Below are 115,343 nucleotides of genomic sequence, written 5' to 3'. Positions count from 1 at the left end.
GGGTTTCACGTGATGCCATCAGCAGCTCTGCTCAGGCTCCACTCTCCTCGGCCCTTGCCTCGTCCTGACGTGTCAGGCGCGCAGGCAACATGCCTTGCTCGATGATGAAATCGACGATGGTATCCAGACCGACACCGTCGTAGAGATTGGTGAAGACAAAGGGGCGCTCGCCACGCATCTTGCGTGAATCCCGCTCCATCACTTCCAGGGATGCGTGCACCTGTTCGGCAATATCGATCTTGTTGATGATCAGAAGATCGGACTTGGTGATGCCGGGGCCGCCCTTGCGCGGAATCTTGTCCCCTGCGGAAACGTCGATCACATAAAGGGTCAGGTCGGACAATTCCGGGCTGAAGGTGGCAGAGAGGTTGTCTCCCCCGGATTCCACCAGCACCAGCTCCAGCCCTGGGTGACGCGCCTGAAGGTCATCGATGGCAGCCAGATTCATGGACGCGTCTTCACGTATGGCGGTATGCGGACAGCCACCGGTCTCGACGCCAAGGATACGATCGGGGGTCAGGGCCTGATGACGGGTGAGAATGTCTGCATCTTCCCGGGTGTAGATATCGTTGGTCACCACGGCAATGTCGTAATGATCACGCAATGCCAGGCACAGCTGCTTCAACAGCGCTGTCTTGCCGGAACCCACCGGGCCACCCACACCGACCCGAAGGCAGTGGCGCGCTGTTTGAGAGGTGGCAAATGACGTCATGGTGTTCTCCTGTTGTTCATGATGAGGTCCGTCATTGATTCACAGACCCTGCCAGCCCAGCGTGACCGCTGGTTCACCGCTGCAGCGATCAACTACGAAACAACCTCGAATACTGGGTCTCATGCTGGGCACTGGCCAATGCCAGGCCAGGTAGCGCAGGGCCAAGTTGGTCATCTTCAAGGGCTTCGGCACGCGTCACCGCAGCAACCAACGCAGGTCGCAAGCGCTCGATCAGGCGCTGGGCAGCGCTGTGGCCCAACGGTAATGCCTTGCAGGCCACTGCCAACTGGTTTTCAAGCCAAGCCCATGCAAAACCGAGCATGGCAGCATGAGTGCCAACTCCCCGGCTGGCCGCCATGGCACTGAACAGAGTGACGTAGCCGGCATTGTCGGGCAGCATTTCGGCAGCCGGTGCCATATCCAGACTGGTCATCAGACGCAGGAGGGAAGCCCCCAACTGGCGATCCTCCTCTGCCAGTTCGCGGGTCTCGCGACAAGCGGCCAACCAGCCATCCCATTCGGCGATGACTGCACCATCCCCCTGCCTCCAGGCCGGCACCATACGGGCAATCACCGCCAGTTCGGCATGGGTCAGCCCATCGTCCAGTACGCCTTCCAACCATGCGCCCAACTCATCTTCGTTGCTCACCCAGCCCAGTTCAAAGGCACTTTCCAACCCTTGAGACCAGGCAAAGGCGCCAATAGGCAGCGCAGGGCTGACCAACTGCATCAGCCCCAATAGCGCCAGATCGCTGGCCACCGAGACTGTGTCATCTTTCTCAGTGAGCATGGTCATGGGGATGTGGATGATCGTGTTCATGGGCGTGCCCATGCGAATGACCATTAGCGTGGTCGTGTGAGTGGTCGTGGGAATGTCCGTGGGAATGTCCGTGGGAATGCCCCGCCATGGTGTAGGCACCGGGTTCAGGATCGAAAGGCGCCTGATGATGCTGCAGCCTGGCGCCAAGGCGCTCGGCCAGATCTTCCAGCACATGATCAGGGGCGATACGCACCCAGCTGCCCTGCTCATCTTCCCCGATGCCCAGGGTCACATGGCGATTGCCCAGGTGATAACACAGGCGCGCCAAGGGCAATCCTGCCTCGACTCGCGCCGTCACCACCGGCTCTTCTGCCGCCAGTACTCGAATGCGACTACCGTCGGTACTCAGCAGTCCATCTCCGTGACGCAGCACCGGTCCACGGTCGAGAAACAGACCGGCCTCACGCCCACTGTCCAGAGTCACCCGCAGGCGCCCCTTGATGCGATCGTCATAACGCAGGGTCAAGCTATCGTCGGCCTCTGCTGCAGCGATGGGGCCCAGTCTTTCGGTCAATTGAAGCATGCTCATATCAGGTTCCTTGAGAATGGCCTTTCAGGAATAGATCGCAACGTGTCTTAGGGAAGCGCTGAATAAATCGGCGAGCATGCTCAAGCGCAAGGCGCCCGGAGCACAGGAACCGGAGCATATGAGGTATATGTGAGGATTCCGCGCACCGCGCAACACAGCGATTGAGTAGCACAGACATTTATGCAGCGTTTCCTTAGAACAGGTGGTAGCGCTGTGCCAACGGCAACTCGGCAAGCGGCTCACAGCTGAGCAGTTCACCGTCACATCTCACCTCATAGGTCTGGGGATCCACCTCAAGTTGCGGGCAGGCATCGTTGAGTTTCATATCGCTCTTGCGCACGGAACGTGTATTGCGACAGGCCACCAGGCGGCTATGCAGCCCTAGTTCACCGCCGATATCCGCCTCCAGTGCAGCCTGGGAAACGAAGCTCACCCGGGTGGCACTGGCGGCCCGCCCCAGGGAGCCGAACATCGGCCGATAATGGACCGGCTGAGGCGTTGGAATCGAGGCATTGGCATCGCCCATGGGCGCCATGGCGATCATGCCGCCCTTGAGCACCAACGCAGGCTTCACGCCAAAGAAAGCCGGATCCCACAACACCAGGTCCGCCAGCTTCCCGACCTCCACCGAGCCCACTTCATGGGCAATACCATGAGTGATGGCCGGATTGATCGTGTACTTGGCCACGTAGCGCCTGGCACGCAGATTGTCCGCGCCCAGGTCGGCATCTTCTGCAAGCAGGCCACGCTGGATCTTCATCTTGTGCGCGGTCTGCCAAGTGCGGCAGATCACTTCACCGATACGGCCCATGGCCTGGGAATCCGAGGAGATCATCGAGATCACCCCCAGGTCCTGGAGAATATCCTCGGCCGCAATGGTCTCGCGGCGAATGCGCGAGTCAGCGAACGCCACGTCCTCGGGGATATTCGGGTCGAGGTGATGACACACCATCAGCATGTCGAGATGCTCATCCACGGTATTGACCGTGTAGGGCCGTGTCGGATTGGTCGAAGACGGCAGCACGTAAGGTTTCGAGCAGGCAGTAATGATGTCCGGCGCATGGCCGCCACCCGCCCCCTCGGTATGGTAGGTATGGATGGCACGCTCCTTGAAAGCGGCAAGCGTATCCTCGACGAATCCCGCTTCATTGAGCGTATCGGTATGAATCGCCACCTGCACATCGTAGCGCTCGGCCACGGCCAGGCAGTTATCGATGGCTGCCGGGGTGGTTCCCCAATCCTCATGCAGCTTCATCCCCATGGTACCCGCCTTGAGCTGGACTTCCAGGCCCTCGGGCTGGCTGGCATTGCCCTTGCCCAGGAAACCGATGTTCATGGGTATCTCATCGACGGCCTTGAGCATCTGATGAATATGCCAGGCACCTGGCGTACAGGTAGTGGCGTTGGTGCCTGTCGCCGGTCCCGTTCCGCCACCCAGCATGGTGGTAATGCCACTGGCCAGGGCTTCATCGATCAGCTGAGGACAGATAAAGTGCACATGGGCATCCAGGGCACCCGCAGTGAGGATCTTGCCTTCCCCTGCGATGATTTCCGTACCAGGCCCGATGACGATGTCCACATCGCTCTGGGTGTCTGGGTTGCCAGCCTTGCCAATAGCGGCAATGCGGCCGGCCTGAAGCCCTACATCCGCCTTGACGATGCCCCACCAGTCGAGGATCAAGGCATTGGTGATGACAGTATCCATGACCGCATCATCGGCCCGCTGGCTCTGCCCCATGCCATCGCGGATGACCTTGCCACCCCCGAACTTGACCTCGTCACCATAATGGGTGGCGTCCTGCTCCACTTCGATCCATAACTCGGTATCGCCCAGGCGTACCCGATCGCCAACCGTAGGGCCATACATGTCCGCATAGGCCTGACGTGAAATCTTCATTGTCCAGCTCCCTGGCCAGGCGAATGGGAAAGCGGGTCCAGTGCAGCATCCCCGGTGCTGTCTGCGGCGATCGTGACCTTGCCCATGACCTCTCCCCGAAAACCATAGATGTGCTGACGTCCACTGAAAGGCACCAGCACCACTTCGCGAGTCTGCCCGGGTTCGAAGCGCACCGCGCTTCCTGCCGGCACATCCAGACGGTGACCAAGCGCTGCCGTACGATCGAAACTCAGCGCGGGGTTGGTTTCAGCAAAATGGTAGTGGGAACCGACCTGAATCGGGCGGTCGCCGGTATTGGCGACATCAAGGGTCCGGCGTGGACGGCCCTTGCACAGCTCAATGTCGTCGCTCTTCAATTGGTATTCACCCGGAATCATCACGACTTCCTTCTTGTTGGCACGGCAAGTTGTTGACGTGGAAGACGATTGAAATGACAAACGCTTGGAATATCCGACGGCTCAGGTGATCGGGTTATGGACAGTGACAAGCTTGGTGCCATCGGGAAAAGTGGCTTCGACCTGCACTTCGTCCACCATTTCCGCCACACCCTCCATCACGTCCTCTCTGCTCAGAATGCGCCGACCAGCACCCATCATCTCCGCCACCGAACGCCCCTCTCGAGCGCCCTCCATGATCTCGCAGCTGATCAGGGCTATCGCTTCCGGGTAGTTGAGCTTGAGTCCCTTGGCCCGGCGCCGTTCTGCCAACAGTCCTGCCGTGAACAGCAACAGCTTGTCTTTGTCCCTTGGCGTCAGCTCCATGGCTGTCGTCTCCTTCAAGATGCAGTTAAATGAACGATCATTCGTGGCAGGCTTCAGGTTCGCCAGATACGTGGCGGGCACACCCCACGACCGTTGAACAGCGGGCGCAGCACTGCCCAGGCCGCCTCGCACAGCCCCCAGGCCTGCGCACGCGAATCTCCCAGATAGCGCAATAGCAACACGCCATGACGTTGGGTCACGGCCCAGCCGGGAGAGGCCCGCTTGTCCAGTTGCCGACGTATTTCCTCTACCGCAGCCAAGGGATCGGCCAGCCCCGCAGCCCACAGAGTGGCCTGGACCTGATGCCCGCCCTGCCCCCAACGACCATGAAAGCGGCGATGCAACGGATCCAGAGGCTGACGTTCCAGCCATAATGGGCGTCCATCCAGCGTCAGGCGGAAGCGTTGCTCCAGATGACCGCTGGCAAATGGCATCTGGCTGGCAGGGCGTCCCAGGGCCAGGACCTCCCAGCCCAGGCAGCGGGCACTCTTCTCCAGCACCACTTCCGTTTCCTGAATGCCGCGGGAACCGTCAAAGGCAATGGTTTCCTGGGGTAGCCACTCAACAAAGGCAGCATCGGCGATACTGAGGCGCGTGTGCTGTTTCCAGGCCACGCCATGACTGTCAGCGCGGTAGAGCTTGTTCGCTGCGGGAGTGGTGAGCAACGCAGAGGCACCTGGCTTCACACGGACGTCGACATGCAGTCTGTCGCCGCTGACCAGTCCGCCCGGTGGATGCAGCAGATAGACATGACATGGGCCATGGTTACCTTCGGGATAAAAGGGCCGCTGCACCCGCAGGGGCCCGTGATGATCCACATCCTTCAGGCGAGTCACACCGCCGTCGTCCTGGAAGCCAAGGCGCAAGCGGGCCTCCCAGCAACGCTGGTCATCGAAACGATGCCCTGATGACCAGGCACTACGCGGAGGCAATTGCTGCACCGTCATATGACTCCCTTACTGCACGACCCAAGATATTTCATTTGTTCAATTACGGTGCAACTGCTGTACCAAATTGCATAGTCAGGCTATAAAATCTTTTCTTATCAAAACCTTAAAGAACCAAAAATCGATACAACCCTGTATACAACATGCTGTTTTCTCACAAAAAAGGTGCACATCGAAACGATATGCACCTTATTGAGGCAGGCCAGGATCAGACGGTCAGATAACGTTTGATGATGGCGTCATCGAGAGTATCGATATCACCGCTGGCCACACGACGCCCACGATCAAGAATGGTGAAATAGTCGGCATATTTTCGTGCAAAGGGCAATTTCTGCTCCACCAGGAGAACGGTCAGGCCATCATCGGCAATCAATTGGCGGATCACCTCGCCAATCTGGGCGACGATATTGGGCTGAATGCCCTCTCCTGGTTCATCGAGAATCAACAGGCGTGGCTCAAGCACCAGCGCCCGCCCAATGGCCAGTTGCTGTTGCTGCCCACCCGATAGATCACCACCGCGGCGTTGACGCATTTCCTCGAGCACGGGAAACAACTCATAGATACGTTCAGGAATTGTCTTGAGCCCACTGGCAGCGAGACCTGTTCGCAGGTTTTCTTCCACGCTGAGCAAGGGAAAGATTTGTCGCCCCTGAGGCACATAGCCGATGCCCAGGCGGGCACGGGCTTCCATTCGTTGTCTTCCGAGATCCACTTCTCCGGCATAGTTCATTTGCCCGCCACGTACCGGCACCTCTCCCATGATGGCCTTCATCAGGGTGGTCTTGCCCACACCATTGCGTCCCAATACACAGGTACAGGCACCTCGAGGCACGTCCAGATCAAGGTCCCACAGGGTATGACTCTCACCGTAATACTGATCCAGCCCCTGAATACTCAGCATCAGGTCACCTCCTCTTCACCACCCAGATAGACCTCGATGACTCTGGGATCATTGGCCACCTTGTCCATGCTGCCTTCAGCCAGCACACTGCCCTGATGAAGCACGGTCACCGTACGTGCGATGGAACGTACGAACCCCATGTCATGTTCGACGACCACCACCGAGTGGCGGCCAGCGAGCCCCGTCAGCAGCTCAGCCGTGCGTTCCATTTCCTGCTCGGTCATGCCGGCCACCGGTTCATCAACCAGCAACAGGCGCGGCCGCTGCATCAGCAGCATGCCGATCTCCAGCCACTGCTTCTGACCATGGGACAAAATGGCAGCCTCGCGCCGCGCCAAGGCAGTCAGCCCGGTGGTGTCGAGCACTTCATCGATACGATCACGCGTTTCCCCCGTCAGTCTCGCCGTCAATGTCGGCCACAGGCGCTTGTCCGTGGCCATGGCCAGCTCAAGGTTCTCGAATACGCTGAGGGCTTCGAATACCGTAGGCTTCTGGAACTTGCGCCCGATACCCAGACGGGCAATCTGCGGTTCATCCATCCTGAGCAGGTCATGGCGGCTGCCGAACCAGACACTTCCGGTGTCCGGCCGAGTCTTGCCGGTAATGATGTCCATCATGGTGGTCTTGCCAGCCCCATTGGGCCCGATGATGCAACGCAGCTCACCATCATCGATGGTCAGGTTGAGAGCGTTGATGGCCTTGAAACCATCGAAGCTGACTGATACATCCTCGAGATACAGGATCGGCCCATGGCGCACATCGACAGGCGACGCGTCAGGCATCAGAAAATCAAAGACATGCTCGCGATCGGCAAAGTGGGATAGAAAATTCATGTGCCGGCCTCCCCTATCAATGCTGTCTCGTCACGCATGTCTTCATCGTCTCGCCGACGTTGCTTGAGCAGCCCCGCAATGCCCCTGGGCAGCAATACCGTGACCAGGATGAAGAGCGCTCCCAGGGCAAACAGCCAGGCTTCCGGCATTACCCCGGTGAAGACACTCTTGGCATAGTTCACTACCAAGGCTCCGATCACCGCACCGTACAGCGTGGCGCGACCTCCCAAGGCTACCCAGATCACGATCTCAATAGAGAACAACGGGGAGAATTCGCTGGGATTGATGATGCCCACCTGAGGCACATACAGCGCCCCCGCCACCCCTGCCAGCATGGCCGATATCACGAACACAAACAGTTGATAGCGCTCGACCCGGTAGCCAAGGAAACGCGTACGGGCTTCAGCGTCTCTCACCGCCACGCATACCCGGCCCAACTTGCTGGCCACGATTGCCCGGCACAGGACATAGCCCAGCCCCAGAGCAAGGCCAGAAGCGACGAACAGTCCTATGCGAGTGGAGTCGGCCGCAATATTGAAGCCCAGCAACTCCTTGAAGTCCGTCAGGCCATTATTGCCGCCGAAACCCATTTCATTGCGGAAGAAGGCCAGCATCAGTGCGAAGGTCAACGCTTGGGTGATGATCGATAGATAGACACCCGTGACCCGTGAGCGGAAGGCCAGAAAACCGAATACAAGGGCCAGTACACCGGGCACCAGCATCGTCATCAAGAAAGCGAAGCCCGCCATGTCGAAACCCTGCCAGTACCATGGCAGCGCGTCCCAATCGAGGAACACCATGAAGTCCGGCAGGACAGGATCTCCATAGACGCCTCGATCACCGATCTGGCGCATCAGATACATGCCCATGGCATAGCCACCAAGGGCAAAGAAAGCGCCATGGCCAAGGCTCAGGATGCCGAGATACCCCCATACCAGATCCACCGCCACCGCCAGCAAGGCGTAGCAGAGATACTTACCCAGCAAGGTAACGGTATAAGTCGAGACATGCAGTGGGTGATCTGCCGGGATCAGCAGATTTGCCGCCACCACGAGCACCATGGCAGCGATCAGCACTGCCATGAAGACAAGCGTCGAGCGTTCACTGAAAGGTCTTGTCAGCCACATGCATCAGCCCTCTGCGGCACGGCCCTTCTGCGGAAACAGTCCGCGCGGGCGTTTCTGAATGAACAGGATGATCAGCACCAGTACCAGGATCTTGGCCAGCACAGCGCCTGCCCAGGGCTCCAGCACCTGATTGATGACCCCAAGCGACAGCCCCGCCACCAACGTGCCCCACAGATTGCCCACGCCTCCGAACACCACCACCATGAAGGAATCGATGATGTAGTTCTGGCCAAGGTTGGGTCCCACATTGGTCAATTGCGACAGCGCCACACCCGCCAGGCCAGCAACGCCGGAACCCAAGGCAAACGTCAGGATATCGACTCGAGTCGCACGAATTCCCATGGCTCGGGCCATGGCACGATTCTGTGTCACCGCCCTCACTTCCAGGCCCAGGCGAGTGCGGCGCATCACCAGCATCAAGGCCGCAAATACCACTAGCGCAAAGCCCAGCACGTAGAGACGGTTCAACGTCAACGACAGTGCGTCGTTGATCATCACGGAACCACTCATCCACTCTGGCGTCATCACGCTACGATTGAGCGGAGAGATCAACGTACGCACCAGTTGCTGGAGGATCAGGCTGACGCCGAAGGTCGCCAGTAGTGTCTCGAGAGGACGTCCCTTGAGGAACTGAATGACACCACGTTCGATAGCGACACCAACCAGAGCAGCCACCAGGAAGCCGGCAGGAATCGACAGCAGCAAGGCAACCCCAGGCTGATGCGGCAACAGCTGTTGCATGGCCCAGGTGGTGTAGGCGCCCAGCATGATCAACTCGCCATGGGCCATGTTGATCACCCCCATGACACCAAAGGTAATCGCCAGGCCAATGGCGGCCAGTACCAGCACCGACCCTAGAGACAGGCCAAAATACAGTGTTTCAGCAGCACGATTCAGTGTCAGCAGCTGTTCGATATCCGCCAAGGCCTGAGAAGCCCGCTCAGCAAGATAGCCATCGTCGCTGCGGGAGGCCTGCACCAGCGCCGCACGCACCTTGGGGTTCAAGCTGCCGGAAAGCGTCGAGATCGCTGATGCATCCCCTTGCTCCAGGGCATAGAGAGCCAAGGCCTGATTCAAGGTTGCTGCAACGTCTGCATCCTCTTCCTCTTGTGCCAGCCGGGCAATGTCCTCGCGGCTATCCTGACTGATCTCACCGAGCAGATCACGGGCTGCCTGCAGGCGTAGCTCAACATCCTCGGCATTCAGGTCGAGAAGCGTCTGCATGCCATCGAGATGGCTACGCAGAGCATTGTTGATCCTGATGCGGGAAAGATCACGGCGCGACATCTCGCCGATGGGTTTCAGTGTCAAGGCATCGGCAACTGGCCATTCTCGCCCTCTGCTTTCCAGAACGATGACAAACTGCCCACTGTCCTTGACCTGTTGCAGCCGTCCATCGGCAAAGGCGTCAAGCCATTGCTGGGCACGTTCATCGCCACTGGACGCAATGCTGTCGATCACCGCTTCCTTGTCGCGAAAACTGGCCTCTGCCAGGCTTTCGAGCAGCATCGCACCAGGATCCTCGCTGGCTGGAGCGGCACTGACACCCTGACCGAGTAGCAGCATGCAGATCATGACCAGCCCAAAGCATAACCTGCGCCCGCAAGACAATCGTCTCATCGAGAGTTTCCTTCAACGTGAGGCGGGGTATCTCAACACCAGTGACACCCACACCCTTGGCATGTGGTAGGTGAACTTCACTCGGCCGTTGCGACTTCAGCACCACCACAGGTGCCCTTGACCACGTTGTAGTTACCGCACTCCAGAGGCCTCCTCCAGTCACTGATCAGGTCCTTGGAACCTTCCAGATAATCTGACCAGGCATCCCCCGCCACGGAGGATGGTGTCTGCCAGACAACGGAAAACTGGCCATCATCCTGAATCTCGCCAATCAAAACCGGCTTGGTGATGTGGTGATTGGGCATCATGGTGGCGTAGCCACCACTCAGATTGGGCACGCTGACACCGATAATCGCTTCCTTGATGGCATCCGGCTCCGTGGTGCCAGCCTTGCGCACTGCCTCAGTCCACATGTTGAAGCCGATGTAGTGGGCTTCCATGGGATCGTTGGTCACCGCGTTGTCGTCTCCAGTGAAGTCATACCAGGCATCGATGAAGTCATAGTTGGCATCATCATCCACGCTCATGAAGTAGTTCCATGCCGCGAGATGCCCGACCAGTGGAGTGGTGTCGATACCCGACAGCTCCTGCTCGCCCACGGAAAAAGCCACAACGGGAATATCCGCCGCGTCGATGCCTTGGTTACCCAGTTCTCGGTAGAACGGCACATTGGCATCCCCATTGATGGTCGAGACCACCGCCGTCTTCTTTCCCGCGCTACCGAACTGCTTGATCTCGGCAACGATGTTCTGCCAGTCGGAGTGACCAAAGGGCGTGTAGTTGACCATGATGTCGTCTTCAGCGACGCCATGAGACGTGAGATAGGCCTGCAGAATCTTGTTGGTAGTACGCGGATAGACATAGTCAGTGCCAGCCAGCACCCAGCGCTCCACACCCAGCTCATTCATCAGATAGTCGACGGCAGGAATCGCCTGCTGGTTCGGTGCTGCTCCCGTGTAGAAGACATTCTCGGAAGATTCTTCGCCTTCATACTGAACGGGATAGAACAGCAGACCATTGAGCTCTTCCACGACCGGCAATACCGACTTGCGTGACACTGACGTCCAGTTGCCAAAAATGACGTCCACTTTTTCCTGGGCCAGCAATTCCCTGGCCTTCTCCGCAAACAGCGGCCAGTTGGAGGCCGGATCGACGACCACAGGTTCAAGCTCTCGTCCCAGCAATCCACCCGCTTCGTTCTGCTGTTCGATGAGCATCAGCATGGTGTCTTTCAGCGTCGACTCGCTGATCGCCATGGTGCCGGAAAGCGAATGCAGGATACCGACCTTGATCGGCTCATCATCCTGAGCCAGGGCAAATCCACCGCTACCCAGAGTCAGGGCAGTGACGCTGAGAGCATGAACGAGAGACAGAGGAATGCGTGACATGGTGTTCTCCAGCAATGTTGTTGTGCACGAGGCTTGTTGTTCTAAAAAGCTCTATAAATGCTCTATGCATGTTCTATGCCTTCAACACACTGCAAGAGTCCTGCCAACTTTTGCCCACTTCTTGCCAACTGTCTTGAGAACCGTCTTTACCGCTGTTTCCTCAGTGGTCTTCATCACTGTCTTTGCCACTGTGTCTTTACTACGGTGTCTTTACTACGGTGTCTTTATCACTGTGTCTTTACCACTGCGCTGCAACGCTCTGATGCACCAATCGTGCTCTCCCCTGAGAACTTGCGGGCATGCAACGCTTCATTACCGTGCATGAACAAAATGCCCGGCACCACACCGGTGCAGCCCATGCGACAGGCACAAAAAAGGGCACCGTCAAGGTGCCCAAAAGGTGTCGGACGGGGGCATTCAGCCTGCGTCAGTCACACGGGAATCAGTCGCCTGTCACTTCTGATTTCAGCGCCATACGCCGGCGCAGGATCGGCCCGACGATGTACGGCAGGATCAGGCCGGCAATGGCGAAAGCCCACAGACCGATGGACAGGCCGCTGCTCCACAGAACCATCCAGTCGCCATCGGAAATGTCCATGGCATGGCGCAGGTTCTTCTCCATTTCCGGGCCCAGCAGCAGGCCGAGGATGACCGGCACCAACGGAATCTCCAGCTTGCGCAGCAAATAGCCTGCGACACCGAAGGCGACCATGAAGTACAGATCGAAGGTGGTATTACTGATCGAGTAGATACCGACGAAAGCTACCATGGTGACAATCGGCAGCAGGTACATCGGTGGCACCGACAGCAGCTTGACGAAGATACCCACCAGCGGAATGTTCAGCAGCAACAGCAGGAAGTTACCGATCAACAGCGCCGCAATCACGCCCCACACGATATCCGCGTGCTGGGTGAACATCAGCGGACCCGGAGTGATGTTGAGCGAGATCAGCAATGCCAGCAGCACCGCCGTGGTGCCACTGCCCGGCACGCCGAGGGTCAGCATGGGGACCAGCGCACCACTGGAAGCCCCGTTGTTGCCAGCTTCCGGCGCCGCCACGCCACGCGGATCGCCTTCACCGAAGGACCCCTTCTTGCCGACCATCTTCTTTTCCAGGGTGTAGCTGATGAAGCTGCCCAGCGAGGCCCCGGCGCCCGGCAGAACCCCGGCGATAAAGCCCAGCACGCCGCCGCGCAGGCTGGACGGCAGGATGCCGCGAATATCGGCCCAGCTCAGCTTGAGCTTGCTCACCGCGATGGTTTTCCTGCCCTTGCCGACCCGATCCTCGATGAAGAACAGCAACTCGGAAATGGCGAACAGACCGACGATGGCGATGATGAAGTCGACCCCTTCATACAGTTCCAGCACGTTGAAGGTGTAACGCTGAACCCCGGTGCTGTCGATACCCATGGTCGAGATCATCAAGCCCAGACAGGCCGCGACCACGGTCTTCATAGGGTTCTTGCCGGTAATGCCACCAAGGGTGGCGAAGGCCAGCATGAACAGGGCAAAGTATTCCGCCGGACCAAAGGTCAGGGCGAAGTCCGCCAGGATCGGGGCCAGCAGGATCAGACCGATGGTGGCGATCAGGCTGCCGATGAAGGACGCAATGGCCGAGATGGCCAGGGCCTCGGCAGCCTTGCCCTTCTGGGCCATGGGATAGCCATCCAGACAGGTCATCATCGCCGGCTCGTCACCGGGGATGTTGAGCAGAATGGACGAGATACGCCCGCCATACATGGCCCCCGCATACACCGAGGTGAGCATGATCAAGGCCGTTTCCGGGCGCAGGCCCAAGGAAAACGCCAGCGGAATCAGGATTGCCACGCCATTGGCCGGCCCCAGGCCGGGCAAGGCACCAATCAGCGTACCGAGGAAGGCCCCCAGCAACGCGAACATCAGGTTATCGGGGGATAACGCGACCCCGAAACCGTCGATCAGATAGCCGAAGATTTCCATCAACCCACCTCCAGGAAGGACAGCAGGCCCAGCGGCAGGGACAGGTCCAGCGCAAAGTTGAACAGGAAGAACACCACCACGCCGGCCAGCGCTCCGGTGATGAAGGCATTGAGCGGACGTGCGCCCATGCGCCAGCACAGCGTGCCCACGGCCAGAGTGGTGCTGATGATGAAGCCCAGCGGCTGCAGCAGCGCGGCATACAGCACCAGCACCACCAGAGCGATGATCAACTCGACACCGGTACGGCTCCACGGCCAGGCATTATCTGGATCGGGGCGCACGACCATGTACAGGCTCGACAGGCCCAGCACTGCGGCCAGCAGATAAGGGAAAGTCTTGGGGCCAACCACTTCAGTGCCCCCGAACGGCTCCGGGAACTGGGAGGCGCCCCAGCCGTACGCGACGGCCAGGACGATCATCAGGACCCCGAAGATACGGTCGTTGATGGTATTCATTGCTGGATCAGTCCGATATCGGTAGACAGTTGCTTGATCTCGGCGATCTGTTCCTTGACGTAGGTGTCGAACTCATCACCGCTCATGTGGAAAGGCATCAGCCCATTGGCAGACATCAGATCCTGCCATTGCTGGCTGTCGTAGAGACTATCCAGGGACTCAGTCCAATAAGCCTTGGCCTCATCCGAAATATCCGCCGGCATGTAGAAACCACGCCAGTTCGGACCAACGGCATCGATGCCTTGCTCCTTGGCGGTGGGGATATCGGCAAACTCACCCGGCAGGCGCTCGTCAGACAGCACTGCCAGCACCTTGAGATCACCGGATTCCATGAAACCCTGTGCCTCAGTGATGTCACCGGTGAAGGCATCGACATGATGGCCGATCACCTGGGTCATGGCCTCGCCGCCGTTGTTGTAGGACAGATACGGGATACGCGGCAGGTTCTCGACACCAGCAGCCTGGGCAGCAATCAGCACTTTGAGATGATCCCAGCCGCCCTTGGCACTACCGCCGGCGAACTTGACCGCACGCGGATCTTCCTTGATGGCATCCATCAGGTCATTGAGGTTCTGGTAATCGCTGTCGGCTGCCACAGCGATGACACCATAATCTGCACCCAGAGCACCGATCCAGTTCACCATATCGGCATCCATACCCGGGAACTGCCCCTGAGCCAGGCGTGTCGTGGTCGCAGTAGATGCCGCCACCAACAACTGCTCATCACCAGCGCGCTTGCTGACAGTGTGCGCGTATGCCACGCCACCACCCGCACCCGCCATGTTCACGGTCTGCACGCTGCGCGGAACCAGGTCCAGCTCTTCCAGCACCGTGCCAACGCTACGGCAGGTGAAATCCCAGCCGCCACCCGGGTCGGACGGGGCAATACACTCAACCTTGCCTTTCGGCTCAAACGCCAGAACAGTAGTGCTTGCAAGGGCTGCCGAGCCGGCCAGTGCGGCAATCGCAACGACCTTGAGAGAGTCCTTGGAGAAAGAAGACTTGGAGCGTGCCATGGAGATATCCCCTTTTATAGTTGGCGTCGTATCACGGTCAGAACTCAGATGACGTGACATCTTCAGGTTTATACGGAGCAATAAGTTAAGGCTTGCTGGAACCTGACACTTTCCTTACAATTCTGTAAGGCAGAACATCGTTCCTTAGAGTGGAAAGCTAATGGCGACCTTGGGTCGGGTCAACGCGTTAATGCACAATTCCGACCAAAGTTGAATGCAAATAGCACCTGTCTGATAACACCTGTATAGAGACTACGATGCGTGCCGAAACAGCTCACACGGACACCGGACCAAGCGCCTCATGCCACCCGAATGGCGTCACTCGGTTTCATGAAAGCCACCTAGATTCATGAGAGCCGCCTAGCTTCATGAGAGCGCTCCGGTTTCAGCGAGCCCCTAGGCTTTACCTTAGCCTTTGGCTCTTGATTCAGCCTTTGGCTCTTGATTCAGCCCTTGACCAGGTGCAGCCCTGCCTGGATGACTTACCACAGAGATAAACGGCTATGGCACAGGATCGCGTAGAGGCCGTCGAACGCGCCCTCACCGTGCTTGATGTCTTCGACTCGGCACAGGAAAGTTTCAGTCTGGCAGAATTGGCCCAGGCCACGGGGTACTACAAAAGTACCCTGTTACGCCTGCTGGCCTCCCTGGAACGCTTCAATTACACCGAGCGTGGCGAGGATGGTCGCTGGATGCTGGGTAGCGCACCGGTACGTCTGGCACAGCGCCACCCTCCCAGTCGCGACCTGGCGGTCCGGGTACAGCCAGTACTGAGCGCACTGGCCCGGCAATGCGGCGAAACCGCCAGCCTGCTGGAGGTTGTCGGAGATACCGTCTCGTGCAAGCTGGTTGCCCTTCCCGACACCAGCCTGCGGCACGACCTTGTCACGGGCAGCCACTGGCCGCTCAATGGCGACGCTTCCCCCGCCCAGCAACTGAATGGAGGCTTGATGATCTGCCGCCCCTTGGCATTGACCCGTCATTCAGCGCAGCATTCACGACTGTGGCTGGCCTTGTCGGGCCCCTCGGGGCGCCTTGATGCCGAACAGCTCGCAGAGCATCTGGAGATAATGGCGGCAAAGCTGGAAGGAGAGGTGTCATGAACCTTCTGCTGGTAGAAGACGATGCACTGCTCGCATCCACTTTGCGCGATGCACTCACTGATAGTGGGCATCAGGTGCAGTACCTGGGAGATGGCGATGCGGCCTATGCCGCCCTGCAGAATGGCCACCACTTCCAACTGATACTGCTGGATCTCAACCTGCCTGGTCGCACAGGGCTGGAGGTGCTGGAAGCCCTGCGCCAGCATGACCGTGATACTCCCGTCGTGATACTGACCGCTCGGGGAGCCATCGAAGACCGGGTCAAGGGACTGGACCTGGGGGCTGACGATTATCTGGCCAAACCGTTCTCTCTGGAGGAACTGGAAGCACGTATTCGCGCCCTGCTGCGTCGCAGTGGCGCCACGACCCAACTCAGCATTGGTTGCTTGAGTTTCGATAGCCTGGCACAACGCTTCACATTGAATGCGGAAACCCTCGCCTTGCCGCCCCGGGAACAGCGCCTGCTCGCTTACTTGATGCGCCATGCTGGCCAGCCGGTAGACAAGGCCACACTCGTGGAACAAGCCTTTGGCGATGATGATGCCGTTGGGGACAATGCCATCGAGGTGTATATCCACCGCCTGCGCAAACGCCTCGCCGGGCATGACATCAGCCTGCGAACCGTAAGAGGACTGGGCTATGTGCTTGAAACCTCATGAACACTTGAAAGCTCACGTACACTTGAAAGCTCATGATCGGCTCCGACTCTCTTAACCGGCGCCTGCTCACCTGGCTGCTGCTCCCCATGGCGGTGGTGGGTGCCCTGGTGCTGTGGCAAGCCTGGCTGGATGCCCATCGCACCGCAGACCGAGCTTTCGATCGACTGTTGGAAGCCTCTACCCTGGCTATCGCCGAACAAACGCAATGGCAGGAAAATCGCCTATGGCTTGACCTGCCGCCTGCCGCCCTGGAAATGCTCGCCACCCAACATGATGAGCGAGTGTTTTATTCCCTGGTGGACGCTCAGGGAAAAGTCGTCACCGGCAATGCAGACCTTCCCGGCATTTCGCGCACGACAGGCACAATCGATGCTCCCCTGACCTTCCGCAATATCGAGTGGAACGGCATGCCTCTACGCCTGGGAGTACGCAAGGCGCGCCTGGAGAACTGGAGCGTACGCGAAGCTTATGAGGTCCGTGTCGCCCACACTCGCGAGGGTCGCGACGCCTTGACCTGGAAGCTTTTCCGCCAGAGCCTGGCTTACCTGCTGGCACTCGCCGCCCTGTCCATCGTTGCGTTGCTGGTCGCCATTCGCCTGGCACTTGCCCCTCTGACCCGACTGCGCCGTCACATTCGTGCCAGAGACCCGCGCACCCTCACTCCGCTGGAACTCAGCCTACCGCGAGAACTGGCTGAACTGCGTGACACGCTCAACGAACTACTGGCTCGCATGCGCCGAGTAAAGGCCAATCAGGAGCGCTTCATCGGTGATGCCTCTCATCAGCTAAGAACGCCCATGGCCGGACTGTCTGCCCGGGCCGAACTGGCCCTGCGTCAAAATAATCCCGAGGCCTGGCGGGAAGCATTGCTCGCCATGCAGGACACTAGCCAGAAGGCCTCGCGACTTGCGGTGCAACTCTTGTCCCTGACTCGCCTGGGCAACCCGGAGTACCAACCCGAACTGGTCCCGACCGATCTCACCAACGTGGCCAGGGAGGCCGTCAAGGAACACTGGCCAAGTTGCCAGCGCCAGGGGGTGGACCTGGGTCTCGAGGCACCGGATATCCCGGTGAAGGTGGATGCCCAGGATTGGCAATTGGCCGAGGTCCTGGCCAACCTGATCGATAACGCATGCCGGTATGGTGCACACCAGGTCACCGTAGGGGTCGATGCCAATCCACCGGCACTATGGGTGAAAGACGATGGCCCCGGCATACCGGCGGAACAACGTTTGCTGATGTTGAGGCCTTTCCATCGAGGGAGTGTGCTGGCTGAGGGCTTTAATCGGAAAACCGCTGAAGGCTCTTGTCCCAAAACCGCTGAGGGCTCTTGTCCCAAAACCGCTGAAGGCTCTTCCCTCCCAAGTGTTGAGGGCTCTGGGCTCGGGCTAGCCATTGTCGATGGCATTGCCAGAAGCCTTGGTGCGCAGCTTGTCCTGGAAGATGCCAGCGATGCTCAGCCTCCAGGGCTGTCGGTGGAATTGCACTTCTCTCCATCCACTGGATCAGGGAGGACGTCATGAGGTTGCGTTCGTTATCCGCCGTGGTCACTCTCATCGCTTCTCTGGCATGGCCATTCACGGCTAGCGCTTTCGACCAATTGCACCTGCCGGCAGAACGCGAACCCGTTGCCCCCCTGGTGATTCACGCTGCTCTGGACCTGCCCTATGTCAGACCGTTGCTGGAAGACTTCCATCGACGCAACCCCCAGTACGATATCACCTATCGCAACTTCGCCACGCTGGAGCTGGATGAGCGCTTCCTTGCCGCCCCCGATGAAGCGGACCTGATGATCTCCTCTGCCATGCCCTGGCAGTATCGTCTGGCCAACGATGGCTATGCCCAGGCGGTGGATACGCCTGTCACTCGGCGCTGGCCGGCAGAAGCCAAATGGCGCCAGGAACTGTTTGCCTTCAGCTTCGAGCCCGTGATCATGGTCATCAACCGCGCCGTCATCGAGCGCTATGGGCCCGTTGATAGCCATGCCGATCTGCTTGATCTTCTGCGCCGCCATGGTGATGAACTGCGTGGCAAGGTCGTCACCTACGACCCGGTTGCCAGCGGGGCGGGTTACACCTACGCCATTGAAGAGTCTCGCCTCTCCCCTCAATACTGGGATCTGATCGCCGCACTCGGGCATGCCGATGCAGCGCTGGTCAACACAACGGGAGCCATGATGGAAGGCCTCAAGGATGGCCGCTATCTGATCGGCTACAACTTGCTCGGCAGTTACGTTCGCCAGGACATTGATGCTCACCCCGACCTGGAATGGCGAATACCCGACGACTATGCCTTGGTGATTCAGCGCCTGGCATTCGTGCCCCGCCAGGCACCTCACCCCATCAACGCCAAGCACTTTCTCGACTACCTGCTGAGCGTCAATGGTCAGGGCATATTGGCCAAGGAAGGACATCTCGGCGCTCTGCATCCTGAACTGGATGGCCCTGGTACCGCCAATGCCCTGTACCGCCTGAGGCCAGAAGGGCTCAGGCCGACTCCGCTAGGCCCCGGGCTGTTGACTACCCTGGACGACCTCAAGCGACGCGCATTACTGAGTCGATGGCAACGCGAATTCAGTGGTCCACAGACACTATTTCCATAAGACCTTCACACCACAAGATATTCAGACCACAAGATATTCAGACCACAAGGCCTTCTCCACGAGACCTTCCATGCATCCAAAAACAATCCCCCAAGGCCGTAAAGCCCTGGGGGATTGATATCATCACGACAGACATTTCGAGAAGCGCATTTCCACCAGGCTACCCCAGGCTTCTGCCAAGTGGGTACGGGTGGTGCACTTCCTTCATCGTACCGGTGGGTCTGACTACTGTAGTCCCTGCTCTTCGACGAGCGATTTCAGGGCAGATATGTCAGGCGCACCGGCGCGGTACCACGGTAGAGCATTCCCAGTTCGTTTGCCGCACTCTTCGACAGATCGATCACTCGGCCCTTCACGAACGGACCACGGTCATTGATCGTCACCTCCACCGACTGTCCGGTATCTGCTCGAGTCACCAGCACTTTGGTTCCGAATGGCAGATAACGATGAGCGGCGGTGAGTTGCTGCTGATCGAAGGGTTGTCCACTGGCGGTTCGTCGCCCCTGGAACCTGTCTGCGTAGTAAGAAGCTGTTCCTTGCTGGATTACATCCTGGTCGTCGGCCCCATGCGCCATCGCGGCGGAAGGGAAAACGCTAGCGGCAAGTGCCGCGGTCATGATCATAGCGCTTAGCGTCGGGCGTCCCGATCGCATCAACCTGATGACATTTCTCATCCTTAGCCTCATGAAACCCCAATGGGGATACATCCGAGGAAGAACGACTGACTCCTCTCGCTTTCAACCTAGAAAGCTGTCCATCTTTAAAAGATTTCAACCTAGAAGCTGACAGCAGGAAGCTGCTGCCAATAGACCGCAGGCAACAGCCACCTAACTCTCATATGCCTATGTACGAGCCGGCAGAACCCGTCTCGAACACAGCCAGTATAGTCAGTTCTTCCAAAGGTGCCGGGATCAGGAGCGCTCGGACGGCGAAGGATGCTTGCCGTGCACCCACCCACGGCTTCCAGCTTGCTCATGATCGAACCAGGCCAACTGTTTATGCAGCGAAACAACACTGCCAACGATGATTAATGTGGGCGGTCGAATATTATCCTGTCCCTGGAGCTCGGGCAAATTAGATAAAGTGGAAAGATGCACACGCTGACGCCGAGTGGTGCCTTGCTCGATCAGTGCCACAGGAGTGCTGCCAGCCAGACCATGGCGACGCAATGCTTCGCTGATGATGACCAGGCTGCCCAGTCCCATATAAAAAACCAATGTCTGGCCAGGACTTGCCAACGTCGGCCAGTCCAGATCGCAATTGCCTTCCTTGAGATGACCGGTAATGAAACGCACCGACTGAGCATGGTCCCGGTGCGTCAGAGGAATACCGGCATAGGCACCGCAACCGACAGCCGCTGTGATGCCCGGCACCACTTCCACGGGAATCCCCGCTTCTACCAACGCTTCCAACTCTTCTCCGCCACGGCCAAAGACAAAGGGATCCCCGCCCTTGAGGCGCACCACTCGCTTGCCCTGCCTGGCCCACTCTACCAGGGCCTGATTGATACCATCCTGAGGCACACTGTGATTCGAGCGCTCCTTGCCCACATAGAGACAGTGCGCCGTGCCCGACACCAACGCCAGAATCTCTTCACTGACCAGGCGATCATGCAGCACCACCTCCGCTTGAGCGAGCCGCCTCCAGGCTTTCAGCGTCAGCAATTCGGGATCTCCAGGGCCAGCCCCGACCAGACAGACATGCCCCGGAGGAAAAGAACTGGCAGGCGGCATTGGCACTTGGAAGGAAGCCTGGGATGTGATCATGAAACAACTCCGGAAACGCGGGCATGAGGCATGGCATGAGATTGCCAATTATGCCACATAGGAATTAAACCTTAGAATCCTTATTCCTCATTTCATCTGATCATCGAGCAGTGATCTTTCCACACATAGAGCGCACCAACAAAAATGCCGCGCCTAAAGGCACGGCATTTAACAGTCGGCAGAAGCGTTATTCTTGCACGGCCTGGCAGCGCGAGATCAGGCCATTCGCTTCAAGCATGACGTCAGGCCTTGGAGCCAGCCAGACGCCACAAGCGCGGACTCGCCAGCTCACCGACAACGGTGATGACGACCAGGATCAGCGCCAGCCAATACCAGTGCAGGCTGAAGTCGAGGCTGATCCAGCCCAGGGCATCGACAAAGATCACCAGGATACCCAGCGGGCTGACATAGCGAACCATGAACAGCCACAGGCCATGGACAAAAGGTGATAGCGCAAGCTCATCACGCATGACCTGGCTCTTCAGTACAAACCCAGCCAGCAGCACCATGCCCAGACCACCCAATGGCATCATGAAACGGGAAGTCAGGAAGTCCAGCCAATCGAAGAAGTTCTTGCCTGCCACGGTCCAGTCCGCACCCAGGTTGAACGACAACATGGCCAATGTGCTGATGATCCACAGTACGATACCTGTACCCCAGGCAGCCGCCCTGCGGCTGATGCCCTTGTTGTCCGTCAGCCAGGACACCGTCGCCTCGACCATGGAAATGGACGATGTCAACGCCGCCATGGCCAGCATGATGAAGAACAGAATGCCGAACAGCGTACCGAAAGGCATGGCCTGGAAGGCCAGTGGCAGACTCATGAAGATCAGGCCGGGACCACTACCAGGTTCCATGCCATTGGCAAAGATCACCGGGAAGATGGCCAGGCCCGCCATCAACGCGACAGCGGTATCTGCTGCCGCCACGGCCAACGTGGTACGACCGATGGAGGCATCGCGTGGCAGATAGCTGCCATAGGTCAGAATCGCGCCGGAAGCCAATGACAGAGTAAAGAAGGCATGCCCCATGGCGGCCAGGGTGCCTTCACTGGACAGGTCCGAGGCATTGAACGCAAACAGGAAGTGCAGTGCATCGCCAAAACCGCCGGAAAACATCCCATAGACAATCATGACCAACAGCATGACCACCATGCCCGGCATCATCCAACTGACACTTCTTTCGATACCAGCCTGTACGCCCTTGCCGACGATGACCATGGTGGCCACCGTGACCAATGTGCTCCAGGCCCCAAGATTGAAGGGGTTGGCATTGTTGGCACCGAAGATGGCCGCCATGTCATCGACACTGGTACCTGCCAAGCCCCCGGAAAGCATCTTCCACAGATAGGAAAACGCCCAGCCTGCTACTACGACATAGAAACACAGGATCATGAAGCCACAGGCCATGGCCATCCAACCTAGAAGCGACCAGGCTGAACTACGGCCAGATTCCGTGGTGACACGACGAATGGCATCAATGGGACTTCCGCGACCGCGACGTCCCAGGGCAATTTCAGCCATCATCACCGGCATGCCGATGCACAGGATACAGGCGAGATAAACCAGTACGAAGGCCCCACCTCCGTACTCGCCAGTCATGTAGGGAAATTTCCAGATATTGCCAAGCCCTACCGCAGAACCGGTAGCAGCCAGCACGAATCCCCAACGGCCCAGCCATTGAGTACGAGGTTGTTCATTGGTCGTCATGAATCACCAGACATCGCTCTGCTTGTTATGACCCGCCTATCGGCATGGTGGGGAACAAAGGATACCGTCCCCGACCACTATTGTGACGGAATTTGTTGTCATTGTGCAGGCCAGTGACAAATTGTTCTGATTCGAGTGCCACTGGCCTGGGCGCTGGCGTCTCACGCTAGCGCAGAGACATGATCAGTCATCCGCCTTGATCACGCCCCGGCGAATCTGATCTTCCTCGATGGATTCGAACAGTGCCTGGAAATTGCCCTCTCCAAAACCATCATTGCCCTTGCGCTGAATGATCTCGAAGAAGATCGGGCCAATCACCGTGTCAGTGAAGATCTGCAGCAGTACCCCCTGGCCCTTGCCACCATCGATCAGCAAGCTGAGCTCACGCAGCGCCTCGACATCCTCTTCATGGTCAGGCACCCGCACATCAATCTTTTCGTAATAGGTATCCGGCGTGGACATGAAGGCGATGCCATTGGCGCGCAACTTGCGTACCGTGGTGTAGATGTCATCGGTCGCCATGGCCAGGTGCTGGATGCCTTCACCCTTGTATTCACGGATGAATTCAGCAATCTGGGAGTTCTCGTCCGCAGACTCGTTGATCGGGATATGCATCTTGCCACAGGGTGCCGTCATGGCCCGGGAATGCAGGCCAGTCTTCTTGCCTTCGATATCGAAATAGCGATTCTCACGGAAGTTGGCAATCTGGGTATAGAAATCCGCCCATGGATCCATCTGGCCACGCTCGACATTGTGCGTCAGGTGGTCCAGTACCTCGAGGCCGACGCTATTATCCTGTGCAGTGGTCCCGGGAATCGGGTCAAAGTCGATGTCATAGATGGTACGACCTTGGTCATCGACCTTGTTGTCGACGAAGTACAGCAGTGAACCACCAATGCCACGCACCGCAGGAATGCCGACTTCTCCTGGCCCCACCGGGTTGTCGACGCGAACGGCACCATTGGCCAGCGCATATTCCAGCGCCTGCTTGGCATCAGCGACCTTCCAGGCCATGGCACAAGCACTGGGGCCATGAACCTTGGCAAACTCGGCAGCATGGCTGCCAGGCTCGGCATTGAGCACATAGTTCACATTTTCCTGCTGAAACAGGCTGACATTCTTGCTCTTGTGTCGGCGAGTCTCGGTAAAACCCAGTTTCACGAACAGTTCGCGCAGGGCCTCGATACCAGCCGCATCAGGCGCCGTAAACTCAACAAACTCGAAACCGTCGGTACCGATAGGATTGGCCGTGTTGATGGGAGCGACTGCGGTCATGGGGATGCCTCCAGGGATTATCAGAATTGTCGTTGTCAGAAAGGAAAGTCTCTCCTCGGATGCCCCCAGACTAGAGCGACCCGGCCAGTACCGGAATCGCTCCAACGTCCTGCTCAGCCTTGTCCAGCCACTGTTTTAGGGCCCCAGGCGTATCGTTTTTCTGACACCTTCGATAACCCCAGTTGTTTCGCTCTCCAGGCGTAAAATAATCCTTACATCGCGTAAGAAATACGTTACAGCTTGACCACTACAGCGCGGCCTGTGGCGGAGTGAGGGAAAGCAGCTGCCATGCTACCACCAGCATGATCACAACGATGCTGCCATCAATGACCTGCCACACTCGCGGGCTTTTCAGTCGCGGCGCCAGATAGCCGGTCACACCGACCAAGGCAAAGAACCAGGCAAAGGAGGCAAAGGTTGCCCCTGCATAGAAGGCAACAGGATGTGACTGCACTGCCCCAATGGCACCCAACATGACGACCGTATCCAGATAGACCTGTGGATTAAGCAAGGTCACCGCCAAGGTCGCCAGCATGACCTGGCGCCGTCCCATCACACTCGGCAGTGCCTCCAGTCCCTTGGGGCGCAGCACCCTCTGCAGTGCTCCCCAAGCCAGCCACAGTAAAAAGGCAGCACCACCGAAACGCGCCACGGCCATGGCTGTTTCACTCTGGGCGATGAGCGTACCCAACCCCAGCACCCCCAGGCCAATCAACACGGCATCGCACGCAGCACAGATCCACGCCACCCGCCACGGGTGCTGGCGACGCAGCCCTTTGTCCAGCACAAACGCATTCTGTGCCCCGATGGCAACGATCAGTCCTGCGCCGGTTCCCAGTCCATGCAGTAGTGACCACCACATCCTTGCGCCTCCTCTATGATTCTCATGTGTCATGGCCAGATCCTCACAAGCGGGGTCTCAAAAGCTGAGCCTAAAAAACGAGGCCTCGAAAACTGAGCCTCGAAAGCTGGGCTGGCCGGTGTTTACGCACACTACCGAGAAGGCTTAAATAAGAGAAACGAATCTTGAAAATATCCCATTAGAGTTTCTTATGCTGGATTACAAACTGCTGGAAGCCCTTGCAGCGGTACTGCATCACCAAGGGTTTGAACGCGCGGCCAAGGCTCTGGGACTAACCCAATCCGCCGTATCGCAACGCATCAAACTGCTGGAGGCACGCCTTGGCCAGCCTGTGCTGATACGCACCCCGACACCAAAGGCAACCGACCTTGGCCGGCGTCTGCTCAACCATGTACAACAAGTCCAGCTACTGGAGAACGAGCTGGCCACTTCTCTGCCCCAACTGGCCGGAGAGCGTCAGCGCCTGCGCATTGCTATCAACGCAGACAGCCTGGGAACCTGGTGGCCCCAGGCCATGGGACCTTTCGTGCAGCAGCACTCCATGGAGCTCGACCTGGTCATCGAAGACCAGGACGTCGGCCTGGAACGCATGCGCCAGGGAGAAGTGGCAGCCTGCCTGTGTGCAAGTGATCAACCCGTGCAAGGTGCGCGCGTGGTCAGCCTGGGAGTAATGCGCTATCGCGCTCTGGCGACACCGGACTTCATCGCCAGGCATTTGCCGCATGGGCCGAGGCCTGAGGACCTGATGAAGACACCTGTCATCGTCTTCGGTCCCAACGATCAGCTTCAGCACCGCTATCTGGCACAGCTCGGCGTAGAAGGCCCATTCCCCCATCATCTATGCGGCTCTGTCGAAGGTTTCCTGCTACTGGCCCTGGCGGGAATAGGCTTTGGCCTGATGCCGGAAATCCAGGCGCACCAGGAATTGGCAAGGGGTCGGCTGGTGGACGTCGTTCCCGGCATCCATCTTGATGTACCCTTGTACTGGCATTACTGGCGGCATGGCGGTGACCTGCTGTCAGCCCTCGCCAACCACCTGGCCAAGGAAGCACAGCACTCGCTCACCCCGCTTTGAATTCAGCCTATTCCCAGCGGCTACATTTCCAGGGCTACATTTCCAGGGCGGCGTTCCTAGGGGCGACGGTTGCATGCTTCTGCGCATCATGTGTCCAGCTTGTCATGCACACTCTGGAGCTTCTCAGCCATCGACTGGTCACGATCAGTGCGTGTGCCCAGTTTCATGGTAGTGGTGATGCGTGGTGCTCCCATCTGGTGAACCACTTCGTGGCAACGCTTGACCACCGCCATGACCTCATCCCAGGGCCCCTCGATATTAGTGCCATAGGCATGCATGTGATGGCTCAACCCGGAAGCCCGAATCTCTTTCTGGCACGCTGCAACGTGCTCGGACACGGAGACTCCAACCCCCAGGGGCACGACGCATAGATCGACGATGACATACATTTGTTAGCCTCCTAAACTTTATGGCAGCATTGTGCCTATTGCTTGCACTATTTTGGCATGACACTCACTCATGCCTGTGCATGGCCATCACTCACTTTTCGGAATGACTGGTCTATGCTGTTTTGCAACATATGCAGAAATAAAACATTCACAGGAACAACCAGTACTGAAACTCAACATAGCGCCCTCCCGGGTGTCCCGCTCACTCGGCATGGCTCACCGGCGTGTCGCCGCCTACGGAAAGGGGAGGTTCCATGACCAGCGACTCACGTCCTCACCCCCTCGCATTGCCCGATACCCGGGCCCGGCGCGTGGTGGAAAATCTGCTGAAAGGCTCCGGAGTGAGCTTGAACGGTGATGCTCCCCAGGATCTCAAGGTCTACCATCCGGACCTGTTCAGTCGAGTGCTGCACCAAGGCACTCTGGGGCTTGGCGAGGCTTACATGGATGGTTGGTGGGAAGCCGACAGCATTGATGAATTCACGTACCTGGTGCTGCGCCATGGTCTTGGCGAGCGGGCCCATACACCATCAGAAAAACTGATGTACCGCCTTCAGTCAGGTTTTTTCAACCTGCAAAGCAAGGCGCGTGCCTACATCGTCGGCGAAGCCCACTACGACATGGGCAATGACCTGTTCGAACGCATGCTCGATCCGACCATGTCCTATTCCTGCGGCTACTGGAAGAAGGCAGCGAACCTGCACGAAGCCCAACAGGCCAAGCTGGAGCTGGCATGCAGGAAGCTCCAGCTCGAACCAGGCATGCACGTGCTGGACATCGGTTGTGGCTGGGGCAGTTTCGCCGAACATGCAGCCCGCCATCATGGCGTCAGGGTCACTGGCATCACCATTTCCAAGGAGCAGGCAGAACTGGCCAGGAAACGCTGTCATGAGCTGCCGGTAGAGATTCGCCTGACTGATTATCGTGAACTGCAAGGCACCTTCGATCGCATCGTGTCCATCGGCATGTTCGAACACGTCGGCCAGCGCAATTACGACACCTACTTCCGCACAGTAGATCGTCTGTTGCCGGATGGCGGCCTGTTCCTGCTGCACACCATCGGCTCGAATACTTCCCGGGTCTCCGCGGATCCCTGGATCAATCGCTACATCTTCCCCAATGGAGTACTGCCTTCGATACGCCAGATCGCACAGGCCAGTGAAGATCATCTCATCATGGAAGACTGGCAGAACTTCGGCGCTGATTACGACCGTACCCTGATGGCCTGGCTGCACAACCTGGATGCCACCTGGTACCAGATAGCGCACAACTACAATGAACGGACCCACCGCATGTTCCGCTATTATCTGTCGGTGTGCGCCGGCGCCTTCCGTGCACGCAACCTGCAACTGTGGCAGGTCGCCTTTTCCAAGGGCAGAAGCGGCCGTTATGACGCTCCACGCTAGGTCCTGTGCGAAAAGTGTCTGCGCTTGCTCTTGGCCTCAACAGGTTTCAGCACTTGCGTTTCTGCCGTTGAGACGTTCGACCATGGCCAGTATCAACTGATACTGGCCATGGTCGACATGCAGGGCTCAGGTTACCTCAGCTGCCGTGACATGAATGCCGAACAAGCTGGCCTCGCCTACACTCCTGCCCTGCTCTTCCGGTGCCATCGCCTTGCCATCTCGCACCATCACGTGTCCTCCCTGCCCCCCGCCGATCACGCTGCCGACCAGATAGGTGGGGAAGATCTCGGGATCATTCTCATAGTTGGGATTATGGATCAGGCCAATCATCTGGAAACGGCCGCGTGTATTGCGCAGGGATTCCAGCGAGTCCTGGATCAGGCGTCGATGAGACAGCTTGGAGAACAGCCCATCAAGAAGGATGACACTTTCGCGCATGGCACGGGCACGACGACGCTGGCCAGGTAGCTCGTGCAATTCACGCTCGATGGCAAATTCGGACAACTTGACCAGCCACATCAACGACACCGCTTCACGCTGTCCTTCGGACATCGCCTCATTCAAGGAGAACAGGCGCCCATGGGGACGAATGGCGGGATGACGCAGGCGGATGGCCACATCCTTGAACAGGCCACGATAGATGCGCCGGCGAATACGCCCAAGCAGATCATCATCGCGCCGCAGGCGTTCGCCTTCTTCCAGGGCAATGCCATCACGTTCGGCACGTCGCTTCATGGCCGCCTGATGCTCATCGATATCCGCCAGCAGCGTAGTGATCAGCTCACGCAGGGCATCGCTGTCGATCAAGGCGGCCTTGACTTCGAACCAGGCCCCGGACGGGGTGTCACCTTCTCGAGAGTGTTCACTTCCCTTGCGCGCAACACGCTTGAGGATATCCAGGTTGCCGGCGGCATCGCTGATGATCGAGCCAAGACGCTCGACCAGAGTGCCTTCGATATGCTGGCGTGAAGTCTGCAGATGGGCCACCCGCTCACGATGGGTACCCAACTGCGACGCCAACTGAGCATGCAGTGCTGTCAGTTGCTCGATGGCCGCATTGCCTGCGCCGTTGTTCTGCAGTCTGGAATCGCGCTGCAGTCCGGAATTGTACTGCGGTCCGGAGATGACACCCAGGCGGGCACGCTCGGTCTCGTTGAACAGGCGGCTACTTGCCGCTTCCTCCAGCGCGCTGCCCAGGCGCTGCTCCAGCGCCTGGACCTCTTTGGTCTGACGCTCGCGTACACGGGCGCGCTCACCCAGCCCAAGACGGGTCAAGCCATCCTGCAACTGGCTGGCACTCTGGGAGAGCCCTTCCAGCCTAAGTTCATGGGCACCATCTTCGCCGTCATCCTGATGCTGGCCACTCGCCAGTTGCCACCATTGCTCCAGCGCCTGATCGAGTGCATCGACATCGGGATGATCGGCAGGCCATGAACACCCACGCCCATCCACGCCCTGGAGACGCTCGCGCCAGCCGGAAGACAGCTCACGTAATGTCGTCAACCAGGCAATGGCCAGCTCGTCACAAAGGTTGAGGGCCTGGCGCTGGACGTCCAGCCGCCGTTCCACATTGACCAATTCGGTTCCTTTGGAGCGCCGCTCAGCATTGAGCTCATCGCGTTCCTTCTTTAGCCGGGCAATGCGTGAGGCCAGCATCGTACCCGCGCCCTTCTCGTCACGTACATCCAGATAGGCGCGAATGCGTTTGGCATCCAGGCTGGCCCGGCGTTGGGCCAGTTGCAGTGTGCTTTCCAGTTCGGCCTGAACATCTTCCGCTGTCGCCATGAAATCCGGGCCACCTGTCTCGACATAACGTTCCAGGGTGGCCAAGTGCTCCCGCTCCCCATCGTCGAACACTGCCTGACGCTGACCGGAGATCGCTTCACTTTCGCGGTTGAGCAGTTCCCACTGCTCGGTGGCAGTTGCACGTTGCTGTGCTGCGGCTGCCTCACGTTCGCCGAGCTCCAGCAAACGATGATCAATGGAGGCCAGCCGCTCCACACCACCTGCCGCCTTGAACGCCTCGGCAGCCAGCCAGGCGTCGGCATGGGTGGAGAACTCTTCGCGGGCCTGTTGTAGTCTGGGGGTCAACGCAGCCAGTTCGATATCCACTTCCGCCAGCGTTTCGCTGGCCTCCTGCAGAGCCTTGTCACCACCTTCTGTCAGGTAACGCTGAAAATCGTCGATCAACTGCAGTGCTGCCTCGCTGATACGCGGGGCCAGTTGCGCTGCCGAAGCATCCAGTTCCGCCAGGCGCACATCAATGCGTTCCAGCTCGCCTTCCACATCTTCCGCCACGGCCTGACGAGCGGCCAGCGCTTGCAGGAATGCCTCACCATGTGGATCGAACCGAGCAATGTCAGCATCCAGCCGCTTGCGCTCTTCCTGCTCCTGGGCCAGGCGGGCCTGGGTCTCACTGCGCAGCTCGACCAGATATTCAGGATTCAGTGCAGCCTTGACGGCCAAGGTTTCTGCGCCACAGATAGCACCCAACGGAGGCTGCCCCTGCGCCAGGCAGGTCGCCAGACGTTCGCGGCTGAGAACCGGCACATTGAGGCCATGCTCGATCATGCATCGGGCCGCCATATCGGCCTGATCTTCCACGACCACCGGAGCAAACAGCTGGCCTGCCGCCTGTATCAACCAGTCACGCCGACAAGCCTCATTGTCGGCCAGTTCAGCCAACACCTGGTGCAAGGGCGCAAAGACGATGCCTTCAGCCTCCAGGCGGCGCTGTGCTTCACTCTCGGCAACCTGGCGGGCAAGCGGGTCCCCTGCCAGCGTTTCCAGATAGCTTTCCCGTGCCGCAATGCGTTGCTCCAGCACCTCACGCTCGCCGAGCAGGCGCGGATAGCCTGCCCGAGCCTCGGCCAGCCAATCCTCAGGACTGCCGTCGTGCTGCTGGCGAAACGCCATCAGGGCAACGTGCAATTGGCGACACTGCTCTTCCTGACGCTGCAGGCGGTGGCGCTCATCATCCAGTTCCCGGGCCTGAGCATAGAGACGATCACGCAGATGCACCGGCTCGTCGTCGCCATGCACCTGCTGATATGACTCAGCAGACTCCGCCAACGGTACCAGCCGCTTGCGTAGCTGCCCAGCCGTCTGCTGGCGGTTCTCCAGGCGCTCCACCTCTGCCTCGAGCTTGGACAATGCCGCCTGGCGGCTGGCCCACAATCCCTCTACCGGAGTCTCCGGCCAGGCCTGCTGATAGGCCTCCCAAGCGGACTGTCCCTCGCGCAGTGGTGCCAGTTCACCTTCGAGTCGAGCACGTTCGGAAATCAGGCCTTCATGTTGCTGCCGGGCAGATTCCAGGCTTTCCCGCGACTGCTGCACCTGTTCGTGCAACTCTGCCTGGCGCTCGTCCAGGGCCTCGAGCCGCTCACTTTTCTCGGCCAGCAGCTGTGCCGGTTCCACATTGGGGTTGGCCGTACAAAAAGCACGGTAATCTGCATCCAGGCGGCGATACTCGCCAATGCGTCCAAGGTGGCGGGAAAGCGCATCGCGGACTTGCTGCTGCTCCTGCTGGGCCGCCTCGAGCGTCGCTTCAGGTGCGTTGAGTTCGGCTTCGCTGAACAGGCCTTCCGCCAACGCCTGAGTATAGAAACTCTGATTATCGACGAACTCCCGCTGGCGGGAGGCCAGGCTTTCCCGCTCCTGGTCCATGGACTCGATACGGGCTTCCAGCGCCTGGATGTCCGATTTCAACTCATTGCGATAGAGCCCATCGGCGACTACTTCGTCGCGGAAGACATTGCCATCCAGGGATTCAAAGGCCTCGGCTGCCTCATCCAGACGCTTGATGGCGCGATAACGCGCGGCATCGTCGCTAAACGCATGGCTATCGTCCAGCCAGGCACGAGCGGCATCGAAGGCCAGATGATGCGGTTCACGACTGGCGGGCCATTCGGCATCCGCCAGGTGCACCAACTGGCGATGAGCATCCAGACGCACACCGAGCTCGCTCAGGGCCTCGCGCACCTGACGTTCCGACTGACGACTGAGCCGAGCCAGCAGCCACACGGATACTCGCGGTCTCCCGGTATCGCCCCGAACCCATGCCAGGCCAACGACGTCCTTGCTATCAACCACATTCTTGCTATCCCTCCCTTCACCAGCACTCCCATCAGGGAAGCGTGGAATGCCTGGCAGGCCTGCGAGTACCTGGCCGGCCAGCAGGCGCTCGCTGAGCATCAGGCCATCATCCAGGCGCGCCAGACTGGCACGCTCCTCGATCAGAGAGATGCCCAGGGCCCGGACTTCATCGAGGCAGACCACCTTGGCTTCCGTACGGCGTTGGTCCGTCTCGGCATCCTCGAGACGGTGACGCAATTCAGTGATGTTGGTGCCGGAATTGAGAATGACTTCCTCGATCAGTTCCTCGCCTTCATCCGTCTCGCCCCGGGTAGCGCCTGCCAGGATCTCCGGCGCCAGCACTTCAAAGAAGAAGGCCTGGTCAGGCTTCTCTCCACCACGAGGCTTGATCGCATTGAAGATCTGGCTCTTGTCGGCCCCCCCTTCCTTCTGGAAGGCTGCCAACTGGGCCAGCTCCCGGCGTGAGACATGCGCGTTGACGGCATCCAGCCACTCATCGCGATTGTGCGTCAGGCGCACCCCATGACGGCCCATGGCCTGCTTCACGTCGGCATTGGAATACAGCGCCAGCTTGGCATCCTGGGTCAGATGGTGCACCGGCACGTCTTCGAAACGCCCGGCATAGTGATAGAAGGACAGACCACTGCCATCGCTGTAACCATAGAAGCCGAACACGAAGGTAGTGCCGGAAACTTCTTCCCCGGCACTGGCCAACAGGTCTTCCTGGCCACCTTGCTCCGAGCGACTGCGGAACTCCACACGCAAGTGCGACCAACTGCGGCCACGCCCTTCCACACTGGAAGGTGAACACTTGCGCCGGGTTCGTGACAGCAGCGTGCGATCGCGTGACAGGAGGCCAATCAGCGCTTCCGCCAGAGTCGTCTTGCCGAAGCCGTTTTCCATGCTGACCGCACTCGACTGGCCACGCAGATCAAGGATCAGATGGCGCATCTTGGCATCCCATGGCGATGATACATCGCCATGCTTGTTGAGCAGGTTGGCGACTTCGATGCGATTGATCACACTCATTGCGTCACCTCCCGACTCACTACCCGCTGACCTTCAGCGTCCTGATCCATGTTGCTCTGGTCGATCTCGTTCTGGTCCATACCACCCTGGCCCATATCATCCACAGCCATGTCTTCCCTGCCCGCAACACGGCCATCATCGACGGATCGTCCATCGGCCAATGCCTGCAGGTGCTCCAACTGATGCACACCGACCTGTTCGCTCTCCAGGGCTCCCAGCAATGTCTGCTGCCAGACGTCTCCAGCCAATGGATCATCATCCCTCAGGCTCTCCAGAAATCCCGCTTTCACATGCAAATCGATGAAGGCCCTCACACGCCGGCTGAGATCCTCACCACGCTCATCCAGCAGGCTACGCTGGACCTCATTGGCAGCATCGCCCAGGCTTCGCAATGTCTCGACCTGGTCGCGCAGCAGATCGAGCAGCTCCGCACCACTGAAAGTCGCTTCCTGGTAGCGGCTGACATCGGACAGCGCTCGGTTATAGCGGGTGTACATCAGGGTGTGCATCAACAGCCATAGCTGCAGATACCATGTCGCCAGCTCAGCGCGGCTTTCCTGGCGCAGGCGCAATGCGTCGAACACCGGTTCACGGGTATACAACGGCGGCTGGTCCATGTCTGGATCAGGCAGCAGGGCATAGTAGCGAGACCCCGGTGCAATGCCGGGATAATCGCCGGATTCAAATGCCTTCAGCCGCAAGCCCTGCCCGGCAAGAAAATCCCTCAGGTTCTCACGTTCGAGATCACTGGCATCATCGATCAAAGCGCAGACATCACGCTCCGACAGCTGACCGTCCCTCGCCGCCCGGCGCTTGCGCCCTCCCGACGGCAGGCGTTCAACAGCACGATAACGCAGCAGGTAGGCGACCACCTCGCCCATTTCCGTCATGTTCATGATCAAACTTCCTTGGCAGAGGTGGGGGGTAGAGTCTCTTCGGCAGCGTTGTGGTCAATGCCGTCGCTTGCCAGACGTAGCGTCGGCGTCACGGGGCCATCGATCACCCTGCCATCAGGCAGGGTGAGACGAAAGGGCTTGTATTCGACGCCCACGACCAGGGACTCGGACAACAGACCAGTATCGACAAAAGTGTTGATCAACTGAGGCAGGCAATCCCCCAGCTCACACAGATGCCAGCCTTCAGACAGTGCATCGGGCAACGACAGTGGCGCCTGGGCAACCCGCTGGCGCAATTCTGTGCCCCGGGCAGAGAGATAACGTGCCAACTGCGTTTCTTCCAGGTGTGCATCACCTGCCTCGTCATACACCAGAGCCACAGGGCTGGATTCGGCACGACGCGTCTCGAGCAATGGCACCAAAGGCATGACACGGGGAAAGGCGACTCCCTGAAAGAATGGCATCATGCGCTTGACCACTGGCTCGGCCAGCCTTTCGGGAAGCGGTGTCTGGAGTATCTGTGCCGCTAGCGCACTGAAGTCCACCACGCCCATGGACTGTACCCGCCCTTCGGCAATATCTGCGATCAGTTCGGACAAGCGCCGCGACAGGTTTTCAATGGCGGTCAGCACGCGGCCGATGGCGCTGGACAGCACACGCAGATCCCATTCGTCGTCCTGGCTGGAGCACCAGGCATCAAAACGCTCGCCAAGCGCGGGGCTGGCCAGTTGGGCCCGGGCATCCAGCAAGGTGCGCTGAATGCTCGACAAGGCATTGTGGTAATGGCGTTCGTTATCGAGCAATACCGATAGTTTGCCTTCACGGGTGGGGTTTTCCCGGACCCGCCGCAGTTCCTGGGTGAGCCCGCGAATGGCCAGCAGAATCTGATTGGTGATGTCCGGTACCCGACCAAAGTCATCCCTGGCCAAAGCTGCCAGCACCTTGGCTGCATCGTATTCGGAATACAGCAGATCCTCCACGGCACTGGCCAGTGTCACGGCCTGACGCCCACTGGGCGTCAGGCGCACCTGCCCGGTCTGCCCTTGTTTCTCTACCAGCGCCGTACGCTTGGTACTGCGCCGTACGCGCTCGATATCCTCGCCCTCATCGCGCAGGTGGAGTTCACTGGGGGTGGCGAGCAGGTTGATCACGAAGCTCAGATCATCGTGGCAAAGCGCTGGATAATACTCACGCAACGCGGCCAGACAGCGCGTCTGCGACACAAAGGCACTATTGGTGGCGAAATCCACATCCAGCAGGTAATCCAGCAACAGACAGCCGAGATCCAGCCAGTAGCCATCACGCAATCCACGGCGACTCTCCTGACTGACCTGAACGAAAGGCGAGCCAGGTTCGTGGGCACTGTCGTGCAGGTCAATCAAGCGAGTCGTGGCAACGAGCAGCTTGCTCCATGCGGTCATAATGAATCCTGAATGTCGAACGCCATGCTTTCCCACGGCACGCAAAAGGATCGTCATTATGCCAAGCTCGGCCGGGCGGGTCATGATCTGAACAATACCAGCGGTCAGGCACAGCATCGAGAAACCGGATATTCGCACCGAACCTCCTTTCCCGGTAGGCTGCTACATTCCATCAGCCCTTGCCCCATCAGCCCTTGACTCGCGCCCCCTTCCATCAGTATCCCTGGGAGACTTCATGCCTGCTGCTATCGAACAGACCCTGGCCGAGGTTTTCGGCCACCGTGAGTTTCGTTCCGGACAACGCCCGGTCATCGAGGCCGTCACCCAGGGACGCTCTGCAGCAGCGATCTTTCCTACGGGATCAGGCAAGTCATTGTGCTACCAGTTACCCGCCTTGCATCTGCCCCATCTGACCCTGGTGATCTCGCCGCTGCTGGCCTTGATGCGCGATCAGCTCGATGCTCTGAAAGCCAAGGGCATCGCCGCGGCCAGCATCGACTCCACCCAGAACCGAGAGGACACCAGCGCTACCATGCGCGCGGCCTTGGATGGTCAGTTGAAGGTACTGATGGTATCGGTGGAACGCCTCAAGAATGAGCGTTTCCGCGAATTCCTGCGCCGCGTACAGATTTCCCTGCTGGTGGTCGATGAAGCCCACTGCATTTCCGAGTGGGGCCATAACTTCCGCCCCGACTACCTGAAGCTACCGAGCTACCGCCGAGAATTCGCCATCGATCAAGTCCTGCTGCTCACCGCAACGGCGACACCCAGAGTCATCGATGATATGTGTCAGCGTTTCGACATTCGCCATGAGGATGTCGTGACTACCGGTTTCTATCGCCCCAACCTCGACCTCAGTGTGACGCCGGTGCCTAGTGATCAGCGCCCTCGCTACCTGGTCGAATGGCTCAGGCACCGCCAGACAGATGGCGGCGGCACCATCATCTATGTCACCTTGCAGCAAAGCGCCGAACGTCTGGCGGCCTATCTGCAGGCCGCCGGCATTTCTGCCTCGGCCTACCATGCGGGCCTGGATCATGAGAAACGCGAGAACTTGCAAGCACAGTTCATGGCAGGCGAACAAGGTTGTATCGTCGCCACCATCGCTTTCGGCATGGGCATCGACAAAGCGGATATCCGCCATGTCGTGCATTTCGACCTGCCTAAATCCATCGAGAACTACAGTCAGGAAATCGGCCGAGCCGGACGCGATGGCCAACGCTCCGAATGCGTCATGCTGGCTGGCCGCGAAAACCTGGCCGTGCTGGAAAACTTTGTTCTCGGGGACGTCCCGCCCCTGAGCGGCATTCAGATGCTGCTGGACGATATTCCATCGCAGGGACAACGTTGGGAGCTATCGCTCAATGCCCTGTCCCAGGCCACGGATATTCGCCCACTACCGCTCAAGACGCTGCTGGTAAAGCTCGAGTTGCTCGGCATCCTGCGGCCGAGTCACAGCTACTTTGCCGAGTACCGCCTGCGCCTGGAGACATCGGCCGAATCCGTGATTGCCGCCTTCCCCGGCGAGCGGGGTGTATTCCTGCAGGCTATTTTCGATGCCGCACCACAAGCTCGTACCTGGCGTACCCTGGACTTTGAAATACTCGATCGGCTGGGCCAGGAGAGAGACCTGGATATATCGCGTCCGAGGGTGCTCCGCGCACTGGACTATCTCGCCGAGAAAGGTTTCATCAGTCTGGAAAGCAAGCAGATGACCGAAGTGTACGAGGTCATCACCCGAGACTTCAGTACCATGCCGGGGGCTCAGGACAGGTCCCTTGCCGAATACCTTTATCGGGATGGTGTAGAACGTGCCAAAGCGGAGCTTGGCCGGCTTGCCGCCATGCTCGAACTTTTCGAGACCCAGGATTGCCTCAGCGCCCGGCTTGCCCAGTGGTTCGGCGACACTCAGGCTCCACAACAATGCGGCCATTGCAGTGCCTGCCGCGGAGACGCCGTGCAGCTCCTCGAGCTCACGCCACCGCCACTACCGGAGACCGATCAGCTGCGCCTCTGGCTTGATGAACTTGCCACCGCCCTGGCCGCAGCGGGAGCCTCTGGCGCACTGAATGCCACCTTGGCCACACGTTTTCTGTGTGGCATTACCTCCCCCCTCCTCACCAAGGCCAAGGCCCGCCGCCTGCCCGGCTTCGCTGCCCTCGAACAGCATCGCTACATGCAGGTATTTCAGGCCGTGAGCAGCTTCCTGAACGAGATCCCCCTCGGAAAGCACCAGCCGGACAAACCCTATCGTTCTTGACCGATGCCATGACGATTGAGCTTGTTGGCGATGGTGGTATGGGACACCCCGAGCCGCTTGGCCAACTGACGGCTGGAGGGGTGCTCGGGATAAAGCGCAGCCAGCACACGCCGCTCCACTTCTGCCAGGATATCGCCCAGAGAACCCTCCAGATCGATACCATCCAGGCCCGGTGCCACACCGGCATCAGGCAGGCGTAGATGCGAAGGCTCGATGACACCGGCTTCGCACAGGGATGCCGCCTGAAACAGCACATTTTCCAGCTGCCGTACATTGCCTGGCCAGTGGTATGTCATCATGCGTGACAATGCTGCAGGAGACAGACGGGGCAATGGGCAACCGATCTGGCGGGAAGCACGATCGAGGAAGTGCCGCGCCATGGGCTCGATACCATCAAGACAATCCCGCAATGGTGGCACGTTCAAGGACAGCACATTGAGGCGATGATAAAGGTCCTGGCGAAACAGCCCTGACTGGCACAAGGCGAGAAGATCCTGCTGGGTCGCGCAGATCACGCGCACATCCAGAAAGGTTTCCTCGTCGCTGCCTACCCGGCGGAAGCCGCCATCCTGCAGGAAACGCAGCAGCTTGGCCTGCAGGCGTGGGCTCATCTCGCCAACTTCATCGAGAAAGATAGTGCCACCGGCCGTCAGTTCCAGTAGCCCAAGCTTGCCTTCCGGCCGGGCGCCATCGAACGCCCCTGGGGCATAACCAAACAATTCGGTTTCTGCCATGGACTCTGGCAGCCCGGCGCAGTTAAGCGCCATGAAGGGTGACTGACCCCGCCGACTGGCCAGGTGACAGGCTCGAGCCAGGACTTCCTTGCCGGTTCCCGTTTCGCCAAAGATCAACAAAGGGGCATCCAGCGGTGCCATGCGCCGAGCCTCGTTGATCAACGCCGCCAACCTGGGGCTGCTCGAGAACATGGCCTCAAAGCCACGAAACTCCTGGCGCTGCACTTGATAGATACGCTCCCCGATACGATCGACGCTATGCAGCGTGACCACCGCCCCAGCGAGGGAAGCGACATCATCATGATGCTCGCGGTGCAACGGCGCGATATCAGCAAGAAAGGTGGCATCACGCAGGTGCATACGCAGACCATTGACCCGGGCATTGTTGCGCCGGATCAACTCAGGTAGATCCAGGTCCGGCAGATAACGGTCCAGGGACAACCCCGGAACTTCATCAACACGCACACCAAGCAGCTGGCTGGCCGCCCGGTTCGCCGCCACCAGATGGCCTTCCATATCAATCGACATGACGGGGTCGGTCAGGGATGACAGCAGTGCATCCAGTTCCAGGTGACGGCGCTCACTGGGCATCAGGCTGACACGACGTACGCCAAATACCCCAGGGACCTGCTCCAGTTCAGGCTTGAGAGTGGCCAACTGAGCATTCAGCAAGTTAGGGACGTGCAGGTAGATCGCATTTCCATGCTCGCCACCCACCTCCCCCCGAGCCACATTGAGGCCATAGTCAGCAAAGTGGGCAACGATATCCCGCAAGATACCGATACGATTCTGGCAATGAAATCTCAGACGCATGACGTGATTCTCGTAAGCCAGTCAATCTTGTGTCACGACGGACTGACTGAACTGTAAACTTTACGTTACAGCATACGTGGTCAAAGCCCTTGAGTCTCGTTTCTTTCATCACTCTTCGGTTCCAGCAGGCGCTGATGTAACGAAATATTGACACTCAACAGCGTCATCACGCTTTCCTCAGGCCCGCTTCTCCCCTTCAGTCCAGCCTCAAGCACCTTAGACTTCGACCATCCCTCTTTCGAGCAACATCAACAATTTCAATAACGGGCGGTCTAAAGAACGTCACCGTATTGCTACGGGGAGAAAGCATGAGCACAGCACCAGAAGTCCAGGCACATGGTGGTTCCAGCCACCGCGCGGAAGCCAAGATGGCAAGCACCGGGACAGTGACCTCCAAGGGCACCCATTACCAGGCTCGCCTGCCGGATGAGCATGGCATCATCCATTGGAGTGAAGAAGAAGATGCCACTTGGCAAACCTTGATGGAACGCCAGCTGTCGCTGATCCAGGGACGTGTGTGCCAGGAGTACCTCGAAGGCCTGGAGCGCCTTGCCCTGCCGATCGACCACATTCCGCAACTGGCAGACGTGGACAAGGTTCTGTTCGAAGCAACAGGCTGGCAAACAGCACAGGTACCGGCGCTGATTCCTTTCGACACTTTCTTCGAACTGCTGGCTAACCGCCGCTTTCCGGTTGCCACCTTCATTCGCACACCAGAAGAGCTCGACTATCTGAAAGAACCCGATATCTTTCACGAAATCTTCGGTCACTGCCCCATGCTGACCAATCCAGCATTTGCCGAATTCACTGCGACCTACGGTCGCCTGGGCCTCAATGCCGAACCCAAGGACCGCGTCTATCTGGCCCGTCTGTACTGGATGACCGTGGAGTTCGGTCTGGTCGATACCCCTCAGGGTCGACGCATCTATGGCGGTGGCATCATCTCCTCACCCAAGGAGACCTTGCATGCGTTGTCGAACACCCCCGTGCACCAGCCCTTTGATGCCTTGAGTGCCCTGCGCACGCCTTATCGTATCGACATCCTGCAGCCGCTCTACTATGTACTGGACAGCCTGGATGCTCTCCACGATCTGTCTCAGTGCGACATCATGGCACTGGTTGAGCAGGCACGTGACATGGGCCTGTTCGAACCACGCTTTCCCCCCAAGACCGAAACGCACTGAACACCAGACACGCTTGATCGATGTCGCGTGGCAAGTGCCAACCGACCATTCCTTCTCAACACCACTCATACGGAGTCGACATGAGTCACCTCACCGAACAACAGTGCGAAGCCTGCAGCTGGGACGCTCCCCACGTCACTCAGAGTGAAATGGAACGCTACAAAGTACAAATCCCTGAGTGGCAGATCGTCGAGCGCGATGGCATCATGCAACTGGAGCGGAGCTTCAAGTTCCGCAACTTCCGTCAGGCCCTGGAATTCACCAACAAGATTGGCGCCATCGCTGAGGAAGCCGGTCATCATCCTGCCCTGCTGACCGAATGGGGCAAGGTGACCGTCACTTGGTGGTCTCATGAGATGAAGGGCCTGCACAAGAATGATTTCATTCTGGCAGCCAGAACCGACGAGGTAGCGAAGTAAATGTTCGAGCATATTGAGCGGGTTCCCGGGGACGCCATCCTCGGTCTCATTGACGCCTTCAACAAGGACACCAATCCCCAGAAGGTCGATCTTGGTGTAGGTGTCTACCGCGATGCCAAAGGCACCACTCCAGTGATGCGCGCGGTCAAGGAAGCGGAAGCCCGGCTGCTCAAGAACGAAACCACCAAGACCTACATTGGTTCACACGGCGCCGCATCCTACGGCGAAGTGGTGCTGCCGATGGTGCTGGGCGCGGGCTCTCCGGTCATCGAAGCAGGTCGTGCAAGTGCCACGCAATCTCCGGGTGGTACCGGTGCACTGCGCCTGGCCGCTGACTTCATTGCCCACCAGTTGCCTGGCAAGGGCATCTGGGTCAGCGACCCGACCTGGCCCAATCACCATGGCATCTTCACCGCCGCTGGCATCAAGCTGAACAAGTACCCTTACGTCGATGCCGACAACCGTCTCGATTTCGACGGCATGCTCAATGCGTTGAAGGAGATTCCCCAGGGTGATGTGGTCGTACTGCATGCTTGCTGCCACAACCCTACCGGATTCGATCTCGATCGCGAGCAGTGGCAGCAAGTGCTCAAGGTCCTTCAGGAGCGCAACCTGCTGCCGCTGGTCGACTTCGCCTATCAGGGCTTTGCCGAGGGTCTCGACGAAGATGCCTATGCAGTACGCCTGCTGGCCGAGAATCTCGACGATGTGCTGATCACCAGCTCCTGTTCCAAGAACTTCGGCATCTACAATGAGCGTACTGGTGCATTGATCGTTGTCGCCAAGGACAACGAAGAAATGCAGAACGTACGTTCGCAGATTGCCATCGTCGCTCGCGAGAACTACTCCAACCCACCAGCCCACGGCGGTTCCATCGTCAGCGAGATCCTGCATTCAGAAGAGCTGACTGCAGTATGGCGCGAAGAGCTGACCGAAATGCGCGACCGCATCAACACCCTGCGTCGCAACTTCGTGGAAGCACTCAAGCCTTACGGCCTCGACGAGAAGTATGCTCACGTGGCCGAACAACGCGGCATGTTCTCTTATACCGGGCTGACGCCGGAGCAGGTCGACCGTCTGCGTGATGAGTTCGGTATCTACATGGTACGTTCTGGCCGCGCCAATGTGGCAGGCTTCTCTGATGAGAACCTGGCTTACATCGCCAAGGCTGTCGCGACCGTCAACGGCAAGGCCTAAGCTAGCTGTAAGCTGTAAGCTGTAAGCTGTAAGCAGATCAAACCCCGAGACCACATGGTTTCGGGGTTTTCTGTTACTTACAGCTTATAGCTGGTGACTTACAGCTCGAGCGGCTTGCCGCTCGCTCACCCCAACCCATGCTTGCTCGCCCAGACGGCGGCTTCGACTCGCGAACGCAAGTCGAGCTTCTTGAACAGGTGTTTGACGTGAACCTTGACGGTTCCCTCGGAGATATCCAGCTCCCGAGCAATCATCTTGTTCGACAGCCCCCGAGCCAGAATGCGCAGAATGTCGCGCTCCCGGGCGGTAAGGCAGGACATCACCTCGTCTCCTGTCACCGGCAGCTCTCCCTTCACGACGCTGGCCAGCAAGGAAGCCATCTTGGGCCCCATCACGACCTGCCCCTGAGCGGCTTCTCGAATCTGGCGCAGCACTTCCTCCGGCTCCATATCCTTGAGCAGGTAGCCATCCGCTCCTTCACGCAGGGCACGTACGACATCTTCATCAGCATCCGATACGGTCAGCATGACAATGCGACTATCGACCCTGGCATCACGCATACGCCGCAGCACTTCAATGCCATCCATCGGATGCATATTGAGATCCAGCAGGACCAGGTTAGGAGACAGCTCCACAGCCTTGTTCACAGCCTCGATGCCATCCGATGCCTCCGCCACCACGATCAACTCCGGATCCATGTCGACAAGCTGGCGCACGCCACGGCGGAACAGGGGGTGATCATCAACAATCATCAATCGAATAATGCTCATAGCTACTGTCCTGTTATAGGGTGCTCGATTCACCCGATCGCGGAGGAAAGTCGGTCGAACCCTCGAGGGAGAAAACACACCGTTATCACCGTGCCATAAGGCAGTGCAGCTCCGATGGATAAGGTTCCACATAGACTTCTGGCCCTCTCTTCCATGATCGTCATGCCATGGGACATGGAAGAGCCGGCAGACTGGCCGACACCAATACCGTCATCGCGAATCGATAGTTGGTACTGATGCAATTCGTTCTGTTCCAGGCTGACCTCGCAATGGCGGGCCTTGGAATGTCGTGCCACATTGGACAAGGCTTCACGTACTATCTGCAGCACATGGATTTCCTCGTTGGGCGTCAGGAACAACCCATTCCACTGACCTTTCAAGCTCAGGTGGAAGTCACCGCGTCGGGAATATTCCGCCACCGTTTCCTTCATTGCCGCTTCCAGGCCCGCTTCGTGGATACGCAGACGAAAGGTATTGAGCAACTCACGCAATTGTCGATATGAGGAGTTGAGGCCATGGCGCAGTTCTCCCACGACAAGGGAGACTTCATCGTGGCGCTGCTGATCCAGGCGCACTTGCAGACGCGTCACCTGAATTTTCAAATAGGAAAGAGACTGTGCCAGAGAATCATGCAACTCTCTGGCGATGACTGCCCGTTCATCCATCAATGCCAACCGACGCTGCTTGTTGGCCTTTTCCGACAGAGAGATAGCCGCTGCAATCAATCCCGCCACTGTCTCGATGAGCTCGATCTTCCATTGAGCCAGTATTTGGCCAGAAGGCTGCATGACACGCAGCTCACCATAATCGCGATCAGCCTCACATACCCGTACGGCGTACTCATTCGCCGTGCCATTGCCAGGCATTGCCGATACCACATGAGGTTCGTCACCTTCGGAAGACAGACACACCATTTCCTGAGGATTGTCTGCCACGGTCAGATACAGCTCAAAGGGGCCTTCACGAGTCACCGCGCCTAGCTGGCGAAGCACTTCGATCAGCTCTTCATGGGTCAAAGGTGTGATGCCATTCAGTCTTCGCGCAGTTAGATAAAGCATCCTTAACGCATCATTGCTAAGCTTCAGCTCCTGGGTCTTGGCTGCGACCCTGTTTTTCAACTGCCCGTACTTCTCTGACAGACTGACATTCATCCTGTTGATCGTACGCGACAATAACCCGATCTCATCGCCCCCCTGATACGTGGTCCTTCCGCTGAAGTCCCCTAGCATGACCCCCTCCACCACACGTACCAGATCTCTAAATGGCGGCATGATGCTGACAATGAAATGATAGAAAAAAAGCCCGATGACAAAAGCAAGAACGATGAGAATTCCACCTTGAAACGCTTCAAGAAATAATACTTTACAACTAATTCTTTCTTTCAGCTTATTTACCAGTACATCTACTTTTTCTATAAATTCGTCAGTTGCTTTCTTTAGGATCCTGTATTCCCCTGCTTCGTAGTTCAGAAGTATTGGATAAAGTGAAACTTTCCAAGTATCGACCAAATCCAGATATGCCTGATGCATGGAGTTGTCTTTCTGCTCAGGAATAAAGCGCAGGAGTGCGGGGGCCGTGATCAGTGCCTGCATATCCTCTATCTGGACAATCCGCAGTGGATGCTCCGGGGGAAGGTGCTCGGCTGCCACCATCAGGCGATAGGCGTGCATTCTCAATGAACTGCTTTTATCGATGGCATCCCCCACCCCGACGCTGCTCACGGCAACGAAAATAGAACCGAACACACTGAAAAGCGCCAGGCTGGAAATCACGGTAATGACCAGAAGTACACGTAGCATCAACGACCTGCGTAGAGAGAGAGCAAAAGCCACTTTAAAAGCTCCCCGATAGGATGATCACTGTCATGCCATCAATAGTCCTGATCGCCAATTAATGCGCGAATGTGCAAAGAATGGTGCTGAGTCGGACAAATTGACGCACGAATCAGTCAATAATCTTTTGACACAAATCAAATGCCGCTTAATTCAGTTGTAGCAGAGTCACGGACACCGCATCAGCATAAGCGAAGGAAAGCCGATGAACCTCTACGACACCCCACTCCCCGCAAGGCAGTACAGGGCACTGGGGATATCAACACTGGCATTCACTTTGTGTTTTGCCGTCTGGACCCTGTTTTCGATCATTGGCATTCAAATAAAGGAGGACTTTGGCCTTTCCGATACTCAACTCGGTCTGCTGATGGCAACACCGGTACTGACCGGCTCCATCAGCCGCCTGTTTCTCGGCGTCCTGACCGATCGTTTCGGTGGTCGTTGGGTCTTCAGTCTATTGATGCTGGCCACGGCCACTTGTGTCTATCTGCTGACTTTCGCCAGCAGCTATCCCATGCTGCTGGTCGGGGCCCTTGGCGTAGGTCTGGCAGGAGGTTCCTTCATCGTTGGTGTGGCATACACCTCGGCCTGGTTCGACAAGGAACGCCAGGGCACGGCACTGGGTATTTTCGGTGCTGGTAATGTCGGAGCAGCGATAACCAATTTTGGTGCTCCCTTTCTGTTGCTGGCCGCAGGTTGGAAAGGTACTGCACTGATCTATGCCACTGTGCTCGCCATCATGGGAGTGATCTTTCTCCTCTTCGCTCAGAATGACCCCGCGCGCCAGAACAATCGCCAACAGCAACCATCGTTGGCCGAACAGCTCGCTCCTCTCGGCGACATTCGCGTATGGCGCTTCTCGCTATATTACTTCTTTGTCTTTGGCGCTTTTGTCGCCCTGGCCTTGTGGCTTCCACACTATCTGATTGAGGTCTATGGCCTGAGCCTGGCTGCAGCCGGAATCGTGGCGGCGCTGTATACCATTCCAGCGTCTCTGTTTCGTATCCTCGGCGGCTGGCTGTCGGATCGTTACGGTGCTCGCAGGGTGATGTACTGGACCTTCATTGCCTCCTTCATCTGCCTGTTCCTGCTCAGCTATCCGCCTACCGAATACGTGGTCAAGGGCGTGCATGGCCAGGTCTCCTTCTCACTGTCGATGCCACTGTTGGGCTTCATTCTGCTGACCATGGTGTTGGGCTTCTTCATGTCGCTGGGCAAAGCGGCAGTATTCAAGCACATCCCCATCTATTACCCGAAGAACGTCGGTATCGTCGGCGGCATGGTCGGAATGGTGGGTGGTCTGGGAGGCTTCTTCCTACCCCTGACCTTCGGCATGCTCAACGATGTCATCGGTATCTGGCAAAGCTGCTTCATGCTGCTGTTTGTTATCGTTGCCGCCGCTTTGGCCTGGATGCACTACGCTATTCACCGCGCCGAGCGCATCGAGATTCGCGACCGTTGCGAATCCACCGACCTGCCTGAACTATCCACACCTTCACGCTTCGTGCTGACAAAGTGGTTCCCTGAGAATGAAGAATTCTGGGCCTCCACTGGCAAGCGCATCGCCACACGCAACCTGTGGATCTCGATCCCCTGTCTGCTGCTGGCTTTCTCAGTGTGGATGGTATGGTCCGTGGTGGTGGCCAAGCTGCCTCAGGTCGGCTTCAACTACAGCCCCAACCAGCTGTTCTGGCTGGCGGCCCTGCCCGGTCTGTCCGGTGCCACCTTCCGTGTGTTCTACAGCTTCATGGTGCCGATCTTCGGTGGCCGCCGCTTCACTGCCATTTCCACCGCCTCGCTGCTGCTGCCCGCTGCCTGGATCGGCTTCGCGGTGCAGAACCCCGAAACCCCTTATCTGGTGATGGCGATCCTCGCCCTGCTGTGTGGCTTTGGTGGTGGTAACTTCGCCTCGAGCATGGCCAATATCTCGTTCTTCTACCCCAAGCGTGAGAAGGGCAAGGCACTGGCCATGAATGCCGGCCTTGGCAACCTCGGCGTTTCCGTGATGCAGTTCCTGGTGCCCGTCGTGATTTCTACCGGCATGTTCACCTTCATCACTGGTCATGGGCAGGCTGCCACGAATGGCGGTGAGCTGTGGCTGCAGAACGCCGGTTTTGTCTGGGTACCGCTGATCGTGGTTTCCAGCGTAGCGGCTTGGTTCGGCATGCACGATATCGCCAGTGCCAAGGCGTCCTTCGCGGAGCAGGCGGTAATCTTCAAGCGCAAGCACAACTGGCTGATGTGCATTCTCTATACCGGCACCTTCGGTAGCTTCATTGGCTTCTCTGCTGCCTTCCCATTGCTGACCAAGACCCAATTCCCTGAGATCGATGCTCTCAAGTTTGCCTTCCTTGGCCCGCTGGTTGGTGCGCTTAGCCGTGCATGGAGTGGCGGCTTGTCCGATCGTTTCGGTGGCGCAAAAGTTACGGTATGGACCTTTGCCACCATGATCGTCGGTGTGATCGGCGTCATGTACTTCCTCGCCAACAAGGATGCCAGCCTTGGTTTCTACGGCTTCTTCGGCTCCTTCATGCTGCTGTTCCTCGCCACTGGCGTCGGCAACGCCAGCACCTTCCAGATGATTCCGGCGATCTTCCGCGAGGAAGTGGCACGTTTGATGCCTCACCTGTCCCCGGCAGAACAGCTTCCTCATGCCGAACGTGAATCCGCAGCGACCATCGGCTTTACCTCCGCCATCGCGGCCTATGGAGCCTTCTTCATTCCCAAGGCCTTCGGCACATCTATCGACATGACTGGCGGTGTCGGTGCCGCGCTCATCGGTTTCATCGTGTTCTACGCCGCCTGCATGGTACTGACCTGGTTCTACTACAGCCGCAAAGGCGCCGAAATTCGTTTTGAAGCCACTCCACAAGCCGTACCTGCTGCAGATAGCGGCATCAAGACCGCTCATTCTTAGGACCACCACCCAGGCCGCCTGACCCTAGGCGGCCAAATGAGAAGAGAAGCCACTATGAGCCACTTTCTCGATAGACTGAGATACCTGACCAAGCGTCCCCCGCAGTTCGCCGAAGGTCATGGCGAAACCCGTGATGAATCCCGCGATTGGGAAGACGGCTACCGTGCCCGCTGGCAGCACGATAAAATCGTGCGCTCTACCCATGGGGTCAACTGCACCGGATCCTGCAGTTGGAAGATCTACGTCAAGAACGGCCTGGTCACCTGGGAAACCCAGCAGACCGACTACCCACGCACCCGGGCCGACCTACCCAACCACGAACCACGGGGCTGTCCGCGGGGCGCCAGCTATTCCTGGTATCTGTATAGCGCCAACCGCCTCAAGTATCCGTTGATTCGCCAGGAGTTAGTGCAACTTTGGCGGCGCGCTCTGGAAAAACATTCCGACCCGGTCAATGCCTGGGCCTCGATCGTCGAAGATCCGATTCTGGCCAGCCAGTACAAGCGTGCCCGTGGCATGGGCGGCTTCGTGCGTACCGACTGGGATGAAGTCCAGACGCTGATTGCCGCCTCCAATGTCTATACCATCAAGACATTCGGCCCTGATCGCGTCATCGGCTTCTCGCCGATTCCCGCCATGTCGATGGTCTCCTATGCCGCCGGTGCTCGATATCTGTCACTGATCGGCGGCGCCTGCCTGTCGTTCTACGACTGGTACTGCGATCTGCCGCCTTCCTCCCCCCAGACCTGGGGCGAGCAGACCGATGTGCCGGAATCCGCCGACTGGTACAACTCCGGCTACATCATTGCCTGGGGCTCCAACGTGCCCCAGACCCGTACCCCGGATGCGCACTTCTTTACCGAAGTCCGCTACAAGGGCACCAAGACAGTCTCGATCACCCCGGACTATGCCGAGGTCTCCAAGCTCACCGATGAATGGCTGTCGGCCAAACAGGGCACCGATGCGGCCCTGGCCATGGCCATGGGTCATGTGATCCTCAAGGAATTCCACCTCGACAATCCGAGCAACTACTTCACCGACTACGTGCGTCGCTACACCGATATGCCGTGCCTGGTGCAGCTCGAGCAGCGTGAAGACGGCAGCTATGTGCCGGGCCGCCAACTGCGCGCGGCGGACTTCGAAGCCAGCCTGGGACAATCCAACAACCCCGAATGGAAAACCGTGGCCTGGGACGAGCAGCGCGACCAGCTGGTGGTACCGCTGGGCTCGATCGGTTTCCGCTGGGGCGAGGACGGCGAGAAAGGCAAGTGGAATCTGGAGGAGCTGGACGCCGACGGCAAGGACACTCAGTTGCGCCTGAGCCTGGCCGACAGTCACGACAGCGTTGCTCGGGTGGCCTTCCCCTACTTCGGCGGCATCGAGCATGAGCACTTCAACCATGTCGAAGGTAACGAGATCCTGCATCATTGCCTGCCGGCCAAGCGCCTGAAGCTGGCTGATGGCAGCGAGACACTGGCAGTGACGGTGTTCGACCTGATGTGTGCCAACTACGGCATCGACCGTGGTTTTGGCGCCGAAGGTGAGGACGACGGGGCCACCAGCTTCGACCAAGTGCGCCCGTACACGCCCGCCTGGCAGGAGCAGATCACCGGAGTCAGCGCCGCCCAGTGCACCCGCATCGCCCGTGAGTTCGCCAGCAACGCCGACAAGACCAACGGTCGCAGCATGATCATCGTCGGTGCCGGTATGAACCACTGGTACCACATGGACATGAACTACCGCGGCCTGATCAACATGCTGATCCTGTGCGGGTGTGTCGGTCAGAGCGGCGGTGGATGGTCGCACTATGTCGGCCAGGAAAAACTGCGCCCGCAGACCGGCTGGACACCACTGGCGTTCGGTCTCGATTGGCAGCGCCCGCCGCGTCACATGAACGGCACCTCGTTCTTCTACAACCACTCCAGTCAGTGGCGCTATGAGAAGCTCCAGGTCAAGGAGATCCTCTCGCCGCTGGCCGATCCTGCACGCTACTCCGGCAGCCTGATCGACTTCAATGTGCGCTCCGAGCGCATGGGCTGGTTGCCTTCCGCCCCACAGCTGGGCACCAATCCGCTGCACCTGGCAAAGGCCGCTGCCGATGCCGGTATGTCCACTGCCGACTATACCGTCAACCAGCTCAAGCAGGGCAGTCTCGGCTTTGCTGCTGAAGACCCGGATAATCCGCAGAACTTCCCGCGCAACATGTTCATCTGGCGCTCCAACCTGCTGGGCAGCTCCGGCAAGGGCCACGAATACATGCTCAAGTACCTGCTGGGTACCCGTCATGGCGTGCAGGGCAAGGATCTGGGACAGACCGGCGCGACCCTGCCGGAAGAGGTCGTGTGGCATGAGGAAGCACCGGAGGGCAAGGTCGACCTGCTGACCACCCTCGACTTCCGCATGTCCACCACCTGCCTGTACTCGGATATCGTGCTGCCGACAGCGACCTGGTACGAGAAGGACGACCTCAATACTTCGGACATGCACCCCTTCATCCACCCGCTGACTGCCGCCACCGACCCCGCCTGGGAAGCGCGCAGCGACTGGGACATCTACAAGGGCATCGCGAAGAAGTTCTCCGAGGTCTGCATCGGCCACCTGGGTGAAGAAACCGACCTGGTGACGCTGCCGTTGCAGCACGACACCCCGTCCGAGCTGGCCCAGCCTGAAGTGCTGGACTGGAAGAAAGGCGAGTGTGAGCCGATCCCCGGCAAGACCATGCCCAGCCTGATCGAGGTCAAGCGCAACTACCCCGAGACCTACGAGCGCTTCACCTCGGTGGGCCCCCTGCTGGAGAGCATCGGTAACGGCGGCAAGGGCATCAGCTGGAACACCGACAAGGAAGTCGAGCTGCTGCGTGGCCTCAACCACGTCAAACTGGATGGCCCGGCCAAAGGCCAGCCGCAGATCGACACCGCTATCGATGCTGCCGAGATGATCCTGTCACTGGCCCCGGAGACCAATGGTCAGGTGGCGGTGAAGGCCTGGGATGCCCTGTCGAAGATCACCGGTCGTGACCACACTCACCTCGCCCTGCCCAAGGAAGAGGAGAAGATCCGCTTCCGCGATGTCGTCGCTCAACCGCGCAAGATCATCTCCAGCCCCACCTGGTCGGGTCTGGAAGATGAGCATGTGTCCTACAACGCCGGCTACACCAACGTCCACGAACTGATTCCATGGCGTACCGTCTCCGGTCGTCAGCAGTTCTATCAGGATCATGCCTGGATGCGTGACTTCGGCGAGAGCCTGCTGGTCTACCGTCCGCCGATCGACACTCGCGCCACCCGCAGCATGGCCGAACAGAAGTCCAACGGTAATCCGGAAATCGCGCTGAACTGGATCACGCCGCACCAGAAGTGGGGTATCCACTCGACCTACTCCGACAACCTGCTGATGCAGACCCTGTCCCGTGGCGGCCCCATTGTCTGGCTGTCCGAAGATGACGCCCGCGCCATTGGTGTCGAGGACAACGACTGGATCGAACTCTACAACGCCAACGGCGCCATCGCTGCACGTGCGGTGGTCAGTCAGCGGGTCAAGAACGGCATGGCGATGATGTATCACGCCCAGGAGCGAATCCTCAACATGCCGGGCTCCGAGGTCACCGGCACCCGTGGCGGCATGCACAACTCGGTCACCCGCGTGTGCCCCAAACCGACCCACATGATCGGCGGCTACGGCCAGTTGTCCTACGGTTTCAACTACTACGGCACCGTGGGCTCCAACCGCGATGAATTCGTCATCGTGCGGCGCATGAAGAACATCGACTGGCTCGACGGAGAAGGTAACGACAGCGTACAGGAGGCCGTCAAATGAAGATCCGTTCCCAAGTGGGCATGGTGCTCAACCTCGACAAGTGTATCGGCTGCCACACCTGTTCGATCACCTGCAAGAACGTCTGGACCAGCCGTGAAGGCGTCGAGTACGCCTGGTTCAACAATGTCGAAACCAAGCCTGGCATCGGCTATCCCAAGGAGTGGGAGAACCAGCAGCGCTGGAAAGGTGGCTGGTTGCGGCGTAAGGACGGTCGCATCGAGCCACGCATCGGCGGCAAGTGGCGGGTACTGGCGAATATCTTTGCCAACCCCGACCTGCCGGAGATCGACGACTACTACGAGCCGTTCACCTTCGACTATCAGCACCTGCATCAAGCAAAGAAGGGAGAACACCAGCCCACTGCACGTCCCCGTTCGCTGGTCTCTGGCCAACGCATGGACAAGGTCGAATGGGGCCCGAACTGGGAAGAGATCCTCGGTACCGAGTTTGCCAAACGGCGCAAGGACAGCAACTTCGACCAGATTCAGGCCGACATCTACGGTCAGTTCGAAAACACCTTCATGATGTACTTGCCGCGCCTGTGTGAGCACTGCCTCAACCCGGCGTGCGTGGCCTCCTGCCCCAGCGGTGCCATCTACAAGCGTGAAGAAGATGGCATCGTGCTGATCGACCAGGACAAGTGCCGCGGCTGGCGGATGTGTGTCTCCGGCTGTCCGTACAAGAAGATCTACTACAACTGGAAGTCCGGCAAATCCGAGAAATGCATCTTCTGCTACCCGCGTATCGAGTCCGGCCAGCCGACCGTGTGCTCCGAAACCTGTGTCGGACGCATTCGTTACCTCGGCGTGCTGCTCTATGACGCCGACCGTATCGAGGAAGTGGCATCTTCCCAAGATGAGCGTGATCTGTACCAGCGCCAATGCGACATCTTCCTCGACCCTTTTGATCCCGAGGTCATCGCCCAGGCGAAGCGCGACGGTATCACCGACAACGTGATCAAGGCTGCCCAGCAGTCTCCGGTCTACAAGCTGGCCATGGACTGGCAACTGGCCCTGCCGTTGCACCCGGAATATCGCACATTGCCGATGGTCTGGTATGTGCCGCCGCTGTCACCGATCCAGTCCGCCGTCGACGCTGGTCATGTCGAGCGCAAGGGCATCCTGCCAGATATCGAGTCGCTGCGGATTCCAGTCAAGTATCTGGCCAATATGCTGACTGCAGGCGACGAAGAGCCGGTGGTTCTGGCCCTCAAGCGCATGATGGCCATGCGCGAGTACATGCGCGGCAAGCATGTCGATGGCGAACAGCGCCTGGATGTGCTGGAAGAGGTCGGGCTCAACGAGGCCCAGGTCGAGGACATGTACCGCTACCTGGCTATCGCCAATTATGAAGACCGTTTCGTGATCCCCACCAGCCATCGTGAGCTGGCCCGTGAAGCCTTCCCTGAACGCGGTGGCTGCGGCTTCACCTTCGGTAATGGCTGCCAGGGCGGCAACAATGAAACCAGCCTGTTCGGTGGTCGCAAGCAGACCTCTACCCTGGTCCAGGTCGAGCAGTACGATCCGAGCCATCCGGAAGTGAAGGAGTCTCATCATGGCTGAATCCTTCGCTCGAGGCATGCGTGCATTGGCACGCATGCTCGACTATCCCGACCGGGAAATGGCTGAGTCGTTGCCCGAGCTCGCTGTCGCGCTCAGGGCCATGCCGATGCCTCCCAGCGCCCCTCGTCAGGCCTTGCTTGACTGGTGTGCTCATCTGGCGAAAGGGTCCTTGCTCGACCACCAGGCAGCCTACGTTGCCCAGTTCGACCGCGGACGCGCGACCTCACTGCTGTTGTTCGAGCATGTGCACGGAGAGTCGCGTGATCGCGGCCAGGCCATGGTCGACCTGCTGGCCGAGTACGAGAATGCAGGCTTTGCCATCGGACAGCGTGAGCTGCCGGATCATCTGCCTTTACTGCTGGAGTTCCTGTCGACACGCTCCGAGCAGGAAGTGGCCGACTGGCTGGGCGACATACGCCATATTCTCGCCCTGCTGGCTGCTCGCCTGGAAGAACGTGAATGTGACTATGCTCTGGTTCCTCGCACCCTGCTGTGCCTGATTGGTGCAGAAGCGGATATCGATGCCATGCGCGGGGAAGTCCGCCAGGAGCCGGCAGACAATACCCCTGCCGCTATTGATGCCGTGTGGGAAGAAGAAGCCGTGCGCTTCAGTGCGAAATCAGACCAGGATTGCGCTCTGCAATCCGCCGAAGGCCGGCGTCTGGCCGAACGTCGCCAGCAGGTGCAACCGGAAATCGTTCGTCTGCCCGAATCCTCGCAGCCCTCTTCGACTGGAGGCTTATCATGATGCATTACCTTCATACCCTGCTGTTCGGCCTCTACCCCTATGTGGCCGGCGTTGTCTTCCTGGTCGGCAGTCTGCTGCGTTACGATCATGGCCAATACACTTGGAAGACCGGTTCGAGCCAGATGCTGTCCTCACGGCGTATGCGCCTGGCCAGCCCACTCTTCCACGTTGGCATTCTGGTGATCTTCTTCGGTCACCTGGTGGGTCTGCTGACACCGCACTGGGTCTATGCACCCTTCATCAGTGCCGGTAACAAGCAGATCATGGCCATCCTGGTCGGCGGTATCGCCGGGGTGATGTGTCTGGTAGGCGGCGCCATGCTGATGCACCGCCGCTTCACCGACCCACGCGTCAAGGCATCTTCCACTTTCAGCGATAATCTGATCATCGTGCTGCTGGTGGTGCAGGTAACTCTGGGACTATTGACCATTCCCGCCGCCATGCATCACCTCGATGGCGGCGTGATGCTCAAGCTGGCCGACTGGGCTCAGGCCATCGTGTTCTTCCAGGGCAACGCCGCTTCTCACCTTGAAGGTCTGGGATTCATCTACCACATCCATATCTTCATCGGCCTGACCATTGTCCTGATTTTCCCCTTCACTCGTCTGGTACATGTATGGAGCGCCCCTCTGGGCTATCTCGGTCGTCGCTACCAGATCGTGAGACGCCGTGATGCAGGAGGCCACTGATGCAGAGCATTCCGCTGGAGACCTTACCCACCACTTTCCCCACCATTCAGGTGGGGGATGTGCAGATCGATGAAAGCGCCATTGCCGGCGAGATGCAGTTCCACCCAGCCACCAGTCATGAGGCCGCAGCCATTGCGGCAGCCCGCGCTCTGGTCATTCAGCAGTTATTGCGCCAACAGGCGGCCCACCAGAGTCGACAGCCTGTAGATGAAGTGTGTGAAAGCGAGATCGCTGCCATGCTGGAGCGTGAACTGGTGGTCCCCGAACCTGACGATAATGCCTGCCGGCGCTATCACGCGGCTCACCCCGAACGCTTCAGCCATCCACCACGCTTCAAGGTGCGCCACATCCTGCTCGCCGCCGCACCGGACGATACCAGTGCCCGTGATGCAGAATTTCAACGCGCCGAACGACTGATCGATGAACTCAAGGCAAACCCTGAGCGCTTTACGGAACTGGCTCAACGCCACTCACGCTGCCCTTCCGCCACGGAAGGAGGGGGACTGGGTTGGTTGATTCCTGGCCAGACCGTCGAGGAGCTGGATCGCGCCCTGGTGTTCCTGCCGATGGGGCTGCATGATCGTCCACTGCCATCACGCTATGGTTGGCACGTGGTGTATGTGGAGGCACGCGAAGAGGCGCAGACCTTGGAATGGGAAGATGTGGTCGAGCATGTGCGCCATGAGTTGCGTGAACAGGCCACACGCATGGCCCTTCGCCACTATCTGCTGGAGTTGGAGAGTCGGATTGGCGTCAAAGGATTCTCGCTGGCCGATTCCGAACCAGATGGAGCCCTGATCCAGTGATCTAGCCAATCATCTGAACCAGTACCTCTCACGGGCTGCCTTCAGGCAGTCTGTGAGAACCTCGCACCAATATAGCGTTGACGCATCCCAGTGCTTGTCCAACGTAGGCACTTCGATGTCCTGCCTGCATGGAGATAGATATGTCCCATCATTCCCGCCAGCTCGATTTCATTCCGTTGGGTATCGCCGTACTGACGGTGTCTGATACGCGCAGCATTGATGAAGATGATAGCGGTGCTCTGCTCATTGATCGCTTGCAGAATGCCGGCCACCACCTGGTCGAACGTACGATCGTCAAGGACGATATCTATCATATCCGCGCCCAGGTCAGCCGCTGGGTCGTCGACGAGGAAGTCCAGGTCATACTGGTCGACGGTGGCACCGGTTTCACCGCTCGCGACAGTACCCCGGAAGCCTTGCTGCCACTGTTCGACAAGGTGATCGAAGGCTATGGCGAGCTGTTTCGCCAGATATCCTCCCAGCAGATCGGCACCTCGACGATCCAGTCACGAGCTGTTGCAGGGGTCATCGACCAGACCGTGGTATTTGCCATGCCTGGCTCCCCCAAGGCCTGTGCTACCGCTTGGGATGACATCATTGCTGCCCAACTGGATGCCCGTACCCGCCCCTGCAACTTCGTTGCCATGGTGGTCAAGGATATCCAGCGCTGCGACACTCGATCACCCCGCCTCGAGTCACCGTCGTGAGCATCGCTGCGGCTGCAATCAGCTTGCAACTCTGGTATCGCACCGATCTCGGTCGAGAGAATTCAATATTCGACAGCTCGTGAAGTGTGCATGAGCTTCACCTTCAGCCGCTCCGATACGCTGAAAATATTCGTCAGACACCATGGCAACTTACTGGGCCTGGGTGACGCAACTCACCAGGCCAGAGCCAAGCAGGATGGCAGTCTCGGAGATAATTCACACAGATAAGTCTGCGGAACTTATTGAAAGATCTAGAATCCCTGAAACCAAAAAACAAACGACTTCGCTGTGTTTCCGCCCCTCCCGGGAAGCTGACTACCCTGTTCTCCTTCCGCTTGATGGAGGTGGACCATTCCAATGTGATCCCCTGCGGAGTTTCAGTTTCGAATCGAATGCGGATTGGAGATATGCATGCGTGATCAGATCGACGCCCTGACCTCATTGAGAGGCATCGCTGCGATCCTTGTGGTCCTGTACCACTACACAGGAAACTTTCTGCCTAACCTATCGGTCTCTCAACATACCTCCTTTATCGTCAAGGGTTACCTTTGGGTAGATCTGTTCTTTCTGCTCAGCGGTTTCGTGATCATGCACGCCTACGGCCAGCAATTTCGCTCCAGGGTTGATTGGCCTTCCTTCCGGACATTCATGTTCGGGAGAATTGCACGTCTCTATCCACTCCATTTGACGATATTGGTGGCTTTCGTTCTGCTGGAGCTGATGAGGGCCACGTTGACTCAATCAGGAGTGGACGGCCTGCAACGAGAGGCCTTTGAAGGAGGCAAGAATCTGCCAGCCCTTGCTGAACATTTGTTGATGCTTCAGGCTGCTGGTCTGCAGGATGGCTTGACATGGAATGGCCCCGCCTGGTCAATTGGAGCAGAGTGGTTCGCATACTTGGTTTTTCCGGTGCTTGCCTCATTCCTATTCGGCAAGGGCTGGCGAGCCCATCTCCTCATCTGCCTGGTCGGCGTTCTCGGTCTGGCCGTCATTGCCGATAATCCTCGAGGATTGAACCTCACCTACGATTACGGGGCTTTCCGGTGCCTATTCCAGTTCTGTATCGGAGCGGCGCTGTATCAGGTCTTTCGCAGAGGCAGCATGCGCTGGTTGCATCATGATATAGCTTTCGTGGTGATTGCATCGATCACTACAGGACTGATGCATATTGGGGCCAACGACCTGTTGCTGCCTCCCGCTTTTGCACTGTTGATTCTGTCTCTTGCCGGTAACAAGCACCGTATCGCTGCGGTACTTTCAGTCGCTCCTCTTCGTGTGATAGGGGTGATCTCCTACTCAATCTATATGAGCCATATGTTGGTGCTCGAAGCGATTCAACTGGGAAGTCGCGTCATTACGGGGCATGGTTTTGGCCATTGGCTGGATGCACCAACATCCGTACTGGCGCTCATGGTTCTGATTGCAGCCATCCTTCTGATTTCTGTCGGTTTGTACCGCTATATAGAGCTTCCGATGCGCCATGCCTTGAGAGGAAGTCGCTTCGCTCGACTCTACGTCTATGCACCTTCGGCGACATAGGTACGACACAAGGCCATATATTCACATCAAGGCTTCATGTCCAGATAGGCACCATAAACAGAAGACTCCGTCAGCCGGAAGGCTGACGGGGTCGCTGAACTCGGGTCTCGTGGCAGGAATCAGGCGGCGTAACGTGCCACGGACAAGCCTTCCGGATTGATGGCCGGCTGACGACCATCTACCAGGTCAGCCAGTAGCTGAGCGCTGCCGCAGCTCATTGTCCAGCCCAGTGTGCCGTGGCCAGTGTTGAGCCATAGATTGTCGTACTTGGTGGCACCGATGATCGGCGTGGAGTCCGGCGTCATCGGACGCAGGCCTGTCCAGAACTCCGCCTGAGCCAGATCGCCCCCCTCAGGGAAGACATCACGCACGACCATGGCAATGGTGGCACGGCGCTTTTCCGCCAGGCTCAGATCATAGGATGCCAACTCTGCCGTGCCCCCGACGCGAATGCGATTGTCGAAGCGAGAGATGGCCACCTTGAACGTCTCGTCCATGACCGTGGACTGCGGGGCACCACCATCATCAATCACCGGCAGTGTCAGGCTGTAGCCCTTGACCGGATAGATCGGCAAGCGGATATCAAGGTCGCGGGCCAGGAATGGGGAGTAACTGCCCAAGGCCATGACATAGCTGTCTGCCGTCAATTTGCCTGCGCTGGTATGCACTGCCTCCACACGACCGGACACCCGGGTCAGGCGCTCGATAGTGGTGTTGAACAGGAAAGTCACACCCAGCGTCTCGCGACAGTAGTCAGCCAGTCGGTTGGTAAACAGGTGGCAATCACCAGTCTGGTCATCTGGCAGATGCAGACCACCAACAAACTTGCCGGGAACCCGGGCCAGAGCCGGCTCTATGGCGGTCAGCTCATCTGCGCCCAACAGCTTGTGACGAATGCCGCACTGCGCCAGCACCTGCATGTCCCTGTCCGCTGCCGCCACTTGCTTGTCGTTACGGAACAGCTGCAACAGACCACGTTGACGATCCTCATAGCGGATGCCGGTCTCGGCACGCAGCGCATCGATGCACATGCGGCTATGCTCGGCCACTCGCACCATGCGCTCCTTGTTGGTCGCATAGCTTTCAGGATTGCAGTTGCCCAGCATCTTCATCATGAAGCGGGCCATGGTCGGGTCCATGCGCGGCTGAATCTTGAGTGGAGCATGCTCCTGGAACATCCACTTGACGGCCTTCTGGGGAATGCCAGGGGCAGCCCAGGGTGACGAAAAGCCGAATGACACCTGGCCAGCATTACCGTAGCTGGTTTCCATTGCCGGTGACGGCTGGCGGTCCACTACCGTTACCTCATGGCCCTGGCGGGCCAAATAGTATGCGCTGGTCACACCCACGACGCCCGCACCAAGTACCAGAATCTTCATCTCGCCGCTCCTGTTCTTATGACCTGTTCGTTGTCACTGACGAAGCATCAATGACATGTTGTCGATTTCAGGAAAATATCAGGCCAGAGAAGCTGGCCTCATCGATGGCGGCGAGTATAGGGGGAGTTGCATAGTTTATTGTTCTGTTTTTATGCCATTGCATGGACGAGAAAAATGATTTTTATTTTTTACTCAATATATAAAGCTGAAATATTGACCTTATTTAGAGAATTTAACTTATGATACTTTAGTCGCATCTCTAGCTGTCTCCTGATACTTGAACTCCGCCAGTGACCTTTGCAGCATCAGCAACGCGGCCGCTCCGGCCAGCACATTGCCAAAGGCAGCGCCCAGCCCCAGGCCAGCCAGGTTGCCAAACAGCGTCACGCCAAACCAGAGGCAAGGCAGATAGCAGATGAACAGGCGAGTCGCTGACAGCAGCATGGCCCTGAGCGGCCAGCCCAGAGCATTGCCGGCGGAAACGACCAGCATGCACACCCCAAGGGCCGCATAACTCGGCAGCAGGAAGCGAATCAACACCACCAGATCACTGCGCACTTCCGGGTTTCCAGCCAATACCTGGGCCAACCAGGGCGCCAGCAATGCCATGCAGATACCCAAGGAAAGCTGCCAGATCACCACGACCTTGAGGGTCAGGCGAAGCAGACGGCGTATCTGGTTCCAGTCACCTGCGCCATAGCAGCGCCCCAACCATGGAGGAAGCGACATGGTCAACGCCAGCACCACCATCAAGGACACGGTTTCCAGACGACCGGCCAGTCCCCATGCAGCAACCGCGGATTCGCCCAGCTTGGCGACCAGATAGATAGCCAGCATTGCCGCCAGAGGAGGCATCAGTTGTCCTGCCATCGCCGGGCCGGCGACGCCTGCAAAAGCACCAGATGACGCCCGCCATTCCTGCTTCAAGCCGGTGAATGCCAGCCAATCAAGCTTCACCAGGCGCACGCCAAGCACACTGGCTGCGACGACAAAGGCGCCAACTGTTGCCCAGGCTGCGCCCGCCAGGCCCAGACCGTCCCAGCCCCCGACACCGAAGATCAACAGCGGATCCAGCACCAGATTGAGCAGACTGGTGATCACCATCATGCTGCCGGGAACACGAGTATTACCGTGGGAGCGGAACAGGCTGTATGCGAAATAGACGATTGCCATTCCCCAGGCAGCCAACAACTGTGGTGCCCAGTAGTCATGTATCATCTCGCGAGTAGGAGCATCTGCACCCAACGCAGTGAAAACGGGTACCTGTACCACCCACAGCAACACACACAGAACACCGATCACTGCCGTACCCAGCGCCATTACCAGCGTTCCCAGGCGCCGCGCCCGCAACGCCTCCCCAGCCCCAAGGGCACGAGAGATCAGCGCAGCAATGGCAATGCCGATACCCACCTGTACGCCAATGATCAGAAACGTCAGCGGAAAGGTAAACGACTGCGCTGCCAGGGGTGATGTACCCAAGCGTGCAATGAAAGCCGAGTCAACCAGCTGGAAACCCAACAATGACAGCACACCAATCGCCATTGGCCAGGTCTGGCGCCATAATTGCCTTCCCAGCCGTGAGTCAGTTTGCGATGGATCCACGTAATTCCCCTATTCAGATCTGGCACTCTGGGTAAAGCCAGGCCATATATTGACGCACAAACCCCCATTCCTTGTGGGAATGGGGGTTTGGTGAACCAGCCAGCCCGATGGATGCTGCCATCAGGCGGGCATCAGCAACACACCGGGCATTACTGGCGGACACCCTCGAAAGTCACATACAGCTCCAGTGAGCGCATGCCCTCCGGGAACTTGCTCATGTCGATGTCATAGTCACCCAGGTTCAGCTCAGTGCTACCCTCGAAGCCCGCACGGTAGCCACCCCAGGGATCATCCCCTTCTCCCAGTAGCGTTACCGGCATCTCGATGGTGTTGGTCACTCCGTGCAGCGTCAGATCACCTGTCAGCACACCCTCGTTGTCGCCGGTAGGTTCAAAGCCTGTGGAAGTGAAGGTCGCCGTCGGATATTCGCTGGCGTCGAGGAAGTCAGCACTGAGGATGTGCTTGTCGCGCTCAGCGTGGTTGGTCGTCAGGCTGGTAACGTCCACTTCGATATTGGCAGCAGAGTCTTCCAGGTTTTCCGGATCATAGGAAAAGGTGCCATCAAAGGACTCGAAACTGCCGAGGATATAAGAAAAACCGAGATGGCTGATCTTGAAGTTCACGAAGGCATGCTGCCCTTCTGTGTCGATCTGATAGTCGGCAGCCTGAGCCTGGGCCAGCGGAAACAGCGCCGTGGCGCTCAGGGCAGCAATGGCAATCTTCTTCATGTTGGATCTCCTGGATAGGTTTTTCACTTCACTGCAAAAGTCACGCTAGCAAACAGTCACGCTAGAAAACACAGTCGCCTGTCATCACCCCCGGCGCGCATGCCTGGGGTTGATCATACGCCTCAAGGTGTCCTGACGATCCATCAGGTGGTGCTTCAATGCCGCCAGAGTATGGCCTGCAGCCAGCACGATCAGCACCACCGCCGCATACCAATGAACAGCTCCCGCCCAACTGGCCTGCCCGGAAAGACCACTGATCAGTGGCGGCATCTCGAACCAACCGAACACCGAGATCCCCTTGCCTTCCGCGGTGGAGATCAGATAGCCACTGATCAGTACCGCCAGTATCAATACATAGAGAGCAAGATGGCCGAGGGCAGCTGCACTACGCTCAATAGAGCCGCCGTGAGCATGGGGTGTCGGTTGCATGAGGCGCCATAGCAGGCGAAACAGGGTGGCAAACAATATCAGGATACCGATGCTGCGATGCCACCAGGGAGCATCGTGATACCAGGGACTATAGTAGTCCAACCCGGTCATCCACCACCCCATGACAAACAGGCCGATAATGGCAATCGCACTCAGCCAATGCAGGAGAATACTCACCAATCCCCAACCACTACGGGTGTTTCGCCACATCATCAGCCTCACATGAGTTCACGCTGTTAAGTCAGAATTCCATAATGGGTCAAAATTCCATAATGGATCAGAATCTCGTCAAACATCACGATCTTATCGATGAAATCGATCTTAACCCAATCAAATGCACCTAACCGTTGAAAAATTATGGACGAATGATTCGGAATTTACGTATGGCACCTATTGGAGTACGAAGACCAGGCAATGAAAAACCCTCGACCTTGATATTTGGTGCAAGGTCGAGGGTTTCACTTTCATTACTGTGTCAGAGCTTTCACTACTGTGTCAGAGCTTTCACTACTCTGTCAGAACTATCACTGCTAATTCTGAACTTGCGCCTGTTCATCTCCGAAGCAACATGGCGCCAGAAACACAGTGCCTGTGATTACGCCAGGGCATCCAGGCCGCGGGAAAGGTCGGCCTTGATATCGTCAAGGCTCTCAAGACCTACGGCAATCCGGATCAGGCCATCGGCAATCCCTGCGCTGGCCTTCTGTGCATCGGACAAACGACCATGTGTCGTGGTGGCCGGATGCGTGATAGTGGTCTTGGCATCGCCCAAATTGCCGGTAATGGACAGCAGCCGGGTAGCATCAATCACGCTCCAGGCACCCTCACGACCACCTTTCACTTCCAGCCCGAGAACGGCGCCAAAGCCATCCTGCTGTCGCTTGGCCAGCGCATGCTGCGGATGACTTTCCAAGCCACTGTAATGGACGCGTTCCACCGCGGGGTGAGCTTCCAGCCAACGTGCCAGCTCCAGTGCAGAAGCTGAATGCGCTTTCATGCGTAGCCCCAGGGTTTCCAGGCCCTTGGTGAAAATCCAGGCATTGAACGGACTGAGGCATGGGCCGCAGGTACGTACCACGCCAAACACTTCTTCCAGCAACTTGTCCGGTCCGACCACTGCCCCACCAATGGCTCGCCCTTGTCCATCGATATACTTGGTGGCGGAATGAATGACCAGATCCGCCCCCAGCTGAATGGGGCGCTGCAGCACGGGTGTCAGGAAGCAGTTATCGATCGCCAGCAGCGCATCATGGCGCCGGGCGATTTCGGCAAGCGCCGGAATATCGACCACTTCGGAGAGCGGGTTCGACGGAGTCTCGGCAAACAGCAGCCTGGTAGCCGGCGTCATGGCGGCTTCCCAGGCACTCATATCCGACAGTTCCACATAACGCGTGGTGATGCCGAACTTGCCCAGGTACTTGTCGAACAGACTGACCGTCGAACCGAACAGTGAACGTGATGCAACGATCTCATCGCCCGCCTTGAGCAGTGCCAGCGCGGTAGAGAGGATTGCCGCCATCCCCGAACTGGTCGCTACGCAACGCTCGCCTCCTTCAAGGGCTGCCAGACGCTTTTCAAAAGTACGTACCGTCGGATTGGTGAAACGCGAGTAGATATTGCCCGGTTCCTCACCCGCAAACTTGCGCGCCGCCTCAGCGGCGCTGCCATAGACGAAGCTCGAAGTCGGGAAAATCGGCTCGGCATGTTCCTGCTCGTGGGTCCGATCATGTCCGGCACGAATTGCCAGGGTCTCGATACCCCAGCCATCGGCACTGAAATCGTCGTGCATGGGTCGCGTCCTTAATCGTCGATATCATCGTCCTGATTATGCATTCCGACCAACGCATGGTCACCCGCGCTCTGCTCCTGCTTGGCAATATCGTTGCGCGACGCTTCCAGGTCAGCGAGATAGGCCGCATCGATGTCACCCGTGATATAGGCACCATCGAAGACAGAACAGTCGAACTCATCCAGGGCCGGATTGACTTCCCGGCAGGCATTCTTCAGGTCATCCAGATCCTGATAGACAATGCGATCAGCGCCGATCAGCTCCCCGACTTCCTCTTCGGTGCGCCCATGGGCAATCAACTCGGAAGCGGCCGGCATGTCGATACCGTAGACGTTGGGGTAACGCACGGGCGGCGCGGCAGAGGCAAAGTAGACCTTGTTGGCACCCGCTTCGCGGGCCATCTGGATGATCTGCTTGCAGGTCGTACCACGCACGATGGAATCATCCACCAGTAGTACGTTCTTGCCCTTGAACTCCACATCGATAGCATTGAGCTTCTGGCGCACGGATTTCTTGCGCAGCGTCTGGCCAGGCATGATGAACGTCCGCCCGATATAGCGGTTCTTCATGAACCCTTCGCGGTAGGTCACCCCCAGGTGCTGGGCCAGCTCCAGTGCAGAGGTCCGCGATGTATCCGGAATCGGAATGACCACGTCGATATCATGGTCCGGCCACTCGCTCTTGATCCGATCGGCCAGCTTGCGCCCCATCATCAGGCGAGTACCGTAGACATAGGCGCCATCCATCAAGGAGTCAGGACGGGCCAGATAGACATGCTCGAAGATGCAGGGCACCAGTTGCGGCCGGTCGGCACACTGCTGGGTATGAATCTGAGCATTCATGTCGACGAAGATGGCTTCGCCCGGAGCCAGATCTCGCTCCAGCTGGAATCCGCCAACATCAAGCGCCACGGATTCGGAGGCGATCATCACGTCCTGGCCCTCTTCTGTCTGGCGGGTACCGAACACTACCGGACGAATGCCGCAAGGATCGCGGAAGGCCACCATGCCCACGCCATTGATGATCGCCACGGCGACATAACCACCACGACAACGACGATGAACACGGCGTACAGCGTCAAAGATGTCGCCCGGCTGCAGATGCGGCCCTTGCTTGCCCAGTTCGTGGGCGAAAACGTTGAGCAACACTTCCGAGTCTGAGCTGGTATTGATATGGCGCAAATCAGAGGAGAACAGCTCTTGCTTGATCTGGTCGGCATTGGTCAGGTTGCCGTTGTGGGCCAGCGAAATACCGTAAGGTGAGTTGACATAGAACGGCTGCGACTCTGCCTCACTGGAAGATCCCGCAGTCGGGTAACGTACATGGCCGATCCCGAGGTTGCCTTTCAGACGCGCCATATGACGAGTGTGGAAGACATCGCGCACCAGGCCATTGCTCTTGCGCAGCAGGAAACGACCTTCATTCCAGGTCATCATCCCGGCAGCGTCCTGACCACGATGCTGAAGCACCGTCAGGGCATCATAGATTGCCTGGTTAACCGCCTGATTGGCCATCAGGCCGACGATACCGCACATTCACCTTACCTCGCTTGCCTTGATACGCCGTCACGGGACGACGCGAGAAACATCTTTTCCAGAAATGCGCGGCTTCTTGCATAAACGCTCTGCAAAAAAACGTGCTGCAGCCGCTCGCCATTTCCTTAGCTGGTGCTATCGGGGGCTATTACCTGGCCCTCGGTCACTGTATTCGTCGCCGGTTCCTCTGGCATTGTACCCTCTTCCGTGGGCATTTCCTGCATAGGGGTTTCCTGCATAGGGGCTTCTTCAGATGGCGGAGCCTGACGCAATGCTTCAGGAAGTTCGGGCAGTTGCCCTCCGAATTCGTCCCACTGGCCAAGTGCCCAGGCACTCAACTGCTCGAATTGCGGACGAACGGCAGCATCCTGCCAGGCACTGAGTTGTTGCAGCGGAGTGAAGCCGATCAGAACCGTGACAAGACAGAGCACTGCGGCCGCCTTGATGCCACCGAACGCGGCTCCTGTCAGACGATTGAGGAATCCCGCTCCGACCCACTCCACTGCCGCCTGCAACATGCGAATCAATATGCCGGAAGCCAGAATGGTGACAATGATCAGCGCCACAAAAGCAGTGATCAGTCGGCCATCTGGGCTATCGATCCAAGGCGCCAGATGGTCAGCCAGAGGCGTCGCAAATGCCCGGGCTACCAGCAACGCCACAATCCAACTGGCAAGACCCAGTGCCTCGCGAACCAGACCTCGCACAAACCCTGCCGCCACCGCCAATGCCAGTATCGCAACAAAGACCCAATCCACCCATGTTGCCAGCATCAACTATCCACCCTCACCACCAGACCTTGTTGATTGATCTTGGCCTTGAGCTCACTGACGACGCGTTGTGCATCTCCAGATGCACCAAACGGCCCTGCATACACCGTGGTCAAATTATTGCCACGTGCACGCGTGAAAGCGGGATACCCCAACTCACGCAGCTCGCCCAGCAGGCGTTCAGCATTGGCAGCTTCACCAAAGCTGCCGACCTGCACCGCCCATCCACCACCTCCGGTATTGGTGCTGCTGGCCTGCGACTGGGAACGCTGCTCGGCCGCCTTGGCCAGTTCTGCAATCGGATCACGAGTGGGAGAATCCTGTTGCGCTGCATTGTCCTGTTCTGATGAACGAGACGATTGCGTGTCGGATGACTGAGCGGTGTCGCTACTCTTCTGGCCACGCGCCTCATCCTCACGATTGCCATCCTGCGCGGAGCCTGCCGAGGTAACATCCTCAGGCTGAAGTATCTGCCCCAACCCGTCAGGCGGGGTTGGTTCAGGAACATCGCGATGTTCGACCTCTACCGGCTGATCGATGGTCAGCACCGGATCCGGGCGCTCATCCCTGGGGGATTCCGGGTCGCTGAACAGCAAGGGGACAAAGATCACTGCCAAGGCAATCACGATAATGACGCCGCTGACCCGCTCACGCATTCCGTATTTCATCTTGCTCCCTCAATGGACGCAGGCCGTTCTCCGGCCTCGGTTTGCCATTGTTGCAGTATGGCACCAACCGTCAGGAAGGACCCTGTCACCAGCACCTGGTCCTGTTCCTCCATATGGGCCTCCAGCCATTCGGCTCCAGCCAGAGGATCATCAGCGCAATGCAACACCGTCAACCCCCGATGTTCCAAACGTTGCGCAAGATCCTCTGCACTACGACCACGCTCTCCCGACAATGATACCGTCACCCAGGCATCGACGACCGGTGCCAGGGCCGCCATGACGCCTTCGGCATCCTTGTCATCGAGCATGCCGAGCAGGGCCAGCAGGCGACCCGAGCCTCGTAGCCCTGAGCACTCCCCAAGGCGTCGGGCCAGATACTCGGCAGCATGAGGATTGTGTCCCACATCCAGGCACCACTGTCCATGCCATTGCATTCGCCCTGCCAGTTGCACCTCAGCAAAGGCACGTCGACAGGCATCAGCCTGCACAGCGATATCACACAGGACAAAGGCCTGCAGCGCGGTGGCCGCATTGTCCCTGGGGAGGTGAGGGTCTGGAAGATCGACAAGCTCTATCTGTGCCTGCAAGGCATCCCGCCCCCGCCAGGCCCATGTTTCCTTGCCTTGATGGTTGAAATCCTGGCCCAGGGCATGTACTCGAGCACCGATCTGCGCGGCATGTTCATGCACGCTCCGAGGCAATGTCTGACTACCCAGGACCGCTGGCCGGTCACTGCGCATGATGCCGGCCTTCTCGCGACCGATGACCTGAATATCGTTACCCAGAAAAGCAGCATGATCCTGAGCCACAGTGGTAACGACCGCCACATTCGGATCGATCACATTGACCGCATCCAGGCGCCCACCCAGGCCGACTTCAAGCACCGCCAGTTGCGGACGGCTCTGGGCAATGGCCCAGAGCGCCCCAAGGGTGCCGACTTCAAAATAGGTGAGGCTGACCGGCTCCTGCTGCAGCCGAGCCTGCTCCACGGCAGCAAAGCCCGCCATCAGCAGTTCATCATCGGCTTCTACCCCATCAAGGCGCAGGCGCTCGTTGTAACGAATCAAATGAGGAGAGGTGTAGGCCGCCACGCTCAGCCCATGCTTCAGGGCCAGCGATTCAAGCATGGCGACCGTCGAGCCCTTGCCATTGGTACCCGCGACGGTAATGACCCGCTCAGCAATAGGTGCCTGCAGCAGGCCCATTCGCTCAGCCACCTTGGACACTCGGTCCAACCCCAGGTCGATACCCACGGGATGAGCAGCCTCGAGCCTGGCAAGCCAGGCATCGAGGGTCATGGGAGCATCGTCAGTCATGGCGAAAGATCAACGCGATTTATCAGAGGAAGGCTCAGCGTCCTTGGACGCGTCAGTGCTGGCATGTTCTACCGAACTGTCAACAACGCTATCTGCCACCAGCACTCCATCGCCCGGCACTTCGTTGCCACCGACCTCAACATCACCCACTGCTTCATCATCGGACACGCCAATGGCTGGCTGTCCCGTCAGCTTGCGCAGCACTGCACCCAGGCGCTCACGCATCTGGTGACGATGCAGAATCATGTCGACAGTGCCATGCTCCAGCAGGAACTCACTGCGCTGGAAGCCTTCCGGCAGCTTTTCGCGTACCGTCTGTTCGATGACGCGCGGTCCGGCAAAACCAATCAGTGCATTGGGCTCGGCCACGTTCAGGTCACCGAGCATGGCCAGGGACGCCGAGACGCCACCGAACACCGGATCGGTAAGCACAGAGATGTATGGCACCCCCGCCAGGCGAAGCTTCTCCAGTGCCGCGGATGTCTTGGCCATCTGCATCAGGGAGAACAGGGCTTCCTGCATGCGCGCGCCACCAGAGGCAGAGAAGCACAGCAATGGCAGGTTTTCTTCCAGGGCCAGGCTGGCAGCACGCACGAACTTCTCGCCGACCACTGCGCCCATGGAACCACCCATGAAGGTGAACTCGAAGGCCACGGCCACCACCGGCAGACCATCCAGGGTACCGCGCATGGCAACCAGTGCATCTTTCTCACCGGTCTCCTTTTGGGCCGCATTCAAGCGGTCCTTGTACTTCTTGGAATCGCGGAACTTGAGACGGTCCACTGGCTCCAGGTCAGCCGCAATCTCTTCACGCCCTTCCTTGTCGAGGAACCAGTCCAGACGCTTGCGTGCTGTCAGGCGCAGATGATGGTCACACTTGGGACAGACATTGCTGTTCTTCTCGAGCTCAGGGAGATAAAGCACCGATTCGCACTTGGGACACTTGCGCCACAGGCCATCCGGTATGCTAGCCCGTCGCTCCTTGCGCTGAATGCGGCCCACCGAGGGCACAATCTTGTCTAACCAGCTCATCTCAGAAGTCTTCCATTAAATGCGGTCGCAGAAACAGGCCTGCAACGTATTCGAATCGGTTGTCCGGAACCATCCCGATGTTTCATCGGTGGCGTCCACCTCCCCGTACCGGGAAAGACAATAGATATCCAGACGTGTTGGGCGCTTATTGTAGCGGCTCGCTCCGGGTAATGGGTAGGTCAGTTCACCGTAACCTTTTCCATCGCCTTTGTGCTCAGGCTCAGAAACCACTCATGCGCTTCACAGCGCTGATGAAGGCCCGCATGGCAGCGGCATCCTTGAGACCCGGCGCAGACTCGATACCACCAGAAACATCCACGGCAAAGGGTCTTACCCGGGAAATGGCTTCCGCTACATTATCCGCCGACAATCCGCCAGCGAGGATAACAGGTTTTGGCAAATCACTGGGAATCCGCGACCAGTCGAACGTCTCCCCGGTGCCACCAGGCACGCCTGGGCGATAGGCATCGAGCAGCAGTCCACGTGCATCACGGTAGTCCTCGGCAGCCTGGTACAGGTCAAGGTCATCCTTCATGCGCAGAGCCTTGATCCAGTGGCGACTGAACTGCACACAGAACTCAGGAGATTCATCTCCATGAAACTGCAACAGATCCAGGTGCGGAAGACAGCACTCGACCTCTTCTCTGGACGGATTCACGAACAGACCCACTCGCGTGACAAAAGCGGGCACACGCGATGCCAGCATGGCCAGCGTGTGCTGGTCGATCCCGCGTTTGCTTCCCGACCACAGCACGAAACCCAGGGCATCTGCCCCCAGCCTGACGGCGACATCGACATCATCCGAGCGGGTGAAACCACAAAACTTCACCCGAGTGCGAACAGGCTCATCGTGCATATCGTTGGCCATGCGCCTTTACTCCTTCGTGTCCGGTTCCGGCTTCTGCCGTTGCGCAGCAGTTGGACTGTCGAATTCCGTAGCGTCATCGACATTGCCATGTTCATCCATGTCGCCTCCCACGCGCTTGCCCGCCTTCCAGGCCGCCAAGCGTTCTTCTGCCACCGGCCGGCCTCGACGGAATTCCACCATGGGGCAATCCGGTAACGGCCGCTGGCCCGTCCACTCGCCCAGAAACGCCAGCAGATTGGGACCCAGTGGTTCCTGCGGCAGGTTCCAGGACTCATCGTAGATGGAATCGACGAAGTGCAGGCCACAGGCGGGAGCAGTGACGTCGCTTTGGGTGCGATCCTTCAATGCCAACAGGCGTGCCATATAATCGCTGCCCTGTTCTCCACGACCTACCGTGATCAAGGCTCCAGCGATATTGCGCACCATATGGTGCAGGAAGGCATTGCCCTGAATATCGATCACCACCAAGGGACCATGGCGATGTACTTCGATGAAATGCAGGTGGCGCCATGGGGTCTTGGACTGGCAGCCCGCCGCGCGGAAGCTGGAGAAGTCGTGCTCTCCCACCAAGGCTTGCGCGGCCTCATGCATGGCTTCCGCATTCAGGGGGTCGCGGCACCAGGTGGCATTGGCCCGTTCCAGCACCGGCCGACTCGGCTGATTGAGAATCACATAGCGATACCGCCGCGCCAGCGCCTTGAAGCGAGAATGGAATTCATCAGGCACTTCACGTACCCAGCGAATGGCAATGTCCTTGGGCAGATTGGCATTGCCACCGAAGACCCACGCTTTTTCAGAACGCTGCGCAGGTGGATCGAAATGCACCACCTGCCGGGTCGCATGGACACCAGAGTCCGTGCGCCCGCTGCAATGTACCGTGACCGGTGCCCCCGCCACTCTGGCCAGGGCATCCTCCACCGCGCCCTGTACCGATGCCGTATGCTTGAGACGCTGCCAACCACAGTAGTGGGTGCCATCGTATTCGACAGAAAGCGCCAGACGGCCTTTCAGAGGGGTTCGTTCATCAAGGTGGTAAAAAAGGGTCATGCCGCCTGCTTGTCATCAAGGTCTGGTGAATCGCCAGAACATTATCCTCTTTCCGCCAGCCAGAGGCTAGTTTGGTACGTTGCTCGACCTTCAGTAAAAGATACCCAGTCAAAGCCTATCCCGGGTGTAAGCAGCGCTTAGACACCTTGCACTCCTTCCCCCAGTGAGTCGTAAAGCTGCCAAATCGTCTTGCCATGTTGCTACTGTCGATCAATTCAACCTTACGGCCCACTTGGATTATCCGTGCAAGAAATAGTAGGTGACCTAATCAGCACTCAGCGATTTTCGTAAAAACCCTAGAAATCAATGACAAAGTAGTGACCTAATTCATCTCTTTTCGCATCATTCTGACCAATACCACTTCGCCATTTATCATGCCACGACACAACCTCATCCATTTGTGCATCACTAACAAAGTTCGGTTGCCAAAAAGTTCTAAGATTATTGGTGAATATAGGGTAAAGACGAATAATTCTATCTACAACATCCAGCCTTACGACAAACCCATAAGGAGGCATACCACGCTTATCGTACTCTCCGTTGCTATTAAATACGCCATTTCCAATACTATAGATGACTGGCTTGGTATTAATCTTCCTCACCGACTGCATCATATGAGGACCGTGACCAATTACAACATCTGCTCCAGCGGCAACAATGGCCTCTGCACATTGAACCTGATACTTATCAACAAAATTAAAGTCTACCCCCCAATGAGCAATGGCGATAATAAGGGTGTTAGGATGTTTCAAGCGAAATTTTCGCATCCTTTCCGTCATCCCGCCAGTTATGCAACATACTCCCGGCTGGTTACCTAGCGCATAATTACCGTATCGAACAAAAGCAGGTCTCCGATACCAGTAACCATTAAAAATGGCTACTTCAACGCCGCCATAATTCAGAATGATAGGACGGCTCGCGTGCCGATGATTCAGTCCCGCTCCTATAGACACAAGATTATTATTCTGAAACTCATCCAGAGTGTATTTCAATGCCCCTGCCCCATAATCCATCAAGTGATTATTGGCCAACGTCACGCACTTTATATTATTATCCTTCAATTCGGTGATAGATTTCTTCGCATTGGCATCGAGAATAAAACTTTTTATTCCTCTCAATGGGGTTTCATGTCCATTGACGAATACTGCCTCAAAGTTGACAATATTAAAATCCTGTTTTCTGAATAAAGAGGATATCATTTTAAATGAATGCGCATACCCATATGTAGTTAACGCATCTTTCTGTCCTGTACGCAGCCTTTTTCGAGTATAGCTTTCACCAAAATAGGTATCCCCTATTATATTAATGCATGATGACTCCATTTCCTTTACCGGTTCAAGACAACTTTCAGGCTCGCCGATAAAAGCATCATCCAGCAAAGACATAACGTTAGACTCAACACCGAAGTGATCACTACAACTTATCGCTATTGCGGCATACCAGCGTGAATCACGCCTCACCAGAATCAGTGCATGCTGATTATTCTCGCCCCAAAATATTCCACCATAGATATTCCCGGTGCGTGATATTTGATGCTCTGGAGAATATACACGACCCTCGTAGAAAATATCTTTATGTTGAATCAGGGACAAATACTCTAAAGGCAAAGTAGAAAATAGTCTTGCCATAATGACAAGGTCGCGATGAAAAAACATCTGCCTCTTATTAGAAAGACTTCTACCAGATATATTATGAGTACAATCAGCAGATAGGTTATTTTTCTTCGCGAAATCTTTAACCCCCAACATAGCTGACCGATTGGAACCAAATATGTACTCAGCCAAAGCCAGGATAGCGTCTGGAGAATTGCGATTTACCGCAAACATCAGCAAATAGTAGAGAGAGATCTTATCACCGTATTTCAACCCTATTGCTCTGGATGCCGTATTATTCTTTGAAGGAAGAATATCAACTGTAACAGTATCCTCTAATTTTATTTTTTGCATTGACAGACGCATTAGCACTTCATATATGATGATGAGATTACCTATTCCAATATCGCCAGAGACCTCTGTGCTTCCAACATCCTTTAATATCTCTCCTTTTGATAAGTCAACTAAAGACACATAGTGAGCACTACCACTTTCATTATCGATTATAGCAGAAATTTTATTTTCAAGAATATCTCTTACTCTTGGAAATTCACTTGCTCTTCTAGACCCCTTGAAAAGTACAAATGAGTCATCTGTCAATTCTTTTGCAACAGCAAAAGAACATAATTCAGGACTCGTATAATACCCACCTTGCATGGATTCTGGAAGGTTTTCCATTAAAGTTCTTCCTGCATCACCATAGCTTTCAAAGAAATAGACTTTATCTGCACCACTGAGTGCTAAATTCTTCGCCAAAATAGTATGGACCTCAGGAGATCTTTTCTGTAGGTTATATATCTCTCCTGCAACAATAACTTTCTTGCCTCTATATAAGCGGCTCTGACGTTTGAACACATCAATAGAATTAAGCATCGACGCAAGCTCTGCATTGTAGCTATCATCTATCAGTACAGCACTGTTTCCTTTCCAAGAAAGATTAACCTTCTCAAAATAAAACTTTCTTGATGGCCGAGTTTCCAAAATTTGTATATATCGAGATACATCAAGACCTAAGGACCTCAACACCGAAAAGCTTGCCGCTAAGTTAGATGCACTCCCATTGTCAACATCCAGAATATTAAGCGTTACTTTCTCAGCATCGGTTTTCAGTGTTAGTTTTCCAGCAGTATCGGTAACGCAGAATGCTTCTATATGAATATCAGAACTTTGGTGAACCCCATAGCTAACAATACGAGCACTTTTGGTATTTTTTCGAATTTCTTTGCACAGAAAATAGTAGCAGTCGATATCTCTATTCACCACCACTGTCCCCGCAGGAGACATTCCATTAGCAATTCTTGCCTTGTATTGGGCAGTTTGTCTCGCAGTGAGCCCCTTTTGCCCAACATCTGCATGTGTTACCACGGCAATATCTGCTTTTAGGAATGGCCCAAGCCCGCCGTCACGTGTCCATAACGCAGATACAGCTGTTTCAATAACAGCATACTCCGCTCCCAATAAGGCAGCATTCGCCAGAGTCAGCCTTACTGATGTCCTGCAATTACTCCCTCCTTTTGAAAACACTACATTATTAGTAGATAAAAGAGCTCTAGAAATAGCATCTTTTGTCGATGTTTTTCCTACCGTTCCCGTGATGGCTACTACTTTTCCATAAAACTTTCGCCTAACCACTTCAGAAAGCTTTTTAAAATCATCATATGAATTTTTAACAATAAATTGGGGAATGTTTTCATCCAGTTCCTCTATGGGTCTTTGCGCAACAACTCCAGCAACGTAACTCTGATATTTTACAATTGACACATGAGTATCTATATAATTTTTTATATAATCCCCTCTATTTCCAGATCCCCGCGTCCATGTCTCCTTATCCATAGCAAAGAATAGTGTTTCCTTCCCCCAATGCTGAGCAGGAAATATTCCGATAGTAGAAGCCTTCCATCCTTCGTTAGGAAGCCTGTACCAGTAACCATCAAACATTTCTTCTATAAATTTTTTATTCATGTTTTATCCCTTACTTGATTGACACGTGATCATTGCTTTTATAAACCATGTAACATCATGATGTTACAAAATCTGAAAGCACAAAAAACAAAACATGTGGCATATTGTTATAAATGTCGGTATAGATAACCATAATCACAACAATGGAACCTCGTAAAATATATGAAAAATAAGCAACTCGATGATTAGAAATTTATATAAAAAAGCGTCAAATATTTTGATTATGGCAAACTTTACAACAGTAACCCAGTCGACAACAAGACATATAATTTATAAGATATCCAGATACTCTATGTCATGTTGTTTATGCTAAAATCATGTCAAAGGCAGCCAGTTCAGCATAATTATGGGCCTACTCCCTACCCGAAAGAGGAAGCCTCGTTTATTCACATCAAACGATGGCTTCCTCGACTGCGAGGAGGCAGCCTAGCCTTACTATATCTTAAAGTATTATTGTTCCTCTTTAATTTCTAGGGACATTCAGTTTCTTTATTGAAAAAGGGGAAAGGCTTAACTGATAAAAAACTTTCAACTTCGTCTTCATAAGGAAAATAATCCGATGCTCGTAGTGCATTTTTTATGACATCTATTACCGGCCAATAAAACTCAAGGCTTTTCTGATCACTCTCCTTCCACTGATAAGGGTTCCATCCTTTTTCAGCAGAGATAATATCACTTTCCTTACTCATTCTATCCAAAACTTTTTTAACGAAACTAACACCTTTAAATCTATTATCCTTAACCACCATATCATGATTAATGTAAGTCATTTCATCTAATGAGCCAGGAAGTGGAATACTTCCATATCCACTTCCTGTAATCACCGACAACCTCCCAAATAGCCTATTAACATCATAACTCTCACAAAAGACTTCATTCTTGACCTCATTTTGGGTGCTGGGCAGATACATTTTTCCATCTCTATATGGCGTACTGTCACGAATCGCTTGTTCAGCCCACCTGGCCATACCTTCCAGATACCACGTCGGTTTCATTCTCGCATAACCATATTGATACAAATGAAACAACTCGTGAGCAGGGATTGACCAGGTTCCAGGAAACCCTCGCATATTATTGGATAAACGGATTTGTAATCCACAGTCTTGACCTATTAAAGGATGTTTTGGATAACTCCATGCCTTATCGTATGATAAACCGTTATATCCTTCCAAATCATAAACCGATATCCCAATATATTTTGCACCATTAAATGCCGAACTGTTTAGAGGATTTTTAAATCCTAAGCTATTGTATATATCATATGCTGCATTAGCCTGAATCGCTATATTTTCGATATAATCAGGAACCCCACTCCTATCATCATCTCTTGTGTCTTTTATAGCATGCATCCCTTTTTTTGTATAAAAAATCCTGAATACACCAGAGTTATATCTCTCATCCAAATATAGGAGAGGATGTGGGTCCTCATATTGATTAAATTTTGATAAATCGATAGAACTGACACCACAGGAAGGAAGATTATATGCATAACTCTTGGCGCTAGAAAAACCCACCACCATCAACAAACATACACATTTAACCATGTTGCCAACACGATTATTACTATCATTCAACTTCATCATGATCATGACTTCCTATTTTTATTTATAAACACCTCCAGCTCACATTGAAATTATAGGCTTGTCATAATCCAGCCATCTTTTACTTTAGGATAATACGCCTAAAAGGGTAAAATTTAATACATATTAATCAGTCATCTAAACTTTTATAACTCAAGAAAGACTTACAACCACATAAGATGTTTTTCTGCAAAAAGGAACATTCAGGAATTTATAAAATACACTAAACAGCAGGAATCAATCATGAATTACTAATCAATATCGCGCATATTATGCTGATGTAGACGTAATAGGCCTGCTCCTGCTTATAGGTTTCTCGAACTTATGACACCTGCCGTCTTGGCAGCGCCTGCAACATATCCGCTGAAATCATGAGACAAAAAAGGGGCGCCGCTATCGCGGCGCCCCTTTCAGAGTAAAACCCTGTTCTTCAGGTTTTGATTTACTGCTCGCGCAGGATCTTCAGCATACGCTTCAGGGGCTCGGCTGCACCCCACAAAAGTTGGTCACCAACACTGAACGCAGACAGGTATTCGCCACCCATGCTCAGCTTGCGCAGGCGGCCTACTGGCACAGACAGAGTGCCAGTCGCAGCAGTCGGCGTCAGGCCAGCGATGGTGGCGTCCTTGTCGTTGGGGATCACCTTGACCCAATCGTTATGGGTGGCAATACGCTCTTCGATCTCGTCCAGCGGCACGTCCTGCTTGAGCTTGATGGTGAATGCCTGACTATGGGAACGCATGGCACCGATACGCACACACAAGCCATCGATCGGCACCGGGTTGTCCATGCGACCGAGAATCTTGTTGGTCTCGACGCCACCCTTCCACTCTTCACGGCTCTGGCCACTGTCGAGCTTGGTATCGATCCATGGCAGCAGGCTGCCCGCCAGGGGCGCGCCGAAGTTGTCGGTGGGGAAATCGCCAGAGCGCATGGCGGCTGTCACCTTGCGATCGATATCGAGGATGGCACTGGCCGGATCCTTGAGTTCGTCGGCAACAGTGTCGCGCAGCGCGCCCATCTGGGAGAGCAGCTCGCGCATATGCTTGGCGCCAGAGCCGGAAGCCGCCTGATAGGTCATGGAAGTCATCCACTCGACCATATCGGCTTCGAACAGACCGCCGAGTCCCATCAGCGCCAGGCTGACGGTGCAGTTGCCACCAATGAAGGTTTTGGCGCCAGCGGCCAGTTGGGCATCGATGACGTTGCGGTTGACCGGATCCAGCACGATGGTGGCTTCATCTTCCATGCGCAGGGTGCTGGCAGCATCGATCCAATAGCCTTTCCAGCCACTACCACGCAAGTCGGAGTAGACTTGCTTGGTATAGTCACCACCCTGGCAGGTCACTACCACATCCAGCGCCTTGAGCGCTTCGATGTCGAAGGCGTCTTTCAGCGGAGGCACGTCCACACCAACGTCGGGACCGGTCTGGCCGACCTGGGATGTGGTGAAGAAGATCGGCTCAATGCCGTTGAAATCTCCATCCTCCACCATACGCTGCATGAGCACAGAGCCCACCATGCCACGCCATCCGACGAAACCGACCTTCAACATGTGAAGTCCTCCAAAATTCAAGTGAGCCCTATATTATACAGAAACAAGCGCCTCCCTTCAGGGAAGCGCCTGGAATCGATCTTTCTTAGCTAATAGCTGAAAATGATAGAAACACGTGGAAAGCTTTCTTCCTCGTCTTTTCTCTCACTTTTCCTTACTGCACGCTTTTTCTTACCGCCTCTTACCGCCTCTTACTGCAGCGCCGCCAGCACCGCATCTCCCATCTCAGTGGTGGATACCTGACGCGTGCCAGAGCTGGCGATATCGGCCGTGCGCAGCCCTTCGTCCAGCACCTTGCCTACGGCAGCCTCGATGCGCTCGGCCAATGCCGCTTCATCGAGAGAATAACGCAGCATCATGGCGACGGATAGAATGGTAGCCAGCGGATTCGCTACATTCTGACCGGCAATGTCCGGAGCACTGCCATGACACGGCTCGTACATGCCTTGCCCACGCTCATTGAGCGATGCGGACGGCAGCATGCCGATGGAGCCCGTCAGCATGGCCGCAGCATCGGAAAGGATGTCACCAAACATGTTACCGGTAACCACCACATCGAACTGCTTCGGCGCGCGAACCAGCTGCATGGCCGCATTGTCCACGTACATGTGCGACAGTTCGACGTCCGGATATTCAGGCGCCAGGCGCTCCATGACTTCACGCCACAGGATAGTGACTTCGAGCACGTTGGCCTTGTCGACGCTGCACAACTTCTTGTTGCGCTTCTGGGCCATTTCGAAGGCCACTCGACCGATACGCTCGATTTCGCTTTCGCTGTAGACGTAGGTGTTGAAGCCTACTCGCTGGCCATCACGCTCTTCGATGCCACGCGGCTGACCGAAGTAGATACCGCCCGTCAGTTCACGCACGATCATGATATCCAGGCCGGACACCACTTCAGGCTTGAGCGTGGACGCCTCTGCCAGCTGCGGATAAAGAATGGCCGGACGCAGGTTGCCGAACAGGCCGAGTTCCTTGCGCAACCCCAACAGGCCTTTTTCCGGGCGTTTGGAAAGATCCTCGATCGTATCCCACTTCGGGCCGCCCACGGCACCCAACAGAATGGCATCGGCCGCCTTGGCCTTGGCCAGTGTTTCCTCGGACAGTGGCACACCGTGCACGTCATAGGAACTGCCACCGACCAGCGACTGCTCCACCTCGACATCCAGCCCAAGTGCCTGACAGGCCTCCAGCACTCTGACCGCCTGGGCCGTGATTTCAGGCCCGATGCCATCGCCGGGGAGAACGAGAATCTTGCGTGTCATATCCAATATCCTTGAAATTCTGCTTATATCAGAGGAAACGTTTCCTCAGGCGCCAGCACCGTCACGGAACAACCAAGGGCGCGCGGCACGATGACGGGCCTCGAAAGCACGGATGTCGTCTTCGTTCTGCAACGTGATGCCGATATCGTCGAGACCGTTGATCAGGCAGTGCTTGCGGAACGGGTCGACATCGAATTCGAGAATCTCGCCAGACGGCGTGGTGATGCGCTGATTTTCGAGATCCACATCAAGACGGTAGCCTTCATTGTCCGCCACCTCACCGAACAGGCGATCAACCTGCCCTTCGTCCAGAGTGATCAGCAGGATGCCGTTCTTGAATGCATTGTTGTAGAAGATGTCGGCAAAACTTGGGGCGATCACTACACGAAAACCGAAATCTTCCAGCGCCCAGGGGGCGTGTTCACGGGAACTGCCACAACCGAAGTTGCGGCGGGCCAGCAGCACGCTGGCACCCTGATAACGCGGTTGATTGAGCACGAAGTCCGGATTGATCGGACGCTTCGAGCAATCCTGGCCTGGCTGACCTTCGTCGAGATAGCGCAGTTCATCGAACAGGTTGACACCAAAGCCGGTGCGCTTGATCGACTTGAGGAATTGCTTGGGAATGATCAGGTCGGTATCGACATTGGCCCGATCCAGCGGTGCCACGATGCCATCGAGTCGTTCGAACTTTTTCATGATCAGGCCTCCTGGCGAGCGGCAGAGGAATCGAAGGTACGCACATCGACGAAGTGTCCAGCAATGGCCGCAGCCGCCGCCATGGCCGGGCTGACCAGGTGAGTACGCCCACCGTAGCCCTGGCGGCCTTCGAAGTTGCGGTTGGAAGTGGAAGCACAGTGTTCACCGGCACCAAGCTTGTCGGCATTCATCGCCAGGCACATGGAACAGCCTGGCTCGCGCCACTCGAAACCTGCCGCGATGAAGATCTTGTCCAGCCCTTCTTCCTCGGCCTGACGCTTCACCAGACCAGAACCAGGCACCACCATGGCCAATTGAATGCTGTCGGCCACCTTGCGCCCTTTCGCGACCTGCGCTGCCTCGCGCAGATCCTCGATACGGGAGTTGGTGCAGGAACCGATGAACACCTTGTCCAGGCGAATGTCGGTGATCTTCTGGCGCGGTGACAGCCCCATGTATTCAAGTGCACGGGTGATACCACTGCGTGCCGTGTCATCGCCGGCCTTGGCCGGATCAGGCACTTCACCACTGACGCCTGTGACCATCTCGGGACTGGTACCCCAACTGACCTGCGGCTCGATGGCGGCAGCATCCAGTGTCACCACCTTGTCGAAGGCCGCCCCGTCATCGGACTTGAGCTGACGCCAATCGGCCACGGCGGCCTCCCACTGCTCACCCTGAGGAGCAAAGGGACGTCCCTTGAGATATTCGATGGTGGTGTCATCCACGGCAATCAGGCCGACACGGGCACCGGCTTCGATGGCCATGTTGCAGACCGTCATGCGACCTTCCATCGACAGACTCTCGATGGCGCTGCCAGCGAACTCGATGGCATAGCCAGTTCCGCCTGCGGTACCGATTTCGCCGATGATGGCCAGCACCACATCCTTGGCGGTCACACCCTGGCCCAGTTCGCCTTCCACGCGAACCTGCATGTTCTTCATCTTCTGTGCCAGCAGGCACTGAGTCGCCAGCACATGCTCGACCTCGGAAGTACCGATGCCATGAGCCAGAGCCGCGAAGGCGCCATGCGTGGCGGTGTGCGAGTCACCGCAGACCACGGTCATTCCGGGCAAGGTCGCGCCCTGTTCCGGGCCGACCACATGCACGATGCCCTGGCGCGGATCATTGATGCGGAATTCCTCGATGCCAAAGGCTTCGCAGTTGTCATCCAGGGTCTGCACCTGGATCAGGGACACCGGATCCTTGATCCCGCTGTTGCCTTCGGCACGCTCCTTCACGGTGGTTGGAACATTATGGTCCGGCGTCGCCAGGTTGGCGTCGAGGCGCCAGGGCTGACGCCCAGCCAGACGCAGGCCTTCAAAGGCCTGGGGAGAGGTCACTTCGTGGAGCAACTGGCGGTCGATGTAGATCAGCGCAGTACCATCGTCACGCTCCTTGACCAGGTGCTGCTGCCACAACTTGTCATATAACGTCTGGCTCATGGGTTTCTCCTCCGGAGGCTTGAGCCTCTCTTTAAATGTCGACGGGATGTCTACGTACTGCTCGCAGCCGGACATCCAGGCGGGCGTTGTTTGGTTTGAAGAAAGTCTGGATGTAGAAGAGTCTCTCCCCACTGACAAATAAAATCAATTCATGTTATTTATTCAATCAATTCCCAAAGGGAATAGTCATAATAGAAGCGGAGTGTAAGGCATGGACACGCAAAGCCTGCAGGCCTTTCTTGCCGTGGCAGACAGCGGTAGTTTCTCACGTGCGGCCGAGCAACTGCACCTGACTCAACCTGCGGTAAGCAAGCGTATCGCCGGCCTGGAAGGCCAGATCCGGGCACGCCTTTTCGACCGTATCGGCCGCAAGGTAACCTTGACCGAAGCTGGGCACATGCTGCTGCCTCGCGCTCGGGCTATTCTGGTCATGGTGGATGACAGCCGCCGGGCTCTGGGCAACTTGAGTGGTGATGTCGGGGGGGAGCTGATCCTGGCCACCAGTCACCATATCGGCCTGCACCGATTGCCACCCATCCTGTCGGCCTACGTGCAGGATTTTCCCGATGTACGCCTGGACCTGCGCTTTCTTGACTCCGAGCAAGCCTATCAAGGGGTGCTCGATGGCGACATCGAGATGGCCATCGTTACCTTGGCTGCACATCCCGACCCTCAACTTCGTGTAGTACCCTTGTGGATCGACCAGCTGTGGTTCGTCGCCTGCAGCAATCATCCTCTGAGCCAACAGCAAGAGTTGTCACTCGCGCTATTATGTCAACATGATGCTGTGCTGCCTGGGCCTTTGACCTTTACGCGCCAGCTGATCAACGAACACTTGGCCTCCCACGGCCTGCAACTCAAGGTCGGCCAGTCGACGAATTATCTGGAAACGCTCAAGATGATGGTCAATGCTGGCCTCGGCTGGAGCCTGCTGCCAGAGCGCATGGTGGAAGAAGATGTGGCCCGCCATGACCTGGTTCGTCTGCCAGTGAACATTGCCCCCATTCGGCGCCCATTGGGCTATCTCGTGCATCGCGAGCGAACGCTTTCCAATGCCGCCCGCTCCATGCTGGAGCGTCTTGACGCGGCGCGTGACGGCGAAGCGATCGATTGGGACCTGCCCACACTTACCACATGACGTGCCAAGGATGACCACCGAATCGCCCTCTTCCACACTGCCGGAACATGCCTCACCTGCCGCTCAGGTTGCCTCGAGCCAGCCCGAGGTCCCCTTGCCCTCGCTACGTCATCGGCTGGGAGGCTGGCTGATACTGACAGGCCTGGTGCTTCAGATCGCATCTTTCATGCTTCCCTGGCTGCCCTCGCCCCTTGTCAGCCTGCTGCTATGGAGCGGTGCCATTACCCTGTGGCCGGACATCCCACGGCGCAATCAGTGGCAGGCCGGCATCCTGGCAGGGCTCGGTGTGGTGATGCTGCTGGCTGCCAAGCTGATATACGGCGGAGACATCGACGCCTGGCATGTACTGGATGGCAATACTTTCGTGGTAACCATGCTGGTGGGGGTCAGTTTCATCTCGTTGATTGGCCGACCGCCCCAGGAAAGCCAGCCCAAAGGGCCGCCCATCACGGGCAAGCGTGGCTTGATCGGCACTTGGCTGGGGGTTCATCTGCTCGGTGCCATTCTCAACCTGTCTACCATGTTCGTCATCGGGGATCGCCTGGAGCGCCGCGGTCCCTTGAGCGACCCACAGTTATTGGCATTGAACCGAGGCCTGTGCAGCGCCGCCATGTGGTCCCCCTTCTTTGCCGCCATGGGGGTGGTCATCAGCCTGACACCGGACATTCGCTTCACCACCATGGTCGTGGTGGGACTCCCGGTGGCACTGCTTGGTGGGCTGTTCAGTATCATCGAGCTATCGCGCCGCTTCGATGTTTCCACCACTCCGGGCTTTTCCCTATCACCGCGTAGCCTGCTGATGCCTGCCGGCATGGCCGCACTGGTCCTGCTGTTCCACTATCTGATCACCCCGAACCTGACCATCGTGGCGATCATCACTTTCCTGATGCCCGGCATTGCCGTGCTGGCCAACCTGTTTCGCGGCACCCTGGTACTGCGTCAACGCATCCAGCGCCATCGTTATTTCCGCCTGCCCGCCATGCGTGGGGAAATCACCCTGTTCCTGTGTGCGGGGCTGCTGACCAAGGGCATGTCCAGCCTGGTCAGTGCTGCGACCCAGGGCAACTGGACACTCTTCCCGGTCTTCGATACCAGCGCTGCCATACTGAGCTTCCTAGGTATCGTGGCCAGTGCCATCGCCGGCCTGCACCCGATCATCGGTGTCTCGGTCCTGGCTTCCATGCTTGACCTGGGCAGCATCAACCAGAATCTGTTCGGCTTCGTCGCTCTGGCATCCTGGGGTGTCGGCACTGCCGTTGGCCCCCTTTCGGGGACCAACCTGTCGCTGCAGGGACGTTATGGCATCAGCGGCTATCGCATGATGCGCAATAACCTGTTCTACGCCCTGTTCATGTCCCTGCTGGTCATGGTTGCCATCACCTGCCTTGCCAACAGCACAGGTTGAGCGACATCCGGACAAGTGGCATCAAGGACGCGAGGACACGTCACCAGCCCGCACAAAGTAGCGGTGTCCACATTGATGGCACGGCTCGATGCGCGTGACATCATTCAGTTCCACCACGGCATCGCAATGAACACACATCATCCTCCCGGGCACCGCCATTTCACCAGCGGCATAGTCCGCTCGGGAGGCTTCGAGGTCATCCTCCAGTTGTTCACGCTCGACCACACTGCGATCCGCAATGGATAGAAGCGAGTCCACGATCTTGCGTGAAAGGATCGTCAGGTCGATACCCAGCCAACTGGCCACACCCTCGCCTCCAGCAGCAAGATAACGACGCATGTCCTTGAGGTCTCGCTCGAGCCAGGCGCGCATCAGCGCCAGTTCATCCTTGGTGTATTCCTCCAGTTCTGCCTCGAACTCGACTGCCTCATCCAGGTCGCGCTGCAGATTGTCCCAGGTCAGTTCATCCGCCCCTTCCCGGAGCCGAGACAGCATGCGTTCATAACCTTTGCGCAGACGATGATCAGAACCGCCATCGGGTCGCTCGCTCATCATTTTTCTCTCCTTGGACACTTCATGACTGTCACTGGGTTCACTCCCTACCATAGCCCTATCCCTGGCTGCTGGGGTATCCTTGCGGGCATCATTACTGCACCGATGAGTTGGCGTGGAAGACCTGAGCCCCTCAGGCAGCCTCTGCCACCGCTGGTTGCACTCCATTTCCCTGCGCGCTGACACTCCAGCGCGCCTGACTTGCAAGGTACCTGTAGACCGCGATGGACGCCCAGTACAAGCCCCACGACATCGAACGCGACGCCCAGGAATTCTGGAACAAGAACCAGTGCTTCAAAGCCATTGAGGACGCCAGTCGCGAAAAGTTCTATTGCTTGTCGATGTTCCCCTATCCCAGCGGCAAGCTACACATGGGGCATGTACGCAACTACACCATCGGCGACGTGGTATCGCGCTTCCAGCGCATGCAAGGCAAGAACGTGCTGCAACCCATGGGCTGGGATGCCTTTGGCATGCCGGCGGAAAACGCGGCCATCAAGAATCAGGTTCCGCCAGCCAAGTGGACCTACGAAAACATCGACTACATGCGCTCGCAGTTGAAGGCGCTCGGCTTCGCCTACGACTGGAACCGCGAGTTCGCCACCTGCGACAGCGACTACTATCGCTGGGAGCAGTGGTTCTTCACCAAGCTGGTGGAGAAAGGCCTGGTCTACAAGAAGATGTCCACCGTGAACTGGGATCCGGTCGATCAGACCGTTCTGGCCAACGAACAGGTCATCGATGGCTGTGGCTGGCGTTCCGGCGCGCCCGTGGAGCGCAAGGAAATCCCGCTGTGGTTCCTCAAGATCACCGACTATGCCGATGAACTGCTCGCCGACCTGGACAAGGTCGACTGGCCCGAGCAGGTCAAGACCATGCAGCGCAACTGGATCGGCAAGTCCAAGGGCGTCGAGCTGGCCTTCGATGTAGAAAACGACGAGCCGCTGCGTGTGTATACCACTCGCCCGGACACGCTGATGGGCGTGACCTACGTGGCCGTGGCTGCTGGCCACCCGCTGGCGAAGAAAGCCGCCGAAGGCAATGCAGAACTGGCCGCCTTCATTGAAGAATGCGCCCAGGGCGGCACCTCCGAAGCCGAACTGGCCACCATGGAAAAACGCGGTATGCCGACCGGCTTCGACGCCGTGCATCCGCTCAGTGGCAAGCGCGTACCGGTGTATGTCGCCAACTTCGTGCTGATGGAGTACGGCACCGGCGCCGTGATGGCGGTACCTGCCCACGACCAGCGTGACTGGGAATTCGCTACCAAGTACAACCTGCCCATCACTGCGGTGATCGCCGACGAAAACGGCAACACCCCGGACCTGTCCGAGGCGGCCTACGTCGAACATGGCAAGCTGATCAACTCCGGCGAGTTCGATGGCCTCGACTTCCAGCAAGCCTTCGACGCCATTGCGGCGCACCTGGTGCAGGAGGGTCATGGCGAGGTCAAGACCAACTACCGTCTGCGCGACTGGGGTGTCGCCCGCCAGCGTTATTGGGGCGCTCCGATTCCGGTCAAGTACGGCCCCGAAGGCCAGACTGTCCCGCTCAGCGATGACGAGTTGCCAGTCGCCCTGCCTCTGGAAGTCACCGTGGATGCTTCCGGCTCGCCGCTGAAGAAGATGCCGGAATTCTCCGAGCTGGGTGACGGCTGGATTCGCGAGACCGATACGTTCGACACTTTCATGGAGTCCTCCTGGTATTACGCTCGCTTCTGCTGCGCGGACAACCAGGATGCCATGCTCGACGAGCGCGCCAACTACTGGCTGCCGGTGGACCTGTACATCGGTGGTATCGAACACGCCATTCTGCACCTGCTGTATGCCCGTTTCTTCCACAAGCTGATGCGTGACTTCGGCCTGGTCGAATCAGACGAACCGTTCAAGCGCCTGCTGACCCAGGGCATGGTGATCGCCGAGACCTTCTATCGCACCGCCGCCAACGGCGGCAAGGAATGGTTCAATCCTGCCGATGTCGAGGTCAAGCGCGACGACAAGGGACGCCCGGTCAGCGCCACGCTGATCAGCGACGGCCAGCCGGTGGAAATGGGCGGCATCGAGAAGATGTCCAAGTCCAAGAACAATGGCGTCGATCCGCAGTCCATGATCGACCGTTTCGGTGCCGACACCGTGCGCCTGTTCATGATGTTCGCCGCACCGCCCGAGCAGTCCCTGGAATGGTCCGACTCCGGCGTCGAAGGTGCCAACCGCTTCCTGCGCCGCCTGTGGCGCCTGGCGGCAGAGCACATCGAAGCCGGCACTCCGGGCAGCCTGGATGTCAACGCTCTCGACGACGCTCAGCGCGAACTGCGTCGCAAGACCCACGAGACCATTCAAAAGGCAGGTGATGACATTGGCCGCCGCACCACCTTCAACACCGCCATCGCCGCGGTGATGGAGCTGACCAACGCCATTTCCAAGTTCACCGACACCAGCCCACAGGGACTGGCGGTTGTTCGCGAAGCCGTGGAAGCCTGTATCTTGCTGCTGGCTCCGATCACTCCGCATGCCTGCCATGCGTTGTGGCAAGAACTAGGCCATGATGAAGCCGTGATCGACGCCAACTGGCCGCAGCTGGATGAGTCCGCCCTGGCCCGCGACAGCGTCGAGCTGGTGGTGCAGGTCAACGGCAAGCTGCGTGCACGCATCGAGGTCGCTGCCGATGCAAGCAAGGATGCCGTCGAGGCTCAGGCCATGGACAGCGAGAACGTGCAACGTCATATCGAAGGCAAGACCGTACGCAAGGTGATCGTGGTACCGGGTAAACTGGTCAATATCGTGGCCAACTGACTCGTAGCCAACGGGCCCAGGCCAGCCCGCTCGTGGAACGACCAGACATCAGCCACCAGATGTTCACGCGAGCGGGCCGTTGTCCATGATGACAACTCGGCTCAAGGATTTGCGATCGAATGACTCAAGGAGGTTTCATGCAACGCCGTCAATTTCTCGGCCTGACGCTTTCCGCCGCTGGCGCCCTGGTACTGTCCGGCTGTGGCTTCCACCTCCGCGGTCTGGAGGAAGGGGGCATACTGACGCTGGAACAACTGGCAGTGGCCGGCAACGAAGGCCCCTTCGCCGATATGCTGGTGCAACGCCTTGAAGACTACGGGGTTCAGGTTCGCGACGATGCGCCCTTGCGCCTCAATCTCAGCGCGGAGAACGCCTCCTACCGCCAGCTCAGCACCCTGGATTCCGGCACCCAGGACGGCCAACTGGTACTCAATGTGCCGTATTCCATCCAACGCACTTCCGACAATGCCTATCTGCAGGATCGGCAAAGTGTCGAGGTCGTGGAAGACTACTCCCTGGCCAGCGACAACCTGCTGTCTCAGGATGATGTCCGTGAAGATGCCCTGGAAAATGCCCGCCGCGAGGCCGTTCGCCAGATGATCGAGCGCCTGCGCTCGCTACAGGGTTCGTAGATCACGCATGAAGGTTTTTGCCGACAAGCTCCCCGATGCGCTGGCCAAGTCCCTGCCCCCGGTGATCATCGTCGCCGGTGACGAGCCGCTGCAGCATATGGAAGCCTGTGACCTGGTGCGTGCCCGAGCCAGGGACAATGGCGTCGAGGAACGCGATATCCTGCATGTGGAAGCGAACTTTGCCTGGGGGCGCCTGACCGAGTCCGCCGCCAGCCTGTCGCTGTTTGCCTCGCGCAAGTTGATCGAACTGCGCCTGGGCGGAGCCAAGCCCGGTCAGGAAGGTGGCAAGGCACTCAAGGAGTACGCTGAACAGGCGGAAGGCAGCGACAACATTCTGCTGATCAGTTGCGCCAAGCTCGATGCCCGCGAACAGAAAAGTGCCTGGTTCAAGGCGCTGGACAAGATCGGCCTGTTCGTACCGGTATGGCCCGTGGATGCCTCCCGCCTGCATTTCTGGCTACGCGACCGGGCAGAGCGCCACGGGCTGTCGATGAACCTGGATGCCGCTCGCCTGCTTGGCGAACGTACTGAAGGCAACCTGCTGGCGGCTGACCAGGAACTGCAGAAGCTGGCCCTGATACTGCCACCGGGAACCCAGGTTGCCCCACAGCATGTCGCTGGCGGCGTGGAAAACAGTGCCCGTTACGATGTCTTCAACCTGATCGATGCCTGTCTCAAGGCCGAACGCGAAAGGGTACTGCGTATTCTCGTCAGCCTGGAAGCCGAAGGGACAGAGCCGCCTATCGTGCTGTGGGCGCTGACCCGGGAAATTCGCACCTTGCTGTCACTGCACCAGCATCTCGACCAGGGACAAAGCTTCGAACATGCCTGCAAGGCTCAGAAGCCCCCTATCTTCGACAAGCGTCGTCCCGCCTATCAGGAGGCTATCCGCCGCCTGCCTTTGCGCCGGCTGCACAAGCTGCTGATGTTTGCCCAGCGTCTCGATCTTTCGGTCAAGGGCAGCAATGACCTGCCCCTGCGTGAAGGGCTTCAGGATCTCGCACTCACCCTCGCCGGTGGACGTGGTCTACTGGCCGAGATGGCCTCATCGTATCGATGAGGCCAACCTCGTTGCATGTCCGCGCCTTCCAGCTCATAGCTCACTGCCAAAGGTGTTGCAGGCTTCCAGGCTGCCGCTCTCGAAGCCGCGCTTGAACCATTTTACTCGCTGAGCCGAACTGCCATGGGTGAAACTGTCCGGTACCACCGCCCTGCCAGCCTGCTGCTGCAGGCGATCGTCGCCAATCGCACTGGCTGCATTCAGGGCTTCTTCCAGATCACCGCTGTCGAGCATCTGCCTGTCGATATTGGCGGAATGCCCCCAGATACCGGCGAAACAATCTGCCTGCAGTTCCTGGCGCACTGACAGCGCATTGACATCAGCCTGAGAACGTCCAGCTCCCGCTTCCCGAACCTGCTGGCTGATACCCAGTAGCGTCTGCACATGATGGCCAACTTCATGGGCAATCACATATGCCTGGGCAAAGTCGCCCGGAGCACCGAGGCCTTGTTTCATCTCTTCGAAGAACGACAAGTCCAGATAGAGCTTGCGATCGCCCGGGCAATAGAAGGGCCCGACCGCGGAATTGGCCGTGCCACAGGCCGAGCGTACAGCCCCCGTGAACAGCACCAACGTCGGCTCTTCATAAGTCTGGCCCTGTTCAGCAAAGATGTTGTTCCAGGCCTCTTCTGTATCCGCCAGCACCACCGAAACGAACTCGACCTGTTCCTGCTGCCCCTGGGTCAGGGAGTTGGGGTCGACACTGGCGGTGTCCTGCTGCCCCAGTGACAACAGGTCAATTCCCATCAACCTGGCGCCGAAGTAGGCCACCACACCCAGTCCCAGAATGATTCTTCCGGCCTTGCTTCGCAGCAGCATCGGCAGGAAACGCAACACCAACATTACCGCCCCACCACCCGTTCCCGCTGCCAGTCTTTCCCCACGGCGGTCTTCTACATTCTGGCTACGCCGCCTTCCTTGCCAACGCATGGTGTACTCCTTGATTCCGGCATGGGCCGTAAAAGTTGAACATTGCAGACAAGATACACCATCTTTCAAACGGATAGCGGGTTTTCACTACCGGTTCCACTCATCTGCATCATCAAGGCACAACCCTTCACAGATTGGCTTGGCTCGGCTCGACAAATGAATGGCAATAAAATGAATGGCAACGAAAAAGGGGCGCCTCCTTCGAGTGCGCCCCCGTGTTTTTCTGTTTGTTCTATTTCTTGATTGTTTGGTTTCCTCTTGCTTGGCTCCTGCTTGTATTGCTTCTTCCCGTCTCGGTCATCAGCCCAGGATGACGTGTGGAACGTAACGCGACAGATCCTGCGTCACGATCTCCTTGTCTTCGCGCACCGAAATGCCCGCCGGAAGGTCATCGATCAGCCAGGAGCCAATCAGTGCGTAATTGTCGCCAAACTTGGGCAACGGAGAATACTCCTGGTAGATGAAACCTTCTTCGCCGTAAGGCCCGGAGGACGAGTAACGCTGCTCACCATCGATATGGATACTGACGTTGGCACCTTCCCGGGCAAAGATCGGTTTCTTCACATAACGACTCAGCCGGCTGGAGGCGAGACCCTCTTCAAAATAGGCTGGCAGCAGGTTGGGATGACCAGGAAACTTCTGCCACAGCAGAGGCAACAGCGCCTTGTTGGACAGCACCGCTTTCCATGGTGGTTCCAGCCATTGTGTCGGAGATGCCGAAAGTAGACTGCCATACTCTTCGCGCAGCATGAACTCCCAGGGATAGAGCTTGAACATCCAGGTAATCACCTGGTCGTCCAGGTCGGTGAAGACATCTCCTTCGCCATGGCCAATATCTTCGATATACACAAATCGAGTAGGGATACCGGCCTCGTTGGCACAATCTTCCAGATATTGAACGGTGCCTCGATCTTCTTCACTGCCTTTGCAGCACGCCAGGTGCAGCGTTTCCCCGGGACGCTCTCGCTGCAATTCGGCAAAGCGATTGACCAGCTTTTCCTGGACGGAATTGAACTGATCGGCACTACGCAGAATCTCTCCCGCATTGACCATGTCTTCCAGCCACAGCCATTGCCAGAACCCCGTCTCATAGAGGCTGGTCGGGGTATCGGCATTGTTCTCGAACAACTTGGCCGGACCACGGCCATCATAGGCCAGGTCGAGACGCGAATAGAGGCTCTTGTCACCATCGCGCCAGGACCCCGCTATCAGTGACCAATGCTGCTCGGGAATACGAAACTGCCGCAACAGGCGCTCATCGTTGACGACATCCTCCACCACCGAGAGGCACATCTGGTGCAACTCTGCCGTCGGCTCTTCCAGGTCCCGCTCGATCTGTTCCAGAGTGAACTGATAATGGGCACTTTCGTCCCAGTAGACCTGGCCATACATGCTATGGAAGCGAAAGCCGAACTCTTCGGCTCTGCGCTTCCAACCCGGCCTTTCACGGCTATTGCAGCGGATCACGAATCAGCCACCCCAGCCACTGCGGGAACGGCTTCCGCCAAAGCTGGACTTGGCCGATACCTTCGAGCCAAAGCCACCGCGTGAGATTGTCCGAGTGACAGCCGGTTTGGGCTTGAAGGCGCTATCATCGACGGTGAAGGTTCGCCCTCCTCGCCGGAAGCTATAGCCATCCACGGTCGACCACTTGCCGTAGATCGGCGATCCGTAATACCCGGAGGTGTACAGCGCAGTGGATTGGTAGCGGTTGCGGTCCAGCGCCTTGGCCAGCAGGAAACCTGCCATGGCCGGCATGAACCAGGAATGCGTAGCCCCTTCGGGTTGGTAGGCAACACACTGGTTCGGGCCGAAATCGCTCTCGCAATCGATACGCTGATCATACTTCGGCCCGCTGGAGGCCGCTTCCTGCAGAGCACTCTGATAAGCCGCCTTGCACTCTGCTTCCATGCCCGGATTCACCTGGGTGCAGTCCTCTGCATTCAGGTAGACCTTGGCTTCACGCTCGTTGTTGCTGCAACCAGCGGTGGCAATGGCTGCGGTGGCCATGGCAACTGCCATCGCCAGACGCTTGGGTACTGGTGCCTTGCGCATCCGCGCCAGATTGATCGATGCCGTCCTTTTCATCACCGCCTCCTCAGTACGTCATGCAGGCAGCGTTGAGCAGACCGACTGCCACCGATGTACCGCCGAGAACGATACCCGCCGCGACTTCACCATCATTGATGCGCTGCACGATACGCGGCATCAACAGGAAACGCACGATAGCGAAGGCCAAGGTCTGTGCAACCAGCGCGACGATGCCCCAGATGACAAAATCCATCAACGACACCGAGTTCGTCGCGGCACTCGCCAGCGCCAGGGCAAAACCAATGACAGCTCCGACCAGGCCAATGGCCGCTGCCGTGTTCTTGTCTTCCTTGACCAGCTTCCACTCATCGTGAGGCGTGATCCACGTATAGACATACTTGAACACCACCAGCATGACGAGCGAGATAGCAAAATAGACGACAAACCCCAACAACCCAGCGAGCGAGGCAGAAAGATGCGACATGATAGATTTTCCCTGTCAATTAACACTATCGGTCAGATAATTCTGATCCGTTAGATCATACGGTCAGTTGAACGATACGATCGATGAAAGGCATTCAATCAATTGAAGCTGATATCCGAGGGTTCAATATCGAACCCGGTACTGACAACCAGGCAACGATCCAGTTGCCCATTGTTCATTTTCTCTTCCCCGACTTTCATCAGGTACTCGAACTTTTCTCCACCTACTCCACTGCCGCTCTGCGCTGTTTCATCCTGCTTTCCTTCATACAATGTTCTTTCATACAGCATCGCGAACTGGTCAGTGGAAGTGACCGAGCCATCCGCATGATGCGTTGTTTCTGTCATGGCAACAGGAGGCGATGATTCTCCGACACCCTGCCACACCCGCGTGTATGAATGACCTTCCAGCACCGCCTGTGGCTGACTGATTGTTTCCTTCAATACTTTTTCCCAGTCGGCGTCGGAACCAACGCCCTGGGTCTCGTAGAAGTAATAGAGCTTGACGTCGGTGACATGCTCATCGCTGTCGCCGCCATCCAGCACGACCTGAAGAAAGCCGTCATCATCGGTGTAAAAACGCAGCACCTTGCTGCTCTCATCCAGGCGGACTTCACCCACCGCCTGGATGATATGCACACTGGACATGTTCTCGCTGACCAGTTCCGGTTCCAGCAGGCGCAACTTGAGCTCGTCGAGGGAGAAGGAGCCTCCCAGGTGAAGGCCCAGAATTTCCGGTGCCAGCACCCGGGATGGCGCCTGTGCCTTGCCAAATACAGGCTTGCCAAATACGGTTTTACCGAATAACCGGTTGAACATTCATCTTCTCCCATTCGATGTGCTTGATGCGCTCATCGGCAATATAGAAGATCAGCATGCCTGGCATGACCACGGTGCTCAGCGGCGGGTTGATCGAAATGCTCTCGCCCCGACCGTCGCACACACCAATGATGGTGGCTTCATAACGTTCCTTGAAGCTATGAAACAGGAGACCAAGCTCGATGCCGGCGAGGCCCTGGTACTCAGCCGAATACTGGGTCATGCCCCGGTCAACATTCAGCAGCTCATGAAAGAGTGCACTGGAACCCGGGTCCATCGCTGACTTGGCCAGCATTTCCGTCGCCACCGACGGCATCGGCTCGATATTCGGGAAATGCTTCTGCAGCAGGCTGCCCATTTTCTGGTTATTGAAGTAGGTGATGACATGCACATCGGGGTTGCGATTGCACACATACAAGGCCGCCGCTGCCGTGACATCATCATCGGCACAGTCGATCACCACACAGGAAGCCGTGCCGACGCACGCTCGTTCCATATCCTGTTCATCGGTATAACTCGACACCTTGACGAACCCGATCCGCCCCGGCAGCGGGTTCTCGATGTACTCACGCACGCACGCACAGGGCCAGATGCTTGGCATCGGCATGGGTGTCAATCTCCCGCAACAACAGCTTCAACAGCCGTATGGTACGGTCTGAATGCCAACCGATCACCAGCACATGATCGTGATAATCCAGAGCCTTCAATCCTTTCATCCCCTTTCGCCATTGGTGGGACACATACGCAGCCACGCGTCCGATGGTCAAACCAAAGATGCCAAGACCAACAGGAATCACGAACAGTGAGGTCACCATCCGCCCAGACAGGCTGACCGGCGACAGATCGCCATATCCGACGGTGGAAGCCGTCACCACGATCCAATAGAAATAATCGACGTTGCCGACGATCTCCCACTCACCGCACAGCCACAGCAGGATCCAGCTCACCACCAGGTAGATCAGCAGGGAGAGCAGGATCGTGTGCCACTTCATCTCATAAAAATGCCGGACAAGCAGCGAACGAACCTTTTCGATCATGGTCATTAGTGCACTCAGCTACCGAGGATACGCGCCAGTTCCTCATCAGCTGAGGTCTTGCCACCCTTGATGCCGGCTTCAGCAAGACGCTTCTCCAGATCGTCGCCGGACGCTTCGCTGGCCAGTTCCGAAGCAGCTTCCAGCTCCGCCTGACGCTGTTGCTGACGCTTCTGGATACGATCGAGGGATTCCGTTGCCGTCTTCATGCGGCTATTGGCACCAAGATGGCTGGACGACACCGCCGTCTGAGCCTTCTGTACGGATTCCGTGGCCTTGACGATATCCACCTGCTGCTCCATGCGGCGCAGGTTATCCTTGGCTTGGCGAATATTGCTGCGCAGTGAGCTTTCGGAATTGGCAAATTGCTCAAGGTACTGCTGTTCCGCTTCCACCTGGGTCCGCAGCTCCGCGACCTTGTGGGCACAATCCAGCGCCAGGGACTGGTCGCCCTTGCTGTTTGCCGCCTTGGCATGGGATTCATATTCCGCCATGGAACTCGTCAGGCTGGCGATCTTCTGCTCGGACAGCTTGCGCTTGGCGATGATCTGGGTCAGCGCATGATCAGAGCGCTTCAGCTCTTCCCGAGCCTCCCGAATTTCCTGATCAAGGATACGCAGCGCCTGGCTGTCGGCCACGTTTTCGGCAGCATCATTCACGCCACCCTTTACCGCCGTGAACAGTTTCTTCCATACACTCATGGTCAACCTTCCTCTAGATCAGATGCTCTTCGTAAGCTTCAAGAAATGCGGGAATATTACCGAAGAGACTTTCGACTTCAGTGACAATGCTTTCCGGCTTGGATTCAGAAAAAAGCGCACCGAAGGCAATATAATAATCTTCGCCATTAATGGTAGAGATAGCGATAGTCGTCAGTGGGAAGATCTGGTGAGTACGCAGAATCTTTTCATTTAATCCAGCTTCGTCTTTCACGTCCTCTCTGGAGAACAGCACGCTCTCCACCACGATCTGCTCGCCACTGACGGCCAAATACGCATCCAGCCCATCTTCATTGGTGATACGCAGGCAATCGCCTTCCTCGGCAATCTCCCACTCGTCTCTGCGCAGACAATCCTTGAGGCTATCCAGATTCCAGGACATACGGCTTACTCCTTTATCGGCATTAGCATCATCGCCATTAATACTATCACCACCGACACTATCGGCATTAACGCCATCGACATTAATACCATATAAATCAGAATATTAGGTGGCAGTGAATGTTATCACATGCTCATGTGAAGGGCGTCCCTTCACTCAACCAGTATCCATCGTACCAGTGTCACCGTCATGACATCCTGAAGGCAAGGCACCAGCCTACCCCTGATACTGCCATCCTTCCACAACATCCGAGGTGCAAAGCCGTGCGGGCTTGATATAAACAAAAACGGAAACCACCCGGGTTTCCGTTTTTCCTGACGCCATCGCTGGTCAGCGCTTGATAATTAGTTTCCGAAAAGCAGCTCTCGCTAAATATCACGTTCGCCTATATTTTCGTTAGCTGTCTTATTATCTTCCTTGCAAGACTTCAGCTTGTTCTGCATGACAAGATCCAAACACTCACGATCGCTTTTGCTAAACACGCTGAGAGGAAACTTGAAGGTTCTTGACACATCTTCGGGATTTTTCGAGTGCAGACGATAGTAGATCAAGTATTTACTTCTTTTCCAATCTACCGAGGTGATCTCACTATACAGAAATGACTTCTTGGCACGCACGGGGCTCAAGCGAAAAATGACATGATCATCATGAAACGCTGCCATCGGCACGGTGCTCATCCAGATGGCCATGAAGGTGAATATGATGGTAAACATGATGATCAAACTGGGAATTTCTCCAATATTTTCTAGCGCCCAGCCTCCCATCAGTACAAAAGCGATAATGCCAAGCACATACATGACAACCTGGCGCTTTGCATAAAACTTGACAACGCCACTCTCATTTTCCATTTCCACCGCGCCCCTTCCCTTTTCTCTATTCGTCTTCAATGACGTTCAGCCACCATCAATGCCGGCTGTTCAACTTGCGTCGAGCTTCCAGGTCATCATTAGCGTCCGCTTCCCTGAGCTTTCTGGCCCCGATCATGGCCACGATCCCCAGGGGGATAAAAACAATGGACCCGACGATCACCAGGATGCTTCCCCATTTGCGGCTTCCTGCCATGGCGATCACGAAGCCCAGCACCGAGAGCCCCCATAAACCCAGGAGCACGCTGCCAAACGAGCTGGCAAAGTCGGTGTCGTAATCCGTGAAAACGCCTCCCATCAGGGCAAGCGTAAACAGCAGATTGAGCAGCAGCCCTACCAACGTTGTTTTCATGTCGTCCCTGTACGCCTTGTTCAGTCACCCAGCGAATGCATATTCGCCGAAGATGAAATCAACTGTGCACCGCATCCCGTGTGGCAGCCATGAAAGGCCACCGCCTTGCCGTTGACGGTAATGGTGGGATGCCCCTCGATGATCGGACATACCCCATGGCCCTTCTTCGGACAGGACACCATGTCCCCCACCACCGCCACCGCCTTGCCATTCACCTGATAATTCGGCTGACCGGAAATGACCCGTCCACCGTGCGTGGTGGCATCCCCCACCAGAATCACACCATCTCCAGGACTGAACATGTGCTGTCTCCTATATAAGTGACGATAAACACCCTGCTCCATACAGGTGCCTTGCAAGCCAGGATGTTTTCAAAGCATTGTTTTCCTTTATCCATACGGATAAAACAAGACAGAATGAAACATTCTCAAAAAATTAGCCTTATGCACTCCCAAGTGCATAAGGCTTCTTATTCAGACAATACTTCAGGGCGAATGTCAGCGAAAACTACCATCAGGTTGATGCTCTAGCCCATCATAACTAGGCACAAATGTATTATGCTTTTCCTGCCATTCACGTGACAGACGTATAGCTTCATCGATCTGATCTTGTGTCATTTTATCAGAAAGTCGTTCTTTATCATCTGATCCAGAGGTTCCTGTTAGATCATAATACTTATAGGCTTGTACAAGATCCACCTCTGTTCCAATTCCTTCTTCGTAAAACTTTGCCATCCAATCAAAGGTATTTATATCACTTCCATATTTTGACTCAGATGCTTTGACAAGCCAATCAAACGCGAGGTTTAAATCTTTTTCAACAATCTCGCCTTGATAATAGAAATCAGCTAAATAGCTAGCAGATACCAAATCACCTGAATTTGCAGCTCTTTCTAACCACTCAATTCCAGTAGGAATATCTTTTTTAACTAGACCTTCCCACTTTTCTCCTAAATATGCTTTAGCCAGCTCTCTTTGTGATCTCAAAAATCCTAACTTTGCAGATTTTTTCAGATAGCAGAGTGCTAGTTCATTATCTTCTTCAACTGAAGATCCATTATAGTATATCGATGCCAAAGGAAGCCCTGCATCGGATACACCGTTATCCCACGACTCTTTAAGATACTCTAACGATTTGGCATCGTCTTTTTCTATTTCCTGCGAGGAACTTCCATTCATATACAGAATGCCTAGAAGATATTGTGATTTTTTTACTAAATCCTCATCTCCGCTTTCTAGCATACTCAATAGGTCATTTAATGACATACTATTAAGCTCATGACTCATTTCGTTATTTATTGGGTTGTTATAAATAATTTCAGAACATGCTGAAGATGAAAAAAATACTGAAAAAAAGACAATGGAAAAACAACGAAATATCAATTCTCTTCTACTCTGCAAATATTACATAATAAAAATCAGCCTTATGCACACTGAGTGCATAAGGCTTCTTATTCAGACCAAACTTTGGGGCGAGTGTCACCGGAAGCTACCATCTTCTTGGTACTCGAGGCCGTCATAACTAGGCACAAATGTATTATGCTCTTCCTGCCATGCTCGCGACTGTCGGACCGCCTCGTCAATCTGTTCCTGTGTCATTTCTTTAGCGACTCTTGCTTTATCATCATCACCGGCAGGACTAGTAAGATCATAGTATTTATATGCTTGGACGAGATCTTTTTCTGTCCCGATGCCTTTTTCATAAAACATCGCCAAAGAATCGAATGCCAATGGATCCACGCCATATTTTGATTCGGAAGACTTCTTCAACCAGTCAAAGGCAGTCTCATTATTCTGAGGGAGCAAATCACCAGAATAATATACTTGCGCGAGCTCTCTTGCAGACTTTAAGTCTCCTGCACTAGCTGCCTTTTCTAACCATAAAATAGCTTTCTCGGTATTCTGTTGCACCAAGCCTTTCCAATCATCATAGTATCCGAGATACGCCCTACCCAAGTCTCTTTGAGAGCGCAGAAACCCCATTTCCGCTGAATCAGATAAATATCTTAATGCTTCATCATTGTCTTTATCAAACCCAATTCCTTGATAATACATTTTAGCAAGAAGATAACCTGAATCTACCCCCCCATTCTCCCAAGATTTAATCAAATACTCTCCTGCTTTACGAGGGTTACGATCAACCCCCCAATCATCATCCCCATTGAGATACACGACACCAAGTAAGTACTGAGATTTTATTACACACTCATCATCTATATCTTTTTCAGCTTCTTCCAATAATTCATCGAAGGTGGTGTTTAGCAGTTCTCTTCCAAGCTCATTTTCAACAGGGTTCTCATATATAACGCCTGCCAATGAAGACGGAACATAGAGCACAAAAACCAATAATAAAGCCAACACCGGCTCATAAATACATTTCAAAAACTGCCTGTTTCCTATCACCATTATTCGCTCCTCCTTGAAAAACTAATGCCAAATTCACTGCATCACCTATCTCAGAACTTAAGTAGGAGCGCACTACCTCTATCTCATAGGCATTGTCTTTAACACCGACAGCGGGGAAATCATGATGAGTGGCATCATCTCCCGATCTCAATCTCTTCAGATTTTCAGTGTCACCATTTTTACCAAATTCATACTTATATAACTCCTTGTCAGACAGCCATTCTTCTTTCTTCGCCACCATTGTCATAGACAAATAAACCTCTTCCAGCTTCGGCACTGTCACCTTCAACGCAATCCGCTTCGCGGTGTACTCTGGCTCGTTCTGGCTGGCAATTGCCGGGTAGCCACTTACGCGGGCTGGCTGCTGCTCCGCTGGCATCATATGTGGCATCACGGCAGGTCCGGCGTTCAGGGCATTCTCCCAGGTCAGTTCAACGGTCACTCCCCTAAAGACCATATCCAGAGAAGCGCGTTCCTCATCGGCATTCTTGAACTCTTCCACCTGGCCTCTGTGATACCCCAGGATACTACGGTTGATCCACATGCCCACGGAAGGCGCTACAAGCTCGACAAAGGCAAACGCTATCACCAGCATCACAATGCCAATAATGATACCAACGGCTGGTATTCCCAAGGCAGGCACGGCGAGCCCTATCAACCCGAGAACCCCACCTGCGATGGTCGCGCCCCCGACAATTTCTCGTCTTGAGATCAAGCTATCCGGTATGCCCAACCGCTTGCCATGAGCCGCCTCGCTCAGCTTCTTGAAGCCATCGACGATAGAGAGCACACCGGCCGCTACACTCAGTACCGGCTTTGCCAGTGCCCAGGCGCCGCTGCCTACCCAGTTCGCGGCTGCACTCCCGCCTGGGCCTACGGCAGCAGTCCTGATGACGGCGTATTCCTCGATGAGCTGCATGCTCGATGTTCCCAGGTTCACGATAGCCCCCGAGAGCTTGAGCATATCGGCGTCCGCCTCTCCCGTCAGTTCATCCCAGACAGTGCCAACGGCATTCCACGTCACCAGGCCTGCGGCAATAGTCTTGTTCATCGACTTTTCGCCCACGATCTTTGCGGTCACGTCGCGGGCGTTCTGCCACAGATCATCGCTCCGCTTGCCGACATCCTTGGTATCGAAGATATCGAGAGCGTTGCCTTGTTCGTCGAATACTGGCAAGGAAACGCTGATCATGGCGTCATTGCCTTCCGAATTGACCGCAAAGTTGCCGCCGGTACCTTCGATGAACGGCAGAGCATCATCAACATGCAAGCGCTTGCCGCTGGCCTTGGTCACATGCTCTGAGATGTAGGTCAACCAGGCGTGATATTCCCCTTTGGTCAAGGTCACCTGCTGCATCAACGGCAAGCTCTTGTTGCCTTGCTGTACATCAGGATCGCCGACATAGATCAGTTGGGTATAGCGCAGGAAGGACTTCAGAGCACTGTTTCCACCTGCGGCACAAGTATGATGGCATTCATTGATCGCCAATGCGGAAAGGGAGTTGCCGGCTACCGATACCAGCAACGGCATAGTGGTCTGATAATTGTTCGCCCGTTCTTCCCGCTGCGCAGCAGGTAGTGCCTCATCTTTTTCAGCAAAACGCGCCGCCCAGCCAAGTAACGCTTCTCGACCGAAAAAGTCACCATCACCAAGCGACTGCCGGTCGCTAAGCGATTGGCTGGCCATGTCCTGCATATTGAGAAACAGCATTCGTCTCAACAGAGAGTCTTCGCCATCCAATTCTCTGGCCCACAGCATCCAAACGGAAGCACTTGCCGGTGCAAGAATGCCACCGCGCAGACCGTTGGAAAGAAGGCTACTCAGGCGTAGGCCAGTCTCGTAGTCGGTTTTGCTGTAACGGTCCATCAAGGGTCTGACATGATCACGCAGCCAGAAGGCGTAATCCGCATCGAGGACTTCTATCAGCGCTTCGCTCTTCACCAATTCCTTGTAGTAATCTTCTCTGAAGTCTTCCAGCGCAGCAGCATCATAATATTCCAGCAACTGCTGATCATGGCTGTCCGCCAGGTTTTCAGCGCTATTGAGTCGATGATGCCTTAACAGCTCCAGGCGATCTTCCTGTGAGCCATAAACTGACTCCCTGACCTGCTCCATACGAGAGTTCAGAAGCTCCAGCTGCCTCAATTCACGCTCATTACCCGACGCTCTTGCTTCTTCGATCTGGGTATTCAAACGGGCCATAGCTTCATCACTCGGGCGCCTCTCCTCCTCAAGAGACTCGATACCTTGCTCATACTGCTGGTTGGCTCTCTCTACATGAGCACGCTTGAAGTTTTCCTTGAAGGCATCGATGGCCTGCATGGCAACCAGCTTCCTGCGATTATCACCGTCGCCCTGTTTCAGGAATTCATCCACCATACCCAAGGCATTATGCCGGTAGGCATTCAGTTCCTCGATGACGCCTAGTTCATCCTTGACCCCAAGAATCAGACCTTTGTCCTTCATGCCTTGTGGAGCGGCAGACAGGCGTGTCGTCATGACCTCCTGCAGCTCTTCGCGCGTGAACAGCTGGCGATCGCTCTTGGGCCAGAAATGCTCTTCCATGCCGGCAGCGCCATCACTGAACTCAGCGACCTGATCCAGTTCATCCAAGCCAAAGCCATAAGACTGGGATTGCCCGGCAATCCATGCCGGAATGTTGATCTTCTGCATGTGGGCTTCACGCCACTCGGCATCGCCCTCGATCATTTTCCGGTGTTCTCTCGACCAGGGGTGTTCGGTGAAGGCGTAGAAAAGATCCTGCATGGCTTCTACGTGGGTCAGGGTGACGACACAGGCATTCAGCGCCTTGGTCTTCTGTTCCTCCTCCCCCTTTTCCCGGCAATCAAAGGCGGCATCGCTGACCGATGGCGGGTTGTCACGCACCGAGAAGAAACGGTACATGCCATCTTCATTGATCACATAGGAGGTCCAGTGATAGCCCTCAGGATTCGACGGGTCGTAAAAATACAGATATCCCGGTCGCAACTGGCGCAGGATATACTTATTGGCCTTGCCGCCCTGCGCTTCTGTAATCTCTTCCTTGACCTCATCGGACAGCGTTCGCGTGCGCTCTTCACCATTTTCCAGCGACTTGTCGAGGGTAATGTCGGTAAACGCTGCCACCCGTTCCGCCGCTAGTTCAGGAATGCCACTGTTCAGGGAAGTGCGTTGGCAGACGGCCAGCCGCACGGGAAGAATCGGCAGCCCCTTGCGTTCACATGTCGGACACCTTCCATCCTCCAGCACAGCAGACTCCCCCGCTGACGCTGCGGCATCCAGTCCGGCTGGATCAAATTCCTTCGCCATCAATCTGCTCCCTTCACATCCCGGGTTATGACATCCCAGTCATTCTGTGTGAGTTGTCTCGCCTGCATTCTGTAGCTTTCTCCCCTTGCCACTTTGCGCAACATGGCTTGGATGATCGGATGACGATGAAAGCCTGCGCCATAGAAAAGCCCCTGCATGGCAAAGAGATTCGTGTCCGCTCCCGTGTTGATGCCAGCTTGTTCGGCGTACTCCAGCATCCTGTCGACATCTGCGGGAGAGGCCGCATGGGGAGGTGCGGGTTTCAGCGAGTTCCAGTTATCGAGCACCTTGTTGACTCTCTCGATACGCTTGATGGCCTGCCACTGTTTTTCCGTCAATTGCAGTTTGCCTGCCCTGCGCTTTTCTCTGTGCGGCAAGAGTTCCCGCAGCTTTCCGAGATGATCGAAATAGCACCAGCTATCAATGGGCCACAGCAGACGCGACAGTTGCTCGGCATCCAGAATGTCTTCGAGACGCTCCAGTACTCTGGGATCCTGGAATCTGAGCAGGCAGTTGCGGCCTGCCGGGCTGATCACTCTGAACTGCCTTTCCAGATAGGCCACTACACGAAACAAGGGTTCGCTGGAGTAGAGCCAACCACAGAAAGCCACGGGCTCTACACGGCTGCCAGGTAATGCCGCATGCTCCTCGGCCACCATGCGATGAAGTTCATCGGCATGGGTGGTCACCGGCTGCAGGTAGAGCTGGTGCTGCTGGGGCTCGGCAAAGAAAGGGTTGCGTAGCAAACCGCACTCTTCCAGGGCTTCGGGTGACAGCACCCGCGCAGGTGCATCGGAAGGATCGACCAAACGGTAGAGCCTGCCCGGTTCAGGAAACCGGGCCAATGTCGTCATCAGTACCTCTGTTGAGGCCTCTACGTTCAACTCCGCCATCATTCCATTGAACCTTCCACGATGCCCGCCCCTCTCTTCGCAGCATCCTGTTTCTTGAAGGGACACAGTTCGCCATCAAACTCCGGCAACTCAGGCATGTCGCCTTGCATGCTCGCAGGCCCGGCAAAGCTGTGCTGTGCGCCCTTGACGTCGACTTTGCCCGGGCAGTGAATCTGGATATCACCATCCTTGATGCGGATATAGCCGCCGCCGCTGGTGAGCAGGACTTCATTGGCCGCATCGATGCGTACCTTGCCTTCGGTGGAGGTGACGATGACATCCTTCTCGGCGGTCATGGCCAGTTCATCACTCTGGGCTTGAATATCGACCTTGCCCCGGGCGGCGAACAGCTTGATGCCGGCATTCTGTACGAACAGGGACAGCTTTTCGCTGATGGCGGCAATCAGGCTCTTGCCTGCGGCCAGGTTGATGTCCTCGCCACTGGTCACGCTCAATGACTGGCCCTGGGCCAGGTGGGTCGATGCCGGGGTGCTGGCGGCAATTCCTGCGGGCGAGCTCAGGTACAGCCAAGGGGCATTGAGCCGAGTGGCTTCACCCCTCCCAGCCTGACTGGCGCCCTGGGCGCTGGACTGATCCGATGTGGTAGCGCCACTGCCACTCCCCGTCTCTGCGCTTCCGTATGTGCCTTGGGTGTCGTCACCGGCCTGCTTGAGGTTGCTGCGTGCATCGAGGGCCTCGGCATTGTGCTCGGTGGCACTGCCGCTCAGTGCATCGGCCAGGCGATAGGCCCCCTGCAACTGCTCGGTGGCAGGCTTCAGGTCGAGCTGTTCACCCGCGGCGCCGGGCTGGCCCCAACTGGTCAACAACAGACCCTGATTGGCGCGAATGGCTCCGTAGGCATCGGAACGCAGCTCGAAGCCGGTGCCGCGGAAGGCACCACGAGTATTGCCGTTCTGGTGAATCAGGTAGCCGAGGTTGAGCTGGCTCTTGTCGTACTCGGAGTTGAGCCGCACCCGCTCCTGGTCGGTAGCATCATCGAATACCAGCTCATTGAACTTGCCGCCGCGATAGGTCTTGGTCTTGAACCCAGACAGAATGCCGTTGCTGTGCCACTCGGGCGTCTGGTCGCCGTTGTACACCCGGCCAGTGATGATGGGCCTTGCCGGGTCGCCTTCCAGGAATTCAACGATCACCTCCTGGCCGATACGCGGTACGAACACGCCGCCCCAACCGTCCCCGGCATTGGGCGATGAAGCGCGCAGCCAGCAACTGGAATAGGCGTTGCGCTGGCCCTGGCGGTCCCAATGGAACTGCACCTTTACGCGGTTGAGGTGATCGGTGTGAATCTCCTCGTCCTCCGGGCCGACGACGATGGCCGTCTGGGGGCCATCCACCCGTGTCGGTAGATGCACCAGCGGCGAGCGGTACGGCTGGCTGAGACGCTGAGCCTCGAAATCGACCAGATAATGGCCGGTGCCGGCCTGCTGGTAGTCATCGCGATACAGGCTGTCATCTTCGAGCCCGTGGGCCTTGCGGGCCTTTTCTAACTGAGGCTGCAGGCTGCCAGGCAAGGTACGCAGGTGCGTGGAGATCGGCAGGGCATTTTCCGCATGAATGGTCACGCCGAGCACCAGGAACTGGCGCTCATCCTCGTGCCCCTGCTCGTGGCGGGCATGCTGGCTAATCTCGAACCACTGCCCGGCCTGTAGCTGGCGAGCACCACCTGCACCCTGAAAGCGCTTGGCCTGGGATTCCAGGGCTTCCAGGCGATTGAGCGTCAGGCGCTCGCCGCGCGTATAGTCCCGATAGTAGTATTCGCCGGGGTAATCATAGACCTCGACATCCGGCAGATTGCCCTGATCACGAATGGTATCCAGCCCAGTGCGCTTCTCCAGCCGTGGCTGCTTGTAATCGAAGGTGCCAAGGCTGACCCGATTGGGCTGCTGGCGACGCCTGCCGCTCCATTGGGTGATGGTATCTTCCGTTTCGGTGGCCGCCTGGCGATGAAAGCGAATGGTCTGCGGTGCCACCGCAGAGCAGGTCGCCGGATCATCGGTGAACACGATGCGATGGCCGCTGAAATCATCATCTTCAGTGGCATGCTCTGCATACCACCAGATGCCTTCTTGCTCGATCAGGCGACTGATGAAGTGGTAGTCCGATTCGCGATACTGAGCCTCGAACGAGCGCGGTGGATACTCGCGGCGCAAGTCGAAACGCCAGCGCCCCTGGGCAATGGCCAGTGGCTCGAACATCGCCTCGAGAATCTCGACAACGTTCTTGTCCTGGAAGATACGGCTGTCGAGGCCCAGCTGCAGCATCGCCAGCCACGGCACCAGCGTCACCTGATAATAAAATACTCCGCCATCTTCACCCAGGATGGCCGCCGACTCCACCAGGCCAGACAGCCGGCGATAATGGCCATCGGCCTGACGCACGCTCAGCTCTGCGGGCTGCGCGATCAGACTCTTGAGCTCGATATCGCCGCGCTGAGAGACACAATCCAGGACATACGAGAAAGGCTGCGACAGACGCTCTTCACCCACCAGCCGGTGAGGAATCAGATCGGTACCGGCCAAGGACAGCTGCAGCAGGCGTTGCTCTTGCGACAGCGATACGTCAAACGACGCCAGCATGCTGTCCAGCAAGCCAGACGAGGATACGTTCTTGCGTTCTGCCATGTTGTTCAGTTCTCCTTGTCAGCAGTGCCTGCGGCCTCTTGTTCAGGCTCCGGGGTCTGCGCACAGGTTTGCAGCACCAGGGCGCGGGCGAGCTTGTCTTCGCACACATTGAGCACCAGCGCACTGTCTTCGGCAGGCAGATCGGCCATTGCCAATATCAGTTGAAGTGCGGTCAGAGCTTCTCCCGGCCAGCCACACCAATTGGCCACGCTGATACCACCGGTGACGATGTGCAGCCCAGGCCAACGCTCGCTCAAGCTATTCGATACTTCCTGACTGCTGTCTGCCGTTCTCAGTGCATCCACCACGACCCAAGAAGGCCCTTCAGGCACCTTGTCTTCGGGCCAGATCAATTCGAGCAGCTTGTCGAGATCACTACTACCAGTGGCTTTGCTGTTACGGCCCTTAGGGCGTGGTTGACGTTCCATGACCTGAGCCCGATCAAGCTGCCAGCCTTCCAGGTCAGCGTCTTCTTCCTCGGGCATTCGCCGGATCAGCAGTGCCACAGCGGCTTCTCCCGGACAGACCCCTGCCGGTTGTTCCGGCAACCTCAGGATGCCGCGCTGGTGCAGTGCGGCAACATCCGCCCGATTGAGTAGCGAATCGACACTAAGCCACAGCACATAGGGCTGGCCGCCTTCTTCTCCCGTGTCCAGGACAGCATGCGGATCCCAACCACTGGCGACATGACGGATATCGCCCAGGCAGGCCTCGAACCCACCTTTGATCATGGCGCTGCGCATGTGCTCAAGGATCAGGCGTTGCGCTTCTGTCGAGTGCAGCGGAGCGCTCAGCACAATGTCACAGCCATTACCTTTGGGTAGATCGCTCAGCAGCAGCATGACATCATGCATCAGCGTCTGAACCAGCTCATGCAGACGCTGTGCCTTGCCTTCCGCGCCCAGGGTTGCAAGGCTTTCCACCGACATGGCCTGCTTCACGCCATAGACTGGCAGGCGCTGGCCTCTCGTGTCCTTCAGATCCTGTGACAGCTCCGATACTGCCTGTTCCGGCATCTTTCCCATGGCAACCGAGCCGGCGGCCGTCAGGGCGATGCCACTGATCAGGTACAGTCGGTCAGCCTGGTAAGTGAGGTTCTGCGGTGCAGCTTCCTCTTCCTCGACAACAGGCGCTTCATACTCGTGCAGCAGATCGTAGATCGATGCCCCGGACATGTCTTAGTCCTCATCCCGCCGCTGCGTGCCCAGGGTGTCACGGATACTGTCAATGATGTGATCTTCACGAATCACGTCACGCAGCCATTCTTCCAGCGGCATGCGACCCCAGCGAACGGCTCGCTCGACCAGATATGGCACAGGGCTGTGAGGTTCGCTGCCCTTGAAGAATTGGGCGACACCATTGAGCATCTCGAAGGCTTCTTCGCGACTTTGCGGTACAGTACGCAGGGCTGCGCCGGCTGACGCTACCTTGGCCGGTGTCGCGGGAGCCGTCCGCTGGTACTCTACCGTGACTTCGGCACCAGATGCCGCGCTCTCATTGCTTTCTCCTGACTCGCCCCCCAGGCTGACGCCACGTTCACCCAGCACACGTTCGATCAGCCGAGTACAGTCACCAAGGACTGTCGTCAACTGGGTAAAGGCCGGAGTCTGGTCGCCAAGATGTTCGGTCAGGGCCTGATCGAGTGCCTCCAGTGCCTGCTGACAGCGCTGGATCTCGTCATGGCGTTGCTTGAAGAAATCGGTCTCGGTCAGCACCACGCTGCGCTGAAAGATCTCGGCATTGATCTTGCCTTCCGACAAGGCCGTATCCATGGCATCGACATCATTGCGTGCCAGGTTCTCGACCTGCCGGGACTCTTCATAGCGATTCAGGCCATAGCCCTGACCTTCGAGCAACGGGATATCACCTACCATGCCGGCCAGTGTGTTATCCAGCCACATCAGCCGCCCCACTCGCTCTTCTTCGCCATCTTCCAGGGTCGGAAAGAGCGAGTCCCAGTAGCGCTCGCACAGCGCCGTGACGACGCCCAGGCCGTAGGCCATGCCAACGAAGTGATGACGGTGGGAAAGCCCTTCGCACAACCATCCGGCCAGCACCAGGTCCTTGCTCTGGTAGGCAAGTCCATCGGTAGACAGCGCGATGACCTCGTTCCAGTCGGACTTCTTGAGATCGGCCTGCCACTCACCTTGACTGAGGTAAGTTGGATCGGCACGCCGCGCCTCCTTGATCTGATCCATCAGCAGCGAAAAGCTCAGATCTTCCCCGGCACCATTGTCACCGATCGGTGCCAGCAGTGCTTCGCGATCCCATTCATCGGCCATGTTCATTCCTCTTCACTGACTCTCGGCCATTGCCGTTTAGCGCTGAAAAACACCTGCGACAGCCCGGGTATCCAGGGCATAACCCCCCAGCCTGTTGCAGGTATTCGCCATGCCTGTAAATCGCATGAGCAAGAAGGCCATGGGGTTTCCCCCATGGCCTTGGGCATGACGATCAGGAGTACACGCGGTTGCGAGTACGGTCCCAGCCACCAGTGATGTTGCCACCACCTTGGCCGTCCTGACGCTTCTGCTGGGTGTAGGTGACCTTGATACGCGCGAAGTTGAACTTGATTGCCTCGGAAGGCAGATCATGACGCGAATCATGCACAGAATCGGTAGCACCACCAGCAGCATTCTGGGAGAAGCTGCTCATGCCTTCCATTTCAGTGGAGGACACGATGACTTCTTCCAGTTTCACTTCGAGATAGCGCACCTGATCACCGCCAGCACGGTTGACATGCAGCGTGATCTCCTTGATGTGCTGGCCGCGGCAGCAAGCCTCGAACAGCTTCGGAGATGCCTTGTCGATGAACTTCGAAATCGCGAAGTCACTGACATTGACACGCTCGGCAGAAGCACCACCAGCAGAGCTGGCAGTCGCGGAAGTGGCCTGGCTGGCGCCAAACTCGAAGCTCAGCAGCTCGATCCAGTCCTTGTGGTTGGCATCCAGACTTTCGCCCGGGATACCGTCAATTTTCAGATATGCATCAAATGCCATAATGTGTCATTCCCTAGTTTGCGATGTTGATGAGCTTGGCCCGGCGAGTATCGAAATCGCACTCCCGTGACTCGTCGGGCCCTTTTCCAGGCACGCTACCGCCAGGGGCATCCATGGCCCCGGAAGGTATGGCCTGCGGTCGTCGACCACTTCCTGGAAGTGGTGAACTTCCTCCTTTTGGCGACAATGACGCCAGTTCCTGCCCTCAGTTGAGTGCACGAACCTCGATCTCCACCCTGCGGTTCGGTGCCAGACAGCGAATCCTTTCGGTACGACTCATGCTGCCGTCGCACTGCACCAGGGGGCGTTCATTGCCAGCCCCGACGGCTTCGACCAGCTCAGGCGCGAGGCCCTTGCCGACCAAATACGTCCGTATTGTTTGCGCCCTCTCCAGCGAGAGACGCTTGTTGGCCGATGCCGAACCAATCTGGTCGGCATGGCCGGTAATGGTGATGCGCCCCACATTGGGGGTATTGCTGAGCCGCTCTGCGATGCGATTGAGCTGACGCTGCCCTTCACCCTGCAGGCCGGCAAAGTCCGCACGGCCGAATGCGAACAAGGTGTCGGATTCCAGAGTGATGGTTTCCACGGTACGTAGAGAACGGTCCAGCAGTCCGTCGATGTAATTGCGGCTCGACGAGATGAGGAAGGCGTTGTCGTCGATCCGGGGCACATCATCGGCATGCACCTGCTCGGCATAGAAGTCGATCTGGCGACTGGCATAACCGAGATCACGCGGGTCGCGCTGGCCATCACGGGCTTGTGTGATGGACGGATACCAGTAATCCGGCAGGTGCGCTCTCAGCAGATCAGCATCGATCTTGTCGCGCGGCGTGCGTGACAGCTCCAGATAGGTACCCAGCGTGGCATTACCGAACTCGGCCAGCGCCTGGGGCGAGTTGTCCGGTGGCAAAGCATTGGGTTCGACACTTTCGATATCGATGGCGGTCATGCGCTGACCTTCCCCTGAGCGATACACCGGAATGGTCGGCAGCACGAACAGGGACTGATTGAGGTTATCCGCCACCGGGTCGAGCATGTCGCTTTTCAGGCGCGTGAAATAGGTGTCACGGATGGCCGGCTCCACGTCATCACCCTGATAGAGGCCAAAGCCCATGGACCAGGGAACCCCCTGTTCATGACGCTGGCTATAGGTCTGGGCCACACCACGCAGGGCGTCCAGTGTCTCCCACTGGGTATACGCTGTATGGTCGGCATCCGATGCCTTGGCCTGCGCCAGCTTCGCGTCAATGGCACTGAGTTCGTCGGCGTTGTGGTAGAAGGACACGCCCCAGGCGATACAGAGCGCCAATGCCGCCGCACCCGCCGCCCAGCACCAGCGCAATTGACGTCGACGCGCGCCATTGGGGCCAGCATACAGCCCGACCAGGTGCTGGTCGGGCAGGATGACCTGGGAGAACAGCCCTTTCACGAACAGGCTCTTGCCATCCCGATTGGCGCTGGCAGGACGGGCTCCGGAAAGTGCAAAGCGACGCTCGACGTTCTGTGCATGTTCCCCCAGGGCCGGCTGACCATCGGACAGCGCACTGGTGAAATAGAAACCACGCAGCAGCGGTGATGACTGATAGGGATTCGACTGCAGCAATGCGCCGACGAAGTCCGATAGCAATGGTGACAGAGCACGCAGCTCCAGCGGGAATTCCAGAGCAGCAGGTTCAGCACGGGTATGCTGGATATCCCCTTCGATCAAGCGTTGCGTGCCAATGGCCTGGCAACGCACCACCATGCGCTTTAGCGCCGTGGAGAAACGCTGGCGCCAGTCGGCATTGGCAAAGTCCTGATGAGGGAAAGACATTCCCAGCACTTCTTCGCGCTGGGCCGGGTCCAGTTGCTCATGGAACTGGCGGAAGCCAGGAATCAGGTCACTCTTGGTGAAGACCAGATAGATAGGCAGTACCGTACCCAGCAGCTCGTGAGTCTCCTGAATACGTTCGCGCAGGCGGCGAGCCAGTACATCACGCTGACTGGCGGAGCTGTCGATCAACTCATCGGCGCTCACGGCCACGATCAAGCCATTGAGTGGGCGGCGTGGGCGGTGGCGCTTGAGCAGGTCAAGGAATGCCCGCCACTTGCCGGCTTCTTCCTCATCGCTGATATAGCGACCAGCGGTATCCAGCAATACAGCTTCGCTGCTGAAGAACCAGTCACAATGACGGGTGCCACCAACACCGGCGACCCGGGCACTTTCACGGTCGGCGAACGGAAAATCCAGGCCAGAGCGATAGACCAGCGTGCTCTTGCCTACCGCGGGCTGACCAATGACCAGGTACCAGGGCAGGCGATACAGCAGGTCACGCTTGCGCCCTTTGCCACCCTGCCCCTTCTTCATTCTCTCCAGGGCATTGAGCAGACGCTCACGCAACAGACTGACCTCTTCGCGGTCCTCCGGAGCGGCTCCCAGCACCGCATCGTCGGCATTCTGGATCAGCAGCGACTCTACATCGTCCTTCTTCTCGCCTACGCCACGATAGAGCAGCAGCAGATACAAGGCCGACACCACCAGGAAGACCACAATACCCACCAGCAGGCTATCCAGCGAGGAGAAGCCCATCAGCGCCCCCAACCCCCAGATCACGAAGATCAGCAGGAAGAAGGCCACGCCCAGTACATAGGGACGATATTTCACGAAGTAATATTTCAATCGGTTCATCACAACGCGGGTCCATCCATTCGCATAGCGTTCTCCTCACCGGGAAACCGCGTTATATAAGTACCCATGTCCAGCTCCGCTGAAGGCGGTTCCACAGACGCCCATTGCGGATCGAAATGCTCGAAGGACTCCAGGACATCAAAGCGCGCCTCCTGCGGCGCCACTCCCGCCAACAGGCGGAAGGCTTCTCTCTCAATACGAGCAAAGCGCCATAGCTGAGGACGCATGAAGTCATCCACCAGCAGACTGGCTTTGGCCCTGGGGCCATTTCTATCCAGCCAGTGCAGCCACAGATCTGCAGCTGGGCGCTTGAGCGCACGTTCGGCGGGCAATGGCATGACCGCTTGCAATGCCTCACCCACCAGCAGGCGTTGCCGCAGACCTTGCATGCGCAGGGCAAAGGCACTGGCAACGAATTCCGGGAAACCGGGATTCAGTGCTCGCGACAGATCGCTGTAACGCACGTCCTCGAGAAAGCGCTGCAACAAGCGTTGCTGCAACTTCAGATCACCCTCGCCCAGCTCGCGCAGCTCTTCCATGGAGCGGTGCAGTTCCTGCACCCCGGCATCACCGTGAATCAGGCGTTGCAAAAGCCCTCGTAACTGACCACAGAAGGTCTCGCTGAGGGTGTGCACTCCCACGCTGCCTTCCACGCCGGGCGCGACGCCCAGGCGCTGGAAGACCAGCAAGGGATAGCGTCGCCCACTGGCATCTCGCGAACTCTGCATTCCGCCTAGAAGCCAGTGGCCATTGCTTGCACGGAAGTGGAAGAAACACATCGGCAGAGCATCGAAGCGCTCATGCCAGCCAGCATCGCACTCGGCCATCCAGGCAAGTGCATCCTGCAGCCAGCTATCCAGCTCACGCACATCCTTGTAGGCAGCGTTATGTGCTACGAAGTCGGCACTTCCCGGCACTTTGCCGAAATATCCGATCATCAAGCAGCCTCCTTGCGCTCTGCCATTGCCATGTCCAGCTCTTCCATCCCTATCGAGTCCATCTGCTCTATCGAGCTCCTAGCGCAGGAATGCGCAGGCGCCGGACCTTGTCGAGATCAGTCAGTTTGACACCACCGAAGTTGCGCACCGTGATGCTCACTGGTCCCACACTGGTGTACCAGGTCAGACGCTGACGCACGTCATCGAGGTTGGTCACATCGGCGGAATCCACCATGCGCAGCAGCCCCCAGCGGGAAGGGAAATCGAATACCTTGACCCGAGTTCCCCCGAAGGTCATCACATCCATCCGTGCCCCCGCCTGGCGTCCATCGCCCGGCCAGGTGAAGCGCTGCCAGGACTGGGGTCCATTGCGGTATTCCAGTTGTTGCCCGTCCAGCGACAGGGTGATGGCAGTGAGATTTGGGGATGGTTGGATCATGATCTCGAATCCATTCTCCACATCCGCCAGGCTATCGAGCACTTCTCCCACGCCAGTACCCTGGGCAATGGTGGCAGTGATCAACGGATCGACCAGAGGCTCGCCATTGCGGTTGGCTTCTGCCAGGTTGCCTACCTCGTTCTCATCGAAGCTGGCCAGCAGGCCGGAGTTCGGGTCGACGAAGTGACGCAGGTCGCGAACCGAAGCCTCATTGCTGGAGTTGCTGACGGGATAACGCCCACTCACCATCTTGTTCCAGGGCCTCGAGATCTGTTCGCCCCAGGCGCCGGCAAGCTGGCCGGATATCGGACCATCGAGGCTGGCCACGGCAAAGTCCACCGGGTCGCGGAACAGACGCTGCACGGACTGCACCAGTTCGTCACGTGAAGTGTCGATATTGGCTGCCACATAGTTGTGCAGTTCGGTGATCTCGTTGGGACGACCACCAATCACATCACTCACCAACTGCTTGGTGCGCTTGCCGACATCGCCGCGTTCCAGGCTATCCAGGCGCACCTTGAACTGACGCAGCAGCAACAGATAGCGGTCCATGTGCGTCGCATCGTCCTCGGCACCGGCATCGGTACGGAACAGTTGTCCGACAGGTTCGAAATGGCGTGCCAGGATGCCATCATGGATCGAGGGCATGTCGCTGCTTTGTGTCAGTGCCTGTTCAGCCATCTGGTCTGACCCGCTCACCCAGTTCACGGTGCGCTTCCAGAAGCCTGGAGAAGTGCTGTCCTGCGGCACCTTTTCCTCACTGTCTCCGCTCGCCTGACGTTGCTCGACATCAGGGTTGTCCCAACGCGTGTTGGCATCCACGACCTGCAGCAGGATCTTGAGCGGAGAACGCTGGTAGTCGCTCAATTGAGTGAGATTCTTGCGCGATGCTTCCAGCCCTTCGAAACGACGTACCCCAGCACCGGCCAGGAAGCGTTCCCAGGCATAGATGTAGTCGCGCTTGTAGCGTGCCAGCACTGCTCGGGCAAACTGGGCCTTGCTTTGCACGGCATCCAGTTCGGAGTCCCCTTCCAGCACCCAGTCACGCTCCACACTCAGATCCGAGGCCAAGGTCTTCGCCAGTTCAGGCTGGACGAACTCCTGCCACACCCGTTGGGTGAAGAAGGCGGGTACCGCTTCTCCGGAATACATCAACGGTAGGTCGGCCTTGGGCAGGATGTCGGATAGAGTCAATGCAGGGAACTGTTTCTCTGCTGCCAGACGCAGGCGCAGATACTCTCGGTCCGCTGGCGATGCCTGCACCAGGAAGGCCTTGAGATTGGCACGTGCCTGGGCCACCAGGCGTTCGTCTCTGTCCAGGGCCGGTGCCTTGCCCTCTTCCAGGTATGCCGCATAAAGCGCCACGTTGTCACTGATCAGCTGGCCTCCCTGGGGCACCTGGCTGTCGTGCTCGGCCAGGCGTTGCCAGGCTCGCGGTAACGCTTCCTTGACGAAGTCGACTTCAGGATGAGCCTCGGGATCCGTGAGCACCAGATAAAGCTTCAATGCGTCGTAGGCATCGATTAGATCGGAAACCTGACTGGGCTCAAGCTGGCTGAGTGCAGCCGCCGAGAATGACGGACCAATACCCGACAGGGCTTCGCTTTCTGCCAACTGTTCTTCAAGCCCACCGTTCTGGGCATTCTCCCAGGCATTGCGCGCGCCTTCGCGCAGCGCTTCACGTCCATCTGAGCGGGCGCTCCAATAGGCATCATTGACACTGCCACGCAGGCGATAGTCGGCTTCACCACGCAGGCGGCTGGCCAGCTCACCAGGAGAACGCGGCACGCTACCCAAGGTCGGGCGCTGGGTCAGGCGGTCCTGCAGGCGTTCGCCTGTGCGGTCCAGCATCTCGCTTCCCTGACCTGCCGCATTGGCAAGATAATCCTGCTGATCCAGGTTATCCGCAGCCGCAGTCGGCAGTTCAACATCGAGCCCCAGGGAATCCGCCAGCGCCCCGACCTCGGCCAGTTGCTGCCCCAGATTGGCCGCGATGGGCGCCAGAACCTGATCTTTCAGAGCCGAGAAATAGGTGTCTTCCAGGTCTGGACGGAGCTTGTCACCACTATCGAGCCCGGCATCCTCCCATAGTGCCACGCCCTCGCGCTGCTGCTGGTGCAAGCGCGCCAGCTCTCCCTGCAACGTCTCGAGCTTGGTGGCATCGTCGGCCTGCTCCACACTTGCCAGCTGTTCCTCGAAATTCATCAGCCCCGTGCGGTTATTCCAGAAGGCATGGGCCATCAGGCCGATGACACCCAGCCCTGCCAGCATCCCTGCTCCCACCAGCCACAGATGGAAGGAACGTCGACGGCCATTGCGTGAGTGGTGCTCCACCAGGTTGCGGTCCGCGATCACCACATCGCGGAACAACCCCTGGATGAAGTAACTGCGTTCACCTCTCGCTTGTGATGTCGTCTCCGCGGTTCTGTTCAAGGCAAACATCTTGCTGGCCGCTTGATTGAAGACCGGTGCGATGACATCACCACGCTGCAACGCACTGGTGAAGTACAGGCCACGAGCCAGCGGTGCACTGTCCGGGTTATGACGCAGGTCGAACGGTTCGAGGAAATCCATCAGAGGATTTCTGAGCTCATTCACGTAGTCCGGGAAACGCAACAGTTCGCTGTTGGCATCCTGTCCACTCTCGATGACCCGACGATCCACATGGGCACGCAAGGAAGCTACCAGAGACTCGAAACGCTCGGAGAAGGCCTGGCGCAGACCCTTGCCGCGAATTTCCGCCAGAGAGAAAGACATCCCCCATGGACGCTGGCGTGCCTCACTGTCGAGGCGGGAGAACGCCTCGACGAACCCCGGCACCAGGTCGGTCTTGCTGAAGCATAGATAGACCGGCGGGGCCGCATCCATCGCAGCGTGGTATTCGTCGATGCGCTCAATCAATTGCTGGGCCAGGGCGTAGCTATCCTCCCGAGAACCACGCAGCAGCGCCGGCAGATCGACGACCACCACCAGGCCATTGATCGGGTTACGCTTGCGCCGCTTGGCCAGCAGCTTGAGGAACTCGGCAAACTCTTGGGCAGGCTGTTCCTCGGCAATATAACGCCCGGCGGTATCGATCAATACCGCGTCATTGCCGAAATACCAATCGCAATACTGAGTGCCGGTTTCCGCTCCAATCCCTGCCACACTGGTATTGAGGCCGGAGCGACTCAGCAATGATGTCTTGCCCGAGGCTGAGTGGCCGACCACAAGGAACCAGGGCAGTTCGCTCAAGCTGCTTTTACTGCCACCACGCGCCTTGAGCATGCCCAGCGCAGCCTTGAGGCGTTCACGCAGGACCTCGTAGTCTCCCGACTGCGAGGCCGCACTGGCGGCTTCCCGG

At 57.1% G+C, this 115,343-nt stretch carries 92 protein-coding genes (1 of these 92 cut by a window edge); 23 read left to right on the top strand and 69 right to left on the bottom strand.

The annotated features are described in order from the left end of the window. Positions 1–31 precede the first annotated feature (31 nt). The 15 genes from ureG to Q1K07_RS04250 all read right to left on the bottom strand — a co-directional run bounded on the left by ureG (position 32) and on the right by Q1K07_RS04250 (position 14,966). Entirely contained in the window at positions 32–712 is a 681-nt protein-coding gene (gene ureG, locus Q1K07_RS04320; RefSeq protein ID WP_300308353.1) for an urease accessory protein UreG, read from the bottom strand. Between the two features lie 88 nt (positions 713–800). Then, on the bottom strand, positions 801–1,502 hold the full coding sequence (locus Q1K07_RS04315; protein WP_300308654.1) for an urease accessory UreF family protein: 702 nt from the start codon (positions 1,500–1,502) through the stop codon (positions 801–803). After that, positions 1,492–2,055 (bottom strand): urease accessory protein UreE, encoded by a 564-nt coding sequence (gene ureE, locus Q1K07_RS04310; protein ID WP_300308651.1) that lies wholly within the window; start codon positions 2,053–2,055, stop codon positions 1,492–1,494. Before ureE ends, Q1K07_RS04315 begins: the two co-directional genes overlap by 11 nt. A 199-nt stretch (positions 2,056–2,254) precedes the next feature. After that, positions 2,255–3,958: an urease subunit alpha gene (gene ureC / locus Q1K07_RS04305; RefSeq protein ID WP_300308350.1), complete on the bottom strand. Its 1,704-nt coding sequence runs from the start codon at positions 3,956–3,958 to the stop codon at positions 2,255–2,257. After that, entirely contained in the window at positions 3,955–4,335 is a 381-nt protein-coding gene (locus Q1K07_RS04300; RefSeq protein ID WP_300308347.1) for an urease subunit beta, read from the bottom strand. Before Q1K07_RS04300 ends, ureC begins: the two co-directional genes overlap by 4 nt. Before the next feature lie 81 nt (positions 4,336–4,416). Then, positions 4,417–4,719: an urease subunit gamma gene (ureA, locus tag Q1K07_RS04295; RefSeq protein ID WP_300308344.1), complete on the bottom strand. Its 303-nt coding sequence runs from the start codon at positions 4,717–4,719 to the stop codon at positions 4,417–4,419. 53 nt (positions 4,720–4,772) lie between these two features. Next, positions 4,773–5,666, bottom strand: coding sequence for an urease accessory protein UreD (locus tag Q1K07_RS04290; RefSeq protein WP_300308341.1), 894 nt, complete (start codon positions 5,664–5,666; stop codon positions 4,773–4,775). Between the two features lie 208 nt (positions 5,667–5,874). Continuing rightward, positions 5,875–6,567: an urea ABC transporter ATP-binding subunit UrtE gene (gene urtE / locus Q1K07_RS04285; RefSeq protein ID WP_300308338.1), complete on the bottom strand. Its 693-nt coding sequence runs from the start codon at positions 6,565–6,567 to the stop codon at positions 5,875–5,877. Continuing rightward, a complete protein-coding gene (urtD, locus tag Q1K07_RS04280) occupies positions 6,567–7,400 on the bottom strand; it encodes an urea ABC transporter ATP-binding protein UrtD (protein WP_300308335.1) in 834 nt (277 codons plus the stop codon). Before urtD ends, urtE begins: the two co-directional genes overlap by 1 nt. Next, positions 7,397–8,527: an urea ABC transporter permease subunit UrtC gene (gene urtC, locus Q1K07_RS04275; protein ID WP_300308332.1), complete on the bottom strand. Its 1,131-nt coding sequence runs from the start codon at positions 8,525–8,527 to the stop codon at positions 7,397–7,399. Before urtC ends, urtD begins: the two co-directional genes overlap by 4 nt. A gap of 3 nt (positions 8,528–8,530) precedes the next feature. Next, positions 8,531–10,093 (bottom strand): urea ABC transporter permease subunit UrtB, encoded by a 1,563-nt coding sequence (urtB, locus tag Q1K07_RS04270; RefSeq protein WP_300308648.1) that lies wholly within the window; start codon positions 10,091–10,093, stop codon positions 8,531–8,533. 131 nt (positions 10,094–10,224) lie between these two features. Further along, complete coding sequence (gene urtA, locus Q1K07_RS04265) at positions 10,225–11,535, bottom strand: urea ABC transporter substrate-binding protein (RefSeq protein ID WP_300308329.1); 1,311 nt, start codon at positions 11,533–11,535, stop codon at positions 10,225–10,227. A gap of 442 nt (positions 11,536–11,977) precedes the next feature. After that, positions 11,978–13,495 (bottom strand): tripartite tricarboxylate transporter permease, encoded by a 1,518-nt coding sequence (locus tag Q1K07_RS04260; RefSeq protein ID WP_300308326.1) that lies wholly within the window; start codon positions 13,493–13,495, stop codon positions 11,978–11,980. Beyond that, entirely contained in the window at positions 13,495–13,950 is a 456-nt protein-coding gene (locus Q1K07_RS04255) for a tripartite tricarboxylate transporter TctB family protein (RefSeq protein WP_300308323.1), read from the bottom strand. Before Q1K07_RS04255 ends, Q1K07_RS04260 begins: the two co-directional genes overlap by 1 nt. Beyond that, positions 13,947–14,966 carry a tripartite tricarboxylate transporter substrate-binding protein gene (locus Q1K07_RS04250; protein ID WP_300308320.1) on the bottom strand — a complete coding sequence of 340 codons (1,020 nt, stop codon included), beginning with the start codon at positions 14,964–14,966 and terminating at the stop codon, positions 13,947–13,949. Before Q1K07_RS04250 ends, Q1K07_RS04255 begins: the two co-directional genes overlap by 4 nt. 503 nt (positions 14,967–15,469) lie before the next feature. On the opposite strand from Q1K07_RS04250, the gene Q1K07_RS04245 reads away from it, so the two are divergent. The 4 genes from Q1K07_RS04245 to Q1K07_RS04230 are packed head-to-tail and all read left to right on the top strand — an operon-like array spanning position 15,470 to position 19,330. Continuing rightward, a complete protein-coding gene (locus Q1K07_RS04245) occupies positions 15,470–16,069 on the top strand; it encodes a helix-turn-helix domain-containing protein (protein WP_300308317.1) in 600 nt (199 codons plus the stop codon). Further along, a complete protein-coding gene (locus tag Q1K07_RS04240) occupies positions 16,066–16,728 on the top strand; it encodes a response regulator transcription factor (protein WP_300308314.1) in 663 nt (220 codons plus the stop codon). The genes Q1K07_RS04245 and Q1K07_RS04240 overlap by 4 nt, the downstream gene beginning before the upstream one ends. 32 nt (positions 16,729–16,760) lie before the next feature. Beyond that, positions 16,761–18,251, top strand: coding sequence for a sensor histidine kinase (locus tag Q1K07_RS04235; protein ID WP_300308312.1), 1,491 nt, complete (start codon positions 16,761–16,763; stop codon positions 18,249–18,251). Continuing rightward, positions 18,248–19,330, top strand: coding sequence for an ABC transporter substrate-binding protein (locus Q1K07_RS04230; protein WP_300308309.1), 1,083 nt, complete (start codon positions 18,248–18,250; stop codon positions 19,328–19,330). Before Q1K07_RS04235 ends, Q1K07_RS04230 begins: the two co-directional genes overlap by 4 nt. A gap of 257 nt (positions 19,331–19,587) precedes the next feature. On the opposite strand, the gene Q1K07_RS04225 is transcribed toward Q1K07_RS04230, so the two are convergent. The 5 genes from Q1K07_RS04225 to Q1K07_RS04205 form a co-directional block, all read right to left on the bottom strand. Continuing rightward, entirely contained in the window at positions 19,588–19,947 is a 360-nt protein-coding gene (locus Q1K07_RS04225) for a septal ring lytic transglycosylase RlpA family protein (protein WP_300308306.1), read from the bottom strand. Positions 19,948–20,241: 294 nt separating this feature from the next. Beyond that, positions 20,242–21,096 carry a uroporphyrinogen-III C-methyltransferase gene (gene cobA / locus Q1K07_RS04220; protein ID WP_300308303.1) on the bottom strand — a complete coding sequence of 285 codons (855 nt, stop codon included), beginning with the start codon at positions 21,094–21,096 and terminating at the stop codon, positions 20,242–20,244. Between the two features lie 242 nt (positions 21,097–21,338). Continuing rightward, entirely contained in the window at positions 21,339–22,805 is a 1,467-nt protein-coding gene (locus Q1K07_RS04215; RefSeq protein ID WP_300308300.1) for a sodium-dependent transporter, read from the bottom strand. 183 nt (positions 22,806–22,988) lie between these two features. Beyond that, the gene (gene hppD / locus Q1K07_RS04210; RefSeq protein ID WP_300308297.1) at positions 22,989–24,080 is read right to left on the bottom strand and encodes a 4-hydroxyphenylpyruvate dioxygenase; all 1,092 of its coding nucleotides are present in this window, start codon (positions 24,078–24,080) and stop codon (positions 22,989–22,991) included. Positions 24,081–24,327: 247 nt separating this feature from the next. Further along, entirely contained in the window at positions 24,328–24,942 is a 615-nt protein-coding gene (locus tag Q1K07_RS04205; protein ID WP_300308294.1) for a LysE family transporter, read from the bottom strand. Positions 24,943–25,132: 190 nt separating this feature from the next. Between Q1K07_RS04205 and Q1K07_RS04200 the strand changes: the two genes are divergently transcribed. Then, positions 25,133–26,017: a LysR family transcriptional regulator ArgP gene (locus Q1K07_RS04200; RefSeq protein ID WP_300308291.1), complete on the top strand. Its 885-nt coding sequence runs from the start codon at positions 25,133–25,135 to the stop codon at positions 26,015–26,017. 86 nt (positions 26,018–26,103) lie between these two features. Here Q1K07_RS04200 and Q1K07_RS04195 read toward each other — a convergent pair whose 3' ends face one another. Further along, complete coding sequence (locus Q1K07_RS04195; protein ID WP_300308289.1) at positions 26,104–26,406, bottom strand: MTH1187 family thiamine-binding protein; 303 nt, start codon at positions 26,404–26,406, stop codon at positions 26,104–26,106. A 254-nt stretch (positions 26,407–26,660) separates the two neighbouring features. Between Q1K07_RS04195 and cfa the strand changes: the two genes are divergently transcribed. After that, positions 26,661–27,812 carry a cyclopropane fatty acyl phospholipid synthase gene (gene cfa / locus Q1K07_RS04190; RefSeq protein ID WP_300308286.1) on the top strand — a complete coding sequence of 384 codons (1,152 nt, stop codon included), beginning with the start codon at positions 26,661–26,663 and terminating at the stop codon, positions 27,810–27,812. A gap of 126 nt (positions 27,813–27,938) precedes the next feature. Here cfa and Q1K07_RS04185 read toward each other — a convergent pair whose 3' ends face one another. The 3 genes from Q1K07_RS04185 to Q1K07_RS04175 are packed head-to-tail and all read right to left on the bottom strand — an operon-like array spanning position 27,939 to position 35,253. Next, positions 27,939–32,936, bottom strand: a complete 4,998-nt coding sequence (locus Q1K07_RS04185; protein ID WP_300308283.1) for a hypothetical protein — start codon at positions 32,934–32,936, stop codon at positions 27,939–27,941. Next, complete coding sequence (locus tag Q1K07_RS04180; RefSeq protein WP_300308280.1) at positions 32,933–33,832, bottom strand: hypothetical protein; 900 nt, start codon at positions 33,830–33,832, stop codon at positions 32,933–32,935. Before Q1K07_RS04180 ends, Q1K07_RS04185 begins: the two co-directional genes overlap by 4 nt. Before the next feature lie 2 nt (positions 33,833–33,834). Continuing rightward, complete coding sequence (locus tag Q1K07_RS04175) at positions 33,835–35,253, bottom strand: hypothetical protein (RefSeq protein ID WP_300308277.1); 1,419 nt, start codon at positions 35,251–35,253, stop codon at positions 33,835–33,837. A 235-nt stretch (positions 35,254–35,488) separates the two neighbouring features. Between Q1K07_RS04175 and Q1K07_RS04170 the strand changes: the two genes are divergently transcribed. Continuing rightward, a complete protein-coding gene (locus Q1K07_RS04170; protein WP_300308275.1) occupies positions 35,489–37,513 on the top strand; it encodes an ATP-dependent DNA helicase RecQ in 2,025 nt (674 codons plus the stop codon). Here Q1K07_RS04170 and Q1K07_RS04165 read toward each other — a convergent pair. Further along, a complete protein-coding gene (locus tag Q1K07_RS04165; protein ID WP_300308272.1) occupies positions 37,501–39,060 on the bottom strand; it encodes a sigma-54-dependent transcriptional regulator in 1,560 nt (519 codons plus the stop codon). The two genes, Q1K07_RS04170 and Q1K07_RS04165, sit on opposite strands and share 13 nt — an antisense overlap. 368 nt (positions 39,061–39,428) lie before the next feature. Between Q1K07_RS04165 and phhA the strand changes: the two genes are divergently transcribed. The 3 genes from phhA to Q1K07_RS04150 all read left to right on the top strand — a co-directional run bounded on the left by phhA (position 39,429) and on the right by Q1K07_RS04150 (position 41,860). Next, on the top strand, positions 39,429–40,244 hold the full coding sequence (gene phhA / locus Q1K07_RS04160) for a phenylalanine 4-monooxygenase (protein ID WP_300308645.1): 816 nt from the start codon (positions 39,429–39,431) through the stop codon (positions 40,242–40,244). An 80-nt stretch (positions 40,245–40,324) separates the two neighbouring features. Further along, on the top strand, positions 40,325–40,663 hold the full coding sequence (locus tag Q1K07_RS04155; protein ID WP_300308269.1) for a 4a-hydroxytetrahydrobiopterin dehydratase: 339 nt from the start codon (positions 40,325–40,327) through the stop codon (positions 40,661–40,663). Then, positions 40,664–41,860 (top strand): amino acid aminotransferase, encoded by a 1,197-nt coding sequence (locus tag Q1K07_RS04150; RefSeq protein WP_300308266.1) that lies wholly within the window; start codon positions 40,664–40,666, stop codon positions 41,858–41,860. A gap of 125 nt (positions 41,861–41,985) precedes the next feature. Here Q1K07_RS04150 and narL read toward each other — a convergent pair whose 3' ends face one another. Beyond that, positions 41,986–42,630, bottom strand: coding sequence for a two-component system response regulator NarL (narL, locus tag Q1K07_RS04145; RefSeq protein ID WP_300308263.1), 645 nt, complete (start codon positions 42,628–42,630; stop codon positions 41,986–41,988). Between the two features lie 29 nt (positions 42,631–42,659). Further along, positions 42,660–44,462 (bottom strand): histidine kinase, encoded by a 1,803-nt coding sequence (locus tag Q1K07_RS04140; protein WP_300308260.1) that lies wholly within the window; start codon positions 44,460–44,462, stop codon positions 42,660–42,662. Positions 44,463–44,667: 205 nt separating this feature from the next. Here Q1K07_RS04140 and Q1K07_RS04135 point away from each other — a divergent pair, with 205 nt between their 5' ends. The 8 genes from Q1K07_RS04135 to Q1K07_RS04100 all read left to right on the top strand — a co-directional run bounded on the left by Q1K07_RS04135 (position 44,668) and on the right by Q1K07_RS04100 (position 57,246). Next, entirely contained in the window at positions 44,668–47,379 is a 2,712-nt protein-coding gene (locus Q1K07_RS04135) for an MFS transporter (RefSeq protein WP_300308257.1), read from the top strand. 54 nt (positions 47,380–47,433) lie between these two features. Beyond that, the gene (locus Q1K07_RS04130; RefSeq protein WP_300308254.1) at positions 47,434–51,195 is read left to right on the top strand and encodes a nitrate reductase subunit alpha; all 3,762 of its coding nucleotides are present in this window, start codon (positions 47,434–47,436) and stop codon (positions 51,193–51,195) included. After that, positions 51,192–52,757: a nitrate reductase subunit beta gene (gene narH, locus Q1K07_RS04125; protein ID WP_300308251.1), complete on the top strand. Its 1,566-nt coding sequence runs from the start codon at positions 51,192–51,194 to the stop codon at positions 52,755–52,757. Before Q1K07_RS04130 ends, narH begins: the two co-directional genes overlap by 4 nt. Further along, positions 52,750–53,505 carry a nitrate reductase molybdenum cofactor assembly chaperone gene (narJ, locus tag Q1K07_RS04120; RefSeq protein WP_300308248.1) on the top strand — a complete coding sequence of 252 codons (756 nt, stop codon included), beginning with the start codon at positions 52,750–52,752 and terminating at the stop codon, positions 53,503–53,505. Before narH ends, narJ begins: the two co-directional genes overlap by 8 nt. Further along, positions 53,505–54,194 (top strand): respiratory nitrate reductase subunit gamma, encoded by a 690-nt coding sequence (narI, locus tag Q1K07_RS04115; RefSeq protein WP_300308642.1) that lies wholly within the window; start codon positions 53,505–53,507, stop codon positions 54,192–54,194. Before narJ ends, narI begins: the two co-directional genes overlap by 1 nt. Next, the gene (locus tag Q1K07_RS04110; RefSeq protein ID WP_300308245.1) at positions 54,194–55,000 is read left to right on the top strand and encodes a peptidylprolyl isomerase; all 807 of its coding nucleotides are present in this window, start codon (positions 54,194–54,196) and stop codon (positions 54,998–55,000) included. The genes narI and Q1K07_RS04110 overlap by 1 nt, the downstream gene beginning before the upstream one ends. A 140-nt stretch (positions 55,001–55,140) precedes the next feature. After that, positions 55,141–55,707 (top strand): molybdenum cofactor biosynthesis protein B, encoded by a 567-nt coding sequence (gene moaB / locus Q1K07_RS04105; RefSeq protein ID WP_300308242.1) that lies wholly within the window; start codon positions 55,141–55,143, stop codon positions 55,705–55,707. A 411-nt stretch (positions 55,708–56,118) separates the two neighbouring features. Then, positions 56,119–57,246, top strand: a complete 1,128-nt coding sequence (locus tag Q1K07_RS04100) for an acyltransferase (RefSeq protein ID WP_300308239.1) — start codon at positions 56,119–56,121, stop codon at positions 57,244–57,246. A 119-nt stretch (positions 57,247–57,365) separates the two neighbouring features. Here Q1K07_RS04100 and Q1K07_RS04095 read toward each other — a convergent pair whose 3' ends face one another. The 18 genes from Q1K07_RS04095 to leuC form a co-directional block, all read right to left on the bottom strand. Beyond that, positions 57,366–58,625: a D-amino acid dehydrogenase gene (locus Q1K07_RS04095; protein ID WP_300308236.1), complete on the bottom strand. Its 1,260-nt coding sequence runs from the start codon at positions 58,623–58,625 to the stop codon at positions 57,366–57,368. Between the two features lie 237 nt (positions 58,626–58,862). Then, positions 58,863–60,167: an MATE family efflux transporter gene (locus Q1K07_RS04090; RefSeq protein WP_300308639.1), complete on the bottom strand. Its 1,305-nt coding sequence runs from the start codon at positions 60,165–60,167 to the stop codon at positions 58,863–58,865. 209 nt (positions 60,168–60,376) lie between these two features. Continuing rightward, the gene (locus Q1K07_RS04085) at positions 60,377–60,955 is read right to left on the bottom strand and encodes a YceI family protein (protein ID WP_149284574.1); all 579 of its coding nucleotides are present in this window, start codon (positions 60,953–60,955) and stop codon (positions 60,377–60,379) included. Positions 60,956–61,039: 84 nt separating this feature from the next. After that, positions 61,040–61,594 carry a cytochrome b gene (locus tag Q1K07_RS04080; RefSeq protein WP_300308636.1) on the bottom strand — a complete coding sequence of 185 codons (555 nt, stop codon included), beginning with the start codon at positions 61,592–61,594 and terminating at the stop codon, positions 61,040–61,042. A 385-nt stretch (positions 61,595–61,979) separates the two neighbouring features. Further along, a complete protein-coding gene (locus Q1K07_RS04075) occupies positions 61,980–63,173 on the bottom strand; it encodes an O-succinylhomoserine sulfhydrylase (RefSeq protein ID WP_300308231.1) in 1,194 nt (397 codons plus the stop codon). Between the two features lie 11 nt (positions 63,174–63,184). Further along, positions 63,185–64,708, bottom strand: a complete 1,524-nt coding sequence (gene purF / locus Q1K07_RS04070) for an amidophosphoribosyltransferase (RefSeq protein WP_300308229.1) — start codon at positions 64,706–64,708, stop codon at positions 63,185–63,187. A 125-nt stretch (positions 64,709–64,833) separates the two neighbouring features. After that, a complete protein-coding gene (locus tag Q1K07_RS04065) occupies positions 64,834–65,481 on the bottom strand; it encodes a CvpA family protein (protein ID WP_300308226.1) in 648 nt (215 codons plus the stop codon). After that, positions 65,481–66,146 carry an SPOR domain-containing protein gene (locus Q1K07_RS04060; RefSeq protein WP_300308223.1) on the bottom strand — a complete coding sequence of 222 codons (666 nt, stop codon included), beginning with the start codon at positions 66,144–66,146 and terminating at the stop codon, positions 65,481–65,483. The genes Q1K07_RS04065 and Q1K07_RS04060 overlap by 1 nt, the downstream gene beginning before the upstream one ends. Next, positions 66,143–67,462 carry a bifunctional tetrahydrofolate synthase/dihydrofolate synthase gene (gene folC, locus Q1K07_RS04055; protein ID WP_300308221.1) on the bottom strand — a complete coding sequence of 440 codons (1,320 nt, stop codon included), beginning with the start codon at positions 67,460–67,462 and terminating at the stop codon, positions 66,143–66,145. Before folC ends, Q1K07_RS04060 begins: the two co-directional genes overlap by 4 nt. Positions 67,463–67,471: 9 nt before the next feature. Further along, on the bottom strand, positions 67,472–68,494 hold the full coding sequence (gene accD, locus Q1K07_RS04050; RefSeq protein WP_300308218.1) for an acetyl-CoA carboxylase, carboxyltransferase subunit beta: 1,023 nt from the start codon (positions 68,492–68,494) through the stop codon (positions 67,472–67,474). Positions 68,495–68,714: 220 nt separating this feature from the next. Further along, complete coding sequence (locus Q1K07_RS04045; protein WP_300308215.1) at positions 68,715–69,362, bottom strand: phosphoribosylanthranilate isomerase; 648 nt, start codon at positions 69,360–69,362, stop codon at positions 68,715–68,717. A 6-nt stretch (positions 69,363–69,368) separates the two neighbouring features. Then, on the bottom strand, positions 69,369–70,409 hold the full coding sequence (gene truA / locus Q1K07_RS04040) for a tRNA pseudouridine(38-40) synthase TruA (RefSeq protein ID WP_300308212.1): 1,041 nt from the start codon (positions 70,407–70,409) through the stop codon (positions 69,369–69,371). 296 nt (positions 70,410–70,705) lie between these two features. Continuing rightward, a complete protein-coding gene (locus Q1K07_RS04035) occupies positions 70,706–73,963 on the bottom strand; it encodes a CapA family protein (RefSeq protein ID WP_300308209.1) in 3,258 nt (1,085 codons plus the stop codon). Between the two features lie 470 nt (positions 73,964–74,433). Further along, on the bottom strand, positions 74,434–75,546 hold the full coding sequence (locus tag Q1K07_RS04030; protein WP_300308206.1) for a hypothetical protein: 1,113 nt from the start codon (positions 75,544–75,546) through the stop codon (positions 74,434–74,436). 439 nt (positions 75,547–75,985) lie between these two features. Next, positions 75,986–77,098 (bottom strand): aspartate-semialdehyde dehydrogenase, encoded by a 1,113-nt coding sequence (asd, locus tag Q1K07_RS04025; RefSeq protein WP_300308203.1) that lies wholly within the window; start codon positions 77,096–77,098, stop codon positions 75,986–75,988. Positions 77,099–77,289: 191 nt separating this feature from the next. Next, on the bottom strand, positions 77,290–78,363 hold the full coding sequence (leuB, locus tag Q1K07_RS04020; protein ID WP_300308200.1) for a 3-isopropylmalate dehydrogenase: 1,074 nt from the start codon (positions 78,361–78,363) through the stop codon (positions 77,290–77,292). Positions 78,364–78,408: 45 nt separating this feature from the next. After that, the gene (leuD, locus tag Q1K07_RS04015; RefSeq protein WP_300308197.1) at positions 78,409–79,062 is read right to left on the bottom strand and encodes a 3-isopropylmalate dehydratase small subunit; all 654 of its coding nucleotides are present in this window, start codon (positions 79,060–79,062) and stop codon (positions 78,409–78,411) included. A gap of 2 nt (positions 79,063–79,064) precedes the next feature. Next, positions 79,065–80,507, bottom strand: a complete 1,443-nt coding sequence (gene leuC / locus Q1K07_RS04010; RefSeq protein WP_300308194.1) for a 3-isopropylmalate dehydratase large subunit — start codon at positions 80,505–80,507, stop codon at positions 79,065–79,067. A gap of 211 nt (positions 80,508–80,718) precedes the next feature. Here leuC and Q1K07_RS04005 point away from each other — a divergent pair, with 211 nt between their 5' ends. Both Q1K07_RS04005 and Q1K07_RS04000 read left to right on the top strand, forming a co-directional pair. Then, entirely contained in the window at positions 80,719–81,645 is a 927-nt protein-coding gene (locus Q1K07_RS04005) for a LysR family transcriptional regulator (protein ID WP_300308191.1), read from the top strand. 10 nt (positions 81,646–81,655) lie between these two features. Then, positions 81,656–83,050, top strand: a complete 1,395-nt coding sequence (locus Q1K07_RS04000) for a hypothetical protein (RefSeq protein ID WP_300308188.1) — start codon at positions 81,656–81,658, stop codon at positions 83,048–83,050. A gap of 21 nt (positions 83,051–83,071) precedes the next feature. On the opposite strand, the gene Q1K07_RS03995 is transcribed toward Q1K07_RS04000, so the two are convergent. Beyond that, positions 83,072–83,602 carry a zinc ribbon-containing protein gene (locus tag Q1K07_RS03995; RefSeq protein ID WP_300308185.1) on the bottom strand — a complete coding sequence of 177 codons (531 nt, stop codon included), beginning with the start codon at positions 83,600–83,602 and terminating at the stop codon, positions 83,072–83,074. A 224-nt stretch (positions 83,603–83,826) separates the two neighbouring features. Between Q1K07_RS03995 and leuS the strand changes: the two genes are divergently transcribed. The 3 genes from leuS (at position 83,827) to holA (ending at position 88,086) form a co-directional block, all read left to right on the top strand. After that, positions 83,827–86,394 carry a leucine--tRNA ligase gene (leuS, locus tag Q1K07_RS03990; RefSeq protein WP_300308182.1) on the top strand — a complete coding sequence of 856 codons (2,568 nt, stop codon included), beginning with the start codon at positions 83,827–83,829 and terminating at the stop codon, positions 86,392–86,394. A 137-nt stretch (positions 86,395–86,531) separates the two neighbouring features. Then, positions 86,532–87,026: an LPS assembly lipoprotein LptE gene (gene lptE / locus Q1K07_RS03985; protein ID WP_149284558.1), complete on the top strand. Its 495-nt coding sequence runs from the start codon at positions 86,532–86,534 to the stop codon at positions 87,024–87,026. 7 nt (positions 87,027–87,033) lie between these two features. Further along, positions 87,034–88,086, top strand: a complete 1,053-nt coding sequence (gene holA / locus Q1K07_RS03980; RefSeq protein ID WP_300308176.1) for a DNA polymerase III subunit delta — start codon at positions 87,034–87,036, stop codon at positions 88,084–88,086. Positions 88,087–88,119: 33 nt separating this feature from the next. On the opposite strand, the gene Q1K07_RS03975 is transcribed toward holA, so the two are convergent. The 23 genes from Q1K07_RS03975 to Q1K07_RS03865 form a co-directional block, all read right to left on the bottom strand. Continuing rightward, positions 88,120–89,016 (bottom strand): neutral zinc metallopeptidase, encoded by an 897-nt coding sequence (locus Q1K07_RS03975; protein ID WP_300308173.1) that lies wholly within the window; start codon positions 89,014–89,016, stop codon positions 88,120–88,122. Positions 89,017–89,316: 300 nt separating this feature from the next. Beyond that, complete coding sequence (locus Q1K07_RS03970) at positions 89,317–90,483, bottom strand: glutathionylspermidine synthase family protein (RefSeq protein ID WP_300308170.1); 1,167 nt, start codon at positions 90,481–90,483, stop codon at positions 89,317–89,319. 3 nt (positions 90,484–90,486) lie between these two features. After that, positions 90,487–91,104 (bottom strand): DUF1190 domain-containing protein, encoded by a 618-nt coding sequence (locus tag Q1K07_RS03965; protein WP_300308168.1) that lies wholly within the window; start codon positions 91,102–91,104, stop codon positions 90,487–90,489. Positions 91,105–91,114: 10 nt separating this feature from the next. Beyond that, a complete protein-coding gene (locus tag Q1K07_RS03960) occupies positions 91,115–91,531 on the bottom strand; it encodes a DUF350 domain-containing protein (protein ID WP_300308165.1) in 417 nt (138 codons plus the stop codon). A 98-nt stretch (positions 91,532–91,629) separates the two neighbouring features. Beyond that, positions 91,630–92,349 carry a YjfK family protein gene (locus Q1K07_RS03955; protein ID WP_300308162.1) on the bottom strand — a complete coding sequence of 240 codons (720 nt, stop codon included), beginning with the start codon at positions 92,347–92,349 and terminating at the stop codon, positions 91,630–91,632. Next, positions 92,327–92,956: a hypothetical protein gene (locus Q1K07_RS03950; RefSeq protein ID WP_300308159.1), complete on the bottom strand. Its 630-nt coding sequence runs from the start codon at positions 92,954–92,956 to the stop codon at positions 92,327–92,329. Before Q1K07_RS03950 ends, Q1K07_RS03955 begins: the two co-directional genes overlap by 23 nt. After that, on the bottom strand, positions 92,916–93,392 hold the full coding sequence (locus tag Q1K07_RS03945; RefSeq protein ID WP_300308156.1) for a potassium channel family protein: 477 nt from the start codon (positions 93,390–93,392) through the stop codon (positions 92,916–92,918). Before Q1K07_RS03945 ends, Q1K07_RS03950 begins: the two co-directional genes overlap by 41 nt. An 8-nt stretch (positions 93,393–93,400) precedes the next feature. Beyond that, positions 93,401–94,084: a PspA/IM30 family protein gene (locus tag Q1K07_RS03940; protein WP_300308153.1), complete on the bottom strand. Its 684-nt coding sequence runs from the start codon at positions 94,082–94,084 to the stop codon at positions 93,401–93,403. A gap of 13 nt (positions 94,085–94,097) precedes the next feature. Then, complete coding sequence (locus Q1K07_RS03935) at positions 94,098–94,484, bottom strand: DUF2170 family protein (RefSeq protein WP_300308150.1); 387 nt, start codon at positions 94,482–94,484, stop codon at positions 94,098–94,100. Positions 94,485–94,852: 368 nt separating this feature from the next. Continuing rightward, positions 94,853–95,338: a hypothetical protein gene (locus Q1K07_RS03930; protein ID WP_300308147.1), complete on the bottom strand. Its 486-nt coding sequence runs from the start codon at positions 95,336–95,338 to the stop codon at positions 94,853–94,855. Between the two features lie 49 nt (positions 95,339–95,387). Further along, positions 95,388–95,702, bottom strand: coding sequence for a hypothetical protein (locus tag Q1K07_RS03925; RefSeq protein WP_300308144.1), 315 nt, complete (start codon positions 95,700–95,702; stop codon positions 95,388–95,390). Positions 95,703–95,722: 20 nt separating this feature from the next. Then, entirely contained in the window at positions 95,723–96,004 is a 282-nt protein-coding gene (locus Q1K07_RS03920; protein ID WP_300308141.1) for a PAAR domain-containing protein, read from the bottom strand. 195 nt (positions 96,005–96,199) lie between these two features. Next, the gene (locus tag Q1K07_RS03915) at positions 96,200–96,967 is read right to left on the bottom strand and encodes a tetratricopeptide repeat protein (protein ID WP_300308138.1); all 768 of its coding nucleotides are present in this window, start codon (positions 96,965–96,967) and stop codon (positions 96,200–96,202) included. 213 nt (positions 96,968–97,180) lie between these two features. Beyond that, positions 97,181–98,107 carry a tetratricopeptide repeat protein gene (locus Q1K07_RS03910; protein WP_300308135.1) on the bottom strand — a complete coding sequence of 309 codons (927 nt, stop codon included), beginning with the start codon at positions 98,105–98,107 and terminating at the stop codon, positions 97,181–97,183. Next, positions 98,067–101,417: a T6SS effector BTH_I2691 family protein gene (locus Q1K07_RS03905; RefSeq protein ID WP_300308132.1), complete on the bottom strand. Its 3,351-nt coding sequence runs from the start codon at positions 101,415–101,417 to the stop codon at positions 98,067–98,069. The genes Q1K07_RS03910 and Q1K07_RS03905 overlap by 41 nt, the downstream gene beginning before the upstream one ends. Next, positions 101,417–102,313 carry a DUF4123 domain-containing protein gene (locus tag Q1K07_RS03900; protein WP_300308129.1) on the bottom strand — a complete coding sequence of 299 codons (897 nt, stop codon included), beginning with the start codon at positions 102,311–102,313 and terminating at the stop codon, positions 101,417–101,419. The genes Q1K07_RS03905 and Q1K07_RS03900 overlap by 1 nt, the downstream gene beginning before the upstream one ends. Further along, complete coding sequence (gene tssI, locus Q1K07_RS03895) at positions 102,310–104,952, bottom strand: type VI secretion system Vgr family protein (protein ID WP_300308126.1); 2,643 nt, start codon at positions 104,950–104,952, stop codon at positions 102,310–102,312. The genes Q1K07_RS03900 and tssI overlap by 4 nt, the downstream gene beginning before the upstream one ends. A gap of 5 nt (positions 104,953–104,957) precedes the next feature. Further along, complete coding sequence (locus tag Q1K07_RS03890) at positions 104,958–106,127, bottom strand: hypothetical protein (protein ID WP_300308123.1); 1,170 nt, start codon at positions 106,125–106,127, stop codon at positions 104,958–104,960. 3 nt (positions 106,128–106,130) lie between these two features. Then, positions 106,131–107,234: a type VI secretion system protein TssA gene (gene tssA, locus Q1K07_RS03885; protein ID WP_300308120.1), complete on the bottom strand. Its 1,104-nt coding sequence runs from the start codon at positions 107,232–107,234 to the stop codon at positions 106,131–106,133. A 172-nt stretch (positions 107,235–107,406) separates the two neighbouring features. After that, complete coding sequence (locus tag Q1K07_RS03880; protein ID WP_149284538.1) at positions 107,407–107,952, bottom strand: type VI secretion system tube protein Hcp; 546 nt, start codon at positions 107,950–107,952, stop codon at positions 107,407–107,409. A gap of 205 nt (positions 107,953–108,157) precedes the next feature. Then, positions 108,158–110,623, bottom strand: a complete 2,466-nt coding sequence (gene tssM / locus Q1K07_RS03875) for a type VI secretion system membrane subunit TssM (RefSeq protein WP_300308114.1) — start codon at positions 110,621–110,623, stop codon at positions 108,158–108,160. Next, a complete protein-coding gene (gene tagF, locus Q1K07_RS03870) occupies positions 110,623–111,561 on the bottom strand; it encodes a type VI secretion system-associated protein TagF (protein ID WP_300308111.1) in 939 nt (312 codons plus the stop codon). The genes tssM and tagF overlap by 1 nt, the downstream gene beginning before the upstream one ends. A 67-nt stretch (positions 111,562–111,628) precedes the next feature. Next, positions 111,629–115,343, bottom strand: partial view of a type VI secretion protein IcmF/TssM N-terminal domain-containing protein gene (locus tag Q1K07_RS03865; RefSeq protein ID WP_300308108.1) — the 3' portion only. The gene runs 233 nt beyond the window's last position; only the last 3,715 of its 3,948 coding nucleotides appear in the window; its start codon lies off the right edge, out of view; the stop codon is at positions 111,629–111,631.

The sequence above is a fragment of the Halomonas sp. genome, from assembly GCF_029263665.1.
Classification (GTDB): Bacteria; Pseudomonadota; Gammaproteobacteria; order Pseudomonadales; family Halomonadaceae; genus Halomonas.
This window is presented reverse-complemented; position numbering and strand designations above follow the sequence as displayed.

Excerpts from the sequence above, each read along its gene's own strand:
- ureG (WP_300308353.1), bottom strand. The coding sequence starts at position 712 with ATGACGTCATTTGCCACCTCTCAAACAGCGCGCCACTGCCTTCGGGTC.
- Q1K07_RS04315 (WP_300308654.1), bottom strand. The coding sequence starts at position 1,502 with ATGCTCACTGAGAAAGATGACACAGTCTCGGTGGCCAGCGATCTGGCG.
- ureE (WP_300308651.1), bottom strand. The coding sequence starts at position 2,055 with ATGCTTCAATTGACCGAAAGACTGGGCCCCATCGCTGCAGCAGAGGCC.
- ureC (WP_300308350.1), bottom strand. The coding sequence starts at position 3,958 with ATGAAGATTTCACGTCAGGCCTATGCGGACATGTATGGCCCTACGGTT.
- Q1K07_RS04300 (WP_300308347.1), bottom strand. The coding sequence starts at position 4,335 with ATGATTCCGGGTGAATACCAATTGAAGAGCGACGACATTGAGCTGTGC.
- ureA (WP_300308344.1), bottom strand. The coding sequence starts at position 4,719 with ATGGAGCTGACGCCAAGGGACAAAGACAAGCTGTTGCTGTTCACGGCA.
- Q1K07_RS04290 (WP_300308341.1), bottom strand. The coding sequence starts at position 5,666 with ATGACGGTGCAGCAATTGCCTCCGCGTAGTGCCTGGTCATCAGGGCAT.
- urtE (WP_300308338.1), bottom strand. The coding sequence starts at position 6,567 with ATGCTGAGTATTCAGGGGCTGGATCAGTATTACGGTGAGAGTCATACC.
- urtD (WP_300308335.1), bottom strand. The coding sequence starts at position 7,400 with ATGAATTTTCTATCCCACTTTGCCGATCGCGAGCATGTCTTTGATTTT.
- urtC (WP_300308332.1), bottom strand. The coding sequence starts at position 8,527 with ATGTGGCTGACAAGACCTTTCAGTGAACGCTCGACGCTTGTCTTCATG.
- urtB (WP_300308648.1), bottom strand. The coding sequence starts at position 10,093 with ATGCTGCTACTCGGTCAGGGTGTCAGTGCCGCTCCAGCCAGCGAGGAT.
- urtA (WP_300308329.1), bottom strand. The coding sequence starts at position 11,535 with ATGTCACGCATTCCTCTGTCTCTCGTTCATGCTCTCAGCGTCACTGCC.
- Q1K07_RS04260 (WP_300308326.1), bottom strand. The coding sequence starts at position 13,495 with ATGGAAATCTTCGGCTATCTGATCGACGGTTTCGGGGTCGCGTTATCC.
- Q1K07_RS04255 (WP_300308323.1), bottom strand. The coding sequence starts at position 13,950 with ATGAATACCATCAACGACCGTATCTTCGGGGTCCTGATGATCGTCCTG.
- Q1K07_RS04250 (WP_300308320.1), bottom strand. The coding sequence starts at position 14,966 with ATGGCACGCTCCAAGTCTTCTTTCTCCAAGGACTCTCTCAAGGTCGTT.
- Q1K07_RS04245 (WP_300308317.1), top strand. The coding sequence starts at position 15,470 with ATGGCACAGGATCGCGTAGAGGCCGTCGAACGCGCCCTCACCGTGCTT.
- Q1K07_RS04240 (WP_300308314.1), top strand. The coding sequence starts at position 16,066 with ATGAACCTTCTGCTGGTAGAAGACGATGCACTGCTCGCATCCACTTTG.
- Q1K07_RS04235 (WP_300308312.1), top strand. The coding sequence starts at position 16,761 with ATGATCGGCTCCGACTCTCTTAACCGGCGCCTGCTCACCTGGCTGCTG.
- Q1K07_RS04230 (WP_300308309.1), top strand. The coding sequence starts at position 18,248 with ATGAGGTTGCGTTCGTTATCCGCCGTGGTCACTCTCATCGCTTCTCTG.
- Q1K07_RS04225 (WP_300308306.1), bottom strand. The coding sequence starts at position 19,947 with ATGACCGCGGCACTTGCCGCTAGCGTTTTCCCTTCCGCCGCGATGGCG.
- cobA (WP_300308303.1), bottom strand. The coding sequence starts at position 21,096 with ATGATCACATCCCAGGCTTCCTTCCAAGTGCCAATGCCGCCTGCCAGT.
- Q1K07_RS04215 (WP_300308300.1), bottom strand. The coding sequence starts at position 22,805 with ATGACGACCAATGAACAACCTCGTACTCAATGGCTGGGCCGTTGGGGA.
- hppD (WP_300308297.1), bottom strand. The coding sequence starts at position 24,080 with ATGACCGCAGTCGCTCCCATCAACACGGCCAATCCTATCGGTACCGAC.
- Q1K07_RS04205 (WP_300308294.1), bottom strand. The coding sequence starts at position 24,942 with ATGTGGTGGTCACTACTGCATGGACTGGGAACCGGCGCAGGACTGATC.
- Q1K07_RS04200 (WP_300308291.1), top strand. The coding sequence starts at position 25,133 with ATGCTGGATTACAAACTGCTGGAAGCCCTTGCAGCGGTACTGCATCAC.
- Q1K07_RS04195 (WP_300308289.1), bottom strand. The coding sequence starts at position 26,406 with ATGTATGTCATCGTCGATCTATGCGTCGTGCCCCTGGGGGTTGGAGTC.
- cfa (WP_300308286.1), top strand. The coding sequence starts at position 26,661 with ATGACCAGCGACTCACGTCCTCACCCCCTCGCATTGCCCGATACCCGG.
- Q1K07_RS04185 (WP_300308283.1), bottom strand. The coding sequence starts at position 32,936 with ATGAGTGTGATCAATCGCATCGAAGTCGCCAACCTGCTCAACAAGCAT.
- Q1K07_RS04180 (WP_300308280.1), bottom strand. The coding sequence starts at position 33,832 with ATGAACATGACGGAAATGGGCGAGGTGGTCGCCTACCTGCTGCGTTAT.
- Q1K07_RS04175 (WP_300308277.1), bottom strand. The coding sequence starts at position 35,253 with ATGACCGCATGGAGCAAGCTGCTCGTTGCCACGACTCGCTTGATTGAC.
- Q1K07_RS04170 (WP_300308275.1), top strand. The coding sequence starts at position 35,489 with ATGCCTGCTGCTATCGAACAGACCCTGGCCGAGGTTTTCGGCCACCGT.
- Q1K07_RS04165 (WP_300308272.1), bottom strand. The coding sequence starts at position 39,060 with ATGCGTCTGAGATTTCATTGCCAGAATCGTATCGGTATCTTGCGGGAT.
- phhA (WP_300308645.1), top strand. The coding sequence starts at position 39,429 with ATGGCAAGCACCGGGACAGTGACCTCCAAGGGCACCCATTACCAGGCT.
- Q1K07_RS04155 (WP_300308269.1), top strand. The coding sequence starts at position 40,325 with ATGAGTCACCTCACCGAACAACAGTGCGAAGCCTGCAGCTGGGACGCT.
- Q1K07_RS04150 (WP_300308266.1), top strand. The coding sequence starts at position 40,664 with ATGTTCGAGCATATTGAGCGGGTTCCCGGGGACGCCATCCTCGGTCTC.
- narL (WP_300308263.1), bottom strand. The coding sequence starts at position 42,630 with ATGAGCATTATTCGATTGATGATTGTTGATGATCACCCCCTGTTCCGC.
- Q1K07_RS04135 (WP_300308257.1), top strand. The coding sequence starts at position 44,668 with ATGAACCTCTACGACACCCCACTCCCCGCAAGGCAGTACAGGGCACTG.
- Q1K07_RS04130 (WP_300308254.1), top strand. The coding sequence starts at position 47,434 with ATGAGCCACTTTCTCGATAGACTGAGATACCTGACCAAGCGTCCCCCG.
- narH (WP_300308251.1), top strand. The coding sequence starts at position 51,192 with ATGAAGATCCGTTCCCAAGTGGGCATGGTGCTCAACCTCGACAAGTGT.
- narJ (WP_300308248.1), top strand. The coding sequence starts at position 52,750 with ATGGCTGAATCCTTCGCTCGAGGCATGCGTGCATTGGCACGCATGCTC.
- narI (WP_300308642.1), top strand. The coding sequence starts at position 53,505 with ATGCATTACCTTCATACCCTGCTGTTCGGCCTCTACCCCTATGTGGCC.
- Q1K07_RS04110 (WP_300308245.1), top strand. The coding sequence starts at position 54,194 with ATGCAGAGCATTCCGCTGGAGACCTTACCCACCACTTTCCCCACCATT.
- moaB (WP_300308242.1), top strand. The coding sequence starts at position 55,141 with ATGTCCCATCATTCCCGCCAGCTCGATTTCATTCCGTTGGGTATCGCC.
- Q1K07_RS04100 (WP_300308239.1), top strand. The coding sequence starts at position 56,119 with ATGCGTGATCAGATCGACGCCCTGACCTCATTGAGAGGCATCGCTGCG.
- Q1K07_RS04095 (WP_300308236.1), bottom strand. The coding sequence starts at position 58,625 with ATGAAGATTCTGGTACTTGGTGCGGGCGTCGTGGGTGTGACCAGCGCA.
- Q1K07_RS04090 (WP_300308639.1), bottom strand. The coding sequence starts at position 60,167 with ATGGCGATTGGTGTGCTGTCATTGTTGGGTTTCCAGCTGGTTGACTCG.
- Q1K07_RS04085 (WP_149284574.1), bottom strand. The coding sequence starts at position 60,955 with ATGAAGAAGATTGCCATTGCTGCCCTGAGCGCCACGGCGCTGTTTCCG.
- Q1K07_RS04080 (WP_300308636.1), bottom strand. The coding sequence starts at position 61,594 with ATGTGGCGAAACACCCGTAGTGGTTGGGGATTGGTGAGTATTCTCCTG.
- Q1K07_RS04075 (WP_300308231.1), bottom strand. The coding sequence starts at position 63,173 with ATGCACGACGATTTCAGTGCCGATGGCTGGGGTATCGAGACCCTGGCA.
- purF (WP_300308229.1), bottom strand. The coding sequence starts at position 64,708 with ATGTGCGGTATCGTCGGCCTGATGGCCAATCAGGCGGTTAACCAGGCA.
- Q1K07_RS04065 (WP_300308226.1), bottom strand. The coding sequence starts at position 65,481 with ATGCTGGCAACATGGGTGGATTGGGTCTTTGTTGCGATACTGGCATTG.
- Q1K07_RS04060 (WP_300308223.1), bottom strand. The coding sequence starts at position 66,146 with ATGAAATACGGAATGCGTGAGCGGGTCAGCGGCGTCATTATCGTGATT.
- folC (WP_300308221.1), bottom strand. The coding sequence starts at position 67,462 with ATGACTGACGATGCTCCCATGACCCTCGATGCCTGGCTTGCCAGGCTC.
- accD (WP_300308218.1), bottom strand. The coding sequence starts at position 68,494 with ATGAGCTGGTTAGACAAGATTGTGCCCTCGGTGGGCCGCATTCAGCGC.
- Q1K07_RS04045 (WP_300308215.1), bottom strand. The coding sequence starts at position 69,362 with ATGGCCAACGATATGCACGATGAGCCTGTTCGCACTCGGGTGAAGTTT.
- truA (WP_300308212.1), bottom strand. The coding sequence starts at position 70,409 with ATGACCCTTTTTTACCACCTTGATGAACGAACCCCTCTGAAAGGCCGT.
- Q1K07_RS04035 (WP_300308209.1), bottom strand. The coding sequence starts at position 73,963 with ATGAATAAAAAATTTATAGAAGAAATGTTTGATGGTTACTGGTACAGG.
- Q1K07_RS04030 (WP_300308206.1), bottom strand. The coding sequence starts at position 75,546 with ATGATGAAGTTGAATGATAGTAATAATCGTGTTGGCAACATGGTTAAA.
- asd (WP_300308203.1), bottom strand. The coding sequence starts at position 77,098 with ATGTTGAAGGTCGGTTTCGTCGGATGGCGTGGCATGGTGGGCTCTGTG.
- leuB (WP_300308200.1), bottom strand. The coding sequence starts at position 78,363 with ATGACACGCAAGATTCTCGTTCTCCCCGGCGATGGCATCGGGCCTGAA.
- leuD (WP_300308197.1), bottom strand. The coding sequence starts at position 79,062 with ATGAAAAAGTTCGAACGACTCGATGGCATCGTGGCACCGCTGGATCGG.
- leuC (WP_300308194.1), bottom strand. The coding sequence starts at position 80,507 with ATGAGCCAGACGTTATATGACAAGTTGTGGCAGCAGCACCTGGTCAAG.
- Q1K07_RS04005 (WP_300308191.1), top strand. The coding sequence starts at position 80,719 with ATGGACACGCAAAGCCTGCAGGCCTTTCTTGCCGTGGCAGACAGCGGT.
- Q1K07_RS04000 (WP_300308188.1), top strand. The coding sequence starts at position 81,656 with ATGACCACCGAATCGCCCTCTTCCACACTGCCGGAACATGCCTCACCT.
- Q1K07_RS03995 (WP_300308185.1), bottom strand. The coding sequence starts at position 83,602 with ATGAGCGAGCGACCCGATGGCGGTTCTGATCATCGTCTGCGCAAAGGT.
- leuS (WP_300308182.1), top strand. The coding sequence starts at position 83,827 with ATGGACGCCCAGTACAAGCCCCACGACATCGAACGCGACGCCCAGGAA.
- lptE (WP_149284558.1), top strand. The coding sequence starts at position 86,532 with ATGCAACGCCGTCAATTTCTCGGCCTGACGCTTTCCGCCGCTGGCGCC.
- holA (WP_300308176.1), top strand. The coding sequence starts at position 87,034 with ATGAAGGTTTTTGCCGACAAGCTCCCCGATGCGCTGGCCAAGTCCCTG.
- Q1K07_RS03975 (WP_300308173.1), bottom strand. The coding sequence starts at position 89,016 with ATGCGTTGGCAAGGAAGGCGGCGTAGCCAGAATGTAGAAGACCGCCGT.
- Q1K07_RS03965 (WP_300308168.1), bottom strand. The coding sequence starts at position 91,104 with ATGAAAAGGACGGCATCGATCAATCTGGCGCGGATGCGCAAGGCACCA.
- Q1K07_RS03960 (WP_300308165.1), bottom strand. The coding sequence starts at position 91,531 with ATGTCGCATCTTTCTGCCTCGCTCGCTGGGTTGTTGGGGTTTGTCGTC.
- Q1K07_RS03955 (WP_300308162.1), bottom strand. The coding sequence starts at position 92,349 with ATGTTCAACCGGTTATTCGGTAAAACCGTATTTGGCAAGCCTGTATTT.
- Q1K07_RS03950 (WP_300308159.1), bottom strand. The coding sequence starts at position 92,956 with ATGCCGATGCCAAGCATCTGGCCCTGTGCGTGCGTGCGTGAGTACATC.
- Q1K07_RS03945 (WP_300308156.1), bottom strand. The coding sequence starts at position 93,392 with ATGACCATGATCGAAAAGGTTCGTTCGCTGCTTGTCCGGCATTTTTAT.
- Q1K07_RS03940 (WP_300308153.1), bottom strand. The coding sequence starts at position 94,084 with ATGAGTGTATGGAAGAAACTGTTCACGGCGGTAAAGGGTGGCGTGAAT.
- Q1K07_RS03935 (WP_300308150.1), bottom strand. The coding sequence starts at position 94,484 with ATGTCCTGGAATCTGGATAGCCTCAAGGATTGTCTGCGCAGAGACGAG.
- Q1K07_RS03925 (WP_300308144.1), bottom strand. The coding sequence starts at position 95,702 with ATGAAAACAACGTTGGTAGGGCTGCTGCTCAATCTGCTGTTTACGCTT.
- Q1K07_RS03920 (WP_300308141.1), bottom strand. The coding sequence starts at position 96,004 with ATGTTCAGTCCTGGAGATGGTGTGATTCTGGTGGGGGATGCCACCACG.
- Q1K07_RS03915 (WP_300308138.1), bottom strand. The coding sequence starts at position 96,967 with ATGTCATTAAATGACCTATTGAGTATGCTAGAAAGCGGAGATGAGGAT.
- Q1K07_RS03910 (WP_300308135.1), bottom strand. The coding sequence starts at position 98,107 with ATGGTGATAGGAAACAGGCAGTTTTTGAAATGTATTTATGAGCCGGTG.
- Q1K07_RS03905 (WP_300308132.1), bottom strand. The coding sequence starts at position 101,417 with ATGGCGAAGGAATTTGATCCAGCCGGACTGGATGCCGCAGCGTCAGCG.
- Q1K07_RS03900 (WP_300308129.1), bottom strand. The coding sequence starts at position 102,313 with ATGATGGCGGAGTTGAACGTAGAGGCCTCAACAGAGGTACTGATGACG.
- tssI (WP_300308126.1), bottom strand. The coding sequence starts at position 104,952 with ATGGCAGAACGCAAGAACGTATCCTCGTCTGGCTTGCTGGACAGCATG.
- Q1K07_RS03890 (WP_300308123.1), bottom strand. The coding sequence starts at position 106,127 with ATGTCCGGGGCATCGATCTACGATCTGCTGCACGAGTATGAAGCGCCT.
- tssA (WP_300308120.1), bottom strand. The coding sequence starts at position 107,234 with ATGGCCGATGAATGGGATCGCGAAGCACTGCTGGCACCGATCGGTGAC.
- Q1K07_RS03880 (WP_149284538.1), bottom strand. The coding sequence starts at position 107,952 with ATGGCATTTGATGCATATCTGAAAATTGACGGTATCCCGGGCGAAAGT.
- tssM (WP_300308114.1), bottom strand. The coding sequence starts at position 110,623 with ATGAACCGATTGAAATATTACTTCGTGAAATATCGTCCCTATGTACTG.
- tagF (WP_300308111.1), bottom strand. The coding sequence starts at position 111,561 with ATGATCGGATATTTCGGCAAAGTGCCGGGAAGTGCCGACTTCGTAGCA.